The organism is Acidobacteriota bacterium (genome assembly GCA_026393755.1).
Classification (GTDB): domain Bacteria; phylum Acidobacteriota; class Vicinamibacteria; order Vicinamibacterales; family JAKQTR01; genus JBAXOX01.
In genome coordinates this window covers 1-115,343 of sequence record JAPKZO010000022.1, presented here as the reverse complement: position 1 = coordinate 115,343, position 115,343 = coordinate 1, and the positions used below count along the sequence as shown (strand labels likewise).

Genomic DNA, 115,343 nt, shown 5'->3' with positions numbered 1-115,343 from the left:
ATACCGCGCCGGATTGCGGGCGATGACGATCGACGCGAGCACCATCGGCACGTACTCGCGCGTCTCTCGCGGCAGCCGGGACGCCGCATCCGCCAGCGCCCAGAAATCAGGCTGCCCCGTGCGTTTCACCGTGCGCTGAATGTACCCGGGGCCGCCGTTGTACGACGCCAGCGCGAGGTGCCAGTCGCCATCGAACATGCCGCTCAGCAGTTTCAGATACTTCGCCGCCGCCAGCGTCGCCTTCTCAGGATTCGATCGCTCGTCGATGTACCAGTTCTGTGTGAGTCCCTGTTCGGCGGCGGTGCCCTTCATGAGCTGCCAGAACCCTCTGGCCGACGCGCGCGACAACGCGTCGGTTCTGAAGGCGCTCTCCACAATCGGGATATAGGCCAGATCGAGCGGCAGCCCTTGAGACCGAAACGTGTTCTGGATCATCGGGAGGTACGGCATGCCGCGCTGCATCGAGGTCTGGAACCAGTCGCGCAAACGCCCCTGGAACACCTCAATCCACGACAGTACCTTTGGATTGAGCGGAATGGGAATGTCGTGCAGGGTCGTCTGCAGATCGGCTTCGACCACCTCCCGCAGTTCCGCTTTCGGGGCGGGAAGATCCGACGCGGGCTGATCGAGCAACTGATCGATGGAGGCGGGTACGGTCGGCTTCTCGGCGAATCCGTCGCCTTCGGCCAGCGCCCGCATCTCAAATGCGCTGATTCGATCGACCAGTCGATCGAAATGCTCCTGAAGGCGGCGATCGGATCGCACTCCGGACGGGGTTCCCAGCAGCAAATCAATGGCGGCGTCGAACTCGGCTTTCGCCCGACTCAGATGGCCGAGCGTCAACTCCGCGGCGCCGGCGTCGAACCGGGTCTGCGATTGCGCGATGAGGGCGTCGACCGGGTCCCGCGCGGGCAGTATGGAGGCCGTCCTGGCCGCGGTCGCGGGTGTCGCGGTGGCCGAGAGTGGCGCTGGCTGCGAGGTGGCCACCGGCGGATGGCTCGCGATCGCGCGGCCGCAGGCCACAACCAGCAGTCCGGCCAACGCCGCGCCGCCGCCGAGCAGCCAGAGTCGTCGGTGCATCAACACCCCCGAAATCGTCATGGAGTCTTCGCGATCAATGACCGCCGGAGTCTGAGCGCCACGGTAACACGCACGTTGCAGGGCGGTCAACGCAACCTGGGCCACGGCCGAGCACCGGTCGCGGCGTCCGACAAGGGCGCGCCCCGATCGTGGCGCGTCGCCCAAGTCCCTCTTCGATCGGTTGCCTGCAAGCGGAGCGGCAGGTATCATGGCGTGTTCGCGCTCCGTCTCTGCTTCTGAACTGGTGAACCCCATATGCGAAGACTGTTGGTCCTGGCCGTCCTGGTGTTGCTCGTCGGCGCCTGCGGCAGCAAGAAGGACAATGCCGCCCCCCTTGGCTCGGCGACCCTGGCGCTCAATCACACGAAGGTTCCCCTGGGGAGCCCGGTGGAGATGACGTATCGCTTCGAACTGGCTCCTGGCGCGAAGTTAGGCAAGGACTACTGGGTAATGGCCCACTTCCTGGACGCCAACGACGAGTTGATGTGGACCGACGACCACAAGCCTCCGGTTCCATCGACGCGATGGACCCCGGGGACGCCTATCGAGTACAAGCGCACGATGTTCGTGCCGGTCTACCCGTACATCGGCCAGGCGACGGTGGCGATTGGCCTCTACCTGCCAGGCACCAACGAACGCGTACCGCTGTCGGGCCAACTGGTTGGACAGCGGTCGTACCGCGTGGCGACGCTCCAGCTGCAGCCGCAGACCGACAACATCTTTCTGGCGTTCCTCGACGGCTGGCACAGTCCGGAGGTGGCGGCCGAGAATCAGTTCGTCGAATGGCAGTGGACGAGAAAGGACGCGACGATTCGCTTCCGGAATCCCCGGCGCAACGCCACGTTCTACCTGCATTACGCCGGCATGCCGCAGGTGTTCCCGGCGCCCCAGACCGCCACGATCTCGATCGGGGACACGGTGGTCGACACCTTCCAGGTGACCACTCCCGACGAACAGATCCGGCGGATTCAACTCAAGGCGGTGCAGTTCGGCAACGACGACATGGTGGTGGTTCGCATCGCGCTCGACAAGTCGTTCGTGCCGGCGGTCGTCACACCGGGCAGCCGCGATTCCCGGGAACTCGGCATCCGGGTGTTCCATGTGTTCATCGAGCCGCAATAGGACACGCCCAGATCGGATCGCCGATGCCCGTGACGACCCTCGGGCCAGCCCCGCGGCCGTCTTTTCGGTTCCTGATATCGTCTAACGATCCGGTTGTCGAACATGAACCGTCGTCTGAATGGCGGGATCCCGTGCGGCAACCTGCTATAATCGGGCGGAATTTGTTAACGCGGTAATTATCTGACTCTCCATGGGTTGCGATGGAATATCGCTGCAGGCTGGGCACGCAGGCAGGCGAGATCGTGGAGCAGTTCTGTCTGGCTGACGATGAGCCGGGCCTGCGGCACGATCTCGAGCAGAAGGGTTTCTGCGTCATCTCGCTGCAGCCCAGGAGTCTCCTGGCGAGAGTGTCGCTGCCTGCCCTGCGGCGGCGTAAACGCATTCCGACGCGCGAGTTCCTGGTGTTCAACCAGGAGCTGGCGACGCTGCTCAAAGCCGGCCTTCCACTGGTGCAGTCCCTCGACATCCTGCGCAGCCGTGTCATGCACGTCACGTTTCGATCGGTGCTCGACGCGGTCTACGACAGCGTCAGAGCCGGCAGTTCGTTGTCTGACGCGTTTGCCGAACACGGCGATCTGTTTCCCGGGGCGTACACCGCATCGCTGCTTGCCGGCGAGAAGAGCGGAAGCCTCGAAGGCGTGCTCCGCCGCTACGTGAGCTACGTCAAGGTCGTGGGTGCCGTGAAGCGCCGGACCCTTTCCGCCCTCGTCTATCCGGCGGTGCTCATCACGCTTGCGCTGATTGTCGTGTCGATCATCGTGTTGAAGGTGGTGCCGGAGTTTTCGTCGTTCTACGACAGTTTCGGGGCGGAACTGCCGCTGGTCACCCGGATGATCGTGAGGGGCTCGGCGCTCGTTCGCGATCACGCGCTGTTGATTGCGGTGGTCGTGTTGGGGGGGGGCGCGGGCGCCTGGAACTGGATCGGGCGGCAGCACCAGCGCGCCCGCTTCGATCGCGCGGTGCTCAGGGTGCCCTGGATCGGATCGACGGTGCAGCGATTTGCGACCTCGCAGTTGACCCGGACGCTGGCCACGCTGCTCGGCGGCGGGCTGCCGCTCGTGACGGCCATCGATATCGCCGCACGGTCGGGCGGCAACCAGCATCTCTCGGAGCAGATGCGCCTGGTGGGCGCTCGCGTCCGGGAAGGCGAACCGTTTGCAAGCGCCCTGGCCGCGCGGGGCGTCTTTCCGCCGGTGGCGATCAAGATGGCCGAGGTGGGAGAGGCCACCGGCGCGCTGGAGGACATGCTCACGAGCGTGGCGGATTTCTACGACGAAGAAATCGAGACCGAACTGGGGCGGTTTGTCGCCCTGATTGAGCCCATGCTCCTCGTCATCATGGGCCTGGTGATTGCGAGCCTGTTGCTCGCGCTGTACATGCCGCTGTTCCAGCTGAGTTCCGTCGTCGGCACACGGTAATCGCGGCAAGAGGGAGCATCCTGTCCGTGAACGCGTCTGGTCCAACCACGCCGCCCACCCCGCCGAGCGAGCTGTACGCCGATCGCGTGCCGGACGCCGCCGGCGATCCTGCTGCCGATCTCGCGCTGGCGCATCGTCTGGCGGATCGGTACCGGCTGGATTTTGTCGATCTCGAGCACTTCCGAATCGACCACGATTTGTTTCGATCGATCCCGGCCGATCTGATGCTGCGGTACCACTTCGTGCCGTATCGCCGCGACGGCCGCGCCCTCGCGATTGTGGTCGCCGACCCGAGCGACCTCGCGGTGATCGACGAACTCGAAGTCGTGTTGTCGACCCCCCTCCGTGTGATGGTCGGCACGCGGTCCGCGATCGAATCGATTCTCCAGAAGAGCGAGAGTTCCCAGCGTGTGCTCGATGAGGCGACGGAGGGCTTTCAGATTCAGTTGCTGAAAGACGACGACTCCGGCGACGAGAACCTCACGGTGGAGAGGCTGACAAGCGACATCAACCCGATGATCCGGCTGGTGGACTCGACGATTTTCACCGCGATCCAGCGCCGGGCGTCCGACATCCACATCGAGACGCAAGACGATGCGGTGAGCGTGAAGTACCGGATTGATGGCGTGCTGCAGTCGGCATTCCGGCCGATTGCCAAACAGCATCACAGTGCCATCATCTCGCGCATCAAGGTCATGGCCGAGCTCGACATCGCGGAGAAGCGGGTGCCGCAGGATGGCCGGTTCAGGCTGCGTCTGCCGGGCAAGACGATCGATTTCCGCGTGTCGATCATGCCCAGCGTGCACGGCGAAGACGCGGTCATTCGCATTCTCGACAAGGAGTCGCTGAGCGAGCAGTTCAGCGAGCTCCGGCTGGACATCCTGGGCTTTCCGGAGGACGAACTGAGGCGCTTCCGGAAGTACATCGCCGAACCCTACGGCATGGTGCTCGTCACCGGGCCCACCGGCAGCGGGAAGACGACGACGCTCTATGCGGCGCTCTCCGAGATCAAGTCCTCCGAAGACAAGATCATCACGATCGAGGATCCGGTCGAGTACCAGTTGACCGGCATCACGCAGATTCCGATCAACGAGAAGAAGGGGCTCACCTTCGCCCGGGGCCTCAGATCGATCCTGCGGCACGATCCCGACAAGATCATGGTGGGCGAAATTCGCGACCCGGAAACGGCGCAGATCGCGATTCAATCCGCGCTGACGGGCCACCTGGTGTTCACCACGGTCCACGCCAACAACGTGCTGGACGTGCTCGGCCGCTTCCTGAACATGGGTGTCGAACCGTACCAGTTCGTGTCGGCCCTCAACTGCGTGCTGGCCCAGCGGCTGGTGCGGTGCATCTGCACACAGTGCCGGCGGCCGGCCACGATCTCGCGGCTGATGCTCGACGAATCGGGGTTGGACTCGGCTCTGCTGCAGTCGCGGGTGTTCTATGAGGGCGCCGGATGCGTCGAATGCGGCGGAACCGGGTACAAGGGGCGCACGGCCATCTGCGAACTTCTTGATCTGTCGGACCGGATTCGAGAGATGATTCTGGAGCGCAAGCCCACGTCGGAGATCAAGAAGCAAGCCCGGGACGAGGGGATGCGTTTCCTGCGGGAGAGCGCCGTCGAGGCGGTGTTGCGAGGCGTCACGACGCTGCGCGAGATCAACAAGGTGACGTTCGTCGAATGAAACTGACACGCCTGCTGCGCACGCCACCCCCAGCGGTGGCCGTTGAGATCACGCCTCGCCACGTGGCGGCCGTCGAGGTGTCCGGCGGCCGGGCGGCTGGTCTTCGCGTGTCCAGGTACGCGGTGGAGCCGCTGGCCGCAGGCGTCGTGGTGCCCTCGTTGAACGCCTCGAACGTTCTCCGACCCGAGGCGCTCACGCAGGCGCTGGCGCGCGTCTGGGAGCGACTCGGGCATACACCGAGGCGTATCGCACTGGCGCTTCCGGACGGTGTGGCCAAAGTGTCGTTCGTCAAGTTCCAGCAGATCCCGGCGCGGTCATCCGACCTGGACGAGTTGATCAGGTTCCAGATCAAGAAGGCCGCGCCATTCCGACTCGAAGAGTCGCAGATTTCGTACAGCAGGGGCCTCGAAACGGCCGAGGGACAGGAATTCGTCGTGGTGCAGGCGCGGCGCGATCTGATCGGCGAATACGAGGCCGCCTGTCAGGCGTCGGGCGCGACGGCGGGACTGGTCGATCTGGCGACCTTCAACGTGCTCAACGCGGCGCTTGCCGGCGACACGACGCTGCAGGGCGACTGGCTGCTCGTGCACGTGACGCCGGGCGAGGCGGCGCTGGCGATTGTTCGCGGCCCCGATATCGCGTTCTTCCGTCACCGCGGCAGCGACGGCGATGGCAGCCTCGGCGATCTGGTGCACCAGACGGCCATGTTCTACCAGGATCGACTCGGCGGGGCCGGATTCTCGCGGGTGCTGGTCGCCGGCGGCACGCTGGCCGACAGTGGACAGACGGCACGCCTGACGATCGAGACACGGCTCGGCCGGCCGGTCGAGAGTGTGGATCCGATGAAGGCGGTGGGTTTTTCGGATCGCTCATCGCTTTCGCCCGATCTGGCCGACGCGTTGACGGCCGCGATCGGTCTCGCGATCGCCGGGCGGACCGCCGGCTCGAACGGGGACGCCTGACGATGGTCAGACACAACCTGTCCACAAGGCCTTTCTACAACGAGCGTGCAGTTCACGCAGTCCTGGGGCTCGTGTCGCTGGCGGTCATCGCGGCCACGGCGTTCAATGTCTGGGAGTATTCCGCGCTGTCGGAGCGGCATGCGCGGCTGCAATTGGAGCTCCGCGTCGCCGGACAGGCAGCTGAGGCGCTGCGTGCCCGTGCGGCCACGGTGCGGGCCTCCATCAATCCGAGGGAGCTCGACTCCACCATCGCGGCCGCCGACGAAGCGAACCGGCTGATTGATCGACGCGTGTTCTCGTGGACGGAGCTGTTCAACCAGTTTGAGACGGCGCTCCCCGAAACAGTCCACATCGCCTCAGTGCATCCCCGCATCGAGCCCGACGCCGGTCTGGTGGTGTCGGTCGTCGTTGTGGCAAGGAGCGTCGAAGGCATCGACACGTTTGTCGAGAACCTCGAGAAGACCGGGGCGTTCGCCGGGGTGCTGTCGCGCGTGGAAATCGTGCAGGACGATGGCACGCTGAAGGCCACGCTCGAAGGTCAGTACACTCCGGGGCAGGCGCGGGACGCCGTAACCGAGGCGGTGCGACGATGACGGCCGGTCTTGTCTGGCGCGTGGTGCGGGAGAAGCGGGCCATCCTGCTGGTGTTGTCGCTCGCGCTGCTCGTTAACCTGGGCATCGCGGGGCTGGTTGTCTACCCGATGTCGGCGTCGGTGCAGACCGGCGAGCGGCAGGCCACCGATGCCACGCGGGCCCTGCACGCCGCGGAACGGGAGTTCGCGGCCGCCAGCGCCACGCTGACGGGGAGGACCCGCGCGGCGGATGACTTGAAGAAGTTCTACACGAAGGTGCTGCCTGCTGATCTTGCGGGTGCCAGACGCGCGACCTATCTGACGCTCACGCGACTGGCGCGCGATGCGGAACTCAAGGTGGAGCGACGCACGGAAGAAGTCTTCGAGCAGCGGCAGTCCGAGGCGGATGCCGGGAACGCGCTGGTGAGGCTGGGCATTTCGATGGTGCTCAGGGGCGACTACGAGAGCGTGCGTCAGTTTCTGAATCGTATCGAAGCGGCTCCCGAATTCATCGCCATCGACAACCTCACGCTGGCGGCAGGGTCCGAACCTGGCTCTGCGCTGGTTCTGATGGTGGAGTTGTCGACGTACTACCAAAGGACGAGCCATGGGCGCTAGCCGACCTCGGCTCGTCACGGCCGTTGCGTTGATGGCGATCCTGGCAGCGGTGATCTGGTGGCAGTATGCGAGCCCGCCGGCGCCGGCGGGACGGAGTGCGGCGACAGCGGCGCCGAGCGGACAGCACGGGGCCTCAGTTCGTCCCGACGCGCCGAGAGTCGTGCCTGTTGTGGCCCTCGCGCGCCTGAGCCGGGAGGCTCCCGAGCCTAGCGATACCGGTCGCGATCCGTTTCGATTTGCGGCCAGGGGACCCGTCTCGGGACGGGCGGGTGAAGTGGGAACGGCGCCGCGGGTGGCATCGGCGCCGCCGCCTGTGCCCACCCGCGTCGAACCGGCTGGGCCGCCACCCCCGCCACCGATCCCGTTCAAGTTCATCGCCGTGGTTTCGAGACGGGAAGGTGTCAGAATCGCGATGCTGAGCGATGGCCGCGGCGTCTACTACGGCTCGGAAGGCTCGGTGATTGAAGGGCAATATCGCATCGTCCGAATCGGCCTGGATTCAATCGAGATGACGTACCTGGACGGTCGGGGCCGCAGGGTCATTCCGCTGTCCGGAAGTTGATGGGGACGGTTTCGAACCCCATGGTAGGCGGCCCGCGCCTCGATCGTGAGAACGGGTTGTGGTACCGGTAGTCAGCTGTTACGCGCTGCTGTCACGGAGCGTGGGAATGTTGAGCATGCACAGACTGCACACGACGCGGTGGAGAGCGGCATCGGTTCGAGGGATGGTCCTTGTCTGCATCGCCGGCTCGCTGGTGGCGGCCTGTGCGACGGGCCGCGCCTTTCAGCATGGTAGCCAGGCCGCGATGCGAGGCGACTGGGACATGGCCGTGTCCTATTACGCCGCGGCCCTGCAGGCCGATCCGAACCGGGTCGAGTACCGGATGGCGCTCGAGCGGGCGCAGATCGCCGCCGCGCAGATCCACTTCGACAAGGCGCGCGACCTGGAACGCAAAGACCAGCTCGACCTCGCCCTGATGGAGTACCGCAAGGTCGTCGAGTACCACCCGGGCAACCAGGAGGCGGGAGGCAAGGTTGCCGCCCTCGAGCAGACAATCCGGGCGCGGGTGGAAGCGGCTCGGCCGAAGCCCGCGATGGAATTGATGCGGGAACAGGCGCGGAAGGCGCCCGCCGAACCGGCACTGAATCCGAGATCACGCGAGGCGATTGAGTTCAAGTCCAGCGGTCAACTGCGGGACATCCTGATCGGCATGGGTGCGGCCGCCGGGATCACTGTCAACTTCGACTCCACCTTCCAACCGAAAGACTACAGCGTCGAACTCAAGGACATCTCGTTCGAGCAGGCGCTGGAGCAGGTGCTGGCCGCCAATCAACTGTTCTACAAGGTGACCGGCGAGCGCAGCATCATCGTCGTCCCTGACATCCAGGCCAAGCGGCTGGCCTACGAGGAGCAGGTCGTCCAGACGTTCTTCCTGTCGCACGCCGATCCGACCGAACTGGTCGGCCTCATCAATACCGTGGTCAGGCCCACGCAGGCGATTTTGCCGGTGTATGGTGCGGGCAAGACGAGCAACACGATCATGGTGCGGGCATCGGTCCCGATGATGCAGATTATCGATCGCATCATCAAGGCCAACGACAAGCCGCGGGCGGAGATCGTCATCGACGTGGAGATTCTCGAAGTCAATCGGAACCGGGCGAAGCAGTACGGACTGGAATTGAGCCAGTACTCGCTCGGGCTGACCCTATCGCCTGAATCCGCGCCGGGCGGAACGACGAGCGGAACGGGGACGTCAACCACATCGACCGCCGGCGGGGCCTTCAATCTCAACACGGTGTCTCGAGGGGTGAGCACCAACGACTTCTACGCGTCGGTGCCGTCGGGACTGATCAAGTTTCTTGAGTCCGACATCAACACCAAGGTCATCGCCAAGCCTCAACTGAGGGGCAGCGAAGGGGAGCAGCTGAGCCTGAATCTGGGCGAAGAAGTTCCCGTGCCGAGCACCACGTTCACCCCCTACGCCGCCGGGGGGACGGCGTTCAATCCGATGACGTCGTTCCAGTACAAGTCGGTGGGTGTCAACGTGGAGATGAAGCCGCGGGTCACCTACGACGGCGACGTCATCATCGAGCTCAAGCTTGAGGTCAGCGCGGTGGGGCCGGACAAGAACATCGCGGGACAGAACCTGCCGTCGTTCACGTCACGCAAGGTCGGCACGAAGTTGCGCCTGCGGGACGGGGAATCGAACCTGCTGGCCGGGCTGCTGCGCGAGGACGAGCGCACGTCGCTCAAAGGACTGCCCGGCCTGCTGCACATTCCCATCTTGTCCCAGTTGTTCGCTTCCAATGACCGCTCGGTGACGCAGACCGACATCGTGATGCTGCTGACGCCGCACATCGTACGAACGCACGAACTGACGCAGCAGGATCTCATGCCGATCTTCATCGGCTCGCAACAGAGCCTCGGCCTGAGCGGGCCACCGCCCACGATTGGCCCACCCAGTGAACCGGAGGTCGTGCCGGAGGTCGCCGCACCGATGGCTCCGAAGGCTGGCAGCCTCGCGCCGGGGACCGTCGTGCCGGGGCCTCCGGGATCGTCGATCAAGGCCGTGATACCGCCGGGGAGCTCGCCAATTCCTGGAACCGTCGGTGTGCCAGCCCAGCCGCCTGCCATTCCGCCGTCGCAGCCGGCGCAGCCGACGCAGATTGTCGCGCCGCCAACGCCGCAGGCTCAGGCGCCGGCACGGCCTCCGGTGATGACGCCTGTGCCACCGCCAGTTTCACCCGCGACGCCACCGTCAGCCGGCAGAGCGGACGAGAAGACGCAGGTGGTGGTCGGCGCGCCGACGACGCCGATGCTGGTGGCTGGTGGACCGTACACCGTGCCTCTCGCGATTTCGGGAGCATCGCGCGTGAACACGGTGTCCCTGTCGGTTACCTTCAACCCACGGGTCCTGCGCGTGCGGCTCCCCCAGGAGGGCGACTTTATGAGAAGGGGGGGGGCGAAGGTGACGTTCACCCACAAGATCGACGAGACGGCCGGTCGGATCGATCTGTTGCTGACCCGAGTCAATGACACGGCGGGCGCTTCCGGGGATGGTGTGGTGGCGGGCATCATCTTCGATGCGATTGGCGCTGGCACATCGCCGCTGACGGCGGCGGGGGTGGCGACTGCACCAGGCGGAGCGCCGCTTCCGCTCCAGTTCGTGTCGGCGACCGTGACGGTGCGGTAACTCTGTGGCACTGACGATGACGAGGAGGGCCGCGACGGTGAGTCGGAGAGCCGGCGGGGCTCGCGGAGGGTTCACCTTCGTCGAACTGCTCGTCGTCGTGACGATTCTGCTGATCCTGTCGGCGGCGGTGATGCCGCTGGCTCGAGTGACGATACAACGACAGAAGGAAGTCGAGTTGCACCGGGCCCTGCGTGAGATGCGGACGGCGATCGATAAGTACAAGGATGCCGTCGATCAGGGCCTGATCGGCGGGACTGACGTGAAGGTGGGCAGCGAGGGGTATCCCGAGGATCTCGATACGCTGGTCGAGGGCGTGACCCCCGTCAACGACGCCACTGGCCGGAAGCTGAAGTTCCTGAGGCGCATTCCATTCGACCCCATGACGCGCAGCACCGAGTGGGGAAAGCGTTCGTACCAGGACAGCCCGACGTCGACCTCGTGGGGCCGGCAAAACGTGTTCGATGTGTACACGACGAGTACTGGCACGGGACTCGATGGGACCAAGTATCGTGACTGGGACTGACTCTCGGCGCCCCCGTCGGTCGGCTGTGTGCGACGCCTCGCGCCGCGCCGGATTCACGATAATCGAGCTGCTCGTCGTGCTCTCGATTATCGTCATCCTGGCCGGTATGGCGATGGCGCAGTATCGCAACAGCGTGACGCGGGCACAGGAGAGCGTGCTGGCGACGGATTTGTTCCGGATGCGCGATGCGCTGGACCAGTACTACGCCGACAAGCAGCAGTACGCGCCGACACTCGACGCGCTGGTGACCGAGGGGTACCTTCGAGAGATTCCAAAGGACCCATTCACCAGGACGGCCGAGACGTGGCAGCCGGTTCTGGCCGAACCGGACCCGAACAACCCGACGAGCGAACCGGGCATCTATACCGTCAAGAGCGGTTCCGAGCGGACGGCGCTTGACGGCACCCGATACGCGGAGTGGTGACCGATCCCAGGGAGCAGGCGGTATGACACGACAGATTCGGGCAACGTCAACGCGCAACAGCCGACGCCTGAGGGCCTGCGGAGTGGTTCTGGGGCTGGTGCTCACGGCGTCCTGCAGTAAAGCGTCGCTCATGGCGCCGAGCAGCAGCACGCTGACGCTCCTGGTGAGCCGCACGACGGTGGGCCTCAGCACGTCGGTGAATGTGACCGCGCTGGTGTACGAGTCCAGCGGTACGCCTGTTCACGATGGGACCGTCGTGGACTTCTTCGCCACGCTCGGGACGCTCAGCCCTGCGCAGACGACGACGAAGAACGGCCAGGCCACCGTGCAGTTACTGACCGGGACGGAGTCTGGCATTTCGGAGATCACCGCGAAGTCGGGTGGCGCGACTCTCGCGTCGACCGTCAAGGTCACCGTTGGCGCGGCCGCCGCCGGCGTCGTCGAACTGGCGGCCAGTCCCATCTCGCTGCCGTCGACCGGCGGTACCAGCGTGCTGACCGCCACGGTGAGCGACGCCAGCGGCAATCGTCTCTCCGGGATCCCGGTCACGTTCAGCCACAACGCCGGCAGCCTGGATCAGAGCAGTGCGAGCACTGATAGTAATGGACAGGCGCAGAGCCGACTGACGACGCTGGTGAACTCCACGGTCACCGCGTTGGTGGCGGGGGGCACGAGCGGGTCGTTGACGTCGTTCCCTGTGATCATTACGCTGAGGACGCCGCCGATCGCGACATTCGGGACGGTCACCGCGTCTGGGTTTACCGCCACGCTGCAGTACTCCGCCTTCCCGGGAGCGGATGGTACCGCGATCACCTCGGTGACGATCGCCTTTGGAGACGGCGCATCGCAGGGATCGCTTGGGGCTGGATCGGCCCAGTCCATCGTCCACGTGTACGGATCGGTGGGCACGTATGTCGCACGTCTCACTGTCGTCGATGCTGCCGGGGAAACGACCATCGCCTCGACTGCCGTCGTGGTGAGGTGATGTCTGGCGCGGCTGCGCGACCGGGCGGCCAGCGCGGGTACGCGATGGCCGTGCTGCTGGTGATGCTGGCCGTGATGGGTGTTGCCATCAGCGTGGCGATGCCTGTCTGGCGCACAGCCGTGCAGCGCGAGAAGGAAGAGGAACTCATCTTCCGGGGCCGGCAGTATGCCAGGGCGATCGGACTCTTCCAGCGCCGCTTCGCCAACGCCTACCCTCCCTCGATAGACGTGCTCGTCGAACAGAAGTTTCTGCGCAAGAAGTACAAGGACCCGATGACCGAAGACGGAGAGTTTCAGGTCCTGTACCAGGGATCAGCGCTGGCCTTGTCTGGCGGGCGCGGAGCTCAAACAAGTACCAGCGGCAGGCAGGGGAGCGGCTCCGGCGCATTCGGCGCAGGAGCAACGACTGGCGCTGGCAGCCGGCAGGGTGGATTTCCCACCACCACGATCGGCGAGCGATCTGGCGTGGGGCCACGGGGCGGCGTGATTGGCGTGGCCAGCAAGAGCACGGAGAAGTCGTTCAGGATCCTGGATGGGCGCTCGCAATACAACGAATGGCAGTTCATCTGGATGCCGCCGGCCTTTCAGCCCGGGCGTGGAGGCGGAGCGAATCAGCCAGGTGTCCGGAGCGGCGGTCGCGGTGGGCCATCAGGCCTGCCTGGGCAGGGTCGCGGCGGACCGTTCGGGTACCCGGGCCAGGGTTCAGGAGGCGGACGCCAGCCGGGGAGCGGTAGAGGTCCGGGCCGATGACCGCGCCGTCCGCTAAACGAGACTCTCGACGATAGCGTCGTGCAGGGCGCGCCGAACGGTTTGAATGGCGTCGGCCGGACCCGCCGACGGATGCACCCGATTCGTGAGCAAGACCACATAGATGCCAAGTCGAGGATCGATCCAAAGCGAGGTGCCGGTGAATCCTGTGTGTCCAAACGCATCGGGAGACATCCGGTTTCCGCAAGACGATGTCGGACGCATCGTGTCCCAGCCGAGGGCACGAGAACTGCCCGGGATAGAGGAGGGCGTCACAAACGCCCGCATCGTGTCCTGACGAGCCAACGCCCCGGTTCCGTTCTGATCGCCTCTCAAGGAACGCATCACCGCACGCGCGAATTGCCCGAGCGCGCCAGCGGTCCCGAACAGGCCGGCATGGCCCGCAACGCCGCCCAGCGCCCACGCATTATCGTCGTCGACGTCGCCGGCCAGGAGGCGGCCTCGACCAGACTCGGCCCGCGCCGGGGCGAGTCGATCGAGCCAGTCGGCCGGCGGTCGATATGTCAACGCCATCGCATGAGAGGGCCCCAAGACGTCCTGGAGGATGCCCGTCAATTGTCGGTCCAGCGTCGCGCCAGCCGCCGTTTCGAGGACCCATCCGAGCAGGATGAAGCCGAGATCGCTGTAGACCGATGCCGTGCGCGGCTCGTACTCCAGCGCGCACTGATCGAGTGCGGTGACGAACGCGTCCCGCCCCGTGCACGATTCGAACAGCGGCCGCCACGCCGGAAGGCCTGCACGATGTTCGAGCAGATCCCGGATGGTCACCGTGCGCCGATCGGGGTTCTGCCATTGGTTCATCCACCGGCAAACCGGAGAGTCGAGCGTGACAATGCCGCGTTCGACCAGACGCATCGCGATCGTGGCCGTCGCGACGACTTTGGTGAGCGAGGCCAGATCGAATCGCGTGTCGAGAGTGGTGGGACTGCCATGCGCCTCGTACGTCAGTGTTCCAAGCGCATCGGTCCAGAGCAACTGGTCGGCGGTGCCGACTTCGATGACGGCGGCGGGGAACACGCGTCCGGCGATGGCCGCTTCAATCACCCGGCGAATCGGCGCAGTCGCTCTGAGGGCGGACGTCAAGGGCGTGGGGTGGAGCCGGTGGAGGAGCCGCCCGTGTCGAGCAGGCTCCGGAGGCGGGTTTCGATATCCTCACCCAGCGCGTCGCGCATCAGTCCCTTGGCTTTGCGCAGCCGCGACAGCGCCTTGACGTACGACAGCCCGGTTCGCTGCATGACGATAGCCGCCTTCGCGTTCCAGTGGGCGCGCTTGAGCAGTTGTTCGGCCCCTGTCCGATCAAGGCCCGTCACGATGCCGACGATGCGCTTGGCCCGATCCTTCAGCTTCTCTGACGTCGACTGGACGTCGACCATCAGATTGCCGTACGTCTTGCCGATGCGGACCATCGCGGCGGTCGACAGCATGTTCAGCACGAGCTTGGTGGCGCTGGCGGCCTTCAATCGGGTTGATCCGGCAATGACCTCCGGGCCGACGCCCATCGCGATCGTGATGTCGACGAAGGTCTGCAGTTCGGTCGCCGGATCGCAGGTGACGAAAATGATCCGCGCGCCGGCCCTGCGCGCCGCCGCGAGCCCGCCCCGCACGAACGGCGTCATCCCGGACGCGGAAACGCCGACGAAGGCGTCGCGCCGGCCCGGCCGCAGTCTCGCGACTGTCCGAGCCCCCTCTTCGTACTCGTCGTCGGCGCCTTCGCGAGGCCGGAAGAACGCCGACTTGCCGCCCGCCATCACCGCCTGCACCATGTCCGGCGAAGTGCCGAATGTGATCGGCATTTCCGCTGCCTCGAGGACTCCCAGGCGGCCGCTGGTGCCCGCGCCGACAAAGACGAGGCGTCCCCCTTTGCCGAGCGCCTGAGTGATAATGTCGACAGCGAGGGCAATCCGCTCACGCTCGCGCGCGACGGCCGCCAGCATCTTGCGGTCTTCGCCGAGCATCACGTCGATAATTTCGGCAGGTTCCAGCTTGTCGATCGCCAGGCTGGCGGGATTGATCGCCTCGGTTGGCAGCTGTTGCCACTTGGACTGAGCCGGCATGAAACACCCCGTGACGCACAAACGCCAACGGCCGATACTAGCGCCGGCACGGAAGGGTGTCAAACAGCCTGGCCCGCCCGAGGACCAGACGCGCAGCGCCGCGCGGGTCTTCGACGAGTATCTCGATTTCCTCCGCGTGGAACGGCGCCTGGCAGACAACACGGTGGAGAACTATGGCCGCGACCTGGCGAGGCTCCGCGAGTTCGCCGTGGCAAGCGGCTGTGATCTGCACGCGCTGACCCGGCAGGACCTCGAGCGCTTCGTTCGCCACCTGGTGTCGAACGAGCTGTCGCCCCGGTCGACGGCGCGCCTGGTCGCAAGCGTCCGCGGATTCTACCGGTATCTCGTGCGCGAGGGACGCCTGGAGGCCAGTCCCGCTGACGAACTTCGGGCCGCCCGGCCGTGGCCGACCCTGCCGACGTGCCTGAGCCCTGAGGAGGTCGAGCGTCTGTTGGCGCTGCCCGATCCGGCGAAACCGGCTGGGCTCAGGGACAAGGCCCTGATCGAGCTGCTCTACGCAACCGGCCTGCGTGTGTCCGAACTCGTGGGTCTCCGGATGATGGACATCCGTCTGTCGGCGGGTTACCTGACCTGTACCGGCAAGGGTGATAAGCAGCGGATTGTGCCGATTGGCGACGAAGCCGCGCGGTGGGTGAGCCGCTACCAGCAGGACGGACGGCCCAGACTGCTCCGGCAGCGGTCGACGCCGCGCCTGTTCGTCAACGCGCGCGGCGGGCCGCTCAGCCGCGTCGGATTCTGGAAGATTCTCAAGGGGTACGCGCGACGGGCCGGACTGCACCCGCACGTGAGCCCGCACGTGCTCAGGCATTCGTTCGCCACGCATCTGCTGGAACGCGGCGCCGACCTGCGCGCGATTCAGATGATGCTGGGCCACGCGGATCTGTCGACCACCCAGATCTACACGCATGTGCTCGAGACACGATTGCGCACGATTTACGACCAGTTTCATCCCCGCCGGTGAGGGCGAGAAGGACATTCGTGGTGAAGCGTATCGCGATCGGCATTCTGGCGATACTGGGCGTGTGGGCCGCTTGGTCGCTGGTGACGCTCCCGCCGGCTGCCATCGTATTGCCGGCGTCGGCATCGGCCCGCCCGGTGGTGACGGGCGCGTACCACGTCCACTCGAAGGCCTCGGACGGCACCGGCACGATGGAAGAGATCGCCGCGGCCGCCGGCCGCGCCGGGTTGAACTTCGTGATTGTGACCGACCACGGCGACGCGTTCAGGACGCCGGCGCCGCCGCGCTATTACGGTCGCGTACTGTGCATCGACGCCACGGAAATCAGCACGACCGATGGTCACTACGTCGCCATTGGACTGGGGACGCCACCGTACCGACTGGCCGGCGAGGGACGCGATGTGGTCGAAGACGTGGCGAGGCTCGGCGGATTTGGCGTCGCGGCGCATCCGGATTCGGGACGAGAGTCGCTCAGGTGGAACGAATGGGATGCGCCGTTTGATGGCATCGAGTGGCTGAACGGCGATTCACAACTGCGCGAGATCTCGGCGTGGCAGTTCTTTCCGATCCTCATCCAGTATGCGGTCCGACCAGCCGAGACGCTGCTGTCTCGGTTCATCCGTCCCCAACGCGCGCTGGATCGCTGGGATCAACTGACCGCGAGGCGACGCGTCGTGGCGCTTGCGGCCAGCGACGCTCACGCCAGGCTCGGTCTGCGCAACACAGGCGACCCCTATGGGGAGGCCCTCTACCTGAAGCTGCCGACCTACGAGGCCGTGTTCCGGGCCTTCTGCCTGAACGTGGAAGTGGACGCCGGGCCGACCGGCGATGCGGCGATCGATGCGCGATCGATTCTGTACGCGCTCAGGAACGGACGCGTCTTCACGACGATGTCGGGGCGAGCCGCACCAGCCAACCTGCAGTTCACGGCGTGGTCGGCCACGGCGGCGACGCGACAGGGAGGTGCGCTGCCGCTCGACCGCGGTGTGATGCTGCGGGCGTCGGCCAATATGCCGCCCGGCGGGGCTCTCGTGCTGTTGAAGAACGGGAAGATCGTCCAGGAAGGCCAGGGCGGGGAGATTCGCTTCGCCACCGATCAGCCTGGCGTCTTCAGGGTTGAGGCGCGGTTGTCCGCCGCATCCGGCTCCGACGCGCTGCCCTGGCTCCTGAGCAACCCGATCTACGTCGGTGTAGCGCCGCAGGAATCAGGCATTGATTCAGCGGCCCAGGTCGACTTCGTTTCTTTTCCGTTGCCAGCCGACTGGCAGATTGAACACGATCCGTTATCCGCCGGAACAGCCGCCTTGGTGGGCGACGGAGCTGGGGCGCAGCGGGAGTTCCAGTTTCATCTGGCCGACGGGGCGGCGCCCAGTCCCTTTGTCGCCATGGTGACATCTGGGGTCGCCGTGCTGCACGACGCGGACCAGTTGCGCTTCAGGATCCGCGCGAGCCGCCCTCTGCGCGTGTCGGTGCAGGTCCGCCTCGAGGGCCGCGCGGTCGATCGACGCTGGGTGCGATCGGTGTACGCGGAGCCGGCGGTGAGGACGGTCACCGTGTCGCTGGCTGACATGCGCGCGGCTGGAACCGGCGCGCGGACGCCGTTCGACCGACGCGAGATCGACGCGCTGCTGTTCGTGATCGACACGGTCAACAGCCGGCCGGGCGACCAGGGAACGGTGTGGATTGACGCGCTCGAGACCGGGCGTCAGGTGCGCACGGTCAGCAGCAGGTAGATGGCCACTGCCGCGAACAGGATATTGGCCGACCACGCCGCGAGCATCGGCATCATGACTCCGCCGGTTCCGAGCGCGCCGAACACGCTGTCGGCGATTCGGTAGAGCACGGCGAGCACAATCGCCAACCCGATGCCGTACATCGCGCCGCGCCGGCCGGTCGTCACCGCGAACGGCACCGCGATCAGCATCATAATCACGGTGACCAACGGGAACGACACCTTCCGGTGCAGGGCCACTTCGTACTTCACGACGTTGAAGCCAACGGTCCGCATCTCGGCGATATAGCGGGCGAGTTGCCCGTACGTCATCGCATCGGCGTCGAGGGCTTCGGTCGCGAAGTACTGCGGCGGTTCCATCTGGATGAGGGCCAGCGGCACCGACCTGAAGCTCAGCTCTTTGGCGTTGCGGTCGAACTCGCGGGTCCATCCGTCGCGTCCGTCCCAGCCCACGAGTTCCTCGCGGCCGGTGGCGCTCCCGGTGAACGACGCCACCCGGAAGAAGGAGCGGCTCTGCAGCCGCCAGGCGTTCGCCGGAAAACGGAAGACCGACAGGGCATTGAGCTGGTTGCGCTGGGCATCAAACGACACGTAGTTGTAGATGTCGCCGTTGCTCGCCACCAGCCACTGGCGAGTGGCCAGGTCGAACGTGTGCGACGTTCCGCTGCGAATCACGCGTCGCAGCGACTCCGCGCGTTTGTTCGACGCCACCAGCACCCGCTCCTCGAGCAGAAACAGAGCCCCTCCCGCCAGCACCGCAAACAATACCAGCGGCACGGCGCTGCGGTAGAGGCTGATCCCGCACGCCCGCATGACGATCAGTTCGCTGCTGCGAGTCAGCATACCGATGGTCACGAGGCCGCCGATCAAGACCGCCAGGGGGATGCAGAAGTACACGAACTGGGGCGTCGCCCAGTAGAGGTACTCGATCAGCATCTGGGTTGTGGCCTGGCCCTTGAACAGCTTCTCCGACAGTTCGATAAAGGTCGAGACGTAGAAGATCGCCACCAACCCGCAGAATGTCACGGCGAAGACGCCGAGATAGATGCGGCTGAGGTACCCATCGAGGATCGAAGCCCCGGGAGGAAGCCATCCTCTCGCCGATCCTCTGGCCCGCGGCACCCATCCGCCGGTGTCGTCGGGGCCGGGCTGCCGTCGGCCAGACAGGGGAGCCAGCCATCTGACCGAACCGAGCCGGCTCATCAGCCGCATCAGGCTCCCAACCACAGTTCTCCAGCGGCGCAGCGCCGATCCGCGCGCGAGCACGAGCACGATCCCGACCGCGCCGAGCACAAGATCGGGCACCCACGGCGCGAACTCAGCGACCATCATCTTTCCCTTCACCGCCGACTGGGCCGTCGTCAGCAGGAGGTAGTACACGAAGATGACCGCAATCCCGAGAACGAATCCCGCGAGCTTGCCCTCGCGTCTGCTGGTCAGGCCGAGCCCGACGCCAATCAACGCGAAGACCAGGCAGGCGACGGGAATCGAGAACTTCCGCTGGATGGCCATGACGGCAGGATGCGTCGACACCCCCTGACCCTGTAACTGGTCGATGCGCTCCCGCAGTTCGGCAATAGTCATTTCCTGGTCGCCTTTTTCGGGACCGGTACGCGGAAAGACCGAGTCGGGATCGAGGTTCAGGCTCAGTTCCTTGAAGTGGGAGATATCGTATTCGCCGGGTGTCGCGGCCTTGCTGCTGTGTTGGGTGCAGTCCTCCAGATACAGGGTGATCGATCGTTTCTGCCTGTCTATCAGGAGCCTGCCGCTCGAGGCCACGTAGACCACCGGACTGGCGGCCACCGTCGTATCCGCGAGGAAGACGTCGCGCCAGCCGGTTCCGTCCTTCGGCACGTCCCGGACGTACAGCACCCGGTTTGGGAAATCGGTGAAGAAGACGCGAGGTTTCACCTCGCCTTCGGTACGCTGAGCGATGATTCGGAAGCTGATCTCACGTGACGTTTGATTCGCGTCAGGCAGGGCTTCGATGATCACCCACGACGTGGCGGCCCAGGCCGCGATGGCCAGGACCACGACCGGCCGCGCGATCCGGAAGATGCTCACGCCGCAGGCCTGGACGGCGACCCACTCGCGGTCGGCGGAGAAGCGGCCGAGGCCAACGAGCACGCCGACCAGGAGGGCCATCGGAATCGTGACCGAGAGCGCTTGAGGCAACAGCGTGACCATCAACAGGACGATCGTCCGGCCGGCGACGCCCTTGGCGATCAGCTGTTCGGCCAGTTCGACGAGGAACGGGATGATGAGGACAAACGTGAACACCAGCAGCGAGATGAGAAACGGGCTGATGATGCTGCGGATGATGTAGCGATCGATGAGTCGCGGCATGAATGTTCGAACGATACCACAGCGCTGGGGTGCGGCGGTTTGGGAAGAGTGGTCTAGGTGGTTTGCCAGAGAAAGGGTCCGAATCCATCAACAATGCGTCAACAGGCCTGTATTGTTAGGGATATCACTAACGTCTGATAATGTATGTTATGTTAACCAATGACTGACCTACTGGGCACGTGTCGGTCATTGGCTAACATAACATACGCTTCGCTCCGGGCTTGGCGACTATTCGGACTCCCAGACGTGTCGGTCATCAGCTAACATAACGTACGCTCGGCTTCGGGCTTGGCGACAGGCCGACTACTTGCTTCTGCGCAACTCGTCCAGGATGCCTTCGAGTGCGTGGATGATCTCTGAACGTTCGACCTGTCGTTTTGGAAAGGTCATCTTCAAGTTGAACGTCCTGGCGGGCGCCTTGTACACAAAGGTAAAGGCCTTCGGCCGGCCGTGTTTGGGCTTGGCGACGGCCTCTCGAGCCTGTTGACGCGTCGGTGAAGCTCCATCGCGCGTGATCCGCTCGACGAGCGCCATCATTTTCCGGGGGTCAGACTCTCTAACTATCTGCAATAACAAAGACTTAGACGAAATGTCGGCCAGCCGACACAGCGTTTTCACCTCGTCTGGCATCTTGTTGATGGCCAGGGTCTCGGTGATTGACGTGCGAGACTTCCCCAGCCGCTTCGCGAGATCCTCGTGCGTCAGCCCCTGCTTTTCGGCGACGGCGTGCAGAGCCTCGGCCTCCTCGAACGGGGTCAGATCCTTGCGCTGGAGATTCTCGATCAGGGCCAGTTCAATGACCTCGTCCTCATCCACATCTCGGATGACCACGGGCAACTCGGTCAGCCCGACCTGGACGGCCGCCTGATACCGTCGCTCGCCGGCGATGATCTGATACCGCCCTCCCTTGCACCGGACAATGAGCGGTTCCAGAATCCCCTTCTCGCCAATCGAGGCCATCAACTCCGACAGATCCCCCATGGTCTGTCGCGGCTGGTCAGGATTCGGATCAATCTGATCGATGGTGACGAGACGGCCGATCGGCGTCCCGGCGGGCGCCGACAACGTCTCGACATAGTGCTCATCGTGACGCATCCGAATGGTCTCGGGCAGACCCGATCGCTTAGACACGGTCGATGACCTCCTCACACAGCCGATAGTATTCTGTCGCTCCGGACGAATCCGGCGCAAAGCTGAAGATGGGTTCTTTGTACGCCGGGCTCTCTTCCAGTCGAACGCTCTTGCTGATCACGGTCGCAAACACCTGCTCGCCGAACACCTTATTGATCTGGAGCCGGATATCACGCGCCAGCGCCGTGCGCTTGTCGTGCATCGTGATGAGGACGCCGACCAGCCGCAGATCCGGATTCGCGCGGCTCCGGACTTTCTCGACGGTCTCGAGCAAATCATCGGTGCCTTCCAGAGCGAAGTACGACGATTGAATCGGCACCAGCAGGTGCGTCGATGCCACTAGCGCGTTGACGGTCAACAACCCGAGCGTCGGCGGACAGTCGATGACGATGGCGTCGTAGTCGGCCCGGATGGGCTCGATCCTGTCCTTCAACCGGAAATGGGAGTCGAGCTCCCCCACCAGTTTGCCCTCAAGCTTGGCCAGGGCAATCCGAGCGGGAGCCACTGAGAGGTTGGGAACGGTCGACGCCTGAATGATGGAAGCCAGCGGAACGCCGCTGTCGGCCATCACCTCATACAAACTGTGTTCGGTGTGACGCACATCGAGATACGACATGCTGCTGTTGGCCTGAGGGTCCATGTCGACGAGCAACGTTCGCTTGCCGCGCAGCGCGAGAGCTGCCGCCAGATTGATGGCGGTCGTCGTCTTGCCGACTCCGCCCTTCTGGTTGGCAATCGATAGAATCATGTGGCCTGGACCGTCGAAGCCCTTCGATTCACAAATGCGGCGACAGATCCGTTCGCTCAGGACTTGGGCGGCTTCATTCTAGGCGGGCCGTGGAAAGAGTGTCAAGCAAGCGACGAATTGGGCCTGCTTTTGAATCGTACGCTACATCTTGTACTTGCCGAGTTCTTCCGGATCGAGGCTCTCGAGCCAGCGCTGGAGACGATTCGGATCGGTCTTGTCGGGTGATACGTCGATGGACTTCGCGTGTTCGATGACGCATTCCTCCACGTAGATCGGCGCCTGCGTGCGAAGGGCCAGCGCGATCGCGTCGCTGGGTCTCGCGTCAATCGCGACCACTTCGCCTCCGCAGAGCAGGTAGATCAACGCGTAGAACGTGTTGTCCTTGAGGTCGGACACCACGATTCGCTGCACACTGGCATTGAGGTCCGCCAGGACGTTTCGCAGCAGGTCATGAGTCATCGGCCGCGGCGTCGCAATGTTCTCGATCTGCAGCGCGATGGCGTTGGCCTCGAAGACGCCAACCCAGATAGGCAAAACCCGCTCGCCTTCACGATCCCGAAGGATGATGATGGGCATGCTGGTGACAGGGTCGACCATCAGTCCTTTGATCACCATTTCAATCTGCATGAGAACCCCCGGCGGCCACGCCGCTGACACAAAGTAGGCTTCTGGCTCGGCGCTGTCAAGCAGTCGATCGCAAGGCTCGGCCCCAGAGACTGTGGGGGCCGGCACGTTCAATCAGCACCGCCGCCGTGCAGCCCACCTGGTCGGCCGTTCCCGGGAAATTCACCACCGTGTTCCCCGTCGTTCGACCCGAAACTTCCGTGTCGCGCCGCCGGCTCACGCTGTCTACGAGCACGTCGAACGTCCGGCCAACCAGGCCGTCGTGGATCGACTGCTGAATCTCCTGCTGTCGCTTCTGTAGTTCGCCAAGGCGGCGCGACTTCACCTCGCCGGGGATGTCGTCTCGAAGTCGCTTCGCGGCCAGCGTGCCTGGACGTTCGGAGTAACTGAAGGAGAAGATCGAATCGAATCGCACCCGATCCACGAGCGACAGCGTCTCGCCATGATCTGATTCAGTCTCGCCGGGAAATCCGACGATGATATCGGTTGAGAGCCGGATTTCGGGCACCGCCGAACGGAGCGCCCCGACCAGGTCGAGGTAGTCTTCGCGGGTGTGGCGCCTGCACATTGCCGCAAGGATTCGGCTGGACCCCGATTGCACGGGCAGGTGGAGATGCTTGCACACCTTGGGGAGCGTCGCGATCGCCTCGATGAGGCGGGATGTCACGTGCCGCGGGTGCGGGCTGGCAAACCGGATGCGTTCCACCCCGGCCACGTTGTTGACCGCCTCCAGCAAACCCGCGAAATCGCACGCCGGGTCGTCGGGGGCCTGGTAATGATTCACGATCTGGCCCAACAGTTGGACCTCTCTTCTCCCACTCGCCACCACCTGCTCGACTTCGGCCAGAATGTCCGCCTTCGGCCGCATCCGCTCGTGCCCCCGGGTGTACGGCACGACACAGAACGCGCAAAAGTCGTTGCAGCCCTCGATGGCCGTCACATAGGCCTTCACCGGGTCCGATCGCCGTGCGATTCCCAGGGGAAACGAGACGTCATCGTAGGGGTGGATGTCGATCTGCCGGCGTGACGTGTCGAACGCCTGTGTCACCAGTAGAGGAAGGCGCTTTTCGGCCTGGGTGCCGACCACGACATCGACATACGGCGAGCGCTTGAAGAAGGCCGATCCCTCCTGCTGCGCCAGGCACCCGGCAACCGCGACCAACGGGTCACGGCCCAGCTGTTCCGACTCGGAGCGGATTTCACCGAGTCGGCTGACCACCTTGTCTTCCGCCTTCTCACGAACGCTGCACGTATTCAGGATCACGACGTCCGCATCGCTGATGTCCGATGCCAGCTCGTAGCCAGCCGATTCCAGCAGCCCGGCCATACGCTCGGAGTCGTGGACATTCATCTGGCAGCCGAATGTTTCGATCAAGTACCGTCGCGGCATCTATTTTCGCTTTCGCCTTTCGCCTTTCGCTTCACGTTCGCTTTCGCCTGCGCGAGCGGCAATCATCTCCCGTGCAGCCGACCTGGCCCCGTCGGCGACAACCGCCCCCGCCATCATTCGGGCCAGCTCGTCGACACGGGCTTGTTCGCCGAGGCGCTCGATGGACGTGACGGTTCTCCCCTGCCGGACGAACTTGGTCACACAGTAGTGGCTGCTCCCTGCCGCGGCGATCTGCGGGAGGTGCGTAATGCAGAGCACCTGGAACCGCCGGCCCAGCGACTGGAGGCGCTGCCCCACCACGTCAGCCACTCTTCCCCCGATCCCCGCATCGACCTCGTCAAAGATCAGCGTCTTGCCGGGCGAATCGGTGGAGGCCAGGGTCTTCAAGGCGAGCATCATTCTCGAGAGCTCACCTCCCGAGGCGACGCGTGCCAGGGGGCGCAGTTCCTCTCCCGGGTTCGGCGACACGTAGAACTGCGCCTGGTCGATCCCTCGCACGGTCCACCCGTCGTCGGTCGGGTCGGGAGGTTCGAACCGTACCTCAAACCTCGCCCGTTCCATCGCCAGTTCCGCCAGTTCCTTCTCGAGGGCCGACGCAAATCCGGCCGCCCTCGCGCGACGCGTCGTTGACAACGTCGCCGCCAGTTCGCGATAGGCGCTCGCCGCCGAATCGAGACGGCGTTCCAACTGCTGGACCTGCGCGGCTGCCGACTCGAGCATCAGCAGCTCGTCGGCGCATTGCGTCCGTCTCGCGACGACCTCTTCGAGCGTCGGCCCGTACTTGCGTTTCAGACGCTCCAATGTCGCCAGACGATCCTCAACCTCGGCAAGCCGCTCGGGAGACGCATCGATGTGGGCGCCATACTCACGCACGAACCCCGATAGTTCGCCAAGGACCGCATCGATAGCATCGCGGCCCTCGACCCACGGCTGGAACCGCGGTTCGAACTGCGCCAGCTCCCCTACTCGCTTCCACACGACCGCGAGCGAGGTGACCACTGACGAGTCGTCGTCGTACAGCCGGCCGTAGACCTCGTCGCACAGTCGCTTCAGTTTTTCCGCGTTCGCAAGCAATCGCTTCGTCGCGTCGAGCCCCTCGTCTTCTCCGGCGACGGGTTTGACGCGGTCAATCTCGCTCAGTTGAAAGCGCAGGAATTCGGCGCGAGCCTCCTTGTCACGCTCGACGCGCCGCAACTGCTCGAGTTGACGGTGCGCCTCGGTCCATTCATCGAACGCCTGCTGCACTGAGCGGCGTTCGCTGGAAAGGCCGGCGTAGCTGTCGAGCAAATCGAGGTGGACATCGGGATCGAGCAGCGCCTGATGTTCGTGCTGACCGTGCAGATCAACCAGAGTGGCGCCAAGTTCCTTGAGCGCCGATGCGGTCACCAGCACGCCGTCGACAAAGCTCCGGCTGCGGCCCTGCGCGTTGATCTCTCTTCGCACGATCAGTTCGCGCCCCTCGTGATCGAATACCGCCTGGATGATCGCTATTTCTTCGCCTGTTCGGATGACATCCGCGGAAGCGCGATCGCCGAGCAACAGTCCAACCGCGCCCACCACGATTGATTTGCCGGCGCCGGTTTCGCCAGTCATCACGTTCAAACCTGGCTGAAGCGTGACCTCGAGCGACTCGATGACCGCCAGATTCCTGATGTTCAGATATCGCAGCATATGGGCCGCCGGCTGGAGGGAGCGCGTCGTGGAACTCCCATGATATCACGGGTTTGACAGGGTTCAGCCGCCATGGTACGCTTCGCTTGATCTGCTGCCGGCGCTTCTCTCGTGCCGGTCGCCTGCACACCTGTCACCCGTGGCTGCGACCCAACATCCGGGAGGGGTACGAAAGCGTGACTGTCAATTCTATTGCCGGCGACGGCGTCATCGACCTGGTGCTTCGGTCGGGAGCCGTGGCAAAATTCGTCCTGCTCATCCTGGCCGGGTTCTCGGTCGCCTCATGGGGGATTATCCTCCACAAGTTGTGGCATTTCTATCGGATCCAGACTCAGACCACCCGATTTCTGGATGTGTTCCGGCGGAGCTCGAAGTTCTCCGAGGTTCATGCTGTCTGCCAGAGTTTTCCCGTCAGTCCGCTGGCCGGAATTTTTCGGGCCGGCTACGCCGAATTGAATACGCAGCTGAGACAGTCAGGTCAGCCCGCAGCCAGTCCTGGAGGGCCTCCCGCTCGTCCAATACTGAAGAGTCTGTCCTCGGTTGATCGGGCGTTGCTCCGAGCGGCGGCGGTGGAAGTGACCAGGATCGAGCGCAATCTCTCGGTGCTGGCGACAACGGCCAGCATCTCGCCATTCATCGGGTTGTTCGGCACCGTGTGGGGCATCATGACGTCGTTCCAGCGGATTGCCAGCGTCGGCTCGACCAACCTCGGCGTGGTCGCGCCGGGGATCGCGGAGGCGCTGATTGCGACAGCCGCAGGGCTGTTCGCAGCCATTCCTGCCGTGTACTTCTACAACCACTTTGTGGCGGACGTGAAGCGATTGACCTCGAGCATGGACGATTTCTCGCTCGAGTTCCTGAATATCGCGGAACGCAACTTCACCTAGGATCGGGTCGCCCCCGAGGGCGCGAGGCGTCATGCCAAAGGTCAGTCCATCCGAGGATGTCTCGACGGGACGCGGCGGGCGGGTTCGCCGCGTGTCGTCGTCGCTCGCCGAGATCAACGTCGTGCCGCTGGTCGACGTGATGCTCGTCCTGCTGATCATCTTCATGGTCACCGCGCCGATGCTGCAGCGCGGTGTCGACGTCAATCTGCCGGTGTCGCTGCGATCCGCGCCGATCTCCGACGAACGCGTCTTTGTGACCGTGCCCCTCACCTACCGCAAGACCCACATGGTCAGGCTTGGCGACGAACCTGTCCGCATCGATCTGCTTGCCGAGAAGATCCGCCAGGCGACCGACGGGCGCGCGGATCGCGACGTGTTTCTGCGAGGCGATGGCGGCATCCTGTTGCAGGAACTGATCGAAGTGATGGACCGGCTCAAGGAAGCCGGCGTACAGAAGATCGGCATCGTGTTGAGGTTGCCGGAGGAACGCTAGCGATGGAGCCCGTCACCAGCGTGCTCATCGAGCGCGCGCACGATGTGCAGGGGCTGCGGCGGATGGTCACCGTCTCGCTGGTCGCGCACGGCGCGCTGCTTGTCGTGCTCCTCGTCTTCCCGATGATCGGCGGATCCCGGTCGGTGGAGGATCTTCAGCCCGTCATGACGATTTCACTCGGCGGCGTCCCAGGTCCCCGCGCGGGAGGGATGACGATGATGAGCAGCCCGTCGCCGAGTGCCGCGTCGCGACCCGAGCCGACCACGGCCGCGAAAGTCATCAAGCCCCAGGCCGCCAAGCCTCCAGCGATGGTACTGCCTGAACGCGCTGCCAAACCGATGAAGCCGATCCCCCGCCCCGCCGCGCAAATGACCGCTGAGGCGCCGGCCTCTGCCGCGACAACGCCCCCGCAGGCGCCGTTCGGGGCGGATGCTGCGCAAACGGCGTCGAATCCAAACCGCGGCCTCGGGTTTGGCGGGCTGTCGACCGGAGGCGGAACCGGCGCCGGCGGGTACCTGGATGTCGCGAACTTCTGCTGTCCGGATTATCTCGTGACGATGCTGCAATTGGTGCAGAGCAACTGGCCCGCGCGCCAGGAAGTGGCTGGCGAGACGCTGGTGAAGTTCCGCATTCTGCGAGACGGACGCCTCACCGAGATCGAGCTCGAGCGGTCCAGCGGGTATGCGGCGCTCGATCTGACTGCGCAGCGGGCGCTGTTCCTCACGCAGCGGCTGCCGCCGCTGCCCTCAGCCTTTCCTGAGGATCACCTGACCGTCCACCTCCGTTTTCCCTACCAGCGGTGATGATGCGCCATCGAACCTCTTCGCTCATGTCCTGTGCGGCCGGTGTCGCCGTGTTCATCCTGGCCGCGCCCTGGTCATTCCCGGCGGCGTCGCAGCCCGAGTCGCTCCAGACACCGCCGCCGCAGTCGCAGGTGCCGCAACAGCAATCCGAGATCGTGCTGAGTCTGAGCGGCGAGCCCGGCGCGCGGCCGCGGTACGCGGTTCCTGATTTCATCGCGCGATCCGCGGACGCGGAAACCGCGGACGCGGCGCGATTGCTTGGAGCCGTGCTCTGGGACGATCTCGCCTTCGAGCGCGAGTTCTACATGATTCCGCGCGACACCTACCGGTCCATTCCCGCGGCGGCGTCGATGCAGGCCGTGCCGTTCGATCGATGGCGCGAGCTGGGGGCTGACGCGCTGGTGATGGGCAGCGTCGAGAAGACCGGCCCCACGGCGTTCAGGGTCGAAGTCCGGCTGTTCGACGTGCGATCCGGACGGTCTGCGATCGCCCGGGAATACAGCGGATCAACTGCGAACCCGAGATTGTACGCGCACGCCGCGGCCGACGAGATTCATCAGACGCAGCGTGCGCTGAGGGGCGTTGCACGCACGAAGCTGACGTTCACCTCCGATCGAGACGGGGACCGGATGGTCGGCACAGTGCAGCAGCGCGGTGTCAAGGAGATCTACATTTCGGACTACGACGGCGCGAACCAGCGCCGCGTCACGATTTCGAAGACGCTCAATCTGTATCCGACCTGGTCGCCCGACGCCCGGACGATCGCGTATACGTCGTACCTCACCGGATTTCCGGACATCCATCTGTCGCTGATCTACCAGGGGATTCTTGAAAAGCCCACCGGCGGGAGATACCAGAACTGGTTGTCGTCGTGGTCGCCGGACGGGACCAAGCTGTGTTTCACGTCGACCCGCGATGGCAACGCCGAGTTGTACGTGATGGATAGGGATGGCTCGAATGTCCGGCGCCTCACGAACAATCCGGCCATCGACACGACGCCGACGTGGTCGCCGAGCGGCAGCCAAATCGCGTTTACCTCCGATCGCGGCGGCGCGCCGCAGATCTACGTCGTCGATGTCGACGGCCTGAATGTCCGCAAGCTGACCACCGAATCGTATTGCGATCGCCCCACGTGGTCGCCCGCGCCGTTCAACGAAATCGCGTATGAATCGCGGACGGGCTCGGGGTACGATATCAAGGTCTACACGCTGGCAACTCAGGAGGTCAGGCAGTTGACGTCCGGCGAAGGCAGCAACGAGAGTCCCAGCTACGCACCCAATGGCCGGCACCTGGCGTTCTCGTCGACGCGCAGCGGGAAACGGCAGATTTACACGATTGGCCGGGACGGCCAGGGGCTCAAGCAGGTGACCACAGTCGGCAACAATCAGACGCCCGACTGGTCCAGGTAGTCGGATGCAGGTATCGGAGATGAAACCAATGCAACGTTCAAGGGTGTCGCACGGTGGATGGCTTGTCGCGGTAACCGCTGCGGTGGTGCTGAGCGGGGCGTGCAACGCCAAGAAGCCGCCGGTCGCCACGCCGGTTCAGCCGCCGGTTGCCGCCCCGGAAGCCCAGGTGGTTCCGCCGCCTCCTCCGCCGCCGGCTCCGGTGCCGCTTACCGAGTCGCCGATGGTGACGCCGAAGGTGCCCGACGACCCGATGGCCTCGCGGTCAATTGACGAACTCAACCGCGAATCGCCTCTGCAGCCGGCGTTCTTCGGGTACGACAGTGCGGAGTTGAGCGCGGAGGCGCGCACGGCCCTCGATGCCAACGCGGCCCTGCTGCGCAAGTATCCGACGTGGGCCGTGACGGTCGAAGGCCACTGCGACGAGCGAGGGACGGCGGAGTACAACGGTGCGCTGGCGGAACGGCGCGCCGCGTCGGCCCGGACGTATCTGGTGTCGCTTGGCCTTCCGGCCGAACGCCTGCGCATCGTGAGTTACGGCAAGGAATTTCCGTTCGATCCTGGCCACGACGAGGCGGCGTGGGCGAAGAATCGGCGGGCGCATTTCGTGATTACATCCAAGTAGGGGCGCGATTGATCGCGCCCGAACGAGAGATCGTTCGCACCCGAACGCCCGATTGATCGCGCCCGCGTGAATGACCAGCGAGATGACATTATGAAGCAACACGTTCGGCTGATGGTTCTGGGAATCGCGCTGCTGGCCGGCGCAGCCTCTGCGCCGCTCGAGGCTGCCAATAAGGAGCATCTGCAGATGATGGCGGAGCTCCGCATCCTCCAGCAACAGACGCAATCGCTCCAGAAGCAGCTCATGGCGCTGACCGACGCGCTCACGAAGGTGTCGGCGGACCTCAAGGACCAGACGAATGCGGACCGGAAGGCCTTCGCCGATCAGAAGCTGGTTGTCGGCGGCGTCGCGACCGACCTGCGGGTGATCCGGGAGAAGGTCGACGAGAGCAACGTCCGGCTCACGTCGCTGTCACAGGAGGTCGAAGCGATTCGGGTGGCGCAGGCAGCCATCCCGCCCGCCGCCACGCCGGCGCAACCGCTCGACCCGGGGGCCGCCGCGCAGGAAGCGCCGGCGGCGACCAACCCGGCTGGTCAGGCCCCGGTGCCCAATCCCGGCGTCTCTCCGCAGCGTCTGTTCGAGTCGGCCCGAGCCGATTACTACGCGGGCCAATGGAGCCTCGCCATCCAGGGATTCGAGACGTACATCAAGACGTTTCCGAAGAGCGATCTGGCCGACGACGCGCAGTACTATATCGGCGAGACGTACTACAGTTCCGGCCGGTTCCGCGAGGCCGTGGCGGCGTACGACCGGGTGATCTCAAACTACCCGTCGAGCAACACGCTGCCAGATACCTACTACAAGCGCGGGCTTGCGCACAATTCGCTTGGGCAGGTTCCTCAGGCGCGCGAGTCATTCGAGTTCGTGGTCAAGAACTACCCGGACAGTGATGCGGGGCACCTGGCGAAGCAGGCCCTCGATCGTTTGAGCCGATCGGGGAAGTAACAGCCGATCAGATTCGCCCGGCGGGAACGCGGGCGGGACGGAAGGAACAGACATGGCGAACAGCTACAACAAGATCATTCTGGTTGGCAATCTGGGTAAGGACGCCGAGTTGCGGGCGACGCCGCAGGGCAAGCAGGTGGCCTCGGCCAGCCTGGCCGTGGAAGACTGGCAGAAGAAGGACGAGCGCGGCAAGCCTGGCGCCGAGTGGTACCGGATCAAGATCTGGGGCCGTCAGGCCGAGACGCTGTCACCGCACCTGTTGAAGGGCAAGACGATTCTGGTCGAGGGACGGCTGTCGATTCAGACCTGGACCGATCGCGAGGGCAAGAGCCGGTACACGCCAGAGGTTTCGGCCGATCGGGTCGTCCTTCTCGGCAGCGCCGGCCAGAGCTCATCGATGTCCAGTCGTGCGGAAGGTCCGGTCGATGACGAACTCGGCCAGTCGCCGGACGTGAATGCGGACGATATTCCGTTCTAGGAAGGATGAGGGACGGGCGCAATTGGTTGCGCCCCTATTTCTTGTCCGCTCTCCCGTACCTATCCTCGAGTCTCACGACGTCATCGAGTTCCGGCGTGGAGACCTCGAAGATGTCGACATCGCCGAGAGCGGTCATTCGATGCACGGTGCCGGCGGGCACGTGGACCCGGTCGCCCGGGTGCATCTCGCGGCCGACCAACGTGTCTCCCTCCTGAATCTCGAAGAGCAGTCTGCCTGAGTGAAGATAGATCGTCTCGACCTTCCTGCGGTGGTATTGCAGGCTCAAGGCATGGCCTGCCGTCACGTGGATCACTTTGCCGGCGTACTGGCCGGTCTTGGCCCATAACAACTCGTAGCCCCACGGTTTGTCCACTCGTGTCACGCCAGGGCGGGTCTCATCGTTCACCGTTGTCTCCTTCCGCGCCGGACTCAGCGATCCGGCCGTTGCTCCGCTTGAGAAGGCCCGGAAAGGCCGACGCCAGGTACGCGGCGATCTGTCGCGCTGACGCGAGCCGGAGTGCTCGTGCGACGACGGGGCGCAGGCGATCGAGGGATACCTCTCGCACGATCTCCCGCGCCGCCGGAATCAGCGTCGGGCTCATGCTGAAGCTCGTCACACCCAGCCCCAACAGCGCGAGCAGGGCCGTGGGATCGGCCGCCATCTCGCCGCACACCGCCACGGGCGTGCCCCGCCGCGCGGCGGCACGCATCACGAGGCGCACGAGCCGCAGGACGCCCGGGTGCAGAGGTTCATAGAGGCCCGCCACCCGGCCATCGGTCCGATCCACAGCGAGGGTGTACTGAATGAGGTCGTTGGTGCCGATGCTGAAGAACTCCGCTTCGGCCGCCAGCAGGTCCAGCGTCAAGGCCGCCGATGGCACCTCGATCATGGCGCCGATCTCTATCGGGTGCGCGTGGTCGTCGTCGGGCCCGGATCCGACCGCGAGCGAGGCGTTGGCGAGTGCGGCCCTCGCCTGCCGGAGTTCCTCAACCGACGTCACAAACGGAAACAGCACTCTGAGGGGACCGTGGCGTGACGCGCGGGCCAGCGCCCGCAACTGGGTATCGAACACGTCTGGCCTGCTGAGGCTCAACCGGATCGCCCTCAGGCCAAGCGGTCCGCGAGAGGATTCAGCCGCCGCATCCGGAGGTCGTTCGCCGGCGCGCCCGGCCATTCGGTTCTCGTCGACGTCGAACGTGCGGATCGTCACCGAATGGGGCGCCATCCGTTCGATCAGATTCCTGTACGCCTCGTACTGCTCCTGCTCGCCCAGCGATTCCAGGCTCTGCCCGCCGAGCATGAACTCCGAGCGGAACAATCCGATGCCTTCGGCGCCGTTGGCACGGGCAACGTCGATTTCATCTGGAAGTTCGATATTGGCGTCGAAGCGAACAGCGACCCCGTCAGCGGTCGAGGCCGGATGCACGAGGTGCCGGGCGACAGGCACCGACACCCACTTGCGCTCGGCTTTGACGCGAGCGCGATCGATCGACGCCATGTCGGGATCGATCACGACTTCGCCGGAATAGCCGTCGACCAGGACAAGGACTCCCGGCCTGGTCAGCGCCGAGGCTTCGCGGAGGCTGGTCACGGCGGGCAATCGTAGAGACCGGGCAAGAATAGCGGAGTGGTCGGTTCGGCTTCCCGCATCCATCACCAGGCCGATCACGCGCTGGCGATCCAGCTGGCCCGCGATCGAGGGCGGCAGCTCGTCGGCCACGAGAATGGACGACTCGTCGAGCACGAGACTGACTTCGCCAGCGCCATGCGGAGTCGGCCTGAGGTTGCGTCGCAGTCTCCCGACCACATCGGCCACGTCGCCCCGCCGCTCGCGAAGGTACCCGTCCCCGACTTCCATGAAGATCGCGGAGAATTCCTCGAACGCCCGTTCGACGGCCCACTCGGCATTGAGCCGCTCGGCCGACACGATGGCCTCCGCCCGCGGCACGAGGAGCTGGTCATCGAGCATGAGCAGTTGCGCCTGAAACAGATAGGCCAGGTCGGTTCCCGCCGATGCCAGCACCCTGGCGTGAATGCGTTCGAGTTGGCGGCGGGTCGCTTCCCGCGCCGCGCCCAGCCGGGCGATTTCCCGGGCGACGTGCTCCGGCTTGACGGCATACCGCAGAGTCACGGAATCCTGCACGAGAAGGGCTGCAGGCCCCCACACGATTCCGGGCGACACGGCGATGCCAGTCAGGGTGATCACCTAGGACTCTCCGAATCCCGACTCGACCAGCGCGCAGAGCGCGTCGAGCGCTGCGTTCTCGTCTGGCCCCTCGGCGGTCACTTCGATTGCCGCACCGCGCGAAGCGGCCAGCAGCAGGATGCCCAGAATGCTCTTGCCGTCCACGGTGCGCGCGCCGCGGGTGACGGTCACGCGTGCCTGGAACGTTCCCGCCAGATGGACGAATCGGGCGGCGGCCCTGGCGTGCAGGCCAAGCACGTTGTTCACCACCGCGATTCTGACTGGCATGTCAGCTCTTGGTCTCCCCGCGCATCAGATCCGAGGGCACGTGGATCGCGCTCCGGCCCGTATCCCGAAGCTCGCGTGCGACGGCCAGCAGGTCCTGTGACTGGCGGAGCCCGGCGAGTTTGATCAGCATCGGCAGATTGACGCCGGTCACGATTTCGACCTTGTCGGTTTCGAGAAACGTCAGACTGAGGTTCGACGGCGTGCCGCCGAACATGTCGGTGAGGACCAGCACGCCTCCCCCGCTCTGAAAGCGTGTAATCGCCCGGCTGATTTCGTCCCGCGCGTCGTCCACGTTGTCATGCCAGCCGATGGAGACCGCCGCAAACTGCGGCAGATCTCCGACTATCGCTTCGGCGGCATTCAACAACTCTGTCGCGAGCTGTCCATGCGTGACGACGACGACGCCAATCATCGGTGTCTCCTTGTGGGGCGCCTTCGGTTCCCCGCGCGCGTCACGAGCCCAACTCCATGTCGCGATGCCGCACGTGAAAGCGCGCACCCTGAATTGGTCCGATCGACTTCCGCAGGGCCTCCGCCACGTAGACGGATCGATGCCGTCCCCCTGTGCATCCAACCGACACTGTCAGATAGCTCTTGCCTTCGTGCGCATAGAGCGGAACGAGGAACTTCAGCAGCGTCACGAACCGTCCGATCGTCTCGAGGGTCACGGGATGGCTGTTCATGAAGCGCACAACCGCGGCGTCCAGCCCCGTCATTCGCCGGCACCTGGGGACGAAATGCGGATTCGGCAGGAATCGCACATCCAGGACCAGGTCGCTTTCCGGAGGTACGCCGTGCTTGAAGCCGAAGCTCAGGAAGTTGACCTGCATGATCGCGGCACGGCCACTCTGACGCGACATCGCGAGGAACGCTTCGCGCAGCTCGTGCACGGTAAACGCGCTCGTGTCGATGATCTCGTCGGCCAGTTTCCGGATGGGCCGAAGCCGCCGCCGCTCTTCGCGGATGCCCTCGAGAATCGGGCGGTCGTGCGCGAGCGGGTGGGGCCGGCGGGTCTCGCTGAAGCGGCGAACCAGGGTGTCGTCGTTGGCGTCGAGGTAGATCAGCAGCGGCTTGAGACCTCGAATGCGCTGCACCCGCCGGAATACGGACGGGAACTCCGCCAGTTGCGATCCTTCCCGGACGTCCACAACGATCGCCACCTTCTCGAGATCCGATCCGGCGCGGCTCGCCAGAGACGCGATCGCCGGCACCAGCGTGAGCGGCAGATTGTCGACGCAGAAGTACCCGAGGTCCTCGAGCGCGCGGATCGCGTGCGACTTGCCTGCGCCCGACAAACCGGTCAGCACGACAAACCGCGCTTCCGCCACGCGCGCGCCGACACCCTTGCCGCGCCTTCCTGGCGTCATGTGTCGATGTCTCCATCGCCGAGATCATCGGCATCCTCGTCCGGGTCTGGAATCGATTCCCTCAGGGTCCGGTCCAGGCGATCGGCGAGGCGCCGGGCGGCGTTCATTCCGCGCGCTCGCAGCAACTGGTTCCGCGCCGCGACTTCGACCAGGTTCGCCACACTCCGTCCCGGTGCGACCGGCATCCGAATCATCGGCACCCTCAGGCCCAGGATATCGAAGAACTCGTCGTCAAGGCCGAGGCGATCGTACTGGCGGCCCACCTCCCAGCGTTCCAGCTGCACGACCAGTTCCACCCGCTTCGACGATCGCGAGGATGCCACGCCGAACAGATCCTTGACGTTGACCACGCCGAGGCCCCGAATCTCCATGTGGAACCGGGTGAGTTCCGGGCACGTGCCAATCAGCACCGACTCTGCCCGGCGCCGCACCTCCACGGTGTCGTCGGCGACCAGGCGATGTCCCCGCAGGATCAGGTCCATGGCACATTCGCTCTTGCCGATGCCGCTCTCGCCGACGATGAGCACGCCCAGGCCGAGCAAGTCCATCAGTACGGCATGCAGAATCGTGCGTTCGGCGAGGATGTCCTCGAGATAGCCCGTGAGCTTGGCAATCGCAATCGGTGTGGCGAGCCTGGTCCGCAGCACCGGCACCGCCGCGCGCTCAGCCTCGACGGGCAGTTCGTCCGGCACGGCGTTGCCGCCTGTCACCAGGACGCACGGAATGTCATGCCGCAGCGTCCGTGAGAGGCTCAGCACGCGGGCATCCCGAGCGAGGCTGGCGAGATAACCAAGTTCGCTCGCGCCGAAGATCAGCACGCGGCCGGCCTTGAGGTAGGCGTCGAAGCCGGCGAGCGCGAGGCCGGTCTTCAACACGTAGGGACTGAGAATCGGCCGTCCCAGTCCCGCGCGGCCAGCCAGGAGTTCGAGACCAAGATTGGATCCGTCAGGCCGGATGCGCAGCAACTGGCCGACGGTCACGGCGTGATCAGATGGGCACATCGGCGGAAGGCCCGCGGCCATGGTGGTCAGGCCTGCGGTTCGATGAGGCCGAGATCGCCATCCTTGCGCCGGTACAGCACGCTGATGGCATCAGTGCCCGGATTTCGGAACACCACGAAGGCGTCGGTCGATGGGCCCACCTGCTGGGCGGCGGCTTCGAGCGTGAGCGCCCGCACCGGGTAGCGGCGCGCACGCACGATGCGCCGCACCTGGGCGGCCGGAATGGCGGCCTCAGCGGATCGGCGCGCGGGCCGGCCTTCCCGCTTGCGCTCCTGCCACTTGCCCTTCAGCGTCTGCACCTGCTGCACGATCTTGTCGGTCGCGTCGGCCAGCGAAATCTCCCAGGTCGTCGCCGCTGCGATAGCCTGGAACATGTGGCCGCCCCGCACGTGCACGCGCAGTTCGCTCACGCGCCGGAACTTCTCGAGCCTGAGCTCGACCTGGCCGGAGACGCCCTTGTCGCTCAGCACCCGCTCCAGTCGCGCGAGCTTCCGCTCCACCAGCTTGCGCAATGCCGGCGTGATGTCCACGCCTCTGCCCGTCAGTGCGAGTCGCATGATGGCCTCAATACAGCGTCTTGCGCTGATTGGATGTGGGGATCTTCAATTCCTCGCGGTACTTGGCAATCGTCCGCCGCGCCAGCACCAGACCCTCCCTCTGCAGGATGCTCACGATCTTCGAGTCGCTCAACGGCTTCTTTGCATCCTCGGCTCCGATGATCTTCCGGATCCGCTGCTTGATCGTCACCGACGAGACGTTCTCGCCGTAGGAGCTGCTGATCCCGCTATGAAAGAAGTACTTCATTTCGAACACGCCCTGAGGCGTGTGCATGTACTTGTTGGTCACGACACGGCTCACCGTCGATTCATGCATGCCGATGTCGTTGGCCACGTCGCGCAGGACCAGCGGCCGGAGGAACTCGATGCCCTGGTCGAGGAACTCCCGTTGATACGTGATGATGCTGGTCGCGACCTTGTGAATCGTCTTTTGCCGCTGTTCGACCGACTTGATGAGCCACAGCGCGGAGCGGAACTTGTCCTTCACGTACGCCCGTGTCTCGGCGGTGTTATCGGCGCCCTTGTCGAGCAGCCGCCGGTAGACGGGACTGATCCGCAGCTGCGGCAATCCCTCTTCGTTCAGCAGCGCCACGTACTGATCCTCGACCTTGACGACGTACACGTCGGGAATCACGTAGTGGGAATCCGCCCGGTTGTACTGGCTGCCCGGCTTGGGATCGAGGTGGCGAATCAGTTCGACGTGTTCCTTGACCTCGTCGATCGTCATGCCGAGCTTCCGGGCGATCTCGGGCACCTGGTGGTTCTGCAGCAGCCGCAGGTGCTCGGTCACGATCGTCTCGGCCACCGACGTGTCGTGATCGATGTGCTGCAACTGCAGGCTGAGACATTCCTGGAGGTCGCGCGCGGCGACACCCACGGGGTCGAATTGCTGCACGATCCGCAGGGCCGTCTCGACGTCCTCGGCGCTCCATCCCCCCATGGTGGCGATCTCATCGACCGACGCCACCAGGTATCCGTCGTCATCGAGATTGCCGATAATCGCGTCGCCAATCTCCCGCGTCGTGTCATCGGTGGTCTGCAGGGACAGCTGCCACTGGAGATGGTCCGAGAGCGATGAACTGGTCGACAGGGTGTTCTCGATCGGCGGCAGCTCTTTGACTTCCTGTTGCGTGCGGGCCCGGTACCCGTCGTCAAGGTAGTCGCCGAAGAAGTAAGCGTAGTCGTTGTCGTCCCACGTGTCGGTCTTCGGAGCGGCCGCCTCGGCGTCACCCTCCGCTTTCTCGGAGGACGCGGCCTCCGACGACTGGGCGTCGTCGAGCGACGCCTCCTCGAGCAGGGGGTTCTCGACAACCTCCTGATTGAGGAGGTCCGCCAGCTCCAGCGTGGACATCGGCAGCAGCTTGATCGCCTGCTGCAACGATGGCGTCAGGATCAGTTTTTGAACGAGTTTCGTGTGCAGTTTCTGCTGAAGCGCCATGGCCGTCCGTACCGAAGTGTAGTCGTTCGGACGACCGTCAGTCCAGCCGGAAATCCGCGCCCAGATAGATGCGTCGAACGTCCTCGTCGGCCGCGAGGCTGTCGGGAGTGCCGCTCCTGAAGATCACACCGTCGTTGACGATATAGGCCCGGTCGGTGATGCGGAGCGTCTCCCTCACGTTGTGATCCGTGATGAGCACCCCGATTCCCCGCTGCTTGAGGTGAAAGATAATCGTCTGAATGTCCGAGACGGCAATCGGGTCGATTCCGGCGAAGGGCTCATCGAGCAGGATGAACTGGGGCGAGATGACCAGCGCCCTGGTGATCTCCACGCGGCGGCGCTCACCGCCCGACAGCGTGTACGCCGGCGCGTCGGCCAGCGGCGTGAGATTCAGTTCGGCCAGCAGTGCGTGCAGGCGTGCCCGGCGGTCCTTCGACTTGAGAGGGAGCGTCTCCAGAATGGCGTAGATGTTCTGCTGAACCGTGAGACCGCGGAACACGGAAGGCTCCTGCGGCAGGTACCCGATGCCCTTTCGGGCCCGGATATACATCGGGTCGTCAGTCACGTCCTTGCCGTTGAGCAGCACGCGGCCGGAATCGGGCGCGGTCAGTCCGACCGTCATGTAGAAGGTGGTCGTCTTGCCCGCGCCATTGGGCCCCAGCAGACCGACGACTTCGCCGGACGACACATCGACACTCACGCCCTTGACGACCGTGCGGCCGCTGTAGGACTTGGTGAGCGCGTCAGTGCGGAGCGTGGCCATTCAGTGTTTTCGTGCCTCGCCGCATTTCGCGCCACCCTTCATCTCGGTGCGGAGTTCCTCGTTCCCGTCGACGGTGATCGTATTCGAATCCTTGAAGAATTTCAAAGTGCGGCCCGTGGTTTCCCGCATGTCCGCGCACACCGTGACGGGAGCGCCCAGCATCACGTACCTCCCGTCGTCGGCGAAATAGGTCAGGCGGTCACCGGTCGCGAAGCGCGTCGCGTCCCGCGTGGTGACGTTGGTGTACGCCTCCACCCGATCGAGTTCGCTGCCGGACACTTTCAGGTACATCTCGATTGTGCTGGCATGCAGGTCGCCCTGCGGTCCCGAGGCGTGGGCATTGGTGGTATACGTGGCGCGTCGCTGCGCCTCCTGATATGTCATGGTGTCGGCCGTGGCGATGCTGGACATCCGGTCCACCCGCTTCGTTTTGGGATCGGTCTGCTCGAGCATCAGCGTGGAACGAACGTGTCCTTTCGAACTCAGGTTGCCGCTGGCGTCATCCACCGTGACCGTGTCGCCCGAAATAGCGGTATCGCCCTGCCACAGCCTCGCATTGGTCGTGTAGACCGCCAGATGCTTCAGTCCGTCGTACGCCAGCTGATCGGCCGTGGCGTAGACGGGCTGATCCTGCTTCAACATGGAGGCGCGGTGCACTCCCCCGCCGGCTCCCGCCGCCGACGCCGGCAACATCGCGCTTCGCACGTCCTTGGTCGCGATCACTTGCCGCTGGTCGACGGCGATACTGATCTTGCGTGCGTCGATGGTGACCTGACCATCGGTGACTCGCGGCATCAGCCCCGTCGTCTCGTCGTTGCCATCCAACTCGATAGCGCCCCGCTTCACCAGATACCGGGCGGTGCCAGACGATGCGCGCAGCGGGGGGTCGTCAAAGCGGACCGCGCCCGAGAATCTCGCCTCGTCGATGTCGCCGAGCCCGGGCTCGGTGGCCAGGTCCAGCATGCGCCCGCTGACCCGCCGGATGACACGGCCGGTCGCTGTCTCCCGGAGCTCGCGGTACTCGGCATTGCCGACCAGCTTCGCCGAGGTCAATCCCTTGCCCGGCTCTCCCTTCGCGGCCAGTGTGGCAGCGGTGATGACCCGCTTTGGTTCGTCCTTGCTGGCCGGCAGCGTCAAAATCATGTTGTCCCGGGCGGTCAGCGCGGACACGGTGCTGCCGTCGGGCAGGAGGCGCACGTCAATCCAGTCCGCCGAGACACTCCGCGCCCCGCCGCCGTCCCCCGCGTCGCCCATGTCGACTACGGCGTTGCGGGAGAGCGTCGCGCCCTGCAGCGTCCGACCATCGTCGGCGAACTCCAGGTTCATGTCGTCGGCATGCATCATCCTGACCGCACCCGCGCCCTCGCCGAGACCGCTGATGCGCGAATTCCCCCGCATCTCGAGCGACGTCACCGTGGCGTCGTCATCGGTCAGGTAGGCTGTGGCGCTGTCGCTCTCGAGTACGCGCGTGCCGTTCACCAGTCGGAACCCTCTCTCGAACCGGTCGTAATGATCGCGTCTCGCCATCACCGCCGTTCCTGCGTCGATGGTCGTCGCGGCACCGGCTGCGGTGGACGGCGCCATCATCAGCACGGCGCGCTCCAACAGGGAGATGATGTCGCGGTTCTGATCGTAGGTCATCCCCGTCGACGACCCGGACAATCGATTCCGGGTGAACGAGAAATCCAGCGGCGTCCGGAGCACGCCTTCCGTCTGATTGAACGAGGCCTCCTCGGTGTGTCCCACGAAACCATCGCTCGACGTCATTTCGACCGCGCCGCGCATCACGAGCTGCTCCTGACGAGGCCCGATCTCGGCCTCATTCCCTTTCAGCCGGAAGGACCGCCCGTCGCGCTGAGGCACCACCGCACGAACGCCGGTCAGCTTCTGGCGGCCGTCTGCGTAGGCGAGACTATGCTCGAACTCGACGTTCCACTTCTCCGTCCTGGCACCGAGACTCCGGACGGTTCCCTTCGTCGCTTCGGCGGCGGCGGTCGCATCGAGGCGCGTGACGTTCGGGACTGTCCGGGAGGGGCGCTTCGCGTCTCGAATGGTGACAAACAACACGATGGCAAAGCTCACGCCGAACACCGCGATGAGCGCACGAAGCCACTTTCGCCAACGAGTCATCGGTCGCCCTGTCCGGTCGCCCGTACATCCGCCAACGACACCTCGATTCGGGTGGTCCCGTTGAACGTATTCTGCTCGACCGAGAACGCCACGTCCAGCGCCGCACGCGCCTGTTCGATCTCGGCCGCCCGCCCGGCGGCGCGCCAGAACACGCCGCGCAATGGCACACCATCCTGCCGCAAACTGAGGCTCAGGTGCCGTTCCTTCAGTCGGCGGGGACCGTCAGCCACGACGACGCCGCGCGCGCAGAACAGCGGTTTGGGGTTGCCGGCCCCAAACGGCGCCAGCGCCATGAGGGTCTCGACGAGGGCCTCATTGATCTCCGGAAAACGCAATGCCGCGTCGAGCCTCAGCCGGGGCCGCACGTCGTCGGGCCCAAGCCGCTGGTCGGCCCACTCAGTCACCGCCTGCCGAAACGCCTTGATCTTTCCCGACTCCATGGTCAGACCCGCCGCGGCGCAATGCCCGCCGAACTTTTCGAGATACCCGCCATGCGCCTCGAGTGCGGCCAGCATGTCAAAACCCGGAATGCTCCGGCACGACCCATGGGCGAGGTCCCCGTCGATCGAGATGACGATGGACGGTCTGTGAAACGTGTCGACCAGCTTTGATGCGACGATGCCGATGACGCCACGGTGCCATCCGTCTCCGGCGACCACGAGCACGGAACGAGCGCCGATGTCCGGATCGTGCTCGACCAGACGCCGGGCCTCGTTGACGATGCCGCGTTCCTCCTGCTGGCGCCGCTCATTCTCGTGATTGAGCTGCGAGGCGAGGTCGCGCGCTTCGGCCGCCGCACTCTCATCGGATGCCAGCAGCAGCCGCATCGCGATATCCGGGGTGCTCATGCGGCCCGCCGCGTTCACGCGCGGCGCAATCATGAAGGCCACGTGATAGCCGTCGATGATCTTGCCCGTCAGCCCGGAGGCTTCGATCAGCGCCCGCAGGCCAACCTTGTTGGGGCCGCGCGACAGCAGTTCGAGACCGAGCTTGGCAATCACGCGGTTCTCACCCACCAACGGCACCACATCGGCCAGTGTCCCGATCGCGGCAATCTTGACGCACGAGGGCACCCAGCGGTCGTGCCCTGTCCGGGCGCAGAGTGCCTGGACCAGCTTCAGCGCAACGCCAACGCCCGCCAGGTTCTTGTCGGGGTAGGTGCACGAAGGCTGCCGGGGATTGATGATCGCCACGGCAGCCGGCAGTTCGTCGTCCGGCTGATGGTGATCGGTGATGATCAGATCCACGCCCAGTTCGCGCGCGCGCCGGCCGGCGTCCATCCCTCGAATGCCGCAGTCCACCGAGACGATGAGTTGCACGCCCTCGGCGTGGAGGCGCTCGATCGCCGGCGTATTCAGACCGTACCCGTCCCGGAGGCGCTCGGGCACAAAATGGCCGACGTTCGCGCCGAGCATTTCGAGCGTCCGGCGCAGGATGACGGTCGCGGTGATGCCGTCGACGTCGTAGTCGCCGTGAATGACGATCCGCTCGCCGTTGGCCACGGCGCTCAGCAGGCGATCGACTGCCGCGCGCATGCCCTCCATGAGGAACGGATCGTGGAGTTGATCGAGGGACGGATGAAGGAAGCTGTCAGCCGCGTCCGGCGTCGTCAGGCCGCGCAGGCACAGCAGCCGGGCCAGCAGCGGTGTGATCCCGAGCGCCCCGGTCAGTACGCGAATCTGCGCGTCCTCGCACGAGAGCTCCTCCCAGACGTAGGACACCATCAGCGGGCACTGGATTCGGACTCTGGACCAGCCGCCATCGCACCGTCGACGAAGTCGATGCCGAACCGCCCCATGTTGCGGAACTTGTTGTAGCGGTTCGCGAGCCGTTCCTCCGATGTCCAGGCGCTGATCTCGGCCAGCGTTCGCGCAATCGCCTCATCCAGCAACTGGGAAGCCTTCGCGGGATCCTGATGCGCGCCGCCGAGCGGTTCGGCCACGATCTCGTCCACGATTCCGAGGCCGATCAGATCCGGCCCTGTGAGCTTCAGCGCCTGGGCTGCCTCGACTTTCCGCGCAGAGTCCCGCCACAGGATTGCCGAGCAGCCTTCCGGGGGAATGACGCTGTAGATGGCAAACTGCTGCATCAGCACCCGATCGCCAATGGCAATTCCCAGCGCGCCACCGCTGCCTCCCTCTCCGCACACCGCGATCACCACCGGCACGTCGAGCACCGCCATCTCCCGGAGGTTGTACGCAATGGCCTCGGCGACGCCCCGTTCTTCCGATTCGATCCCGGGAAAGGCAGCCGGCGTGTCCACAAACACGATCACCGGCCGTCCGAACTTCTCGGCCAACCGCATCGTCCGGATGGCTTTCCGGTAACCCTCCGGGCGGGCATACCCGAAGTTGCGGGCGATCTTCTCCTTCGTCGTGCCACCCTTCTGGTGCCCCACCACGAGGACGTGCTGCCCGTGATACCTGGCTGATCCGCACACGATGGCCTTGTCATCGGCGAAACGGCGATCGCCGTGAATCTCGATGAAATCCGTAAAGAGACTCTGGATGTAGTCCAGTGTGCCGGGCCGGGCCAGGTGGCGGGCGACCAGCACGCATTGCCAGGGCGTCAGGTTCGCAAAGATTTCGGATCGGAGGCTGTCGACGCGTCCCTTGAGCCGATCGATATCCTGGCCGCGGCTTTCGGTGCGCGGCATCAGGCTCAGCGCCTCGATCTCCTTCAACAGGATCCCGACGGGTTCCTCGAATTCCAGCAGTTCGACAGCCATGACACTCCCCTGATCAAATCCTACTGCAGCGTGACCGTGCCGGGCCCGCAGATTCGCTCGAGATCGGTCACGAGCCGATCCGAGGGTCGGACGCGCATCTGCCCCGACAATTCCGCGCGCACCCGGAAATCCCGCTCACCGGAGACGACGTCGATCTCGAGGGCGACCCGGCACTCGCCCTTGTGGCGGCCGAGGACGTCCGACACGCCGCCCAGGACCCGCTTGTCGTTGGCCGACGCTGCCAGTCGAATCACGACCTGCCGCGTCACCTGTGCCCGCACGACTTCAATAGGCTGGATCTCCGAGGCGAGAATCCGCATCGAATCGTCGTCTCGATCGAATCGGCCCCGCACCAGAACGACCGCGTCATTCTGCAGGAGCGCCGCGGCCTTGCCGAACGCGTCCGGAAACACCACGACCTCGATGGTGCCGTTCGGATCGTCTAGCATGAACGCCGCCATCCGGTCGCCCTTCTTTGTCTTGAGCGGACGCAGCGCGGCGACGATCCCGCCGACCGCCACGTCTTCCGAAACACGATGCGTCGCACCCGGGCCATCGGGCCCCAGTTCCTGATCGTCCTGGGGCTCAGGGGGTTCCGGCGCGCCAACGAGATCGCCGACGGTGCGAGCTCCGAACAGCTTGAGGTCGCAGGCGAAGCGGTCGATGGGATGCCCGCTCAAGTACAGGCCGAGCGCCTCCTTCTCGTACGCCAACTGCTGAGCATCGCTCCAGGGTGGCGCGGCAGGGAGCAGCACGTCGCCGGCACCATCTTCCTCCCCGTCGTCGCCGCCAAACAACTGCGTCTGTCCCTTGTCCCGATCCCGCTGATGCCGGCTGCCGTACTCGACGGCGGCATCGAGCGCCGCCATCAGGCGGGGCCTGGAGACCTGCGGCCGATCGGGAGGCTCCGAGCCGGCAGGCGCCGCGAGCGAATCGAACGCGCCCGCCTTCGCCAGACTCTCGAACACACGCTTGTTGACCAGGCGCAGGTCCACGTCTTCGCACAAGCGATGCAGCGAACGGATGCGCCCGTGTTCCGTGCGCACCTGCAGCAGCGACGCGATGGCGCTCTCGCCCACGTTCTTGACCGCGCCCAGGCCGAAGCGCACGCCGGCCGGCGTCACGCTGAACGCCAGGCCGCTGGCGTTGATGTCCGGGGGGAGGATGGGCACGTTCAGTTCGCGGCACTCGTGCAGGTAGGTGGCAAGCTTGGCCGGATTCTGCGACTCGATGGTCAGCAGCGCCGCCATGAAGTGCTGGGAATAGTTGGCCTTCAGGTAGGCCGTCTGGTAGGCGAGCAGCGCGTACGTGGTGGAATGCGACTTGTTGAAACCGTAGCCGGCAAACTGCTGGATGAGATCGAAGACGCGAGTCGCCTTCTTTTCGGCAATGCCGCGTTCGATCGCTCCCTTCATGAACGCCTCGCGCTGGGCGTCCATCAGCGACTGGCTCTTCTTTCCCATGGCCTTTCGCAGCAAGTCGGCCCCGCCCAGGCTGAAGCCGGCCAACTCGCTGGCCACCAGCATGACTTGTTCCTGATAGGCCATGACCCCGTAGGTCTCTTTCAGGATGGGCTCGAGTTGGGGCAACTCATACGTGATGTCGACGCGGCCGTGTTTGCGGGCGATGTAGTCGTCGATCATGCCGCCCTTGATCGGGCCGGGACGGTACAAGGCGTTCAACGCGATCAGGTCCTCGAAGCGGCGCGGCTTCGCCTTCCGCAGGATGTCTCGCATGCCCGAGCTTTCGAACTGGAAGACGCCAAGCGTCTGGCCGTCGCAGAACAGATCAAACGTCCGCGTGTCGTCCAGCGGCAGCGTTTCGAGATCCAGTCGTGTACCGGTGGTCGCTTCGATCTGGTCCAGCGCGTCGCGGATCAGCGTGAGTGTGCTCAGACCCAGAAAGTCCATCTTCAGCAGGCCGATCCGCTCAATTTCCTTCATGCCCCACTGGGTCGTGATTTCGTCCCGGGCTCCCTTGTAGAGCGGCGCAAATTCGGTCACCGGCCGAGGCGTGATCACGACCCCCGCCGCATGCACTGAGGCGTGCCGCGCGATGCCTTCGAGCCGCTTGGCGATGGCGAGCAGTTCCGACACCCGCGTGTCGTTGCGCTCGAGGTCGCGCAGCACCGGATTCTCGTCGAGCGCCTTGTCCAGCGTCATCTCGAGCGCGGCGGGAATCTGCTTGGCGACCCGGTCCACTTCGGCGTACGACATGTCCAGCACCCGGCCGACATCGCGCACGACGGCCTTGGCCTTCATCGTGCCGAAGGTGATGATCTGCGCCACGTTCTCACGGCCGTACTTGCGGGTCACGTATTCGATGACCTCGCCGCGCCGCCGCTCGCAGAAGTCGATGTCGATATCCGGAAGCGAGATCCGCTCTGGATTGAGGAAGCGCTCGAACAGCAGGTCGTACTGCAGCGGGTCGATGTCGGTAATCTTCAGGCAATACGCCACGAGGCTGCTGGCCGCCGAACCCCGGCCGGGGCCCACCGGGATGCCCTGCTCGCGCGCGTAGCGGATGAAGTCCCAGACAATCAGGAAGTACCCGGGATATTTCATACGCTCGATGACATCGATTTCGTACTGGAGGCGGGTGCGGTACTCCTCGATCGAATGCCTCAGTCCACCCTGCGCCCCTAGCGCCTGCAGTCGCTGGAGACGCATGGTGAAGCCGTCCCGCACCATGTGCTCGAAGTAGCCTTCGACCGAATAGGGCTCGGGCACCTGGAAGTTCGGCAGATGCGGCCCGGCGTCGCTGAGATCGACGTTGCACCGCTCGGCGATCTCCACCGTCCGGCGCATCGCGTCCGGATGGTCGCCGAACACCGCCGCCATCTCCTCCGGCGTCTTCAGAAAAAATTGATCCCCGAAGTACTTCAGGCGCTCGGGAGCGTTGACGGTCTTGCCGGTGCCGATGCAGAGCAGAATATCGTGGGGTTTGGCATCCCCCTGCCGCAGGTAATGGACATCATTGGTGCAGACCAGCGGCACGCCGAGGTCGCGCGAGATCTCCACCAGCCCCCGGTTGACACCAGCCTGCTCGGGCAACCCCTGGTCCTGCATCTCCAGAAAAAAATTGCCCGGCCCGAGCAGGTCCCGATACAACGCCGCCGCACTCGTTGCCCGCGACATCTGGTCGGCTCGCAGGTGGCTCGGCACTTCTCCTTTGAGGCAGCTGCTGAGGCCGATCAGACCCTTCGCATGCTGGGCCAGCAGGTCCTTGTCGATCCTTGGCCGATAGTAGAACCCCTCGGTATAGCCGGACGACACCAGCGTAATGAGATTGCGAAAACCCTCGGCGGTTTCGGCGAGGAGCACCAGATGATTCGCCGTCTCCCCAATGGTGCCGCTCTTGATCAGTCGGCTGCCAGGCGCGACGTAGACCTCGCATCCCAGAATCGGCTTGATGCCGTGGTTTCGGGCCTTGTCGTGGAATGAGATCGCCGAGAACAGATTCCCATGTTCCGTCACCGCCAGCGACGGCATATTGAAGCGTTCGGCCTGACCGAGCAACTCCTCGATGCGGCACGCCCCGTCGAGCAGCGAGTATTCGGTGTGCAAATGCAGATGAACAAACTCGGCCATGTCACTCCCACGCTACGGGTCGGCACCGGTCGGACTCTGGGGCTTTGTCGTATTATACCGGGGTGGTTCGACCAATGTCGGTGTGGACGGCAATTCGCGCGGTCTGCGTGACGCGGCGCGGTGCGGCGCGCGTGAGTTGTAGTGCCCTGCTCATCTCGGCATTGTTGTCGGCTTTCGGCGTCAGTCCCGCTTTCGGTGCGCCCAAGCGGCCCGCGGTGCCGGCATTCTGGGGTCCTCTCCATGTGATCTGGCACGCCAGCCTTGATGGGATCCCGATCGGTCGGCCCGCCTTTGACGGCACCCGCGCGTTCGTGGGGATGCGCGACGGCCGATTGGTTGCTGTAAACCTGGCCACCGGAAGCGTGCTGTGGTCCGTCAACCAGGGTGTGACGACGCCTCCTGCCGCGAGCGAAGGTCTGGTGCTGGCGGTCAAGGGGGCGACGCTCATCGCCTTCGATAGCGTCAACGGCAAGGTTCGCTGGCAACAACCGCTGGGAGCCCCGAGCGTCCTGCCTCCGACGGTCGGCCCGAACTGGATCGCGGTCGTCACCACGAAGCCGGACCTGGTGCTGCTCCGCCCGGTCGACGGCGGCCTCCTCTGGAGGCAGACACTTGCCGCCCCCGTGCGCGCCCTGCCCGCCGGCCGGTCCGATCGCATCTTCATCGGGCTGACGAATGGCCAGGCGATGGCGCTCTCCACAGCGAATGGCCAGTCTCAGTGGATCCGCGAGGTCGGCGGCGATCCGCTCGTGCTCACGCTCGACCAGGACCGCATCGTGGTCGGAACGTCAGACAATTTCCTGTGCGCGCTTGTCGCCGACAGCGGAAAGCAGCGGTGGCGGTGGCGGACCGGCGGCGACGTGGGCGGCGCCGTCGCGGCCGACCGCGCTCGCGTGTACTTCGCCTCTCTGGACAACTCACTGGTCGCGCTCGGCCGAGGCGGTGGCGACATGAAGTGGGAACAGCGCCTGCCGTCCAGGCCAGTCGGAGGGCCGGTTCTGTTTGGCGACACCCTCATTCTGGCGACCGTCGCGGGCGAGATGAAGACGTTCTCGATCGATCGCGGCGCACTGATGGAGACGATGCCAGTGGTGGGGCGTCCGCTCCATCCTCCTTACGTGGTGCCGTGGTCGGGTCCGGTCCCGCCTCGCGCGATTGTGCTCACGGCTGGCGGCCAACTGCTCGCGATTGGACCCCACGTCGAGCCTCCGCTCGAGCCGCTCGATCCGATGCCGGGCACTCTCATGCAACCGGAGACGCTCGAACCAATCGAACCGCCCCTGGTCCCGATGCTCTACCCTCCCGGAAGGCTGCTGCTGCCGGAAACCCTGCCGCCAGGAATCATCAGGAAGTCTCCGATAGGGCGGTCTTGACGACGCGCGCCAGGCGTTTGACGCCTTCCGTGATGCGATCAATCGGCGGCAGCGAGAACGACAACCGGATGAAATGCTGTCCGGTGCCATCGACGAAGAACGCCGCGCCGGCTACATAGACCACTTTCTCTCGCATCGCCCGTTCCAGCAGGGCCTCCCCGCTCAGTTGCGCCGGCAGCTCCACCCAGAGGAAGAATCCTCCACGAGGCTCCCGCCACGAGGCCACACCGGCCAGGTGCTGCCGCATGGCTGACTCCATCGCCGACTTCTTCTCGCGATAATGCACCCGCAATCCGGGAAGGTGTCCGACCAGCACCCCTCGCTTCCAGGCTTCGAGCACGATGCGCTGATCGAGCGCCCCGGTGCAGAGATCCGCTGCCTGCTTCGCCAAGTCGAACTTGGCGGCCAGCGGTTCGGGCGCCACGATCCACGCGACTCGGAAACCCGGCGCCAGGGTTTTCGAGAAACTGCTCAAGTACACGACGCGCCCCTCGCCATCGTCCGCCTTGATCGGCCGCGTGAGGCGCGCGTCGCCATCGTTGAAATAGAGTTCACCGTACGGATCGTCCTCGATGATGAGCAGATCATGCCGTTCGGCCAGCGTCAACAGGCTCCGGCGTTTCTCCAGCGAAATCAACTGCCCCGTGGGATTCTGAAAGTTCGGCACGACATAGACGACGTTGACCCGCTTGCCGGCCGCGCGCTGCTGCGCCAGGACGTGTTCGAGATGATCCAGGTCGATGCCATCCGCCCCCTGTCGCACGCCCACCAGATCGACCTGCGCGTTCCGAAACGCCGCAATCGCTCCGGTATAGACCGGCAACTCGACCAGCACGACATCGCCCGGATTGCAGAGCACTCGCGCGAGCAGATCCAGCCCCTGCTGCGATCCGGTGGTCACCAGTATCTGGTCGGTGGTTGTCGCGATACCCCGACCCGCCACGATCTCGCCGAGCGCTTCGAGCAGCGGCCGGATTCCCCGCGTGGGGCCGTACTGCAAGGCGTTCGGATCGCTCCCGCTCAGCAGCGAGGACGCAATGTCCCGGAACTCGTCCCAGGCAAACGCCTTCGGATCGGGATAGCCGGGTGCGAGCGAAATGATGTCGGGAACGCCAGCGGCCACGACCCCCATCTTGCGGATGGCCGAGCCCTGCATCGTCTCGCCGGCGCTGGACAGATACCTGCTGTAATTGATCATGATGGCGTCATCCTTCAAGTGACGTCAGTGGGGCTGGTGGTTCATCGACGGTCTCGGAACCCGCGGACGCATGCCGCCGGTACAAAGAGAGGTAGGCCCCGAGCGCACTCAGCCCAAGATACTGGAACACCACGCCGCGGAACATCCACGCCACCAACTGCAACGGCACGACGGCGAGGCCCGCAAGCGGCACGAAGGCGATCAGGCCCAGGCTGGTGGTGGCAATCAACGACACGAACGTCGCGCCAAGGAACAGACCCAGCATCACGCCCAGCACGCTGAAGGCCAGGCGGGGGGCCGCTCGCAGGAAGCCGAAGACGCGCCGAGCGCCATTCCTGACGCTGCAATCCTCAACGACGATGACCGCTTGAATGAGCAAATAGAAGAAATTGATCAGCGTGATCCAGAGCACCATCGCGGCCGACAGGGTCACCGCCGCAAGGGTCCAGTCGAGTCCGCTCTCGAGCGTGACACCGTACCGCCCGAACAGGATTCCCAGATAGGCGGCCGCCGAGATGGCGTAGATGGCGCCCAGCAGCAGCGCCAGCCGAAGATAGCGGCGAAATACCCTCGCGCATCCGATCTGGTATCGTTCAATCGAAAACGTGGCCGCCGTCCAGAACAGCCGCAACACCAGCGGCGGCTCCTCGACCGGCGCGGCCTCCCGTTCGGCCTGCGCCAGAATGACGACGGTCCCGCCCTTGACCAGCACCATGAAGGCCGCTCCGGCGCCCGCCACGAGGGCCAGCGCAACCAGAAACGCGGCCAGCGCGTAAGGCTCGGCCAGCAGTGCCGATGCCACAAACGCCACGCTCGCCCTCAGATCTCCGCCGACCAGTTCGGGCAGATCCCGCCCGAGCACCAGGGCGACCAGCAGCACGCCTCCGACAACAGGCACGCTGATCAGCATCTTGAGCGTGGAATCCGCCACAAACTGAATAGCAGTCAACTGCCAGTTGGCCGCGGCGACGAGTGCGCCGCGCTTGATGACAGTCTTGACCGTGATGGGTTGGATCATCGCGCAAGTCCGGCCTGTCCGCGAGAGGAGGCGTGGAGACCCGTTTCCGCGCGGCGACCGTCTCCTCTTATAGCACGCTTTGCCGCGAGTCGTGCGGCGACGTGTGATTCGGAACCCCGCCTTGTCGCCAAGCGCCGCCACGGTTATGCTGCAGCAGATCAACATGTGATGCGAATCCCGCCACCGTACCGACGCGTCCTCGCATGGTTCGCCGCGCTGCAGCTGAGCGTCGGTGCCGGCGGCCTCGCCTGGGAACTGCATCAACTCGGACGCAGCGATCGCGACGGCATCGACCGCGTCGCCGCGGACGTCAAGACGTCGTTTGCGACGATCGTGACGGCACTGGACGCCACGACATCCAAGATCGCCGGCAGACAGGATCTCATCGGCCGCGCGGCGTCGAATCTGACGGCAAGCCGTGACCTGTTCGCCGTCCTGGCCTCAGAGGTCGACGGCGGCGCGGCGCTGACGGTCTACTCCTCCCAAGACACGCCCCTGGCCTGGGCCGGGCGGCCGTCTGACCTCACGGGACTGCGTGCTCGCGTTGGAGGCCCGGCGGCGGTGTTTGTCGCGGCAGGGCCGCTAGGGGCTCGCCTCGTCAAGACTCAGCCGATCGTGGAACAAGTCGGCGGGGCGATCCGCCGAATCGGGACCATTGTCTGTGAGCGGGATCTGCCCTCGACAGCCGGCCCGACCGCCGACGCGCTGCTGTGGCCGTCGATGCTGGTTCCCGTGCATCTGCGTGTGTCGCCCGAGGGTGCCGGCCAATCGCGGTTTTCAGACGGCTTTCTGCTTGCCGCCTCGTCGGGAGAGCCGGTGCTCGAAGGGTCTGTACTCGCAGAGGACGTCGCAACGGCCAGGGCGCGTCTGCGAAGGACGACCGCAGCGATCGCGGTCGGACTTTGTGCGCTGCTATGCGGGTGGCTGGCGCTGCCGCTAATGGCTCGGCCCGCCGGACGCCACCCGGCGGCGGTTGCCGCAGCTCGGGTCTTCGGCGCGATGTTCGCGATCGTCGGAGCTCGCGTTCTGGGCCGGATCGCGGCTTCGCTCGCAGGGATCATGCCAACCCTGGATGTGACAGGCCTTGGGGCTGGCGCAGCGACGCCGTACCTCGCGGCGCCGGTCGACCTGCTCGCGACAGCTCTCGCCCTTCTGGCACTGGTCCCGATTGCGGCAGAGGCGGTGACGCGTCTTCGGATCGCGTCGAGACGCTACCGTCGCGTCGTGCGGCCAGGCGACTCATCGTTCGCGCTCTTCTCTACACGCTGGCGAAGGTCCCCGGCATCGATCTGGTCAGCTTCTCGGTGCATCCATGGGTCGCCGGACGATTGGCCCTCGCGGTCGCGGTCCTTGCCCTCCACGCCGCAGTCGTGTGGGGAGCGGTCACCCTGCTGCGATTTGGACTCCTCTGGTTCAACCCCGGCAGGACGCTGCTGATCCGCGGCGCGTGGATGTTCTGCTGGCTTGGACCGCTCGTCGTGTGGATCGCCGCGAACAGACTGACACCCGCGGCCACGACGGGCTGGACGATCGGGCCGCCGGCGCTGCTCATAATGGCGCTGGCCTGGGGATCGGTCCGCTTCGCCCACTGGCAGCGTCGGGCCTCGCAGAGCGCCTCGATGTCGGCCCTGTTTCTGGCGCTGGCACTGCCGTCGTACGCGTTCTACCCGGCGGCCTTCGCCCATGCCACCAGCGCCAATCGCGCGGTGGTCGAAACCCGACTCGCCCCGCAGGTCATGCGCCAGCGGGACGACCTGCAGATGCGCGTGCGCCGCGCCCTGGGCCAGATAGACAAGATGGCAGGCCTCGCCGAACTGGCCGGAACTCAGACTCTGCCGCGGACGGCGTCGCCTCCCACTGAATCAGCATTCCTCGTCTGGTCAGAAACCGATCTGGGCGCATACCGCCTGACCTCTGCAGTCGAACTGTATTCGGCCGACGGCACGCTGGTCAGCCGCTTTGCGCTCAATCTGCCCGAGTACACCTCCTCCCAGCAGAAGTGGCAGGAGGCCTCGTGCGGCTGGGACTTGTTCGAGGAGGTGTCTCCATTCGGCTCTGAAGAGCGCCGGCTCCTGCACGCCGGACGGGGCCTCTGCGTCGATGGTCCCACGGGACGCCACATGGCCGGGGCAATCGTGATTCACGCGATGCTCGACTATGCTGCCTTGCCGTTTCTCAGTTCGCAGAATCCCTACGTGGAGTTCTTCCGGACGATCGGGGACGTGGAGCCGGACGCCTCCCACGCCCGTGGGACCGAGTTTGCGGTCTTCGGATGGAGCCGCCGTCCGCTGTTCGAGTCTGCCTCGGGAGTCTGGACGCTCGACGATGAGACGTTCCGACGTGTCTACGCGTCACGAACGCCATTCTGGAGCAGGGAGGCCTCGGCTGGGCGTGCCTACGACGTCTACTTCTCCAACGATCAGGCGGGAGTCTACGCCCTCAGGCTCCCGGCGTTTGACGGAGTGGGACATCTGATCGTGCTGGCTGAGCTCGTGACGCTCGCCGGCGTGGTTTACGCGTTGTGGCTGCTGCTCGGTGCGCTCGCCAGTGCAGCAGGGCTCTGGTCAGCCGACCGGGGCCGGGATCTGTTCAACGAGATCAGGGCGAGTTTCTACCGCAAGCTTGCGATCACGGTGGTCGCCGCCGCCGTGGTGCCAGTCTTGTTCCTCGCCGCCTTCGCTCAGAACTCCATGTCGGGACAATTGCGTGCCGGCATCGAAGAAGCCGCCATCAGGACCGCGACCGTGGCCCAACGCGTGGTCGAGGATTACGGACAGCTTCAGGAGCGCGCAGAGAGCGGGGCCCAACCGCTGACTGACGACATCATGGTCTGGATCTCCAGAGTGATCGATCAGGATGTCAACGTCTACGATGGCGCCCAGTTGGCTGCCACCAGCGAGAGGGACCTGTTCGCATCCGGCCTCCTGCCAACGCGCACGTCGGCCAATGTGTTCCGTGCGATCGCGCTCGACCGGCGTGCGACATTCGTCGGTGAGGAGCACGCCGGTTCGTTTTCGTACCTTGTGGCAGCGGCACCCGCCCGCCTTTTCGGCCACGACACTATTCTGACCGTTCCCCTGACGCTGCGGCAGCAGGCGATCGAGCGGCAGATCGAGGACTTGAACCGCCGAATCCTGCTGGCGGTTGTCTTTTTTGTCCTGCTCGGCTCAGGGCTCGGATGGTGGATGGCAGAACGGATCGCCGATCCGGTGCGCGCCCTCCAGAGGGCAACCAGAAGATTGTCCCAAGGCGATCTGGATGTCCGGCTCGTGATGACGTCGTCGAACGAGTTAAGCCGACTGGTGGAGGCGTTCAACGCGATGGCCGTCGATCTCAAGCGCCACCAGGAATCGGCCGAACGCACTCACAAGCTCGAGGCGTGGGCGGACATGGCTCGACAGGTCGCTCACGAAATCAAGAATCCGCTGACGCCCATCCAGCTGTCGGCTGAGCATCTGCGGCGCGTGCACCTGGATCGAGGATCGCCGCTGGGACCCGTGCTGGAGAGCTGCATCGATTCGATCCTGACGCAGGTGCGGCTGCTACGGCAGATTGCCGGAGACTTCTCGAGTTTTGCGTCGTCGCCGACGCCCCGACCCGTTCAAATCGCGCCGGCCGATCTGGTCGCCGAAGTTGTCGCCCCCTACCGCGCGGGGCATCCTTCAGGCATCCGCGTGTCGGTCGATGTACCGCCGACGCTTCCATCGATCCTGGTCGATCGGTCGCTCGTCGGCCACGCACTGACCAACGTTATCGAGAACGCGCTTCACGCGATGCCTGGCGGCGGCTCGCTGACCATCGGCGCCCGCGTCTCGACCGACGGCCAGCGGCTCGAATTCAGTGTCCGGGACACGGGTGTCGGGATGGAGCGCGCCGCGCTCGGCCGGATCTTCGAGCCCTATTTCTCCACCAAGGCGATTGGCACCGGGCTTGGGCTGACCATCGTCAAACGCAATGTCGAGCTCCACGGCGGCACGGTCGCCATCGACAGCGAGCCCGGCGCAGGGACCGTGGTGACGCTGAGTCTGCCGGTGTCACACGTGCCAACCCCGGATGAATCGATAGACGGTGGAAATCGGTAAGGGCACGGCATGCCGTGCCCCTACGGGATGGGCGTGTTCGCACACGCGGGGCAACCACGGCGGTTGCCTACGGGATGGTCGCTTCCGCATTTGTAGGGGCACGGCATGCCGTGCCCTACGGGAGTGTGGGGCCAGGTGTGTCGGCCGCGGGAGCGGGCGTTCGCCGCCGGCGGAGTCGACCCCAGGCCAGACCGACGAGTCCAGAAGCCAGGTAGGCGTAAGCGACCAGCAGGAGCAGCATCGGCAGGTGGATCTGGATCGCCGCGTAGGCGATAGCCACCAGGCCCAGCACCTTGTACGACCGGCGTGCGCGCAAGTCGAACGTCTTGAAACTCCTGAAGCGAATAGTGCTGACCATCAGAAACGCCGGGATCAAGACAACCGCGAGCGCGATCAGCGCGCTCTGGGGCTGCTTGAACCCCGCGGTGTAGAAGAAGACGGTCGACGCGGACACGGCTGCGGCGGCGGGGCAAGGCATGCCGACAAAGTAACGCTTGTCGAGGTTGCTGCCCGTCTGGATGTTGAAACGCGCGAGCCGGATTGCCGTCGCTGCCACGTACACGAAGCCCGCAGCCCAGCCGAGGCGCTGGAGAGGGGCCAGCCCCCACACGAAGACGAGCACGGCCGGCGCGACGCCAAACGAGATCACATCGGCCAGTGAGTCGAACTCGAGCCCGAATGCGCTCTCCGTCTTCGTCATCCGGGCGATGCGGCCGTCCAGGATATCGAGTACGATCGCCAGCCCGATAAACGGGGCGGCCATCTCGAACTCGCCGCGAATCGCGTAGAGGATGCACAGGTACCCGCAGAACATGTTGCCGAGCGTGAACAGACTCGGCAACACGTAGACCCCACGCCGGAGCCTCTGGGGCGGCTGACCCGGGTCACGTTTGAATCGCCGCTGCGTGGCGAGCCGGTCGCTCCGCCGTTGGTCGAATGTGTCGTCTCCGTCGAGTTCGTCGTCTGCCGGGTTTACCATGAGGCCACCACAGTCTCTCCACCCCGGATGCGGTCGCCTTGGCCGACCCGGAGCCGAACGTGTCGGGGCAGAAACAAATCAATGCGCGACCCGAACTTCATCAGACCGTATCGGTCGCCGGTCCGAACGTCGTCGCCGACCCCGATCCGGCACACCAGCCTGCGGGCAAGCACGCCGACCACCTGGCGGCACACGATCGCTTCGCCAGCGTGATCAATCCACACGTCGTTGCGCTCGTTGGCTGAGGCGGCTTCCCATCGATAGGCCGCCAGAAACCGGCCAGGTTTGTACTCGATCTTCGTCACCCGTCCATCCACTGGAATCCGGTTGATATGGACGTCGATCGGCGACAGGAAGACGCTGACCTGCGTCCAGACGCCCGGCGGGGCCACGGCAGGGTCGGCATCACCGGCTATCAGCACGCGGCCATCAGAAGGCGCGATGACCAGCCCGGGCTCATCGGGTATCGTTCGATCGGGATCCCGGAAGAAGAACACCATGAAGCCGGCCACCGCTGCCATTGGCGCCGCCAGCACCCAGAATCCCATCAGGGCCCCAGCCGCCGCGAGCACCGCGGGGGGAACGACAAAGAGCCAGCCTGCCCGATCAATCCTCATGGCCTGTTCATTGTACTTCGCGCTTCGACTTGCGAGTACCGCAGCGCACTATGGCGACGCGTTCCCAAAACGAACGCAGCCAGCGCTCGTCGTGAACGCTGGCTGCGGGGTCCAACCCTTTCCATCCCGGGCCTCGAGAGCGCCCGGAAAGCGCGTGTCCTGAATCTAGGCCGTCAGCGCCTCGGCGTCTCCCTGTCTCCGAAACCGCCGGGTGATGTCTTCCATCCTGTCCTTCAGCTGGAGCTTCCTCTTCTTGATCGTGGCTTCTTCGACATGTTCGGGTTCGGAAAGGTAGGGCTTGTGAGCGAGTTCAGAAAGACGATGTTCCAGTTCCTTGTGTCTTGTGGAGAGTTGGCGGAACTCATCGTCATTCTGGAGCAGGGTGGACGTCAGGTCCTGTGCGTCTGCCGTCATGCGGTTCGCCTCCTTCTACTATCGGGGCCGGTCAGAAGCGTGTGGGTAGGTCGATGGAGCGGCATAGACTGGACCCCGCAGAGCCCCTGATCGCGGATGCGACGGGGCGAAGCTGGGGTGTACTCGCAAGTTACCACAAGGTCAGAGCGTGTTCAAGTATTCGGATTTGATTCAATGTTCTGGATATTTCTGGCGAGGACCAGGGCGTCGTCGACCGGTTCGCTGTAGTAGCCGCGCCGCGCCCCAATCGCTGTAAACCCAAGACTCTCGTAGAGTTGTCGTGCTGCGGCGTTGCCGTTCCGCACTTCGAGCAGAACCCTTCGTGGAGCACGTGTTCGACGAGCGTCCGGCCGAAACCCCGGCGCCGGAATTCGACCCTGACGGCGACGTTGTTGATGTGCACTTCGTCGACCACCAGCCAGTACGAGCAGTACCCAGCGACTCGGCACTCCGGGATCCGCAGGACAGCGATGCACGAGGTGCCGGCGTTCCTGAGTTCTGCCTCGTACATGTCCCGCGTCCACGGCGTGGCAAAACTCGATTGGTCGACCTCCATCACTCCGACAAGGTCTTGCTCGCCAGTTAAGGTCTCGACCTGCGGCTCGTTCATGCGCCGTGTTCCCGTTGGCGATCGCGTGCGAGCTCCACGTCCGACCGGCGCACATAGAGCGGCCTGACAGTGTGCGGAGGCAGGGCCATTCCGGCTGACGCCCGCTGCTGGGCCAGCCGTCCGATTGCGGGTGCAAGCAGCGGCGTCGGATCGATGACGCGCGCCGCCGGGACGGGGCCGCAGGACAGAATGTCCCGGTACTTCAGGACGCCGTCGCCCGCCCACATCGCACTTCCCCACCAGGCGCTCTTCATCCAGCGTTCGAGAACGGCGGACGGCGTCGCCACCGAGGGATCGTCCAGGTACTCGAATTCCGGCACGCCCCCGGCGTCACGCCGTCCAACCGCTCGCAGCACCGCCGTGAACACCTCGCGACGCTGGGCATCGAGCCAGATGGCCATGGCAGCATCGGCTGAATCCGGCCGATCCTCTACCACCGCCGCGGCCAGCGCCTCGAATGCCGACACGCCGACCACCGGTTTGCCGCTGGCAAAGGCAAGCCCCTGGATCGCGGCCAGGCCAATTCGAAGGCCCGTAAACGAGCCGGGGCCCGTCGCCACGGCAAACACGTCGACGTCAGACACGGTCAGGCGCTGTTGGCCGAGCAGCCCGATCAGATCCCCTGGCAGTCTGGCGGCGTGCGGACGAGTGCCATCGCCCGCGAGCGCGGCCAGCACGCGGCCGTCGGCGACGATCGCCACGCTGCCCAGGCGGGTTGTTGTATCGAGAGCGGCCACCAGCATCCTCTGATTGTGCCCCAGCATGGCGGGGAGATGCTATATTCGAGAAGCGTGTCATCCTCTGAAGTATCCTCCTCACCCAAGGGACTGGCCACCGCCAGCCCCGCGATGCGGCAGTACCTGGACGCCAAGCGTCAGTACCCCGATGCCATCGTGTTCTTCCGCATGGGTGACTTTTACGAAATGTTCTATGAGGACGCGCTGACCGCGTCTCGAGCCCTCGACCTGACGCTGACCTCCCGTTCGAAGGACGCCGGGGGCGGCAACATCCCGATGTGTGGCGTGCCCTTTCACGCGGCCGAGTCGTACCTGGCGCGGCTCGTGAAGAAGGGCTTCCGCGTGGCGATCTGCGAACAGGTTGAGGACCCGCGCAAGGCGAAGGGCCTCGTGCGGCGCGAGGTGGTCCGCGTCGTGTCCCCCGGCACGTTTGCGGAGGCAGGCTATCTCGACGCTCGCGAGTCCGCCTTTCTGCTTGCCGTGGCGCCCCCCTCGCTTGCCCCGGCAGGGCCGACGCCGGCCCCAATCGCGCCGCGAGGCGCGGCCGGTTTGCCTTCCGCCGGCGTGTCGGTGACCGGCGCAGCGCTGCTCGATCTGTCGACCGGCGAGTTCATGGCGGCCGAGTACGCCGGGCGGGACGGTCTTCAGCAACTCGCCGACGAGATCGCCGTCTTGCGTCCCAGGGAGATTCTGCTCGCAGCCGGCGTCGATGCTGCCGCGATTCTGCCCCAGTCCGTCTTGTCGGGCGGGGCCATCACCCGGATTGACGACTGGCTGTTCGATCACGACACCGCCCGGCGCACGCTGCTCGCGCAGCTTCGCACGCACGCGCTCGACGGCTTCGGTCTCGAGCCTCATCCAGCCGCCGTGCGGGCCGCCGGCGCGCTCGTGCATCACCTGCAGGATACGCAGAAGGCCGAACTCACGCACGTCCGCAGCATCACGTTCAAGGAACATGCCGACCGGCTCGTCCTCGATCCGCTGACGATCAAGCATCTCGAAATCACCGATTCGCTCGACGGCGGAAAGACGGGTTCGCTGCTCCACGAGATCGATCGGACCGTCTCCCCGATGGGGGCTCGTCTGCTTCGGGCGTGGCTCCTGCGCCCGCTGCTCTCGCTGGAGCGGATTCGAGATCGGCTGGACGCAGTGGAGGATTTCGCGTTCCGAACGACCGATCGGGGCAAGTTCCGCGATGCCCTCCACGCGGTTCAGGACCTCGAACGCCTCGTGTCACGGGCGGCCCTCGGCACGGCGGGCCCCCGCGACCTGGTTGCCCTCAAGACATCGCTAGCCGTCGTGCCCCGTGTACGCGCGCTGTTGGAGGGATTTCAGGCTCCGTTCATCTCCAGCCTGGTCGCGCAGCTGGATGATGTCCCGGAGGTCCGGAACGCGATTGAGGAGACGCTGGTCGACGAACCGCCGGTTCTGGCCCGCGACGGCGGCTGCATACGGGACGGGGTCGACGAAGAGCTGGACCGGCTGCGCCTCATCTCGCGGTCTGGCAAGCAGATCATTGCCGAGATGGAGCAGGCGGAGCGAACACGCACGGGTATCGCCTCGCTCAAGGTGCGTTACAACCGTGTCTTTGGCTATTACATCGAGATCTCGAAATCGAACCTGCACGCGGTCCCGGCCGACTATCAGCGCAAACAGACGATTGCCGGCGGCGAGCGGTTCGTCACGCCCGCGCTCAAGGACTACGAAGAGAAGGTCCTGGGAGCGGACGAACGGACGCTGGAGCGGGAAATCGAGATGTTCGAGGCCCTGCGCGCCCAGGTGGCCGCCGAGGCGCCGCGCATTCAGGACACCGCGCGCGCTGTGGCGACCCTCGACGTGCTGGCCGCCCTGGCTGACGTCGCCGCGCTCCACAACTTCGTCAAGCCTCACGTGCATGACGGCGACGGCCTCTCGATTGTCGAGGGCCGGCACCCGGTGGTCGAGCGTTACTCGGTCGATCCGTTCGTGCCGAACGACACGGCGCTCGATGCGTCGACCCGCCAGCTCGTGATCCTGACGGGGCCGAACATGGGCGGAAAATCCACGTACCTCCGGCAGATTGCCCTCATCTGCCTGATGGCGCAGGCGGGCTCGTTTGTCCCCGCCCGCGAGGCCAGCCTCGGTCTGGTGGACCGGATCTTTGCGCGTGTCGGTGCGTCGGACAACATCGCGCGCGGCCAGTCGACCTTCATGGTGGAAATGCAGGAGACGGCCAACATCCTCCATTCCGCCACGTCCCGCAGCCTCGTCATCCTCGACGAGATCGGGCGCGGCACGTCGACATTCGACGGATTGAGCATCGCCTGGGCCGTCGCCGAGCATCTGGCCACCACCAGCCGGGCGCGTCCAAAGACCGTGTTCGCCACCCACTATCACGAACTGACGGATCTGGCCGACGCGGTGCCCGGCGTCGTCAATGCCCACGTCGCGGCGCGCGAATGGAAAGACGACATCGTGTTCCTGCGCAAGGTGGTGCCGGGACGGTCTGACCGCAGCTATGGCATCCAGGTGGCGAGACTGGCCGGACTGCCGGCCGAGGTCATCGCGCGGGCACGGAGCATTCTCGGCGGGCTCGAGCAGGATGCCGTCGCCCGCGGCGGACGGCCGTCCGCGACGAGCGCGGGGGCGGATCCCCGGCAGCAGCTGGGGCTCTTCGAAACACCCACGCCCGCCGACGCCCTCGCCAAGCGACTGCGCGAACTTGACGTCGATCGGCTGACGCCCCTTGAGGCGTTGACCCTGATCGCCGACCTGAAGCGGGAACTCGAGGCATGAGGGCAAGCGCCGCGGCCCTGGCCGCCGCCGTCTTCGCCGTCCTGCCCGCCGGCTGCAGCCGCCCGACTCCGTCTCCCCCAGGAATCATCCGCGTTGCCATCGTCAGTTCGCCGAACAACCTGGATCCACGTATCGGCACCGACGAGGTGTCGCAGCGCGTGCACCAGTTGATCTACGACCAGCTGTTCCGCATTGACGACCAGCTCCGTGTGGCGCCGGGGCTGGCGACGGGCTGGACTCAACCCGATGCGACGACTTACATGGTGCAGTTGAGGCGGGGCGTGCGTTTCCACGACGGCCACGAGCTTACCTCGGCGGATGTCGCCTACACGTTCAACAGCTTCCTCGATCCGGCGTTCGCGTCACCACGCAAAGGGGCCTATCGCCTGCTGAAGAGCGTCCGCGCGGTCGATCGCTACGTCGTGGAATTCGTGCTGCAGGAACCGTTTGGGTCGTTCCCGGTCAATCTCGTTATGCCGATCGTTCCCGATGGCGCCGGCAGTGCCCTCAAGAACCAGCCCATCGGGACCGGTCCCTATCGGTTCGTCCGCCACGTGGCCGACGACTATGTCGAGCTGGCGGCCTTCGATGCGTACTTCGAGGGCGCGCCTCGCAACAAGGGACTCCTGTTGCGGGTGGTCCCTGACGACATGATGCGCGGCCTGGAATTACAGCAGGGGTCGGCCGACCTGGTGGTAAACGATCTCGCCCCCGATCTGGTTCATCAGTTTCGATCGAGCCCCACGCTCCGCGTCGTGACGTCAGCGGGCACCGACTACGCGTACGTCGGCATCAACCTCCGGGATCCCGTGCTTCGCGACCGGCGGGTCAGGCAGGCCCTCTGTCACGCCATCGACAGACAGGCCATCGTCGACTACTTGCGCCGGGGCCTCGCGCTGCCGGCCTCGGGGGTCCTGCCGCCCATGTCGTGGGCCTTCGAACCGGGCGTTCGGCAGTACGGCTTTGATCCCGCCCGGGCCATGGCGCTGCTCGACGAAGCCGGCTATCGCGATCCCGATGGCGACGGACCGCGCTCCCGCCTGGCGCTGACGTTGAAGGTGTCGTCCACCGAATTCAATCGCCTGCAGTCTTCGGTGATCCAGGAAAGCCTGCGCCGCGTCGGAATCGCCCTCGACGTCCGGTCGTACGAGTTTGCGACGCTCTACAGCGACGTCCTGCGCGGAAACTTCCAGTTGTTCACCCTGCAGTGGGTTGGCGTCTCCGATCCCGACATGCTGCGGCGCGTGTTCCACTCGAAACAGATGCCGCCAATCGGATTCAATCGCGGGTTCTTCTCGAATGCTGCCGTCGATGATCTGATTGACCGGGCGACCAGGTCGATCGACGATACCGAGCGCCGCGAGCTGTACGGCGATGTTCAGAGGCTGGTGGCCGAAGAGGCACCCTACGTCAGTCTCTGGTATAAGACCAACGCCGTCGTCGCCCAGTCGAACCTGCAGGGCATCGACATCGGGCCGGCGGCCGACTTTCGGTTTCTCCGTAACGTCTGGCGCGGTGCCAGCAACCCGCCGGCGCGGTGAAGACGGATCCCGGGTAGCCCGCAACGCGCGTAGACGGGCGACGGTATAGAATCGACGAAATGACTCCGAACCTTCCCTACCACGCTGGCCTGCCGTTCACGTTCTGCGCGCTCGAGCAGGGGGCCGACGCCTTCGATCGTGCCAAGGCCGTGGTCCTGCCCATCCCGTTCGAGCGGACGACGTCGTTTGTGGCGGGCACGAAGAACGGACCGCGCGAGATCATCTCCGCGTCGAGCCAGGTCGAGCTGTACGACGAGGAACTCGGAAGCGAGATTGCCGATGTCGGCATCTGCACGTTGCCCGCGATGGAACTTCCCTTTGCTCGCACCGAGGAGGCGTTCGCCGAGATCCGGCGCACCGCCTCTTGGCTCGCGGCCTCGGACAAGTTCTTCGTGGCTCTCGGCGGCGAACACGCGCTGACCGCTCCGCTGGTGGCGGGCGTCGCCGAGCAGCATGCCGGCCTCAGCGTCCTGCATATCGACGCGCACGCCGATTTGCGCGAGAGCTACATGGGTGATCCGCACAGCCACGCCAGCGCGATGCGCCGGGTACTTGAACACGCGCCGGCTGTCCAGGTGGCCATCCGGAATCTGTCGGCACCGGAGGCGCAGGCACTTCCCTCGCTCAACACGACGATCTTTTACGACTGGAATATGCGCAATGATCCGCGCTGGATGGAACGCGCGGTCGAGAAACTCAGCCCGAAAGTCTACGTCACGATCGACTGCGACGGTCTCGACCCCGCCATCATGCCGGCCGTGGGCACGCCAGAGCCAGGCGGATTGAGCTGGCCGGAACTGCTGGCGCTTCTGAGGCTCGTGATGACGCGGCGCACGGTGGTGGCCTGCGATGTGGTCGAACTCTGCCCGCTTCCAGGCATCGTGGCGCCCAACTTTCTCGCCGCGCGCCTGGTCTACAAGCTGATCGGCTATCGATTCCTGTCACGCTGACGCAAGAACGCGTCAGCGCGTGGCCGCCTGGGCGGTGTCCTGCCCTTCTATTTCCCGCCTGGCGATCTGCGCGTACGGGGATTGCGGGAACTCGTCGGTGACCCGACGAAACGTCTTGCGTGCCTCGTCGCCTTTTCCCGCCAACTGGTAGCCGCGCGCCAACTGCATCAGCACGCCGTCGAGCGGGACTTCTGGCGCAGCCTGCTGTGCCAGTTCCTTGAGCGACGCCAGCGCGGGCTCGAACTGCTTCGTTGCCAGCTGCGCATCGGCAATGCCCAGTTTCGACATCACCTGGTAGATTCCCTTCTCCTTCGCCACGACCTCGCGATAGCGTTCGATGCCCTCGGCCGTGCGACCGACGGCGACAAGCGCCGCCGCTGCCCGGTAGCGCGCCATGACGCCCGGTTCCAGACTCGGATACGCGTCGGCCACGGCCATCAGTTTCGGCAACGCCGCTTCGAGCCGCGCCTTGTCGGTGGGATACGTTCCAGGCGCCTGCACCGAGGGCTTGCCCGGCTCCCCCGCCGTCGGAGGCATCACGGGCGCCTCGGATATCGTCATCGCCTCCGCCAGCATCCGGCTCGCGGTCGAGGCGCTGTTCTGGCGAACGACGAGCGTCCCCACAACGCCGAGCACCACGACAATCACCGCGATGCCGCCGAAGATGACGACGTTCCGGTTCGCTTCGTACCACGTCCTGGCGCCGAGCAGCCACTCGACGAATTCGTTTTCCTTCAGGTGATGCCGTTCAGTTCGCTTCATGATGCCTCAGACTCGAGCACGACACAGTCATCGCAAGCGGTCGCCAGCGGTCGGCGTCCGCCAGAATCAGTCAAGTGGTCCATTATAGCGGCGAATCACCCTGAGATGACGATTCGGTTCAGGCTTCGCGCATGAACGGATACTCAAAGTCCTTCGCCGGCACGAACGTCTCCTTGATCGTGCGGGGACTCGTCCACCGCAGCAGGTTGAGCGGCCCCCCTGCCTTGTCATTGGTGCCTGATCCTCTCGCGCCGCCAAACGGCTGGCGACCCACCATGGCTCCGGTCGGCTTGTCGTTGAGGTAGAAATTGCCGGCCGCATACCGAAGCACGCGGCACGCCTCGATGTAGGCGTACCGATCGTTCGAGAAGATCGCCCCGGTGAGGGCGTACGGCGACGTGGTATCGCACAGTCGCAGGGCCTCGAGGTACTTCTCATCCTCGTACACGTAGATCGTGAGCACCGGGCCGAAGACCTCCTCCGCCATCGTCACGAACTTGGGGTTCAGCGCCTGGATGACTGTGGGCTGGACATAGAACCCCTTCGATTTGTCACCGTCGCCGCCCAGGATGATCTTTGCCTCGCTCGAGGTTCGTGCCCGCTCGATGTAGCTCATGATGTTGTTGAACGCGGCTTCGTCACTCACCGCGTTCACGAAGTTTGTAAAGTCCCGGACATCGCCCGTCTTGACGCGTGCGAGCATCTCGCTCATCCGGCGCTGCACCTCCGGCCACAGGGACGCCGGGATGTAGGCGCGCGAAGCGGCCGAGCACTTCTGCCCCTGATATTCGAAGGCGCCGCGCACCAGGGCCGTAGCGACCTCCTGGGCATTCGCCGAACGGTGCACGAACACGAAGCCCTTGCCTCCCGTCTCGCCGACAATGCGCGGATAGCTCCTGTAGGTGCCGAGGTGTCCAGCCACCGTTCGCCACAGCGAGTTGAAGGTGGCGTTCGAACCGGTGAAGTGCAGCCCGGCGAACATCGGATGCGCGAGGGCCAGTTGGCCGACGAGGGATCCCTGGCCTGGGACGAAGTTGATGACGCCCGGCGGGAAGCCGGCTTCCATGAACACCTGCATCAGGACGTAACTGGACAGGATTGACGTGGTCGCCGGTTTCCAGACCGTCGTATTGCCCATCAAGGCCACCGATGTATTCAGATTCGATGCAATGGCCGTGAAGTTGAATGGGGTGACGGTGAGGACAAAGCCCTCGAGCGGCCGGTACTCCATCCGGTTCAGTTCCTCGGGAGCGGAGTGCGGCTGATCGGAGTAGATCTGCGAGGCGAAGTACACGTTGTGCCGGAGATAGTCGACGACCTCGCACACGGCGTCGATCTCCGCCTGATACGCGCTCTTCCCCTGGCCGAGCATCGTCGCCGCGCCGATCGTGTACCGGTAGGGGCCAGACAGCAGCTCCGCGGCTCGCAAGACGACCGAGGCGCGCTCGATCCACGACAGGGTTGCCCAGGCCTCGTGAGCGGCAAGGGCGGCGTCGATCGCCATCCGCACTTCGGCCTCGCCGGCCTGGTGGCAACGCGCGAGCACGTGACCGTGGTCGCAGGGCATCACCACGTCGCGCGTCCGGCCCGTGCGGACTTCACGACCACCGATGATCAACGGTATGTCGACGACGGTGCTGGCCATCCGATCCAGCTCCCGTTTCAAGGACGAGCGGCTGACCGAACCCGGCGCGAAGTCGTTAACGGGCTCATGCCGGGGCTCCGAAAAACTGAATACGCTGTTGTTCATGGACGTCTCCTCCACCCAACAATCGGTTTCACATCCCGTTCTGGCGGCCTTGGCACGCCGTAGCCGCATGCGAAAGTGGCCGCGCAGCAGGCCGCGTCCGCAGGTTCGAAACCGTCTCCCATGAAGATAGCGCGATTTGCAGGCGTGACGCGAGTGATGTGAACAAGCCTCGGCCCGACCAGCGGAGGAATGTGGTGCCCCTGGCCCGACTCGAACGGGCGGCCTACGGTTTAGGAACCACGTTCAATTGATCACCGGATCGGGTCCGACCGCGATTTCATTGGTCGTTTCGATCGCGCCCTGGTCCGATTGGGACCGATTGTGATCGCCTGATCCGGCACCCGTTGCAAGCGGTTGCAAGCGGGCGTCGAACGCCTTCATCGCGTCGTGCTGCGTCTGCTGCGTCCCGCTGAGGTAGGTGCTGGTCTGCGCGATCGAGGTGTGCCCGAGCCAGTCTCGAACCGTGTGTAGGGGCACGCCGCCTTCGAGCCACCGGCTGCCCGCTTCTCTTCGCAGATCGTGAACGTGCAAGTTGATCTTCGCGAAGGCCGCTCGGCTCTCGGGCGAGAGGTTGGCCACGTCGTTGTAGGTGGCCTCGACGCCGTTCGCCTTCAGGACGGCCGTCATCCAGGCCCGCTTGATGCTCAAGAGTTTCTGACCGACGACATTCCCGAAGACGTACTTGTCGGCCGGGAACGGCTGGCCGTTCGGATCGAAGACGCGCATTTCCAAGATCGCTTTGAGGCGTGACGAAATCGGAATCCGCCGATCTCGCCGCGTCTTTGTCTTTGCAGCGGTCAGCACGATTTCCGATCGTGATGCCCACGTCACGATAGGGGTCGGCTTCGTCGCGATCGGCGTCAAGACGTCGACTGCGCGGCGTCCAGCGTGAGAGTCTGACGACGGCCTCACCGTGGCGCTCGAACGGTTGAACGCTCGGCTGTCACAGCCAGGGGTGGGCCCGAGTGCCACGGTTGTAGTCGAGGAACCGACGAAGTAGGCTCGCGCTTTCCCTGCTGTCATCGCCAATCGACGCGGTGTCCGCTGACCTGAACTCCAAGAGTGCGACCGCCCTACCCGCGCAGTCGGTGGACCACATTGACTGAATCCCAGACAGCTGGCAATCCCGGGCGCGTTCACGCGGCTGTCCACGGGGCGAGAAGATCATCTGGCGTGGCCCGAGACAAAATCAACTCGTGAGGCACTCCTGGCGACATTAGTCTCCGCCGCAAGAGACTTTTGGCGGCCACCGCGTCCCACCACCCCAAACGGGCTCACCTAACTCCAGCGCGGCCCGGAACTTATGACCAGTGCATCCAGAATCTGGCACGGGACCGGCACTGGAACTATTGTTGCTTATAGCACTGCGCCCCTTGCGAGGGTTGAAGACTGGGAGGGTCATAGTATGAGGCGACTCGGATTCGTTCTACTTGGTGCCGCGCTCCTGTTTACGTTGGCGGTCCCAACGCCAGCCGCCGCCAATCCGATCAACTTGGCGCTGAATCCATCCGCGACGGGGCTGCCCAGCCCGCTCGAGTCTGACCCCGGATGGGGAGGGGGGTCGTATCCGTGGGAGATCGTGGACGGTCTCCGAACCTACCCAGTGTGGTACCACGGCCTGGCGTTGGCGTGGGACGGCGCGCAGCATCAGGTGACGATCGCGTTGGATGGTATGCACTGGTTTGACGAGGTGCTCCTTTGGCACCATGGTTACTACCCAATCACGACTCCCTGGCTCCAGTACTGGGGTGGCAGTGCTTGGAACCCCATCACCTTCACGCGAAACCTGGCGTTGGAGGACGCAGGGGGAGCCGGCTCTCTGTCGGACTACTACTATTTCGATCCCGTCTACGGCAGCAAGGTGAAGTGGACCGTGCCGGCGGGAGCCCAGTTTGGGGGATCCGCCAGTCACGTCTGGCTCTACGAGTTCGAGGTCTACGAAGCGGAACCCGTTCCGGAACCCGCCTCGCTGTTGCTGTTCGGCTCGGGGCTGGTCGGACTGGCCGGAGCCGCCCGTCGTCGGATGCGAAAGTAGTCCCTCGCGCACTAGCGCGGGAACGGTGAGCGCCTGATCACCCGGGAGTGGTGGTCTGGCGCTTTCCTTTTTCGCTGTCAGCCAGGTGCCACCTACCCAAGTGGCCGTGACACGCAATCCGGCCAAGGCTCTGAGCCAACGCGTGCCCAAGTCTGAAAGCAAGACGGCGCCGCGAGTGTGCCTTCGGTTGACTTCCCTTGCACATCTGATGGCTAAGGCTCGCCGGCTCGTGTCCGGCCCGCGGGACCCTGCCGCCGACGCATCGGCGGGGTGGTAGACACAACCTAGTGTGCCGTCCCAGCTAATTCTTTACACCGGCGCACCTTGTCCAGAATGACGTCGGCCGTCACTTTCCACACGAAGGGCGTCGGGGTGTGATTCCAGCGGAGCAGCCAGTCGTAGATGGCGCGCTCCAGTTCTTGCACGCTGAGGAAGGTTCCTCGGCGGATCATGCGGTCGGTGATCAAGGCGAAGAACCGTTCGACCTGGTTGAGCCAGGAACTGCTGGTCGGCGTGAAATGAAAGTGAAAGCGCTGGCGTTTCTTGGGCTTGAGCCACCGCTGAACCAGTTCGCTCTTGTGCGTGGAGTAGTTGTCCAGGATGAAATGGATCTCCAGGTCGGAGGGCACTTCACGCTCGACCTGGGTGAGAAACTTCACGAACTCTTTTCCACGATGGCGTGGCAGACAACTGCCAATCACTTTGCCGTTCAAGATATTGAAGGCCGCAAACAAGGTCGTGGTCCCATGCCGCTGGTAGTCATGCGTTTGGCGTTCGGGCAACCCGGGTCGGAGCGGCAGGATGGGGGCCGTCCGATTCAGCGCCTGAATCTGGCTCTTTTCGTCCACGCACAAGACCAGCGCCCGGTCCGGGGGATTCAGATACAGGCCGACCACGTCGCGGACTCTGTCTTCGAACCGCGGATCCGTCGACAGTTTGAACTTCTCGACCCGATGCGGCTGAATATCAAACCGCTGCCAGACGCGGTGCACCATCATGCGTGACACCGCCAACTGTTTCGCGAGGAGTCGCACGCTCCAGTGCGTGCCATCGGGCGGCCGGGTCTTCAGGGTCGTATCCAGAATCGCCTGCTCCAAGTCGCTGGTCAGCGTGGGCCGACGCCGGGTCCGTTTCTGCTTGCCCGTGAGGGCCGCGACTCCGCGCATCAGGAACGCCTGGCGCGTGGCGATCACGGTCGGTCGCGACAGCGTCAATTGCTGGGCAATGGCTCGATTCGAGACGCCCGCGTCCGCCAGCAGGATCACGCGGCACCGCTGCGCCACCCGTTGCGGGGTGGTGCCGGATCGCACCAGGGATTCCAGGTGGTGCTTCGTGGCATCATTCAGAGACGATGTCGGTGCCAGCGCGAGCATGCCCCATGTAACCACAGGGCTGCGTGTATGTCAATAATTACATGGGACGGGACACTGGATCGGTTTCTATTCGTGGAGAATGCTCGAGCGGAAACAGGAAGCGCCCGACCACCACATCCGGGTGACCGGGCGCACGAAGTCCGCACGGACAAAATGTCGGTCGACTACTTCCGCATCCGACGACGAGCAGCGCCAACGAGTCCGACGAGGCCTGTGCCGAGCAGGAGCAGCGAGGCCGGCTCCGGGACGGGCTGACCGTACTCAACGATGTAGGGACCACCGAACTGCGCGAGGTCATTCCACGCGCCCGCAGGCTGCAACTCCGTCTGACTGGCATGCTGCCAGTTCATCACGGCGTAGTCTTCACCGTTCTGACTCTCGCCGTTGGGGCCGTGGTAGTCGTTTGGCTCCCCGCTGGCCCAGTAGCTGAAAGCGAACGGTTCGCCCGACTGCCAAAGCCACGTACGCTCGGTGACCCGGTCGGTCAATCCAATCATGTAGTTCGTGACCGAGCCGAATTGAGAAACGAGGAAATCGAGCTCTGCTCTGCTGGTTATGCTGACTAGGTAGCCGTGGTCACCAGTTGGTGAGGTGCTGGCCGCAGCAGCCGCAACGGCAGCATCCCAGCCACCCGGGTTGGTCTGCCAGAAGTCGTTGTAGTAATGACCATTGCCGGCCCACTGAACCGGCGTCGCTGAAGCGGGGCCAGCCATGAGGATGATGAACAGAACCAGCCAGATGCTCTTCTTCATTGACGTCCTCCGATAACGAGAGTCCTGCTTCGCGACACGCAAGCCACGTTCCGGGTTGCGAGAGACGATTTGCGCCAGATTCTGCACCGGCACGCTGGAAAGGCACCGCCGGGGCAGACGTTAGTCGCCGCGAGTCAGGCAATGTCGCCGTCGATGGCGCACGGACGAAGGTGACCGTAGTCGAGGCGGACAGTGTATAACGCTATTAGTACAATGCAGGGTGAGATGGCACGCAAAACCCTCACCGCCTTCCGACTAGCGGTAGTTTACTGGCAACCACCCCAGAAAGCTCGCTGCGCCGCGATATTCACGACCTGATGTCTCACCCGACACGTATTACCCTATAACGGCCATTCACGAGGCGTGACGGTGCCAAGCGGGTAGGGGATGGCGCTTGACATCGGCGCCAACCGTGGTATTGTATTACCCTATATGGCGTCCCTCATCACGAAGAAGAAAGGCCACAAGCTCTACTACTATGTCGTCGACAGCGCCCGCGTCGACGGCCAGCCGCGCATCGTCCACCAGACCTATCTGGGCAGCGCGGAGAAATTGGCGGCCCTCGTCAAAGATCGCACCGCCCCGGTGCCCGTGGCCGCCACCGTGCGCGACGTCGGCGTGCCCGGCGCGTTGTGGCGCGCGGCGACCGACTCGGGCGTCTTCGACGTCCTGACCGCGCTGTGGCCGACGCCGCGGTCGGGACCGTCGATCGCGCACTACCTGCTCCTCGCGGCGATCCATCGTGTCTGCCAGCCCGGGCCCAAGACCGATATCGCGGCCTGGTACGACCGCACCATCCTGCCGACCCTGTGGCATTTACCCGCGGCGCGATTCACGTCGCAGGCGGTCTGGGATGCCTTCGATCAGATCGCGGTCGCCGAGGCCGACGCCGACACGCCCGACGACCTGCAGGAGGCGCAGCAGCGCCTGCTCACCACGTGGCAGGCGAAGCACCTGGTGAGTCAGCGCGTGCTGGCCTACGACACCACCAATTTCTATACCTACATCGCCAGCACCAACACCCGCACGCGCCTCGCGCAACGGGACCACAATAAACAGGGCCGTCACAATCTGCGTCAAGTCGGGCTGACCTACCTGCTGGATGGCGAGCGAGGCCTGAGTCTCTGCCATCACGTCTATCCGGGCAACGTCGCGGACGCGGCGGAACTCCCGGCGGTTCTCCCCCGCGTGACCCACCTGCTCGACGAGGCGAAGATCCCGCGCGAGAGCGTGACCCTGGTCTTTGATAAGGGCACCGCGGCACTGACCAATACGGTGGCGCTGCGCGAGGCGGGCGTGGGCTGGGTCTCGGCCTTGCCGTGGAACCAGGCGCCGCCGGATCTGCGCACCCGCCCCATCGAGGATCTGCCCGCGTGCTCGGCGGATCACCCCGGTGTGCGCGCGGCCGGGCAGCTCGCGGTCGTGCATGGCGAGGAAGCGTTGTGCGTCTTGCAGTACTCCGCGGCCTTTGCCAGCGAGCAACTGCACAGCCTGACCACCTCGCTCACCACCGTCCTGCAACGCCTCCGCCGGCTCGCCAGCGACCTCCGCAAACCGGGCTGCCGCCTCACGGAGGCCCAGGTCCGCGGGCGCATCGACCGCTGGCTCTCTCCCGCCTTCCTCCCGGAGATCGTCCGTTGGGAGTGGCGGGTCGAGGCGGGCCACGGCCGGCTCCAGTTTGATGTCGATCACCGGGGCCTCCAGCAGATCCTGGCGGAACGGCTCGGGCGCACCGTCTTGATTACCAACCGACGCGACTGGTCGGCCGAGCAGGTGGTCGCGGCCTACGGCGGCCAACAACAACTCGAACAAGTCTTTCGGGGCCTCAAGGACGGCGACTGGCTCGGGTGGGGCCCAATGCATCATTGGACCGACAGCAAGATCCGCGTGCATGCCTTCTACTGCATGCTCGGGATCTCGCTCCTCAAATACCTCCAGCGCGAGGCGCAGGCGGCCTGGCCGGGGCTCTCGGTCGATCAACTCCTCGAGGAACTCCGCGCGATCCAGCAAGTCGTGCTCTTGTATCCGCCGCAAGGCGAGAAGGGACCGCGCCGTACGGCGAGCGTCCTGACCAAGCAGACGCTGCCCCAACAATTGCTGGCCACCACGCTCGGCCTCGACCGGGTGAGTCTTACCCCGCGAGGGTAAGACACCGCCGTCCCGCCAACTGGGCCGCTGAGAAGGAGTTACCGGTCTCGCTGCTTCGCTCGCAGTAAACTCCCGCTAGGGAAGAACTTCGTACTTCACAATCTTCAGCGTTTGGATGACCATCTCCGGCCCCTGTCCCCTGATTATGGTCAGCCATTCAGACGACAGTTCAGAGATTACCAAGGACTCTTTCCCCCGGTCCGGCGCGACAGTTGGCACCAGCATCTCGCCGACGCGCAGGTTGCACGCATCCTGCCCTTCGACGCGTTTCCCGTTTCCCCATTGGTAGTAATTGCAAACTGCTGTGATGCGCTTGACCAGATACTTGCCGTCGAAGGTACCGTTCCGAAGGATGACCCATTCCCCGGTCTTCGTGTCGTGGCTGACCACTCGGTAGCCTTCGACATCCTTGACGACGGCTGTCTGTTCGCAGCCCAGCGTCATCGCGACGAAACCAGCCAGCAGCAGCGATGCGGCCTTTCGGTATGTCGAGTGCTTGATAGGCATGTGGGCCGAATTCTGCAGCCCTCCTTGCGGCACTGTCAAGTCCGATGGGTCAAGTGCTCCCATCCCTCATCATTATGCGAATGTATGAGCTCGTTGGCGTTCTCGCGGCGTTGGTGGGGGGCTGCTAGTGTCTGACCCAAGACGGTGCGGCGGCTCAGGGTCGCCGCTGCGAGCACTTGTTAGCCATCACACCACTCGACCTTAAGAATGTCCTCAGCTGGAACCCGACTCCCGCGTCCATCGAAGCACGTGTTCCAACAACTCGGGTCGTATTCGTCGCGAACTACGTGATGAACGTATGCCAGAGCATACTTCGGGGCGTCCGGCCGTGGATTGCGACTGACAAACCAGACCACACATCGACTTGTGCGACTTCGGTACAATTCAAGAATCTGGGGTGCCCACGCACCGCCGACGGAGTGGGCCAAGTCGTAAACAATCTCAGGGCTATCTAAGAAATCGCGGTGAGCGCCACGACGATCACGCTGCAGCACGCGACCGTGACGCAGCACTGCAAAGCCTTGCACCTCCCGGCCGTCGCCAGCCAATTTGTCCCGCTCGCCGAGCAGGCGGTGCGCGAGCGGCAAAGCCCGATCGGGTACCTCGAGGCTCTCCTCGCCACCGAGGTCGAAGAGCGTGAGCGCCACGCCATTGAACGACGACTGAAGGAGGCACGACTCCCGCGCCTCAAGACGCTCGACGAATTTGACTTCGGGCAGACGCCGCACATTCCTGCCCGCCGCGTGCGGGAGTTGGCGGAGGGTGGGTATCTGGCCCGCGCCGAGCCGATCGTCCTCATTGGCGAGTGCGGCACCGGCAAGACCCATTTGCTGACGGGCCTGTGTGTCGCCGCCTGTCGCCAGCGTCGGCGCGTGCGTTTCACGACGGCCGCCGCGTTGGTCAACGAGTTGGTGGAAGCCAAGCACACGATGCAACTCGGTCGGGTGCAGGCGCGGTGGGCACGCTATGAGCTGATCGCGATTGACGAGGTCGGGTACGTCCCGCTCGCCGAGCTCGGCGCCGAATTGCTATTCCAGATCATCGCCGACCGGAGCGAGCAAGCGGCCGTGATCCTGACGACCAATTTGCCGTGCTCGGAATGGACCCAGGTAATTCCCAACGCCCGCCTCTGCAAGGCGTTGTTGGATCGGATCACCGACCGCGCGCACATCATCGAGACCGGCACCGAGTCGTATCGTTTTCGACGCACCGTGGAGAAACGCAAGAAGAAAACCTGACTACCACCCGCCGCTTCCGCAGGCCCCACCATTGGGTGGGGGGCCTGCTCCGCGGCTCAGCGTGAACCGGCAGCTGTCGTTGAACCGTTATCCGACGGGCGTACCCAAACCCGTCACTGAGGGGGGCCAACATTCGGCATCACTGGGGGGCCAGAATTCGTTGACAAAACCACCATCTGCGACTCCTTGTTGAGACCTTCACACCTAACAACTCTAGACACAGCCCTATGCCCATTCGGTCTCGGCTGGGACTGAAGTCAGGCTACGTCACACGACCAACGCGACTGGCGCCCGCGACATACGGTTCATTCACGGCTCGCGGCCCCAGGTCAACAACCATCGGGGACCAGTCCGCCGGCATCCTGCTCCGCCAGTTCTCGCGTCGGTCGTAGAAACGAGTAAAGGTAGTCGCCGCTCATGTACACGCGCACCTCGGAGCCGCTCGGGTGCGCGTTGATGGTGGCCTCCATCAGATTGCCAGCCTGCCACAGCGACCAGAGCCGTTCTGGTTTGGGTGTCTGCCGCCGTGGGGCCAGCCGGGTTCGCCCACGCGGCTGCGCCATTCCTCGGATGCGGAGCTTGTCATCGCGCCAGATTGTAACCCATGCACCACGCAGATCTCGCGGGCTTGAATGAAGCGCCGAAGCTGGTGCTGTATTTACGCCCGAGTGAAAAGCGCGGAGCCGGTCGGAAGCCCACGGCAACGACTCCCGACGCCAGCCAGCCTTCAACCCCAACCGGTGCCCCGCGCACGCGAATAGCGTGTTTGCCAGCCGACCTGGGGACGGCCCACTCTTCGATCTCCGCGTATACTGCGAGGATGAAGAAAGACCCGCACGCCGAACTCGCGCTCAAGGCGGCACGGGCCGTACGCGATTGGCAACAGCATGTTCAGATGGTTGGGTTCTACCATGCTCGCAAGGAAGAGGCAGTCCGCAAGTTACTGACCGCGATGAACGTGGAATTACCCGAGCACGATCTGTGGGAATTCGAGGAACGGTTTTTCCATCATCTGCGCGTGGCCGGTGGCGCCCACCTATCGCACTATTCCACCTTTAATTCGTTTGTGAACCGCGAGCATGGACAACAGGTCATGGAGGCGGCGACCCACGCCTTGAAGGAGATGGGGCATCCTGTCGCGCTCGCCTTGTAGCTACTCTTCGGGATCCCCACCGATGCCGGGTGCCCAGCAGGAATCTTCCGGCCCAGCCCCGGACCACAAAACCGCCGACCACGTTGCCCCACGAGCGGCGATCGGTGCCCGCGTCGGCCACCGGGCCGTCCCGTAAGGGTCGCCCCACAACGGCGAAAGGCCACCGGTGAAGGTGGCCTCCCTGGGAATCGTTGCAAGTTGGTTGCAAGCTGCCTAGCGAAATATGGTGCCCCTGGCCCGACTCGAACGGGCGGCCTACGGTTTAGGAAGCACCGTTACATGATAGTGGTTTGACGCTCGCCCGCGTTTTTATTGAGTGTTCTGTGTTGCCGCCCACCGGCCGACACGGCCTTTCGATGCTGTTTTTTGACTTCTGTTGCACACTGTTGCACAAACGGTTCTTCCGGCTTCGTCGCGGCCTTGGCTGCCGCGGCTGCCGCTTTGGCTTTGGCTGCCGCCTCCAAGTCCGCCAAGCGTGCCTCGAAGGCGGTCATGGCGCCGTGCTGCGTCTGCTGCGTCCCGCTCAGGTAGGTGGACGTCTGCGCGATGCTGGTATGTCCCAACCAATCACGAACGGTGTGCAGGGGCACGCCACCTTCGAGCCACCGGCTGCCCGCTTCCCGTCGCAAATCGTGGAAGTGCAGATTGATCTCCGCGAATGCCGCCCGGGACTTGGGCGAGAGGTTGGCTTTGTCGTTGTACTCGGCGTCGACGCCGTTCGCCTTGAGGAGGGCCGTCATCCAGGCGCGCTTGATCGATCCGACCTGCTCACCAACGGCGTTGCCAAACACGAACAGGTCGGACGCGAACGGCTGGCCGTTCGGATCGAGTGCGCGCATCTCCACGATCGCTTTGAGGCGCGTGCTGATCGGAATGCGACGATCCCGCTGCGTCTTCGTTTTCGAGGCCAGCATCACGATTTCCGAACGCGGCGCCCAGGTCATGACCGGCGGCGTCTTCGTCACGTCGATCGTCAAGCCAACGACCTGCTGCCATGTGAGCGACAGCAGTTCACCAACGCGACAGCCTGTGGCCAAGGCTGCCTCTACCAGCGCACGCAGGTGCGGCGCGCATGCGGCGAGTAGTCGGGCCTCTTCGTCCCGATCGCCGTCCAGACGTCGGCTGCGGGGCGCTTCACGCTGGAGCCTCACAACCGCCTCCCCCTGCCTCTTGAACGGCGTGTGCTCGACGTACCCCGTGCGGACCGCCCAGTTGTACATCGCTCTGAGGCGCGCCAAGCTGCGGTTGGTGCCCGCAAGGCCGGTCCCGGCGGCGCGGCGGGCCTCACGATGGCGTTCGATCGTGTCGGTCGTGACGTCGACCAGTCGCCAGTCACCGAACGGCGCGGCGCCGCCGGTTGGCCGTGGCAGCACCGTGCCACAGATGACATTCAGGCGCGAGCGGCACTCGGCGACGGACGCTGGATGGTCGACCGCCACGCTGCGATCGAGATAGACGTCGGCCAGTTCACGCAACGTCATTTCCGAGATGGGCGCCACCTGACCATAGGTGCCGGCGTCAATCTCCGTGCGGATGGTGGCGGCGAGACTCTCAGCATCGGCTTTGCGGTCGAGATGCTTGGCCGCGTGCTTGTCGAGCGAGATCCGGAACGACGTTCCGCCTTTCGGCTGGTAGTTGAACCACCACGAATGCGCGCACTTGGGCCACAGGCGGCGCGGGCAGTCACAGCGTTTTCGCAGGTTGTGGTTGCGGTGTCGTCGTGTCATCGGGATTCCCCCTTCACCGCTCCATCCTTCCGTGAAAGTTCCGCCGACGCCTTCGGGGTGAGTTCGCCGCCAGCCTTCCCGCGCATTGTCTTCGTGAGAAATCCGTTCTTCCGGGCGAGGTGGATATGCGACCGCATCTGTTCAAGCGGGACATCGCGCATCACGGCCAGTTCCGCCGTCGGCGCGTGAACGCGCTTCCACAACAGCGCGTAGTCGCGGGCAAGCTCAGCGTAGAAGGCATCCGTCGCCCGATGGTTGCGTGGTCGCTTCCGCCGTCGCCGAGGCGATGGCCTTCCGATGTGTTCGTCCAGGCGCCGTAGCGCGTCCTTGCCGAAGTGTCTTGCGCACCATCGCCGGTAGTCGGCAATCACCGGCTCGGCATACTTACCCACCTTCACGAGACGGAGCAGGCGCGCCGTGATACCGCCGACCGGAACAGGTGCGTCTTTTGGCCGCTCACCGGGGTGTCGTGCCATCTGGACTCCTGCCACCGGCGGGAGTGGCGCGGGATAGATCTTGAGCTCATCGACCACTCGGCGGTCGTCCTGCAGGTCGAAGTGTTCGACCACCATCCAGCCGTTGCCGAGTTCTGTTTCAAGCAGATTCAGGTCGGGGAAGAATTGCTTTCGAGGCTCCCGCGTCTTCTTCATGGGATTATCCTAGCACAATTAAAAACAGTGTGCACGACGATTTCTTTTGATACACGGTGCACGCTATTGACTCTAACAGGTCACAGCCTCAATATCAAGGCATGAGCGATCTTCTAACGCCTCACGACGTCGCCAAACTGGCCGGCGTAACGCCTGGAGCGGTTCGGCTTTGGGCCGACCTTGGGCGGCTCCCGGTCACGCGGACGGTCGGCGGGATGCGACTGTTCCGCCTCGATGAAGTGCTGCGCTGGCTCGTCACGCGGCAGACCGCTAAGCGCGAGGGGGGCCAGTGACCACCGACGCGATCGCCACGCCCCCGCAGTGGCTGACCGTCGCCGAGGTGGCGGCGCTGGTGCGTCTCTCGACACAAATCTTGCGGCGCGAAGCGCGGGCCGGCCGGCTGCCGCATGCGCGCATCGGCGGGGCGCGCGGCCCGATCCGCATTCACGACAGTTGGGTCCGCCAGTGGCTCGAAGCCAGCGCGACGCCTGTCGAGATGACGCGGGTCAGATAAACAAATGGCCCCAAGCGCGGGCAACGCTCAAGGCCAGACCGAGAAACGCACCGAGGTTGATCGATGCACAGCAACAATACCACAACCGGCCTGGCGCTCCGGCCCTACCAGCACGAGGCGGTCAACGCCGTCCTGGCCGCGTTCGATCGCGACGTTCGCCGACAACTAGTTGTGATGCCGACCGGCACGGGGAAAACGATCGTCTTCTCGGAAGTCATCCGGCGCCGTGGTGGCCGTGCCCTCGTGCTCGCGCATCGCGACGAACTGATACAGCAGCCCGTCGACAAGATCCCGATGGTGATGCCGGGCGCGCAAGTCGGCATCGTGAAGGCTGAGCGAGACGAGACCGACGCACAGATCGTCGTCGCCAGCGTCCAGACGCTCAGCCGACCGCGCCGTGGGGATCGCTTAGTGGCGGATTTCTCCACCATCGTCGTCGACGAAGCCCATCACGCCCCAGCCGACAGCTACCAGCGCATCCTCGAACGCGCCGGCGCCTTCGGGGATGACGCCCCGCTCGTGTTAGGTGTGACCGCCACGCCTGAGCGTGCCGACGGTGCTCCGCTCGGCGAGACCTGGCAGGAGATCACGTACCGCGTCGAGATGCTACCGATGATCGGCGCGGGCTACCTCTCCGACATTATCGCCAAGCGCGTGCATCTCGAAGTCGACCTCGATGCCGTGCATACGCGGTGTGGTGATCTCGTGGCCGGCGAACTTGACGAAGCGATGCGCTCCGCCAATGCTCCGGCGCATTGCCGGGATGCCTACCTGGAACACGCCGACGGGCGCAAGGCGCTCGTGTTCACGCCAAGTGTGGCCCTGGCCCATGAGACCGCGACGGCCTTTCAGCAAGCCGGGGTGGCGGCTGAGGCGCTGGACGGCACAACCGATCCCGATCTTCGCCGGGCCATCCTGCGACGCCTGCACGCGGGCGAAACGATGGTGGTCTGCAATTGCGCCGTGCTGACCGAAGGATTCGACGAACCGAGTCTCGACTGCATCATCGTGGCGCGGCCCACGAAATCGAGGGGCCTCTATCAGCAGATGATCGGTCGGGGCACGCGGCCCTATCCCGGCAAGGCGAACCTGCTCGTGCTCGACCTGGTGGGCTCGACTCGCCGGCATGATCTCCAGTCCGTCGCTGAACTCTTCAACCTGCGACCTGAAGAACTTGACGGCGATGCGACGGTGACGGAGGCGATTGGCCGTCGTCAGGCTCTGCAAGCACAACGTGACGCGCATGGGCGCCTCGTGTCGGAGACGGTTGATCTGTTCCACCGGCGAGCGTTGCACTGGGTCGCCAGTGGGGCGACGCGCCATGCCCTCTCGATTGGCGAAGCCGGCATGGTGATCCTGCGGGCTGACGACCTCGTGCACTGGACCGTGCTCCATCTCGACCAAGCACGCCAATCGCACGCGCTCGCAGCGGGGATTGATCTGGGCTACGCACAGGGCATTGCTGAGGACTTCGCGCGCAAGGTGGGCGCTGGCCGCCTCGTGGATCGGGCGGCGCCCTGGCGCACCGCTCCGGCATCCGAGGGGCAACTCGGCATCTTGCGGCGATGCCGGATTCCCTTTGCGCCGGACATCTCGAAGGGCGACGCCTCCGACCTCATCACAACAATGGTGGCGCGGAGGGTGGCATGAGCGGGCGCGGGCGGTCACAGAAGAGCATCGATCTGGTCGCTGCGGCGATCACCATCCTCGAGGAAATCCAGCCGTGCTCCGTGCGGGCCGTCTGCTACAAGCTCTTCGCGCTGGGCCTGATCCCGTCGATGGCGAAGAACGAGACGAACCGCGTCGGGGCTCTCTTGACCCGGGCGCGCGAGGAAGGCGCGATTCCGTGGGCGTGGATCACTGACGAGACGCGGGAGCCCACGCGAGTCTCGGCCTGGGAAGATCCGGCGGCCTACGTCGAAGCCGTGAAGCGTTCCTATCGGCGGGACCGCTGGATCGATCAATCAGCCTGGCTCGAAGTGTGGAGCGAGAAGGCCACCATTGCCGGCACGATCGCGCCGGTGCTTCGAGACTACGGTGTGACGCTCCGCGTGTTTCACGGCTACGGGTCCTCAACGGCCGTGCATCAAGTGGCCGACGAAACCGCCGGCGCTGGCCGCGTGCTGACGGCGTTCTACGTCGGCGATTGGGACCCGAGCGGCCTCCATATGTCGGAGGTGGATCTCCCGGACCGCCTGGCCGAATATGGCGGACGAGTCGACCTCCAGCGTCTCGCGCTGGTCGAAGACGATACGCGTGGCGACCTTCCGTGCTTCTCAGCCGACTCCAAGACACTCGATCCGCGGCATAGCTGGTTCGTCAAGCACTTCGGAGCGCAGTGCTGGGAACTCGACGCACTCAGTCCAGTGGTGTTGCGCGATCGGGTCGAGCACGCCATCGTCTCCTGCCTGGATATGGCCGCCTGGCAGCGGGCCGAAGCGGCGGAGCTCGCCGAACGCGAGTCCCTAGCAACGATCCTGAACGCCTGGCCGGGTATTTCTAGGCAGGCATCGAAATACACCGACGGGGTGACGTCGTGACCGCCTCACCGCGTCCCGTGCCCCTGTCAGTGCAGCCCGACGGCATCCCTCCGGATCTGGTGGCGGCCGACCAGTTCGTCGTGTGGAAGTACGTCGGTGACGACAAGGGCAAGTGGACGAAGCCGCCCTACATCGCCTCTGACCCCGCGCGGCTCGCATCGTCGACGGACCCGGCCACCTGGCGCCCCTACCGCATCGCGATCGACACGTATCTCGATGGCAAGTGCGACGGGATTGGCGTGCCGATGGTGGACGGGCTGGCCGGCGTCGACCTCGATCATTGCATCGACGACCAAGGCGTCATCGCCCCATGGGCCATGGCCATCGTGACGGCCATCAATACCTACGCCGAGCGCAGCCCGAGCGGGCATGGGCTCCGGTTACTCGTGCGTGGGACACTGCCACCTGGACGCCGCAAGGCTGGCCCCGTCGAAATGTATGACTCGGGGCGGTATCTCACCGTGACCGGACAGCACCTCGACGGAACACCCACCACGATCGAAGAACGCACCGCAGCACTGGCCGTCCTGCACGCGCAGACCTTCGCGGCGAAGGCGACCAAGCCGAAGGCGTCGAGCACCATGCCCGTGCTCAGCCTGGGCGACGCTGAGTTACTCGACAAGGCTCGACGCGCCAGCAACGGCTCGAAGTTTTCCGCGCTGTGGGCGGGCGACATCTCCGGGCACGCCTCGCACTCTGAGGCGGACCTGGCGCTGTGCAACCTGCTGGCGTTTTGGACCAACTGGGATGCCGGCCAAATGGATCGCCTCTTCCGGCAGTCCGGATTGATGCGCGACAAGTGGGACACCCGACACGGTGAACAGGCGTATGGCGACGCGACGATCGAGAAGGCCATCAGTGGATGCCGGGAGACGTACTCGGGCGCGAGACCGACCGTGGTGTCTGTGGATGCGCCCATGCCCGAACCAGAACCCGAGGCGGTGCCCGTGATGCCCATGCCCTACACCTTCGCGCCTGCTGTCCCGCACGACCATTTCATCAGCCAATGGATTGACTACGCCAGCCGATGCACCGACGGCGCCCATGAGTATCACGAGGCGGCGGCGCTGGGCATTCTCGCGGACGCGACGCCAACCGTACGGGCTCGGTTGACGCAGTATCCGAACGGCCTCGGGACGAATTTCTACGGGCTCCTCATCGGCGACAGTACGTCCTCGCGGAAGTCGACCTCGAAGGATCTCGCGCGGGATGTGCTGTATCGGGTGCTGCCCAGTAGCTTGTGCTCGGATGCGTTCTCGCCCGAGGGGTTCGTCGAGCAGTTGGCCGCACGGCCACGGCAGAGCACCTGTCTCTTCGTGGATGAATTCTCCGAATTGCTCAGTAAGCTCCACCATGCGCCGCATATGGCGGGGATGAAGGGCCTGTTCCTCACCGTGTACGGTGGCGGGAATTACTCGTATCACAAGCACAGTAAGCGGGCGAAAGACGGAACCAAGATCCTCGACGAGGACCACATCGTCGATCCTCACCTGTCCGTGCTCGGCTGCACCACGCCGGCAATCTTCGAGTCGCTGACCGAACCCGATGTGCTCTCTGGGTTACTGCCTCGATTCGCAGTCATCATGCCGACCTCGAAGCCGGCGCGGCGGCCGTTCTTCGAGTCCGACGATGACCTGGACGGAGCCCGTGACCATCTGGCTCGACATGTCGGCCGCCTCCATGCGTGGGCAACCTCGCTGGCGACATCCCGCGCGGTGCGCTTCGAGCCCGGCGTGCTCTCCCGGCTCGATGCCCTGTTCTTCGAGCCACTCGAACAGGCCGGCGCCGCGCAGACGGAAACCGGACGCGCCATGCTGTCACGCTTGTCTGCGACCGCGCTCAAGCTCTGCTTGCTGGTGGCCGCCGGCCGTCCCGATACCGCCGACCATGCCGCGCTCGTGGTGACGACAGACGATGCCGAGTCCGCCATGATCATTGCGAGGCGGTGGCAAAGCTACGCCTTGGCCTTCGCGGCGCGGATTGGCGAGTCCGACTTCGAGCGGAAGCTGCAGCGGGTGCTCGTGGTGGTTCGCCAGCGCCGGTCAGTCCCGCGGCACGTCCTCGCCCGGCTCGCTCATTGCGACAAGAAGACGCTCGACTCCATCCGGGACACCCTGGTCGACCGGGGTCAGATCGTGGCGGTGCAAATCAAGGCCGACATGGGCCGACCCGGTGAACTGTGGCAGGTCGATAGCGGGAAAGGCGGGCAGGCATGAAGAAACCGCACTTCCTATACATACATAACAAATCACACTTCTCACACATATCACTTAGAGCGTGTTCTCCCTCCCCGGACAGCTATGAGGGATGTGAAAGAAGTGCGAGAAGTGCGGTTGGTGCCATTTGTGGGGAAAGGCCGGCCTCGGGTATGGAGGTTTTCTGCCTCTCCACTTGCGGCAATCGGCCTGGCCTGTTCCGCCCGGCCCAGTGTCTTGTAGACACGTGCGCTCTGCCTGAATCATTAGGGAATTGACGACTATGAATAGCGACGTGCAACCAGACGTGCAACCGAATGCCGAAAACGCGCCGAATCCGCCAAACGGAGGCATCGACGGCGCCGCGGCTGGCGAGTCGGTGACGTGCCCCCGCTGTGGGCTCGAACAGCCGTCGGGACGGGGCCAGTGTTCCCGGTGCAACGTGTTCTTGCCGGCGAATCAGTCCGCGCGCCAGTCGGGGATCTATGCGGTCCAGCACCCGCGTGAACTGCGGCAGTCCGTCGACGACTTCGTAGCGGGCATCCTGGCCGACCAGGGCGGCGAGTCCGAACTGACGACGCTGGGCCTCGCCTATGTGAGCCGGCTGAAGGAAGTCGAGATTGTCCTGCGGTTGATTGCGAATGACATCGTGAAACGCGGCCTGCTCACGCCGAGCGGCGGGGTCCGCAACATCCACGGCGCCTTCCTGACCACGGTGGATCGATGGGACCGGCTGGCGCAACGGATCGGCGTGGCGCGCAAGGCGAAACACGCGAACCCATTGGATGCTGTGCGGGAAGCCGTGCAGGAGGCGAACCGATGACCAGCCTACTCGATTTCATGAACCTGTTTCCCGGCTTCCGTGGGTCATCGTGGGACGGCTGGCGCGCCGTCCTGGCTCGTATCACGCCGATCGTCCGCGAGTTCTACGGGGCCATTGGTCGAGGCGCTGGCAAGAGTCGCATAGCGGCGCTGATAGCCGTCTGGAAGGCCGTGCAGACGTACGATCGCGTGCCCGGCGAGTACATCTACGTCGGCATTTTCGCGCCCGACCGGAAGCAAGCGGGCATCACGTTCCGCTATGTCGTCGGCCTGCTCAAGAGCGTGCCGGCGCTGTCCCGGCTGATTGTGAGCGAGACGCGCGACTCGATCGAGTTGTCGACCGGCGTCATTATCGAAGTGCTCACGGCCAGCACGGCGGCGCCGCGCGGACGGGCGTATGTGCTGGTCATCCTTGAGGAGGCGAGCTTTTTTCCGAAGGACACCGACGCCAACCCGGACGTAGAGCTCTACCGCGCTGTGGTGCCCGGGCTGGCCCGCGTGCCGGGGTCGCTGCTGGTGGTGGCGAGCTCACCCTACAGCCGCTCTGGCATCTTGTATGACGCCTGGAAGAAATACCACGACCAGCCTGACGGCGAAGTGGTGTTCGTGCAAGCGGACACGGCCAGCTTGAATCCCACGTTTGACGCGCGAGCCATCGCCAAAGCGTACGAGGACGATCCGACGTCTGCCTCGGCTGAGTATGGCGGCCTGTTTCGCAGCGACGTGGAGTCCTTTGTCAGTCGAGAGGCGATTGACGCGGTGACAGTCGAGGGCCGGATCGAACTGCCGCGCGTGCCCGGGATTATCTACAAGGCGTTCCTGGACTTCGCGGGCGGCTCGGCTGGTGGGGATAGCGCCACGTTGGGGATCGCGCATGCGGAGCGGCGTGAGGGCCGGAGTGTGGCGGTCCTGGATGCCCTTATGGAACGGCGGCCACCGTTTGCGCCGTCGGTGGTGTGCGAGGACTTCGCGCTGGTCCTGCGGTCGTATGGCGTGGGTACCGCGACGGCGGATCGGTGGGCGGGAAACTTCCCAACCGAAGCTATGGCCAAGCTGGGAGTGCGGCTGGTCCCGAGCGATGCGCCGAAGTCGGACATCTACCGGGACGTGCTGAGCATCATCAACAGCCGCTCCTGTGAACTGCCGGACTCCCTCCGGTTGCAGACACAGCTACTCGGCTTGGAACGTCGGACGGGGCGTAGCGGGAAGGACTCGATTGATCACGGTCCGGGCGGTCACGACGACGTATGCAACGCGGCGCTGGGCGCGATTTCGCTGGTGAGCCTGGTGGCGAATTGCGGGCTGCAACGCATCAACCAGTGGACCGGCCAGCCGATCTCGGGCCTGTTTGGCAACGTCGAGTACCGCGACGGCCGGCCCATCCCGCCAGCGGGCTCGCAGCCGCTCGACTGGTACCCAAGCGCGCCCACTCGCCCAGTCCCGACCGTTCGTATCGTCAACCCGAACGACCGTTCGACGTGGGTTTCGATCAACCGCGACACGTTCGACGAATCCCGGCATCAACTCTGGACTGGTGACGACGCCAGTCAACCACCGGCCGCACGCGCGACCACCGTTCCACTCGTACGAGGATGAAATCAGGAGCACGGCAGATGAACATCAAGTATTTCCCGAATCCCCTTTCCGTCGGCGCATTCAGTGCCAATCAGTCACGCCCCACGCCCGATCCGGCCGCCGTGATCGCGTTGACGACGGCGCGCAAGGCCACGGTCGACGCCCGGATCGTCTCGCTCACGGCGGAACTGGAGGCGGCCTGTGCGGCCGCGATGGCCGACGAACTGCGTATCGGGTCCGGCGCATCGGCCGGCGCGGACATTGGCCGGTTGACGAACGAGTTGACCGAGGCGGAGGGGCAATCGGCGTTCTACACAATGGCCCTCACGGGTTTGGGCGAGTAACCACGGCAACGGACACACGGACACAGGAGACACGAACATGGTTCTAGATTTCGGCACGGCTATCAACGCTCGCATCCCGGGCCTGAAGCCGGAGCACAAAGACGGGTTCATAGCGAAGGCGAAGGACATCGGGCTCGTGCTTGAGAATTTCCAGATGCGACGCACGCGCGTCAAAGCCGCGTATGTGCCCGCAGAACAGGCGGGCAAGATCAGAGAGGCAGCCCTGGCCGCGCGGACCGCATTGGCTGAACGCCAATCGAAGTACGTGCAGCCGCTCCAAGACAAGGTGGCGTCGGAGCGGGCGCGGTTGCGGGCCTTGTCGGCGTACGACGCGCCGAAGGTCGATCCGGTATTGCAGTATCTCAAGGGCCAAGAGATCCGTTCAAGACTGGCCGGGAAGAAAGATTTCGAGCTCACGGCCATGCTCGCGCAAGCGGTCAAGAACGGCGACAAGGATTTCGTACAGGCGCTGAAGGATGCCCCGCGGGCGTTCCCGACGGTGCCCTTCGAGGATCTCCAGAAGCTCGACGACGAGCGGATCGCCACGATGCAGCCCGAGCTGGCCGAGATGGAGCACTTAGCCGAAGGGCTCCGCGTCGCGTTGAACGTCGCGGAGTCGCACGTCGCCGAGGCGCTGCGGGAAGAGGGCATCGAGCCCCAGGGCACCGAAGGGATCACGATTCTGTAATCGCTCGCCTGGGGCGGGCGTGGGCGCTCGCTGAGTGGGCGCCTGGCCTGGCTCGACATTCCCTATCGGGCCGGGCCTCTGTTCAACCTGTAGGCGCGCGGCGGTATCGGCCGGCGCCCACGGTGGCGGAAGGAACTTCGAGACAAGTGAGGATGACGATGGACACGACAGGACAGCGAGAGACGGGCGTATTGACGACGTGGCGGGACGAAAAGGGGTACGGGTTCATCAAGGCGGACACGGGCGGCCCGGACGTGTTCGTCCATGTGAACGCCTGGACCGTGGGCGAGCCCAGCATCGGCGGCCGGGTGACGTTCACGCGGACGGATGCGCCGAAGGGACCACGGGCGGCGGATGTGGAATCGGTGTAGGACGTGAACACGATGGGCACACCTGACGCCAGATAGGCCCGGGAAGGTGCCAGCCGTGCGCTATGACGGCCCAGATGGGACATGAAATGCCGAAGACGTGGAAATACACAGTGACCTTCGAGAGCCCTGAGACAGCCCCTCCCGAGACGGTCCGGCTGGACGTGGCGGCGGGGTCCGTCTCGACGGCGGCGGCCCGGGCCATCCGGGAAGCCCGGCGGTCGGTCCCGAAGCGGGTCTTCGAGAGCGTCCAGGTGCTGATTGAACGGCCCACGCACGAGGCGGTGACAGGCGGGGTCACGGCATGAACACGACCATCATCGGGCTCGACCCGGGCACGGTGCGAAGCGCGCTGGTCACGCTGTCCGCTGATGGCACGGTGACGGCGACGCTGGACAGCAACGCCACGATCCTCGCAGCGGTGTGGGCACTAGCCGATCAAGCAGACGCGGGCGAGCTGGTCATCGAGCAGATTGCCAGCTACGGCATGGCCGTCGGCGCGGAGATCTTCGAGACGTGCTACTGGAGCGGACGCTTTGCCGAAGCGTGGGCACGACGCCGGGGCACGGACGCGCATCGGTTGCCCCGTCTCGCTGTGAAGGTGGCGCTCTGTCATGACAGCCGCGCGAAGGACGCCAATATCCGACAGGCCCTCATCGATCGCTTCGGTGGCCCGTCGTGCATCCGCAAGGGCGGGCCGCTCTACAAGCTGCATGGTGACGAATGGGCGGCGCTGGCCGTGGCGGTCACGTTCCACACCCAGCAGGACGCGGAGCGGTTGTGAAGGCTCTGCAGCGTGCGCTCCACGGCCTCCACCGCAGCAACGCTGACAAACGGCGGTGTGTCGAGATCGCGCTGAGAGAGTTTCCGAAGCTCAGCAGCCGGGCGATCGCAGACCTCTGCGGCGTGTCGCATACGCTCGTTGATTCAGTACGACCATTGGCAAAGTCTGCCAATGCTACCCGCACCACGTCTGACGGCCGTCAGTATCCCGCCCGGCGGGAACCGGCACAACCGGCGGAAGTCACACCATGAACCACACCGACGTGCGCTGCCCGCGTTGTGGCGAGCATCGTTTGATCGAATACGACCGGGCGCTACACCGCTGGTTCTGCGCGGTGTGTGCCCATGCCTGGCAGCCGGAGGCGTCAAGGCTCTGTCCTGGCTGTGGGCAGCCGTTCGTGCCCGTGCGTGCCGGCCGTCCTGCGGGCTCCGGAAGACACCGGCCGATGTGGCGCGCGAGCGACTCGACGATCTGTTCGGGGCCTGACACATGGGCGACTTCGAGGGCGGCGTAGGACGACGAACGGGCTGTAGGGACGTGCCCCGCGGAGTAGGAACCGGGGAACGCTGGGAGGCTGTCTCTGGGCGGCTTCGCGGGGCACGCATCCACACCGAGACGTCACGGCCGGCATCTAGCCTGGCGTCACATCTTGTGCAACGGTGTGCAACCACCGACGACCAATTCACCATCCTGCGTCCGCTGATGCGACCAGCAGAGCCCTGATCGGCCACCCGGCAGAGGGCGCTCGAATGGCTGGGCCTTCGGATTGGTTGCACAACTGTTGCACAAAACGCAGAAACGGCCCGGCGGTGTTTTGCCGGGCCGTGCTGTAAGTGCCTGCATCTATTGGCGTTAGTTGGTGCCCCTGGCCCGACTCGAACGGGCGGCCTACGGTTTAGGAAACCGTTGCTCTATCCTGCTGAGCTACAGGGGCAGCAGGACCAAATCGTAACACGGTCCGGCAGTTAGCGCGCACCCGACGGCGCTCGGTGCGATCGTGAAGCGCCGCGGGTGAAGCCGAGCGTTCGCCAGACTTGAACATGGAAGGAGCGCGAAATCGGAAGGGTCGAATCGGCGCCCTGCCACCGCGATACGCATTCTCCGTGAATCCACACGCCGGCACCACGTTCACCAGGTGCCCACGCCGCGAGACAATGAGGTCGCGGCCGCGGGCAAGTAAGCGGGCCGATCACTTGAAATGCAGACCCAGTCTCACGCCAAACTCGTTGGTGGTGTTGAAAGGCTCATAGTAGCCGAGTTGCTCGTGGGCGGTGACGCTGTTGACCGTGAACGCCGCGGTGGCATAATTCACCGGCGAGTCGCTGACGCTCCAGTGGATGTAATACGGCTCCACCGACCAGTGCGCGGTCACCTCATATTTCGCGCCTGCGCGCAGTGCCCATCCTCCATGCTGGGCGAACGAGATGTCGGTAAAGCCATCGATGGTGAAGCCGGGCGCCGTCGCCGTCGCTGGTACAAAGCCGCCGCCCAATTCCGAGTTGCGGGTCTTCTGCCAGCCCCGGATCAGGCGATCGTATTCCACGTTGAAGCTCAGCACGCGATGCGAACCAGCGTCGGTGCGTGCCGTGGCGCCGAAAGGCAGATAGAGATACTCGTCCGTGCGGAAGCCGGCGGTGCCGGTCGTGCCATTCGACAAATGACGGACACCCAGGCCGGTATAGGGCGACAACGCCCATGCGCGACCGACGAAATCCTTGCCGACCAGGGCGCGGCCTTCCAGATACCAGTCCTGGTCGCCGTTCTCGCTGCACGCTGACGCATCGCCCACATCCAGCTCATAGCCATTTGGTGAGGCGCTGTTGGGCTTGATCAGCCACGGGGAACACCAGCCAGTGTAGGTGACGTTCCCAAAGGTGCCCCGCACATTGGCTTGGGCAAACCAGCGCCGGCGCTGGTTGAGCGACACGGTGCCGGTGTACTCGCCCCCGAGCTTGGGGCCGTGGATCGAGATGCGCAGCCGGTCGGGCTCGACGTAGGTGTAGCCGCCCACGCTGACGTTCACGTCATGCCCCGTCGGCGTAGCCAGGCGGTCATCAACCGGAGCAGGACCATCGGTGGCCTGCCCCTGCCGAGTCTGCCGAGTTGGTTGGTTCTGCGACGAGGCGGATGCCGGCGCCGTCGGGGCCTGCGCCAACAGCGTCGCCGAACACCACCACAAGGCGGCCGCAATAGCCCCGGCCGCGGGCAGACGAATCGTGCGAATCATGGCTCCCTCACCTGCAATTACGACCGGCGCCCAGGGTTTGATTACAGGGCCATCGATCTCCCAACCCCCGCCGCGTCGGTTTGTGTCGCGGTGGTACGGCCGAGCGGCATGTCTAAGATGCCCAGGGATTGACCGTCGTCGCCCTAGTTGCGCCGATTCCCGCGTCGTCCCGCGTGACGATCGTGGCATCGATGGCGATCCCCGTGGCCGCAATCAGCGCGTCGATCACCGATAGCGGCCTGCCCCGTCGCAGTGCTTCGCCGGACACCCGTCCCCACGTCAGCGCCACCTCTTCTGTGACCGGCGCGATCCGTCCTTGAAACCGGCCGCGCAAATCGCGATCCAGCCACGACTGGAGCCGCGTCTTCTTCTTGCCGTCCGCGAGTTGGGAGATGCCTTTCTGAATCTCGCCGAGCGTGAGGACGCTCAGATACAGGTCTTCCTCGTTCTGCGCCGCCAGCCAGGCGCACACGGCCTTCGATGGCCGCGACTTCTGGAGTTCGGAGATGAGACAGGTGTCGAGAACGTATCTCACAGACGGACCCTCCGTCCGGTGTCCTCGTCACGGACGAGGTCGAGTCGCGCGCCTCTCAGGGGAGAGTTGGCGAAGAACTCCAGGAGGCTGCCGCTGGGTCGCGTCAGCTGCCGATAGACCTTGGCCGGTATCACGACCACGGCGTCCTTGCCCCGGCGGGTCACCATCTGCGGCCCGGTCGTCAGTACCGTGTCGACCAGCTCGCTGAAGCGGTTCTTTGCATCCTGCAGCTGCCATCGGTCCAGCACGCCACACCCCCTTGGCTAGCCTGTCTAGCCAGATTATATCCCGTCACCCATCCCCCGTCACAATGGCGCCAAGCGAATCGGGCGTCACCCTGCCTGTTTGTCTGGAAATCAACAGCCGACCCGTCACGCCTCGCTCTCCGGGCCAGTCGTCAGGCGTCCGGGAGCTTCCCTTGAGTCCGGTCGACCTCAGAACCGGAGGGCCCCGCAGGTCCTGGGGCCTCTATCTTGGTGGCAACATCGTGGGACTCAAGGAGATGGTCGTGACTGAGCCTGAGCCGGCCCTGCTCGACCTGATCGACACCCATGGCGCTGATCGCCAGTTGTCCCGTGTCGAGACGCTCCACCCAGCCCTTGGCCTTCAGGTACCACACGTGGAATTCCACCAGCTCGACCGGCGTACGAAGCAGACGGGCCATTTCGTACTCACCAAGGCCCGGGTTGTTCATATTGCGTCGCCGCTGGACGTACAGGAGTGACAGCAGGTGCTCGCGGGTTTCGCGGTCGTCCCCGAAGGCGGTGCCGTCACTCGCCTCCGACGCCAGCCTCCACTTGCTGTTCCAGTACTCCTGATACTTCACGTCGTACGCGACACGGGCCTCCGGATCGGCCAGCGTCTTGTGGGCGTCGACAATCTGGCGGAACTGGTCAGGGTCCGCGGACACTTCGTTGTCGGGGTGGAACCTCTTGGCGAGATGCCTGAAGACGCGTTCGATCGTGTCGAAGTCGGCATTCGAACTCAGTTGCAGCAACTCGTAGTAATCGACAAAACCTGTGCCATTCACCAGAATCCCCCCTCCACGATCACCAGCACGGATTCAACCCCACGGCGCAGGAGCACAGCTTACCCCACGGAGCCGTGAGATCCGAACGCCGAAATCGTCGCTGCCGGCTACCTGACCGCCTCGACGTGCCATTCGGCAAGATGACGTTCCAGAAGATGATGAGTGCTGGTATTCTGCACTGAGCGTATTGCCGGGCCGTTGGCCGGAGGTGTGCGGCCGCTTCGCACGCGGAACGCGGTCGAGCGGACGTCATCGGTCAGGGCGGCCGGTTTCTGAAAGAGTCACGTGGCTATGGCGACCGATGCCAGCACGACGAAGCCGTTCGACGAGACGCCTGTTCTGGAATTCGCGCGGGCGTTTCGCGCCGCCGTGCGCGCGGTCGGGTTCTATCCCGCCACGCATCAGTCGGTGGTCGCCGCGCTTGACAAGGTTGTCGCTGCCGCTAACATCGCTTCCGCAAAAGGGTCGCTCTCTCTCTCCATCCTCCCGGGGGCTTTCCTGGCCGGGGGTGTCCTGATTGACAGCACCCAGACGGTGGTCGGCGAACTGGCCGCGATTCTGCACCGCCATGGCGTCGGCGCCATGAGTGTCGACGGCAAGGCTAGCGTTGAGGCGTGGCGGGCGTTGTTTGTGCTGCTCGGCCGCACCCCGGAAGAGATGCGGGCCGCAGGAGGGATCCAGCGACAGTGGAAGACACTGCGTCATCGGAGCCCGGCCATCCTGGAGATCGATTTCGGCGCCCTGCTGCGCGGACAGGTCGGCGGCGACTTCAACGAACTGGCAGGCATCATCAGTCATTACCTCGAGACAGCGGGTGTCGGCGCGTCGCTGCTGGACGACCCCTGCGGTGCGCTGAAGCGCGCGGTGGACAACGCCGCCGACGAACCTCAGGCAGTCGCGGCTATCCTGCGCGAATTGCGGGCGGCGGCGCAACTCACGTGGGCAGCCGCACCGGCCCAGTTCGATGACGTGTTCCGTCGGGCCGCGGCGATAGGGGAACACCTCAGTGCGGGCACGATGGCCGGGCTGCTCGATCAACGCGGTTCGGCCGAAGCGACGGTCGGTACGCTGGATATCGTGACGGCTCTTGTGGAACGGATGTCCGACACGACGGTGTCGCAGTTTGTGGCAAAGGCCATCGAACCGTCAGCGGCGGCATCTCCACGGTTGAGCGAGGTCATTACGACGCTGCTGCCTGATGCCGTCCGACGTCGCCGCGTCCTGGTGGCGGCGCAAGGCGTCGGGTTCGAAGCAGGAGTCCTGGAGAAGTGGGCGGAACTCGAGCGCGATTTGAACGCCTATTCCGACAGCAAGTTCGTGCCCGAACAGTACGCGCGCAAACTCCAGTCCGTCAACACGAGGGCTGACTCGGTGGTGCAGCGCACGCCAGACCCGCCCGCGCGGATCGCCGCGTGGCTGAACTCGATCGAGGACGACACGGTCAACCAGCTCGATGTTCAGTTTCTACTCGATCTCGCGCGCGTGGAGACTCAACCGGTTCGGACCGGCGCGGTGCTGGAGATCCTGCGCGACCACGTAGTCGAGGCTGCAGACGCCGGCAATTGGACGGACGCGGCACGTGTCGCTGAGGCGATCAAGCAGGTGGCGTCGGAATCGGATGACGGCCTCCGGCGGACGTCAGCTGCGGAGATCCTCCAGAAACTGGCGGCCTCTACGGCCACGCGGGAGGCGCTGGCGGAGCTTTCCCATGCAGATCCGCCGGAGTCGTCCGATGCCATCATCCGACTGCTGACCGCCATCGGACCAGGAATCGTGCCGGTGGTCGTTCGTCAGTGGGCGGTCGAGAGTGACGTGTCGGCCCGCGCGCGCGCCGAACGCCTCGTCACCGCCCTGGGAGAACCAGGACGCCGGGCCCTTCGCCGGGTGCTTGGTGTGGAGAAGGACTCGCCACCGGTACGGGTCGCCGCGATCCGGCTGCTGCGGCTCACTGGGGATTCGGACGACGCATCGGCGCTCGGGACGTGCCTCGCGGATTCTCACCCCGACGTTCGGCGCGAAGCCTTCCAGGCGCTGGCCACCTCGTCAACGGACCGGGCACGCGACATCCTGGCGAGCGGGATCGCCGGGGCAGATGCGGCCAGCCAGATGGTCTTCGTGGAACAGGTGGCCGGGCTGGGGCGGCAGCACGCCGTTCCCATTCTCGCGCGCTTCGTACTGCGAGTGGATCAGACTGCGATCGCGCCGCGCGTCTATCGGCTGGTCATCTCGGCCTTGCGACAGGCCGGCACTGACGAAGCAGCCAGGGCACTGATGCTGGTGTTCGGCCGGACGCGGTGGCGTGCCCCCTATCGAGCGCTGCGATTCAGAATCGCGGCCGCCTCGGCGTTGCGGGCGATTGGCGGGCCTTGGACTGGCGCCGCGCTCCGGGCTTTGGCCGGATTTGGTCAGCCGAGCCCAGTTTCGCGGACGCAAGCCCAGACGTCGAAGACAGCCGTGTCGGACCGGACGCGTACGCCATGACCACTCCAGCCGAAGGCCGCTTGCAGCAGTACGCAGAGGTCGTCCAACGCCTGAGCGGAGCCCTGCGCTCGGCGGTTCTCTATTCGATCTCGCATCCGAGCGTTGGCGAACATATCAGCGGCCTGCTGGCCGCCGTCCACGCGTTGCACCAGGTCGAACCGGTCGTGCTGATCGGGTTCATCGGCGGCGAAGTGATTGCCGACAACACGCCGCTGCTTGACGTCACCACCCATCGCGCCGAGCTCATTCAGTACATGCAGGCTCTCGGCATCAACCGTTTGGTGTTGGACCGGGGCGTCACGCTCGATGAGATCACGACGTTCGTCCAGGCGGTGGTGAAGCCGGTTCAGCCCGGTCTCCCCGGCCAGGAAGCGGACCGGTCCGGCACCGTCGATCTCGACTTTGTCAAACTCCCGCATCTGCGAGCGGGCCGCATCCCGGTGGATGTGACGTCCGGACAGTGGGGATCACGCGCGATCACGATACGGCAGGTCTACAGCGGATCGGTCGAATCGGCCCGCATGATATGGGAGAGCACGCGGCTCGAGGGAACGCCGGACGCCCCGGTCGCTCACGAAACGGTTGAGCACCTGGCGGAGGCGGTCGACAGCTCGTCGGGGATGATGATCGGTCTCACGGGCATGAAGCAGCATGACGAATACACGTTCACCCACATGGTGAACGTGTCGATCCTGACGATGGCCCAGGCGCGCACGCTGGGGGTCGGGGGGCACCAGCTGCGGGTCCTCGGTCTGGCGGCGATGCTGCACGACATCGGCAAGGTCCGAGCGCCGCTCGAGATCCTCAACAAACCCTCGGCGCTGACGCCTGCCGAATTCACGATCATGAAACGCCACACAACCGATGGGGCCGCCATTCTCCGTGCCGCCCACGAGATGCCTCGCCTCGCCGCGATCGTCGCGTTCGAACACCATCTCCGTCAGGACGGGACCGGCTATCCCGCGGGTCTCACGCGCGAGAGCCTGAACCTGGGTTCGGTGCTGTGCGCCATCTCCGACACCTACGACGCCATGCGGTCGCAGCGGAGCTACAACTCACCGTCTCCGGCCCATCGGATCGCCAGCTTCATGATGAGCAACGACGGAAGTGCGTTCGACAAACATCTCGTTCGCCGGTTCATCGACCTGATGGGGATTTTCCCGCCCGGCACGCTCGTCCGTCTCACCAGCGGAGAGATCGCGGTCGTGGTCGCCAATGACGGCCCCGACCCCTCGCTGCCCACCGTCAATGTGCTGTTCGATGTCTCGGGCGCGCGATTGCCAACTGTCGAGACTCGGAGCCTGTGGGGCGACGCGAGCGGCGCGCACGAGCCCGACGGCGGGGGGATCGAATCCGTGGTGGACGCGGCGGCGTACGATCTCGACCCGATCGGTTGCCTGCAGACGCCGTAATCAGGCGCCGGCTCCAGCCCCTCTTCTGCAGACCTCGTCAGTAGTGGAGGAGGCTGTCGACCCTCTGCCCCGCCAGCTTGTCGCGCCCCTTGAGAAAGTCCAGCTCTATCAGGAACGCCAGCGCCCGCAGATCGCCGCCAAGCTGTTGAACAAGTGAAGCCGCCGCGCGCGCCGTGCCGCCGGTAGCCAGCACGTCGTCGACCAGCAGCACACGCTGGCCCGGAGCAACGGCGTCATGGTGCAGTTCGAGCGCGTCCGATCCGTACTCCAGCTGGAAGGACTCGCGGATGGTCCTGGCCGGCAGTTTGCCTGGCTTCCGGATCGGACAGAATCCCGCACCGAGTCGATCCGCCACCGCCCCACCCAGGATGAAGCCCCGGCTCTCGATTCCGAGCACCAGGTCAATGCCGCTCCCGGCATACGGAGCGGCCAGGTGGTCGATGACCGCCTTGAATCCATCGGGCTCCCGAAGCAATGTGGTGATGTCGTAGAACAGGATGCCCGGCTTGGGAAAATCCGGCACGTGACGGATTCTCGATTTCAGGAACTCCGCGTCGAACGCGATGCTGCCAGCCATGATCGTCTCATCCCCTGATTGAAAAGTCCGCGTAGTACCCGGAGGCCGGGCCAATCTCCCGCTCAACCGCATCAACCCGCGCACCAGTCGGGCCGCGCCGAATGGCGCCCTCGAACCGGTCAAGCGCCAGCCTGTCTCCTTCGACGATCACCTCGACGCCGCCGTCGGGCTCATTCCTGACGACGCCGACCAGTCCCTCCCGGCTCGCCGCGTCATGCGTGAACCAGCGAAAGCCCACGCCCTGGACCCGACCGGCGATGTGATACGTGCGTGATTCGAGCATGACGCTGTGACCCGGGAACGACAGACTGGCGATTATAGCCGGATTGCGCGTCTCACCGGTTCTCGCAACCAAATCACTCCCGGAGTGATTACATGGAAGCGCTACCCTGCCTGCGCCAGAGATAATCACTCCGGGAGTGATCGGGCAGCACTCCGGCTGATTGACGGCCCGCGGCGTTCCAACTACGTTGGTACGACATGACCCACTCACTTCGTCCGGCCGCCCTGGACCTCGGAGTGCCCGGCTTCACGTACGCCGATCTCCACGAACCGTCCCGTCTGCGCGAGCTCTACGAGGTGTTCGCGCGCGAGGTCGAGCGGAACGAGCCGGAGTTGTGGTTCGAATGGGACAGATATCGGACTGCCCCTGACGATCCGCGGCCTGCTCCGGAAGTGTCCGGGCTGCTCGTGAGAATGGCCTCGCAGGTCAGCGCGTTTATCGGCCGGCTGTTCCGCGTCGAGCGGGAACTCGATGCATTATCGGCAGCGACCGCTGGTCAGAACGCGATCTTCCGATTCAAGGCCGACTTCGTCCGGCGCCGCGTGCTCCCCCTGCTCAAGACTTCTTCGGCGCCCGCGGCCAACGCGGAGGACGAACGTGTCGTATGCGACCTGCTCGCCGACACGGCCTTGAGTGATGACCGAGAGTTGGCCCTGGCTTCCGCCGGCTGTCGCCTCCTCGACCGCGAAGGCGCCGCGGCACGATCGGGAGACGCGACCGAGCAGGCCACCGTCGCCGCCTCGCTTGAGGCGCTGAAGCGCTGGTCTGCTGCCCGCCTGCACGATCCGGCGTACGCGTCGTGGGTGCTCTTCCGGTTCCCCGAGGGGCTGGACTTTTTCAATCTGGTCCGCGTCGAACGCGTCGAGCCTGCGCATCCGACCGTGCTCACGGGCCCGGCGTCGCAGTTGCGTCGCCGCGACGGCTTCACCCTGACCGACCCCCGAATGACCGGGCGCGAGGTGTTGAGCGAGATCCACTACTGCATCCTCTGTCACGAACGCGACAAGGACTCGTGCGCGAAGGGGCTGGCGGGGAAAGACGGCAAGGCCACCGCCAACCCGTTGGGCATCCCTCTCGACGGCTGTCCGCTCGACGAGAAGATCTCTGAGATGCATCTGCTTCGAAAACGGGGCGACGCGCTCGGGGCGCTGGCGCTGGTGACGCTGGACAACCCGATGTGTCCAGGGACGGGCCACCGGATCTGCAACGATTGCATGAAGGCCTGCATCTACCAGAAGCAGGATCCGGTCAACATTCCACAGGCAGAATCTGGCGTGCTCACCGACGTGCTCGCCCTGCCATGGGGTGTCGAGATCTACGGTCTGCTCACCCGCTGGAATCCGCTCAACGTTCGTCGTCCGTATCCGCTCCCCTACAACGGCCTGAAGGTGCTCGTCGTCGGGCTCGGCCCGGCAGGCTACACGCTTGCCCACTATCTCCTTAACGAAGGCTTCGGCGTCGTCGGGCTCGACGGTCTCAAGATCGAGCCGCTGCCGGAGGCAATTACCGGCACAGACGATGTCGCTCCGGAGCCGGTGCGAGACTGGAACCGGATCTACAGCCGGCTCGACGAGCGTCCGCTCGAAGGATTCGGAGGCGTGTCCGAATATGGCATCACCGTCAGGTGGGACAAGAACTTCCTGACGCTGCTCCACATGACGCTGGCGCGCCGGCGGACGTTGAAGATGTATGGCGGCATCAGGTTTGGCGGAACCCTGCCGATTGAAGGGGCCTGGGACCTGGGCTTCGATCACATCGCCATCGCGGCGGGAGCCGGTCGCCCGACGATCCTGGACATGAAGAACAACCTGTTGCGCGGAATCCGGCAGGCCAGCGATCTGCTCATGGCGCTGCAGCTTACAGGCGCGTTCAAGCGCCAGGCGCTCGCCAATCTCCAGGTGCGCATGCCCGCGGTCGTCATCGGCGGCGGTCTGACGGCGATCGACACCGCCACCGAAGTGATGGCGTTCTACCCGCTGCAGGTCGAGAAGACACTGGACCGGTTCGAGGCGCTGTCGGCGACGATCGGCGAGGCTGCCGTGCGCCAGGTCTACGACCCGGAAGAGTTGCAGTTGCTCGACGAGTTTCTCGCCGACGGCCGCGAGGTGCACCGGGAGCGGCGGCGGGCGGCGGATGCGGGCGAGTCGCCGAACTTCGTACCCTTGATGCAGCAACGGGGCGGCGTGTCGGTGGTCTACCGCAAGAGCATGGTGGACTCCCCTGCCTATAGATTGAACCACGAAGAAATCACCAAGGCCCTCGAGGAAGGGATCCGTTTCGTGGAACGGATGAGTCCGGAAGAGGCGGTGCCGGACCAGTTCGGTCATGTCGCCTCCGTGCGGTTCCGCGAGCAAATCAACGAGAACGGCAAGTGGCGGGAGGGTGCCGCGACCGTCACGCTACCTGCCCGTTCTGTGTTCGTTGCTGCCGGCACCACACCGAACATCATTTCCGAGCGCGAACACCCCGGCACCTTTGCGCTCGATGACAAGCGCCGGTTCTTCAAGGCCCACGACATCGAGAGGGGCGAGGACGGGCGCTTCCGCCTTGTCCCTGCACGGGAGGGTTTCTTCACGTCGCACGAACGCGATGGCCGGTTCGTCACGTACTACGGCGACAACCACCCGAAGTACGCTGGGAACGTCGTGAAGGCCATGGCGTCGGCGCGGGATGGCTTTCATCAAATCGTCAAGTTGTTTGCCGAAGAGTCCGCCACCGTCGACGCCGCCACGCAGCGGGCCCGCGACGCCGCTTGGCGGAGGTTCACGGCGGATCTGGACGAGCGGTTCCTGGCCCATGTCGTGTCGATTACGCGCCTGACGCCGACGATTGTGGATGTGCTTGTAAAGGCGCCGGCGGCCGCGCGTCGGTTCGAGCCTGGGCAGTTCTTCCGGCTGCAGAACTTCGAGACCCTCTCTCCGATCCTGGGCGCCGGCCCCGACGCGCCGCGGATGCTGATGGAGGGTCTGGCGCTGACCGGTGCCGCCGTCGACCGGGAACAGGGTCTGCTGTCGATGATTGCGCTCGAAATGGGTGTGTCGAGCCGGCTGTGTGCGTATCTGCGGCCGGGTGATCCCGTACTTGTGATGGGGCCCACGGGTTCGCCCACCGAGATTCCCAGGGGCGAACATGTGCTGCTGGCTGGCGGCGGCCTGGGCAACGCGGTGTTGTTCTCCATCGGCAAGGCGATGCGCGCCAAGGGCAACCGCGTGCTTTACTTCGCGGGCTACAAACGGGGCGAGGATCTGTTCAAACGCGAGGATGTGGAGGCCTCGGCCGATCAGCTGATCTGGACCACGGATGCCGGGCGCCCCATCGAACCGAGCCGGCCGCAGGACTCTCACTTCCGCGGCAACATCGTCCAGGCCATGGTGGCGTTTGCGAAGGGCGAGCTTGGCCTCGTGCTGATTCCGATGCCGTCGGTGGACCGGATCATCGCCATCGGCTCAGACCGGATGATGGCGGCGGTCAAGGCCGCACGCCTCACCGTGCTCGAGCCGTATCTGAAAGACGATCACATCGCGATCGCAAGCATCAACTCGCCGATGCAATGCATGATGAAGGAAGTCTGCGCCCAGTGCCTGCAGCGGCAGGTGGACCCGAAGACGGGTCAGGAGACGATCGTCTTCACGTGCTTCAATCAGGATCAATTGATGGATCGGGTGGACTTCCCGAATCTGCAGGGCCGACTGCGACAGAACACCGTGCAGGAGAAGCTGGCCAGCCTCTGGCTCGACAAACTGCTGGCCGAGCATCCCCTGCCCCACGTGTAAGTCATTACTTGATGGCGTCGAGTCTCTTCTTCTGAAGTTCCTTGTTGAACGCGGCGATGTCCGTCTTGACGATCGCCGCGAGCTTCGCGAGTTGTTCGTCCAGCCTCGTTGACAGGTCCTTGAACACGGCGTACGCCTGTTCCGTCGGCTTGCCGTCGCCGCTTTCCACGACGCCTTGCAGCGCCGCCAGTTTGTTATTCAGCTTGATCGGGAAGTTCAGGGGATCCTGGCTGCTCTGGTTTCGATACTGATAGATCTCCCCTTCGACCATGGTGAGTTTCAACCCCAGGGACTCGCCACCGATCACGACGTCCGACGACTGCCGGCCCTTCTCCTTGCTCCGAACGGTTGCGACACGGTCGGCGATCTGTTTCTTGAGATCCCTGATGCGAATCACGGCTTCGTCAGCCTGCGTCACCTTGTCTCGAATCTGGAGCGCCAGCGTGAACTGGTCCTGAAGATCGCCCTGGCTGATCGTCGTCAGGTTCGGGTTCTTTCGAATCGTGAACCCGACGGTCTTCGCAACGCCGCCCGCGGTGAGGCGAATCTGGTAAGTGCCGGGCACGGCCACCGGCCCGCGCGTGCTGCCCGCCCACAGGATCATGCCCGGAAAGTCCTTGGCGTTCGCGTACCGCATGTCCCAGACAAATCGGTTCATGCCCGCCTTCGTGGCGACACGCGGCGCCTGCCGACGGGGTCCTTCCTCATCGCCTGCCGGCGCCGCCTCCGGCTTGGCCGCGTCTTTCTCAGTCGTTCCGGCGTATGTATTGACCACCTGGCCCTGCGCGTCCAGGATCTCAATCGTCATCTTGTCGGCCTGGCTCTTCAGGAAGTAGTCAATCGACACGCCCCGGCTGATGCCGCGAATCGCCGCCGGTGGATCGAACAGATGCACGTCCGCGTCGGTCAGACCAGGCGCGAACTGGCGCAGGATCGCGGCGTTGTCGAGAATGTAGAACGACCTGCCATGAGTGCCGATCACCAGGTCGTTTTCGGTGGAGACGATGCCATGCACCGGCGTCACCGGCAGATCCAGGCGCAGCGATTGCCACGCCGCGCCGTTGTCGAACGACACGTAGAGGCCATGCTCCGTGCCGAGATACAGCAGGCCCGGCTTCTTGATGTCCTCCCGAATCGTGCGTGCGAAGTCGTCCGCCGGGATGCCCGTCACGATCTTCGCCCACGTCTTGCCGAAATCGTCGGTCCGGAATACGTACGGCGCCCGATCGTCGCGCTGATAGCGATTCGCCGCCACAAGGGCCGTTCCCGGCTTGTGGGGCGAGGCCTCGACCAGACTGATGCGCGCAAACGCGGGCAGCGCGGGCGGCGTCACGTTGCTCCACGTCTTGCCGCCATCCTGCGTCAGCTGCACATAGCCGTCGTCCGATCCCGTCCAGATCACGTTGACGTCGTGACGCGACGGCGCGATGGTGAACACGGTCGCATAGGTTTCCACACCCGTCTGATCGAGCGTGATCGGGCCGCCTGACGGCCCCATCGTCGTCGGATCGTGGCGCGTCAGGTCAGGGCTGATGCGCTCCCAGCTCTGTCCCTCGTTGGTCGTTTTCCACACGTGTTGCGAGCCGACGTAGAGCACCTTCGGATCGGCCGGCGAGAACACGATGGGATAGGTCCACTGGAAGCGCTCGGTGATGTCGATGGCCGAGTAGCCCATCGGGTTGTCGGGCCACACGTTGATCGCCCGCTCCTGGCCGGACTTCCGGTCGTGCCGTGTCAGATGACCGCCGTAGCTCCCTGCGTAGAAGATATCGGGGTTGCGCGGGTCCGGTGCGATGTAGCCGCTCTCTCCGCCGCCAACGTCGTAGAATTCGCTGCCGTTCCCCCGGCTGTCCATGCACGCCGTGCTGTTGTCCTGCTGCGCACCGCATACGTGATAGGGCACGTCGGTGGTGATAAAGGCGTTGTAGAGCTGCGCCGTGGGAAACGTCTGAGGCGTCCACGTCTCGCCACTATTGACCGAGACATTGGCGCCGCCGTCGTTCGAATTGACCATCCGCCTGGCGTCGTTGGGCGCAATCCAGAGATCGTGGTTGTCGCCGTGAGGCACGCGAATCGCCGTGTAGGTCTTGCCGGCGTCGGTCGATCGATAGAACCCGGTGTTGAGCACGTACATCGTGTCGCGGTCGCCCGGGTCCGCGTAGATGCGCGAGTAGTAGAAGGCCCGCTGGCGGAGACGCCGCTCGCCGTTGACTTGCGTCCATGTCGCGCCCGCATCATCGGAGCGGAACACGCCGCCGTTCTCGCTTTCGATGATGGCGAATACCCGTTTGCCGTCGACCGGCGACACGGCCACGCCGACCTTGCCCCAGATGCCGGCCGGCAGACCGGGGTTTCTGGTCAGCTCCGTCCACGTCGTGCCTCCATCCGTCGACTTGAGCAGACCGCTTCCGGGGCCGCCGCTCGACAGCGAATGCGGCGTTCGGAACACCTCCCACATGGCAGCGTACAACACGTCGGGGTTGTTCGGATCCATCGACAGGTCAACGACGCCGGACTTCGGATCGTGAAACAGGATCCGCTCCCACGTCTTGCCGCCGTCCTTCGACCGAAACACGCCGCGCTCGGGTCCGGGCGCGTACGGCTTGCCCAGCGCCGCCACATAGACCAGATCGGGATTCTTCGGATGAACCCGAATCCTCGAGATCGCCTGCGTGTCAGTGAGACCGACCGACGTCCACGTCTTCCCGGCGTCGGTCGACTTGTAAACACCGTCGCCCTGGATGATGTTGCCGCGTAGTTCGGTCTCGCCCATCCCGGCGTAGACGATGTCGGGGTTGGACTCCGAGACGGCGAGGGCGCCGACCGATGAGGTCTTCAGGAACTTGTCCGTCACGGGCCGCCATGTCGTACCGCCATCCGATGTCTTCCACACTCCCCCGCCGGTGGCGCCGAAGTAGTACTCGAACGGCCGCGACGCGCTGCCTGCGACGGCGACGGAGCGGCCGCCACGGTTCGGCCCAATCGCCCGCCACTTGAGCGATGAGAAAAGCGTGCCCGGGGAGCCGTTCGCCGGTGGTGGAGCCTGGGCGAAGGGCTGGACGCCCAGCGCCAGCACGGCGAATCCCACGAGACAGGCTGCGGCAAACGTCCGACGCGATACACTTCGGCGCATACGCGAGACTCCTTGGGAATAGCCCCTTACTTCTCGTCGAGTTTGCGGCCCGCGTCCAGCCTGTCGAAGTTCAGGATGGCATTGAACACGAAGCCGTAGCTCCCCTGTGTTTCGCCACGCCACATGGGGTTGTTCGCGAACACCACTACGTGCCCCTTGTCGAGCGGCACGTCAACCAGCGCCGGCCGCTGGGCGATCTCGTTGCCGTTCTCGATGAGCCCGGAGACGAGCAGGTCCTTCGCGTCACCGTATCGGAGAACGACCCTCGGACGGAGTTGGGGAGGAATGACGCTGAGCGGATTGCGAAGCTGCTCCGGAGTCACCGGTGCGGCCTGCCATGGCTCGACCTTCGGCTCTTCCGGCGGCGTCACGACCGGGAAGCCCTGCACCTGATCCGGGTCGTCCGCCGTGCCTCGTCCAGTGGGCCGCTCCGGGCCGCCGGCGGCGGCACCGCGTCCACCGCGCCCGCCAAGCAGGTTGGAAACGCCCATCACGAGGCCGGGTGCCGAGTAGATGGACAGCCCGTCGCCGTACCCATACGCAATCGGGCTCGTCCCGTCGACGATCTTGGCGCGCATCACCGTGCCTGGCGCTTTCAACCGGGTCGCCTCCTGTACCGACACGCCCGGTGTCATCCCGAACATGTTCGCCAGAATCGTGGTGTCATCGGCGACGATCAACAGGCCGCCCTTTCGGACGAAACTCTCGAGATTCGCGACTCCGGAGAGTCCGAGGCCTGGACGCATGTCGTCGGTCGCATCGATCTTGCCGATGTTCGGCGTCAGCTCCGTCGTCTTCCATGGCATCGGGTTTCGCCACATCGGCATCCCGCTGACGATCTGCTGCGCGCCACGTCCGACGGGCGGAAACACGAGCACGTCCCACCGGGCGTTGAGATTGTTCTCCTTCGCCACGACCTGTGTGCTGATGTAGTCGTACGGGATCCCCAGCCGATCGAACTCCATCCGCCACCAGCCCTCGTCCTGCGTGCCGATCCAGGTGTGGATGTACCCGATCCGCGGCGCCTTCACCGCGTGTGTCTTCACGGTCGGAGTCGCTGCAAGCGCATGGGCCTGCAGGCCCAGTTCGGTCGCGAACTTCTGCACGTCGGCCTGCGCCGTGTTCTTGATCAGGAACGAGCCGCGGTTGAACTTCTTCCCGCCAGCCTCGAACGGCTCTTCAGCGACATCGACGGCCGCGTCCTTGATCCGGTACCGCAACGCGATCAAGGACGGATCGGCGTCGTTGTTGACGGCAAACAGGCTCCCGGTGCCGACGACTCCGCTTGCCGCCTTCACGTCAACCACCTTCTCCATGGCGACGTCGAGCACCTTCGCGTCAGTGACCCGGACGACCTGCACGTTGAACAGTTCGCCAAATGTCCAGCCAGTGTCGTCGTACGGTCGCTTCTGCGGATCGTTCGGGCTCCAGTATTGATAGTCGAGCAACGCGTCGGCGATGCGGCTGTACGGCTGATCCATGCGGATGATGTAGCTGCCAGCGGGGAACTGGCGCGTCTCGGTCGCGGGCTTCTCATCTCTCTTCGCTTCCGTCTTCGGCGCCTCCTCAGTCGGCTTGCCCGCAACTCCCTCCTCGGCGTCGCGACGCGCGGGCTTCTTCTTGACGGGCATGGTCACGCTGAAACTGGCCGTCGCGCGCGAAATCTCCACTGCCTGCCGCTGCAGCACGCGCAGCATTTCCGCCTGTGCGCCCGGGCGTGCCTCGTCTCCCGGCAGCACGTACGCCGCCGGCCCTTCGACGGTCGGCTTCGTCACGGAGCGCTTGCTCTTGAGATAGAAGTTCTTCAGGAACAGCTTGGTGTTGCCGGAAAAATACGAGAGCGCCGTCAGCAAGCCGGTCTGCTGGTAGTTGTTGTTGTTGCGCTGCGACCACATCACTTTCGGCAGCGGCGGATTCTGCTTGTACCAGGTCCGCGCGTAGTCGCCCGGCTGGAGCTTTCGTTCGACCGTGTCGGCGCCGGCATTGCCAAAGGTCTCGTAGAGGCGGCTGATCCCGTTGTGCATGGCGCCGATGAACATCAGGTAGCCTGGGGACCATGTATCAAACGTGCCGTGCGTGAACGCTCCCGGCATGCCGAACTTGGTCATTTCGGACATGTTGTTCCAGCCCAACAACTGCCACTCGTCGGTGAGGATGGGATCGACCCACGCGTTGTAGGGACCATCCCCAACCGTGTTGTCGTACAGGTACGGCACTGACTCGTGCAGGTCGTGCAGCACCTGAATCTTCTGCCCGACGACGGTGTTGATCACATTTCGCGTCAGGGCGAGCGTCGCGCCCATGGCGTCCCGGTTGTTGTCATGCGCCACGTACTTGCCCCAGTAGGCCAGCGACGGCCACGTCTCGTCGGGATGCGCCAGATGCCACTTGTAAATGTCGACCTGCCGGTCCCGCCCATCGGTCTCGATGACCGGGGTGATGAGCGTGATCATGTTGTTGCGGATGGCCTTGATGTACGGGCTGTCATCGACGACCAGCCGATACGCCAGTTCCATCAGCGCCGTTGGCGCCCCCGTCTCGGGAGAGTGGATGGCCCCGGTGATGTAATAGACGGGCACGGATGCCTCGATCAGGCGATCGGCTTCCGCATCGTCGAGCTTGATCGTCCGCGGGTCGGCCAGCTTTGCCAGCCGGGCACGGTTCTCGTCCATCTTCGCCATCACCGACTCGGCGGCAATCGCCACGGCGATCATCTCGCGGCCTTCCTCCGACTTGCCGATTGAGAACACCTTCACCCGGCCCGGGCTGGCCTTCTCCAGCAATCGCATGTACGCGTGAACCTCTGCCGAGTACGGCAGCTTCCCCGGCGCACCGGCCACATCCCCGAGGACCGCCTTCGGCGTCGGCACCGTCTTTGAAGCCGGCAGATAATCGACCAGCGGCGACAGGAAGAACGGCTCGGTCGTGTACTCCTTGATCTTCTTCGTGTAGTCTTCGTCGATCGGTTGTTTCGGGTCGCGGGCATACTTGCTCGGCTGCGCGGTCAGACCAACGCCTGCCAGCACGAAGATGGCGCAGAGCGCCGCGAGACGGAAGCCTGTGAGACGTTTCATGGATGTCCTCAACTTGCGGGCCGGCGCAGGCCCCGATGATGAAGCGCCCGCTGGAATCCAGGCCGCTGGCTCCCGGCAGGGCGACGTTCAGCTGCGTTGCGAAATCTTATCAACAATCGGCCCGGCGGTGGGATCAATCAGGTCCCGCAGACCCGCCGGGCCCCTGGAAGACCGGCTTCACCCGATGGCGTGCGACTCGGGCGGGTGGTTGATTGCAAGTCCCTGTGGCGGCCGGCCCGCCGATGTGGCACTCTTGTTCTCTCGCGACACACCCGGGTGCCCTCGATCTGGCCGCTCGCCTCGTGTCGCGATGTCCACACGTCCGTCAGTCGTCTGACACACGAGGTATTGTCGATGCAATCGCGCCGGATTCTTCCCGTCCTCCTGTTGCTGTTCGTCGGCAGCGGATGTGCCGCCCTGGTCTACGAAGTCGTGTGGTTCCAGCTGTTGCAGTTGGTCATCGGCTCCTCGTCGGTCTCGCTGGCCGTGCTGCTTGGCACCTTCATGGGCGGGCTCTGTCTCGGGAGTTTTGCCTTTTCGCGCTTCGTGTCGGTGACGACCCACCCGATGCGTGTGTACGCGACGCTTGAACTTGGCATCGGCGCCATCGGGCTTCTCGTCCTGTTCGGCATGCCCCTGGTCGGCGGCGTCTACACGGCCTGGGCCGGATCGGGAGTGTGGGGGCTCATTCTGCGGGGCCTCGCCGCCGGCATCTGTCTCCTTCCGCCCACGGTGCTCATGGGGGCAACACTGCCGGCGCTGTCGCGCTCGGTCGAGACAACGCCGGCGGGCGTCGCCTGGCTCGGGTTCTTCTACGCGGGCAACATCCTGGGCGCGGTGCTCGGCAGCCTGCTCGCCGGCTTCTATCTGCTGCGCGTCTACGACATCCCGACGGCAACCTACGCCGCGGTCGGCCTGAACGCCGTTGTCGCGTTGGTCGCCTGGGGGCTTTCTCACGCGATTACGGTCCCCGCCCCGGCGGCGCCGACCAAGGCCCCGGAGCCGGTGGCCGGGTCACGCGCCCTCCATGTCGGGATTGCGCTGTCGGGCATGACGGCGCTCGCGGCGGAAGTGATCTGGACGCGGCAGCTTTCGCTGCTGTTTGGCGCGACCACGTACACGTTCTCGCTGATTCTGGCGGCGTTCCTGACGGGACTCGGCATCGGCTCCAGCATCGGGTCCGCCCTGGGCCGCACGGTGTCCAGGCCTCGGCTCGCGTTCGGCTGGTGCCAGGCTCTGCTGGCCGTCGCGATCGCCTGGGCGGCGTACATGCTGTCCGACTCGATGCCCTATTGGCCCATCGATCCGTCGATTGCGAAGAATCCGTGGTTCAACTTCCAGATCGACTTCGTCCGCTGCCTCTGGGTTGTGCTTCCCGGTGCGATCCTGTGGGGCGCGAGTTTTCCGCTGGCACTCGCATCGGTCGCCAGGCCCGGACACGATCCGGCCCAACTGGTCGGACGCCTGTACGGCGCCAACACGATCGGCGCGATCGTCGGATCGCTTGTCGGCGGCCTCCTCCTCGTGGTCTGGCTCGGCAGTCAGCACGCGCAGCAGTTGCTGATTCTGATCTCCGCCCTCTCTGCGCTGCTCATCCTGATGCCGGCTGGAAAGGATGAGCCGAAAGATGCGAGCACGCGATTCGCTGTCTCGGCGATTGCGATTGGCATTGGGTCAACACTGCTAGCGGTGCTGGCCGTACACGGAATACCAGGGCTGCTGGTCGCCTACGGCCGGTACTCCGCGACGCGAGTCGGTCAGGCGGACGTGTTCTACGTCGGCGAAGGCATCAATGCGTCGGTCGCGGTGTCCCGACTGGCCGACGGCACCCTCAACTATCACAACGCCGGCAAGGTCCAGGCCTCCAGCGAGGCGCAGGACATGCGGCTCCAGCGCATGCTCGGCCACATGACCACGCTGATTCCTGCCAACCCGCGTTCGGTCCTCGTCATCGGCTGCGGCGCGGGCGTGACGGCTGGCGCCGTATCGGTCGATCCGCGCGTCGAGCGGCTCACGATTGCGGAAATTGAGCCGCTTGTGCCGCGGACGGTGTCGACCTACTTCAGCCAGTTCAATTTCGACGTCGTCCGAAACCCCAAGACGACGGTTCGGATAGACGATGCGCGGCATTTCATCTTGACGAGCAGGGAGAAGTTCGACGCCGTCACGTCGGACCCGCTCGACCCGTGGGTCAAGGGCGCCGCGATGCTCTATTCGAGGGAGTTCTTCGAACTGGTCAAGCAGCACCTGAATCCCGGCGGCGTGGTGACGCTGTTCGTGCAGCTTTATTGGAGCAACGAAGAAGCGGTCAAGAGTGAGCTCGCCACATTCTTCGAGGCTTTCCCGAACGGCGTGGTCTGGGGCAACACCTACCAGGGCGGAGGATACGACTTGGTCCTGCTCGGCCAGGTGGAGCCGACCGTGATCAATCTGGACGACATCGAAGCGCGGCTGCACCGTCCGGAATACGCCACGCTGTACACGTCGCTTCGAGAGATTGGCGTGCAGTCGTCGATCGATCTGTTTTCGACCTACGCTGGACAGGCGCGCGATTTGGGGCCCTGGCTCAAGGACGCCGCGATCACGCACGATTCGAATCTGCGGCTGCAGTACCTGGCGGGCATGGGCGTCAATCTGAACATCGGGCCGTCGATCTATAGCGGCCTGCTGGCCTATCGCCGCCAGCCAACCGCCCTCTTTACCGGGTCGGATCAGATGAAGTCGGCGCTGTGGGCGGCGATGGAGACTGCCGGGCGATAGCAGCTCGGTGTGAAAGCCGGAACGGGATCCGGGAACACCTCGCCCGATCCCGAAGGCCGGTCGACGCAGGCACGATCCGGCGAATTGTGCGGGAAGAGCTTCGAAAGGCAGGCTGAGGGCGGCCCTACGCCAAGCTCTTCAGGATGCCGGCCAACCAGGCCGGGAGCCTGGCGGCGAGGAACACCGACCGCCCGGATTCGAACACGCCGACCTTGCGGAATGGCCGGCGCAGGTCCTGGTTGTCGAACACCCAGACGAACGGCAGCACGGCGATGGCCGCCTGCAGATTGAGCATGGTCCGCGGGAACCTGGACACCAGCCGGTCGCTCGGGACGTCGTGGCAGCACTGGGACACGCGCATCGCCACGCGCTGTTCGGAAGTCTCGGGGCCGTCGATGCCGATGAAGCACAACACGACGGTGTATCCGGCACCGACGGCCCCTTGCAGAAACGCCAGTTTGTCGCCCACCGGGTCCGAAAACACCGTCTCGAGGACAAAGCTCTCACCGACGCGCACCAGCGAGTCGCGAAGGGCCTCGGTGACGTGCATCGCAGCCTGGTCACTCAGGCCCATCTCTCGCGCGATGACGTCCGCGTTCACGAGTCGGAGCCCCGTCGGCGCGAGGTGGGCGTGATAGAAAGTGGATTTTCCGGCCCCGTTGGGGCCGGCCAGCGCGAGAATGAGCGGACGGGCGTCGAGAGGATTCACGCCCTGCCCGAACGCAGTGGCTCGAAACGGCGCCGGACGAAGCGGCCGAGCGTCCGGCGCCCGTTTGCGTCGATCTTCTCCACGACGCCTGTCGCACGCGACGCGGGCTCGTAATGAGGGTAGGGAATTGTGACGAGGTACTCCGACACCCGCCTCCGCCCGCCCGGCGAATCAACGTTGGCCAGACATTTTGACAGCGGTCGAACCCTGCCAGACCGCGCGAGGGCCAGCACACGCGCACCGTCGAGCACCGGCTCGATGGCCCGGCCAAGGTTCGCCCAGAATTCGATCTGGCCGGCGATCGATCGTTCCGCAATGCCACCCACGACCCGGGCGTCAAGGACCAGAGCGTCTGAAAGCTTGACCGGCTGGCTCATACGCCCATGGTAGCATTTTGCTACCGCTCGTCAACCCCGGAGCCTGGTTTCGATGACCTCCTCGCCATGGCGTCCCCCGCCGCCATCGTCCGGCCGGCGGAAACGACTCCGCTTGCGTTACCAGCCCATCCGTTCTCGCAAGCTCGTGATGTGCGCGGTATGGTGACGGCCGTGCCACGCATACAGGGCCAGCGCCAGGTTGAGGCTGACTGGCCCATTCTTGGAGTGCTGGAATGTCCTGTCGAATGCCTTCGCGTCGAGACTCCGCAGGAACGTGACCCAGCGCGCGTGCACACCATCCACCAGACTCAGGGAAATGCCGATGTCGGGTGACGTCGCGTCGGGACACTCCGCCCACTGCGCCTCGTTGAAGCCCGTGACGAAGGGGTTGTCGTCGGTGGCCGCCAGCTTGAAGCGCATGTAGGCGTTCATGTGGCTGTCGGCCACGTGGTGAATCACCTGGGCACAGGTCCAGCCGCCGTCGCGGTACGGCTGCAGCAGTTGCGCAGTCGACAGCCCATCGATTGCAGCGCGCAGACGTGCCGGCGTCGCTTCAATACTCGCGATAAACTTCACTCGCCCCTGTTCGCTGAAGTTGTCCGGTGCCACAAACGGTCCGATCGGATAACGAGGGTCCGGCATGTCCATTACTCCCTGAGAAGACGATACGCTCAGTGATTCGCTGGTAGGGCCATCAGCTGAATTCTCGGCGGTCGGTGCCGCTAGTCAGCCCGCAGCGCCTCGGCCGGATCTATCGACGCGGCTCGTCTCGCGGGGCCGACTCCGGCCACCAGACCGACCAACGTGAGGAGCGCGATGGACGTCAACGCCGTCATCAGCGAGATGTGCGGGCGGGCGCCGGCGGGCACCTGCGGAATGAACACGGCGATGCCGGTCAGCGCCCACGCGATCAGAATGCCAGCGAGGCCACCGGACAAGGTGATGGCCAACCCCTCGAACAGGAAGCCGATGAAGATGGCTCGCCTGGTCGCGCCCAACGCCCGGCGGACGCCGATCTCCTGACGCCGTTCGCGCACCGAGACGAGCATCACGTTGGCGACACCCACGGCGCCCACGAAGAGCCCGATGCCGCCCACCAGTCCCACCACGAACTTCAGCGTCGTCAACACCAGATTCAACTGTGCCATCCGTTCGATGGTATTGATGACCTGGATCTCTCCGCTCGTTTCTCCCCGCTGCTTGCGCTGGCGATCGAGGATCGTCCTGGTCTCCACCACTGCCGCGTCCGCCGTGTCCGGTGAGCGCAGTCGAAACCGCAGCATGAACGCATTTCCAGTGCCAGTGAAGGCTGCGGCGCACGCCTTGAAGGGCATATAGATGCTGCGGTCCGGAGGAGCCGGAATACCCGCCGTCTGGTCGCCGACCCAATCGAGCACGCCGACCACGACAAAGGGCCATTCGCCGATCACGATCGTCTGGCCGATGGGCGACTCCTGATTGAAGAGGTCCGCCGCGAGGTCGGCGCCGAGCACGGCAGCACGCGATCCGTCTGCGTATTCACGATCAAGAAACAGCCGCCCTCGCGCGACGTGGACATCCAGAATGTCGAAGCCGCTCTCGGTGAGACCACGGATGTTCCAGTTCTGCGTGCTCCGACGAGAGGTCCGGATGACACCAGAGCCCATGTTCTCGGCAGAGCCGATGTCGAAGTACTCGCTCGACCGGAGCATCGTCTCCACGTCCGCGGGTCGCACCGTCACCGGAAACCCGCGCGGATCGCGCGTCGATCGCTGCGAACTGGCTGTGACCTGGATGAGGTTTCCCCCGACGGCGCCGACGGTGTCGAGCATGAAGCGGTGGATGCCGGACACAATGGATACGAGCAGCACGACCGCGGTGATGCCGGTGGCGATACCAAACGATGACAGCGCCGCCTGCATCCGGCGGGCGCGCAGGTTCGTGGCCGCTTCGCTGAGGATGTTTCCAGCAATCACGGCGCTCGATCCGCGGGTGCGGTCGCCGTGGCCCATCACCGCGCCCTGCACACGACCGTCTGGCCCTGCTCGAGGCCGGACCGAATCTGGATCCGATCGCTCTGGATGACGCCAACTTGGACGGTGAACGACCGATCGCCGGTCTTGGATCTGACGACCACGTAGGACCGCCCGGTCGAATCCGCCCGCACGCAGCGTTCCGGCACCGACACCGATTGCGCGCTCGCGTTGAGCACGATGTCGGCCTGGGCAGGCACGTTGACCCAGCCGCCAGGGGGCTGGGACTTCAGCGCGATGACGATCGGAAATGTCGTGAGCTTCGACGACTGGTCAACGTCGCCCGCGGTCGAGACCGACTGCACGTTCGCCGGCAGCACTTCGGCGGTGTCGGAGTCCAGACGCACCCTGGCCGTCTGGCCGATCCGCAGGCGCTTGGCATCCGACGCCGTGGCCTTGGCATAGAGCGCGGACTGGCGTGCGTCGCCCAGTGTCATCAGCACGGTCCCACCCATGGAAGACTGGCTTACCCCGGCGACACCGCTTCCGAGTTCGACCAGGCGCCTCAGGACGAACGCGTCAAACGGCGCTCGGATGGTGGTGTGCTGCAGCTGAGTGCGCGCCTGCACGACTGCCGCGCGCATCTGGGCGATCCGGGCCTGGCTGCTGTCGATGTTCCGTTTCGCTCGCTCAACCGCCCGTTCTGATGACCGCAGTTCCAACTCGTGCTGTTCCAGCTGATCCTTCGGAATGAGGCCCCGTTGGTAGAGGGCTGTCGATCGTTCGAGCGTCTTCCGCTTCAACACGACCGTGTCCTGGTCGAGGTCGAGCCTGGTGGCCGCGTCTTGCAACTCCGCCTGGCTGAGATTGGCCTCGGCCTGGTCTACCGCCGATTGCGCCAGTTTCGAATCGAGTCTCACCAGTTCCTGGCCCTGAGACACGCGGTCGCCTTCCCTGACCGCGACGGCCTCGACAATTCCGGAGGCCTCCGCCCGGAGATCGATCGTCACGGCCGGCCTCACCTGGCCGGAAACAACGAGCACATCCTCCATGGCCGAGAGTTGGGCCTGGAACATCTCCTCGCGCGCGTTCGCGCCCTGCGGGCGCGGCCCGAACTTCCCCCACGCCGCGTACGCGATCGCGAGGATGATCACGAGAGCGATGAGGTACTTCGTCATCCGGCGCAGCGTTGGCATGTCCTTGGTTCTCTCCCCGTCCGCATCAAAGCATGATTGCCGTCGAGAGTCTACCGGATCACTGGACTGACTGCCACCCGCGCGCGGGCTGGTGCGTCCTGCCGCCCCACATCACCCGCGATCGCGTCGCACCGTGACGCGCTGACCACGAATCTTGGTGGCCCGCAAGGCCGCCACAATGGAATCGGCCAGCGCGGCCGGCACCTCGACAAGCGCGTGAGTGTCGGTGATCGTGATGGCGCCAAGCAGGTGCGAGGGGATGTCCGCCTCTCCCGTAATCGCCCCCACGAGGTCCCCGGGCCGAATCCCCGCAGTCTTCCCGGCGCCGACAAACAGCACAGCCATCGGTCCCACGTGCTCGCTGGCGCGAGTGCGTGATTTCGCCACACGCGGGAGCTCACGATCGCCGCCTCTGGTCACCGGTCGATCGCCGCTCCGGGCCTGCTCGCGGGGGCCGCTCCGGCCGCGGTCGCGGGGGTGATCGTGTGGCGGTACACTCGCGATCTCAGCCGCCGGCAGCGTCGACTCGGACGCCTCGTGCACCAGCGTCACCGCCGCCGCCGCGACATCGAACACATCGAAGTCCTGCGCGAGCGCCTCGACGATCGCCCGGACCTCTTCCAACCCGCCCTTGGCGAGCCGCGCGCTCAACTGGTCGCGCGTCGAGTCGAGGCGACGGGCCCGCAGGTCGGCCAGGCTCGGGAGCGGCAGGATCTCGATCTTCTGCCTGGTCAGCGCCTCGACCGATCGCAGGAAGCGATGCTCACGAGGATCGGCCAGCGTAATGGCGATACCGTCGCGGCCGATGCGCCCGGTGCGACCGATCCGATGGACGTAGACCTGGGGCGAGATCGGCACGTCGTAGTTGATGACATGCGACACGTGTTCGATGTCGAGGCCGCGGGCGGCCACGTCGGTGGCGACTAGAATGTCGGCCTGCTCCTTCCGGAACATCTGCATCACGCGATCCCGGTGCTTCTGCTCCATCCCGCCGTGGAGGCCCTGGGCACCGAACCCGTGCGCGTTCAACTTCTCGGTCAACTCGTCCACTTCGATGCGCGTCCGGCAGAACACGATTGCCGACTTCGGATTCTCGAATTCGAGAATCCGGCCGAGAGCCGCCACCTTCTGACCGCGTCCAACGACGTAGGCCGTCTGCCGAATGCGCGGGAGCGTCCCGGCTACACGTTTCTCGTGAGCGATGGTCACGCGGCTGGGGTTCTTGAGGTGTTTCCCCGCGATCGCGGCAATGCGCGGCGCCATCGTTGCCGCAAAGAGCGCCGTCTGCCGAGTGTCAGGGGCCTGCGCGATGATCGTATCGATGTCGTCGGCGAAGCCCATGTCGAGCATCTCGTCGGCTTCATCGAGCACGAGCACCTCGAGCACACCCAGATCGAGCGTTCGGCGCCGCAGGTGGTCGAGGGCGCGTCCAGGAGTCGCGACGACGATGTCCGCCCCGCGCCGAAGGGCGCGGATCTGCTGATCCATCGGGGCGCCGCCATACAGGGGCACGACGTTCAGCGGGAATCCCTTCGCGTACGTGTGGATCGCCTCGGAGACCTGTATGGCCAGTTCGCGTGTCGGCACGAGAACCAGCGCCCGGGTGCCCGCAGGCCCGTGGGTCGCACGAACAGCAAGCCGGTCGATGATGGGGAGCGTGAATGCTGCGGTCTTGCCGGTGCCGGTTCCCGCGAGGCCGATCAGGTCGTGTCCCTCCCGCAGCAGCGGGATGGCCTCGCGCTGGATCGGGGTCGGCTCTTCGTAGCCGAGCGCCGTGACTGACGCCACCAGTTTCGGGGCCAGTCCAAGGGAAGAGAAACCGGATGCCGAAGCGGTCTTGAGCGAAGTCGTCATCCCATCATCTTACGCGCTTGGACAGACCGCTGCCGGATC

Annotated in this window: 98 protein-coding genes, 1 tRNA gene and 1 pseudogene (1 of these 100 running past the window's edge); 47 read left to right on the top strand and 53 right to left on the bottom strand. The window is 64.9% G+C overall.

The genetic code is table 11. The annotated features are described in order from the left end of the window. Positions 1-435: pseudogene (locus NTV05_08750) on the bottom strand (transglycosylase SLT domain-containing protein) (it extends 375 nt beyond the left edge of the window). Positions 436-1,335: 900 nt separating this feature from the next. Between NTV05_08750 and NTV05_08745 the strand changes: the two are divergent. From NTV05_08745 to NTV05_08690, 12 genes are all read left to right on the top strand, one after another. Then, a complete protein-coding gene (locus tag NTV05_08745; GenBank protein MCX6544490.1) occupies positions 1,336-2,202 on the top strand; it encodes a hypothetical protein in 867 nt (288 codons plus the stop codon). 200 nt (positions 2,203-2,402) lie between these two features. Beyond that, positions 2,403-3,620, top strand: a complete 1,218-nt coding sequence (locus tag NTV05_08740; protein ID MCX6544489.1) for a type II secretion system F family protein — start codon at positions 2,403-2,405, stop codon at positions 3,618-3,620. Positions 3,621-3,706: 86 nt separating this feature from the next. Further along, the gene (locus NTV05_08735) at positions 3,707-5,308 is read left to right on the top strand and encodes a GspE/PulE family protein (GenBank protein ID MCX6544488.1); all 1,602 of its coding nucleotides are present in this window, start codon (positions 3,707-3,709) and stop codon (positions 5,306-5,308) included. Next, a complete protein-coding gene (pilM, locus tag NTV05_08730) occupies positions 5,305-6,270 on the top strand; it encodes a pilus assembly protein PilM (protein ID MCX6544487.1) in 966 nt (321 codons plus the stop codon). The genes NTV05_08735 and pilM overlap by 4 nt, the downstream gene beginning before the upstream one ends. A 2-nt stretch (positions 6,271-6,272) precedes the next feature. Continuing rightward, entirely contained in the window at positions 6,273-6,863 is a 591-nt protein-coding gene (locus tag NTV05_08725) for a hypothetical protein (protein MCX6544486.1), read from the top strand. Beyond that, on the top strand, positions 6,860-7,459 hold the full coding sequence (locus tag NTV05_08720) for a GspMb/PilO family protein (protein MCX6544485.1): 600 nt from the start codon (positions 6,860-6,862) through the stop codon (positions 7,457-7,459). Before NTV05_08725 ends, NTV05_08720 begins: the two co-directional genes overlap by 4 nt. Then, positions 7,449-8,021, top strand: coding sequence for a hypothetical protein (locus NTV05_08715; GenBank protein ID MCX6544484.1), 573 nt, complete (start codon positions 7,449-7,451; stop codon positions 8,019-8,021). Before NTV05_08720 ends, NTV05_08715 begins: the two co-directional genes overlap by 11 nt. Positions 8,022-8,136: 115 nt before the next feature. After that, positions 8,137-10,653 (top strand): hypothetical protein, encoded by a 2,517-nt coding sequence (locus NTV05_08710; GenBank protein ID MCX6544483.1) that lies wholly within the window; start codon positions 8,137-8,139, stop codon positions 10,651-10,653. Positions 10,654-10,690: 37 nt separating this feature from the next. After that, entirely contained in the window at positions 10,691-11,176 is a 486-nt protein-coding gene (locus NTV05_08705; protein ID MCX6544482.1) for a type II secretion system protein, read from the top strand. A gap of 25 nt (positions 11,177-11,201) precedes the next feature. Beyond that, positions 11,202-11,600 (top strand): prepilin-type N-terminal cleavage/methylation domain-containing protein, encoded by a 399-nt coding sequence (locus NTV05_08700; protein MCX6544481.1) that lies wholly within the window; start codon positions 11,202-11,204, stop codon positions 11,598-11,600. Between the two features lie 22 nt (positions 11,601-11,622). Then, a complete protein-coding gene (locus tag NTV05_08695; protein ID MCX6544480.1) occupies positions 11,623-12,585 on the top strand; it encodes an Ig-like domain-containing protein in 963 nt (320 codons plus the stop codon). Continuing rightward, the gene (locus tag NTV05_08690; protein MCX6544479.1) at positions 12,585-13,334 is read left to right on the top strand and encodes a type II secretion system protein; all 750 of its coding nucleotides are present in this window, start codon (positions 12,585-12,587) and stop codon (positions 13,332-13,334) included. Before NTV05_08695 ends, NTV05_08690 begins: the two co-directional genes overlap by 1 nt. 12 nt (positions 13,335-13,346) lie before the next feature. Here NTV05_08690 and NTV05_08685 read toward each other — a convergent pair whose 3' ends face one another. Beyond that, positions 13,347-14,396, bottom strand: a complete 1,050-nt coding sequence (locus tag NTV05_08685) for a serine hydrolase (protein ID MCX6544478.1) — start codon at positions 14,394-14,396, stop codon at positions 13,347-13,349. A 35-nt stretch (positions 14,397-14,431) separates the two neighbouring features. Further along, the gene (gene murQ / locus NTV05_08680; protein MCX6544477.1) at positions 14,432-15,406 is read right to left on the bottom strand and encodes an N-acetylmuramic acid 6-phosphate etherase; all 975 of its coding nucleotides are present in this window, start codon (positions 15,404-15,406) and stop codon (positions 14,432-14,434) included. Between murQ and xerD the strand changes: the two genes are divergently transcribed. Next, positions 15,405-16,388 (top strand): site-specific tyrosine recombinase XerD, encoded by a 984-nt coding sequence (gene xerD, locus NTV05_08675; GenBank protein ID MCX6544476.1) that lies wholly within the window; start codon positions 15,405-15,407, stop codon positions 16,386-16,388. The genes murQ and xerD overlap by 2 nt on opposite strands. A 17-nt stretch (positions 16,389-16,405) precedes the next feature. Continuing rightward, positions 16,406-18,118 carry a CehA/McbA family metallohydrolase gene (locus NTV05_08670; GenBank protein MCX6544475.1) on the top strand — a complete coding sequence of 571 codons (1,713 nt, stop codon included), beginning with the start codon at positions 16,406-16,408 and terminating at the stop codon, positions 18,116-18,118. Here NTV05_08670 and NTV05_08665 read toward each other — a convergent pair. The 6 genes from NTV05_08665 to recN form a co-directional block, all read right to left on the bottom strand. Beyond that, entirely contained in the window at positions 18,091-20,463 is a 2,373-nt protein-coding gene (locus NTV05_08665) for an LptF/LptG family permease (protein MCX6544474.1), read from the bottom strand. The genes NTV05_08670 and NTV05_08665 overlap by 28 nt on opposite strands. 303 nt (positions 20,464-20,766) lie before the next feature. Further along, positions 20,767-21,594, bottom strand: coding sequence for a ParB/RepB/Spo0J family partition protein (locus tag NTV05_08660; protein MCX6544473.1), 828 nt, complete (start codon positions 21,592-21,594; stop codon positions 20,767-20,769). Further along, complete coding sequence (locus NTV05_08655) at positions 21,587-22,342, bottom strand: ParA family protein (GenBank protein ID MCX6544472.1); 756 nt, start codon at positions 22,340-22,342, stop codon at positions 21,587-21,589. The genes NTV05_08660 and NTV05_08655 overlap by 8 nt, the downstream gene beginning before the upstream one ends. 141 nt (positions 22,343-22,483) lie before the next feature. Then, the gene (locus NTV05_08650; protein ID MCX6544471.1) at positions 22,484-22,969 is read right to left on the bottom strand and encodes a bifunctional nuclease family protein; all 486 of its coding nucleotides are present in this window, start codon (positions 22,967-22,969) and stop codon (positions 22,484-22,486) included. Positions 22,970-23,024: 55 nt separating this feature from the next. Continuing rightward, entirely contained in the window at positions 23,025-24,356 is a 1,332-nt protein-coding gene (gene miaB / locus NTV05_08645; protein MCX6544470.1) for a tRNA (N6-isopentenyl adenosine(37)-C2)-methylthiotransferase MiaB, read from the bottom strand. Further along, positions 24,357-26,027, bottom strand: coding sequence for a DNA repair protein RecN (recN, locus tag NTV05_08640; GenBank protein ID MCX6544469.1), 1,671 nt, complete (start codon positions 26,025-26,027; stop codon positions 24,357-24,359). It lies immediately after the preceding gene. A gap of 176 nt (positions 26,028-26,203) precedes the next feature. On the opposite strand from recN, the gene NTV05_08635 reads away from it, so the two are divergent. The 7 genes from NTV05_08635 to ssb all read left to right on the top strand — a co-directional run bounded on the left by NTV05_08635 (position 26,204) and on the right by ssb (position 31,664). Beyond that, positions 26,204-26,914, top strand: coding sequence for a MotA/TolQ/ExbB proton channel family protein (locus NTV05_08635; GenBank protein MCX6544468.1), 711 nt, complete (start codon positions 26,204-26,206; stop codon positions 26,912-26,914). 31 nt (positions 26,915-26,945) lie between these two features. Next, complete coding sequence (locus tag NTV05_08630; protein MCX6544467.1) at positions 26,946-27,407, top strand: biopolymer transporter ExbD; 462 nt, start codon at positions 26,946-26,948, stop codon at positions 27,405-27,407. A 2-nt stretch (positions 27,408-27,409) separates the two neighbouring features. After that, entirely contained in the window at positions 27,410-28,210 is an 801-nt protein-coding gene (locus NTV05_08625) for a TonB family protein (GenBank protein ID MCX6544466.1), read from the top strand. Then, entirely contained in the window at positions 28,210-29,619 is a 1,410-nt protein-coding gene (locus NTV05_08620; protein ID MCX6544465.1) for a hypothetical protein, read from the top strand. The genes NTV05_08625 and NTV05_08620 overlap by 1 nt, the downstream gene beginning before the upstream one ends. A gap of 28 nt (positions 29,620-29,647) precedes the next feature. After that, positions 29,648-30,241: an OmpA family protein gene (locus tag NTV05_08615; protein ID MCX6544464.1), complete on the top strand. Its 594-nt coding sequence runs from the start codon at positions 29,648-29,650 to the stop codon at positions 30,239-30,241. Positions 30,242-30,331: 90 nt separating this feature from the next. Further along, positions 30,332-31,186, top strand: a complete 855-nt coding sequence (gene ybgF, locus NTV05_08610) for a tol-pal system protein YbgF (protein ID MCX6544463.1) — start codon at positions 30,332-30,334, stop codon at positions 31,184-31,186. A gap of 52 nt (positions 31,187-31,238) precedes the next feature. Further along, on the top strand, positions 31,239-31,664 hold the full coding sequence (ssb, locus tag NTV05_08605) for a single-stranded DNA-binding protein (protein ID MCX6544462.1): 426 nt from the start codon (positions 31,239-31,241) through the stop codon (positions 31,662-31,664). Between the two features lie 34 nt (positions 31,665-31,698). Here ssb and NTV05_08600 read toward each other — a convergent pair whose 3' ends face one another. From NTV05_08600 to NTV05_08540, 13 genes are read right to left on the bottom strand one after another with little or no spacing between them, the layout of a single operon-like run. After that, positions 31,699-32,070 (bottom strand): cupin domain-containing protein, encoded by a 372-nt coding sequence (locus NTV05_08600; GenBank protein ID MCX6544461.1) that lies wholly within the window; start codon positions 32,068-32,070, stop codon positions 31,699-31,701. Beyond that, complete coding sequence (gene ptsP, locus NTV05_08595; protein MCX6544460.1) at positions 32,060-33,871, bottom strand: phosphoenolpyruvate--protein phosphotransferase; 1,812 nt, start codon at positions 33,869-33,871, stop codon at positions 32,060-32,062. Before ptsP ends, NTV05_08600 begins: the two co-directional genes overlap by 11 nt. After that, positions 33,872-34,138, bottom strand: a complete 267-nt coding sequence (locus NTV05_08590; protein MCX6544459.1) for an HPr family phosphocarrier protein — start codon at positions 34,136-34,138, stop codon at positions 33,872-33,874. It lies immediately after the preceding gene. 1 nt (position 34,139) lies between these two features. Continuing rightward, a complete protein-coding gene (locus NTV05_08585; GenBank protein ID MCX6544458.1) occupies positions 34,140-34,550 on the bottom strand; it encodes a PTS sugar transporter subunit IIA in 411 nt (136 codons plus the stop codon). Positions 34,551-34,590: 40 nt separating this feature from the next. Beyond that, a complete protein-coding gene (gene rapZ, locus NTV05_08580; protein MCX6544457.1) occupies positions 34,591-35,505 on the bottom strand; it encodes an RNase adapter RapZ in 915 nt (304 codons plus the stop codon). Further along, complete coding sequence (hprK, locus tag NTV05_08575) at positions 35,502-36,527, bottom strand: HPr(Ser) kinase/phosphatase (protein MCX6544456.1); 1,026 nt, start codon at positions 36,525-36,527, stop codon at positions 35,502-35,504. The genes rapZ and hprK overlap by 4 nt, the downstream gene beginning before the upstream one ends. Positions 36,528-36,532: 5 nt before the next feature. Beyond that, positions 36,533-37,063 (bottom strand): ribosome-associated translation inhibitor RaiA, encoded by a 531-nt coding sequence (gene raiA, locus NTV05_08570; protein MCX6544455.1) that lies wholly within the window; start codon positions 37,061-37,063, stop codon positions 36,533-36,535. A 7-nt stretch (positions 37,064-37,070) separates the two neighbouring features. Further along, complete coding sequence (gene rpoN / locus NTV05_08565) at positions 37,071-38,501, bottom strand: RNA polymerase factor sigma-54 (protein ID MCX6544454.1); 1,431 nt, start codon at positions 38,499-38,501, stop codon at positions 37,071-37,073. A gap of 37 nt (positions 38,502-38,538) precedes the next feature. Next, on the bottom strand, positions 38,539-39,264 hold the full coding sequence (gene lptB / locus NTV05_08560) for an LPS export ABC transporter ATP-binding protein (GenBank protein MCX6544453.1): 726 nt from the start codon (positions 39,262-39,264) through the stop codon (positions 38,539-38,541). Beyond that, positions 39,265-41,394: an LPS export ABC transporter periplasmic protein LptC gene (gene lptC, locus NTV05_08555; protein ID MCX6544452.1), complete on the bottom strand. Its 2,130-nt coding sequence runs from the start codon at positions 41,392-41,394 to the stop codon at positions 39,265-39,267. Then, positions 41,391-43,118, bottom strand: coding sequence for a single-stranded-DNA-specific exonuclease RecJ (recJ, locus tag NTV05_08550; GenBank protein MCX6544451.1), 1,728 nt, complete (start codon positions 43,116-43,118; stop codon positions 41,391-41,393). Before recJ ends, lptC begins: the two co-directional genes overlap by 4 nt. Continuing rightward, positions 43,118-44,122, bottom strand: coding sequence for an acetyl-CoA carboxylase carboxyltransferase subunit alpha (locus tag NTV05_08545; protein ID MCX6544450.1), 1,005 nt, complete (start codon positions 44,120-44,122; stop codon positions 43,118-43,120). The genes recJ and NTV05_08545 overlap by 1 nt, the downstream gene beginning before the upstream one ends. Before the next feature lie 20 nt (positions 44,123-44,142). Further along, positions 44,143-47,712 carry a DNA polymerase III subunit alpha gene (locus NTV05_08540; protein MCX6544449.1) on the bottom strand — a complete coding sequence of 1,190 codons (3,570 nt, stop codon included), beginning with the start codon at positions 47,710-47,712 and terminating at the stop codon, positions 44,143-44,145. A gap of 74 nt (positions 47,713-47,786) precedes the next feature. On the opposite strand from NTV05_08540, the gene NTV05_08535 reads away from it, so the two are divergent. Beyond that, complete coding sequence (locus tag NTV05_08535; protein MCX6544448.1) at positions 47,787-49,085, top strand: PQQ-binding-like beta-propeller repeat protein; 1,299 nt, start codon at positions 47,787-47,789, stop codon at positions 49,083-49,085. On the opposite strand, the gene NTV05_08530 is transcribed toward NTV05_08535, so the two are convergent. Continuing rightward, the gene (locus NTV05_08530; GenBank protein ID MCX6544447.1) at positions 49,057-50,283 is read right to left on the bottom strand and encodes a PLP-dependent aminotransferase family protein; all 1,227 of its coding nucleotides are present in this window, start codon (positions 50,281-50,283) and stop codon (positions 49,057-49,059) included. The genes NTV05_08535 and NTV05_08530 overlap by 29 nt on opposite strands. A gap of 7 nt (positions 50,284-50,290) precedes the next feature. Then, the gene (locus tag NTV05_08525) at positions 50,291-51,301 is read right to left on the bottom strand and encodes a hypothetical protein (protein ID MCX6544446.1); all 1,011 of its coding nucleotides are present in this window, start codon (positions 51,299-51,301) and stop codon (positions 50,291-50,293) included. A 168-nt stretch (positions 51,302-51,469) separates the two neighbouring features. Between NTV05_08525 and NTV05_08520 the strand changes: the two genes are divergently transcribed. Both NTV05_08520 and NTV05_08515 read left to right on the top strand, forming a co-directional pair. After that, the gene (locus tag NTV05_08520; GenBank protein ID MCX6544445.1) at positions 51,470-52,738 is read left to right on the top strand and encodes a hypothetical protein; all 1,269 of its coding nucleotides are present in this window, start codon (positions 51,470-51,472) and stop codon (positions 52,736-52,738) included. 1,748 nt (positions 52,739-54,486) lie between these two features. Then, on the top strand, positions 54,487-55,383 hold the full coding sequence (locus NTV05_08515) for an ATP-binding protein (GenBank protein MCX6544444.1): 897 nt from the start codon (positions 54,487-54,489) through the stop codon (positions 55,381-55,383). A gap of 115 nt (positions 55,384-55,498) precedes the next feature. Here the strand turns inward: NTV05_08515 and pssA are convergent, their stop codons facing one another. The 5 genes from pssA to tsaB all read right to left on the bottom strand — a co-directional run bounded on the left by pssA (position 55,499) and on the right by tsaB (position 58,767). Beyond that, positions 55,499-56,362 carry a CDP-diacylglycerol--serine O-phosphatidyltransferase gene (pssA, locus tag NTV05_08510; protein MCX6544443.1) on the bottom strand — a complete coding sequence of 288 codons (864 nt, stop codon included), beginning with the start codon at positions 56,360-56,362 and terminating at the stop codon, positions 55,499-55,501. After that, the gene (locus NTV05_08505; protein MCX6544442.1) at positions 56,356-56,979 is read right to left on the bottom strand and encodes a phosphatidylserine decarboxylase; all 624 of its coding nucleotides are present in this window, start codon (positions 56,977-56,979) and stop codon (positions 56,356-56,358) included. Before NTV05_08505 ends, pssA begins: the two co-directional genes overlap by 7 nt. Positions 56,980-57,144: 165 nt before the next feature. Continuing rightward, on the bottom strand, positions 57,145-57,393 hold the full coding sequence (locus NTV05_08500) for a YdcH family protein (GenBank protein MCX6544441.1): 249 nt from the start codon (positions 57,391-57,393) through the stop codon (positions 57,145-57,147). A 130-nt stretch (positions 57,394-57,523) separates the two neighbouring features. Then, positions 57,524-58,003, bottom strand: coding sequence for an N-acetyltransferase (locus NTV05_08495; GenBank protein ID MCX6544440.1), 480 nt, complete (start codon positions 58,001-58,003; stop codon positions 57,524-57,526). Continuing rightward, positions 58,000-58,767: a tRNA (adenosine(37)-N6)-threonylcarbamoyltransferase complex dimerization subunit type 1 TsaB gene (gene tsaB / locus NTV05_08490; GenBank protein MCX6544439.1), complete on the bottom strand. Its 768-nt coding sequence runs from the start codon at positions 58,765-58,767 to the stop codon at positions 58,000-58,002. Before tsaB ends, NTV05_08495 begins: the two co-directional genes overlap by 4 nt. Before the next feature lie 63 nt (positions 58,768-58,830). On the opposite strand from tsaB, the gene mutS reads away from it, so the two are divergent. Genes mutS through speB form a run of 3 tightly spaced genes read left to right on the top strand, consistent with a single transcriptional unit; the run spans position 58,831 to position 64,006 of the window. After that, positions 58,831-61,515, top strand: coding sequence for a DNA mismatch repair protein MutS (gene mutS / locus NTV05_08485; protein MCX6544438.1), 2,685 nt, complete (start codon positions 58,831-58,833; stop codon positions 61,513-61,515). Then, positions 61,512-63,056, top strand: coding sequence for an ABC transporter substrate-binding protein (locus NTV05_08480; GenBank protein MCX6544437.1), 1,545 nt, complete (start codon positions 61,512-61,514; stop codon positions 63,054-63,056). Before mutS ends, NTV05_08480 begins: the two co-directional genes overlap by 4 nt. A 59-nt stretch (positions 63,057-63,115) precedes the next feature. Then, positions 63,116-64,006 carry an agmatinase gene (speB, locus tag NTV05_08475; protein ID MCX6544436.1) on the top strand — a complete coding sequence of 297 codons (891 nt, stop codon included), beginning with the start codon at positions 63,116-63,118 and terminating at the stop codon, positions 64,004-64,006. Positions 64,007-64,018: 12 nt separating this feature from the next. Here speB and NTV05_08470 read toward each other — a convergent pair whose 3' ends face one another. From NTV05_08470 to NTV05_08460, 3 genes are all read right to left on the bottom strand, one after another. Continuing rightward, entirely contained in the window at positions 64,019-64,768 is a 750-nt protein-coding gene (locus tag NTV05_08470; protein ID MCX6544435.1) for a tetratricopeptide repeat protein, read from the bottom strand. A gap of 118 nt (positions 64,769-64,886) precedes the next feature. Further along, positions 64,887-66,518, bottom strand: a complete 1,632-nt coding sequence (gene pruA, locus NTV05_08465; protein MCX6544434.1) for an L-glutamate gamma-semialdehyde dehydrogenase — start codon at positions 66,516-66,518, stop codon at positions 64,887-64,889. 243 nt (positions 66,519-66,761) lie between these two features. Next, positions 66,762-67,322, bottom strand: coding sequence for a tyrosine-type recombinase/integrase (locus NTV05_08460; protein ID MCX6544433.1), 561 nt, complete (start codon positions 67,320-67,322; stop codon positions 66,762-66,764). Between the two features lie 601 nt (positions 67,323-67,923). Between NTV05_08460 and NTV05_08455 the strand changes: the two genes are divergently transcribed. Next, complete coding sequence (locus NTV05_08455) at positions 67,924-68,553, top strand: PEP-CTERM sorting domain-containing protein (protein ID MCX6544432.1); 630 nt, start codon at positions 67,924-67,926, stop codon at positions 68,551-68,553. A gap of 284 nt (positions 68,554-68,837) precedes the next feature. On the opposite strand, the gene NTV05_08450 is transcribed toward NTV05_08455, so the two are convergent. Beyond that, positions 68,838-69,926 carry an IS630 family transposase gene (locus NTV05_08450; protein ID MCX6544431.1) on the bottom strand — a complete coding sequence of 363 codons (1,089 nt, stop codon included), beginning with the start codon at positions 69,924-69,926 and terminating at the stop codon, positions 68,838-68,840. Positions 69,927-70,090: 164 nt separating this feature from the next. After that, a complete protein-coding gene (locus NTV05_08445) occupies positions 70,091-70,678 on the bottom strand; it encodes a lectin-like protein (protein MCX6544430.1) in 588 nt (195 codons plus the stop codon). Positions 70,679-71,065: 387 nt separating this feature from the next. Between NTV05_08445 and NTV05_08440 the strand changes: the two genes are divergently transcribed. Next, positions 71,066-72,826 (top strand): IS1634 family transposase, encoded by a 1,761-nt coding sequence (locus NTV05_08440; GenBank protein MCX6544429.1) that lies wholly within the window; start codon positions 71,066-71,068, stop codon positions 72,824-72,826. 75 nt (positions 72,827-72,901) lie between these two features. On the opposite strand, the gene NTV05_08435 is transcribed toward NTV05_08440, so the two are convergent. Beyond that, a complete protein-coding gene (locus NTV05_08435) occupies positions 72,902-73,396 on the bottom strand; it encodes a hypothetical protein (GenBank protein MCX6544428.1) in 495 nt (164 codons plus the stop codon). Positions 73,397-73,797: 401 nt separating this feature from the next. Between NTV05_08435 and istB the strand changes: the two genes are divergently transcribed. Continuing rightward, a complete protein-coding gene (gene istB / locus NTV05_08430) occupies positions 73,798-74,571 on the top strand; it encodes an IS21-like element helper ATPase IstB (GenBank protein ID MCX6544427.1) in 774 nt (257 codons plus the stop codon). Positions 74,572-74,900: 329 nt separating this feature from the next. Here istB and NTV05_08425 read toward each other — a convergent pair whose 3' ends face one another. Beyond that, on the bottom strand, positions 74,901-75,134 hold the full coding sequence (locus NTV05_08425) for a hypothetical protein (protein MCX6544426.1): 234 nt from the start codon (positions 75,132-75,134) through the stop codon (positions 74,901-74,903). 257 nt (positions 75,135-75,391) lie between these two features. Between NTV05_08425 and NTV05_08420 the strand changes: the two genes are divergently transcribed. After that, positions 75,392-75,724 carry a hypothetical protein gene (locus NTV05_08420; protein MCX6544425.1) on the top strand — a complete coding sequence of 111 codons (333 nt, stop codon included), beginning with the start codon at positions 75,392-75,394 and terminating at the stop codon, positions 75,722-75,724. A gap of 275 nt (positions 75,725-75,999) precedes the next feature. Here NTV05_08420 and NTV05_08415 read toward each other — a convergent pair whose 3' ends face one another. After that, entirely contained in the window at positions 76,000-77,451 is a 1,452-nt protein-coding gene (locus NTV05_08415) for a tyrosine-type recombinase/integrase (GenBank protein MCX6544424.1), read from the bottom strand. After that, complete coding sequence (locus NTV05_08410; protein MCX6544423.1) at positions 77,448-78,101, bottom strand: hypothetical protein; 654 nt, start codon at positions 78,099-78,101, stop codon at positions 77,448-77,450. The genes NTV05_08415 and NTV05_08410 overlap by 4 nt, the downstream gene beginning before the upstream one ends. Before the next feature lie 101 nt (positions 78,102-78,202). Between NTV05_08410 and NTV05_08405 the strand changes: the two genes are divergently transcribed. From NTV05_08405 to NTV05_08350, 12 genes are all read left to right on the top strand, one after another. After that, on the top strand, positions 78,203-78,394 hold the full coding sequence (locus NTV05_08405) for a MerR family DNA-binding transcriptional regulator (GenBank protein MCX6544422.1): 192 nt from the start codon (positions 78,203-78,205) through the stop codon (positions 78,392-78,394). After that, positions 78,391-78,615: a helix-turn-helix domain-containing protein gene (locus NTV05_08400; GenBank protein ID MCX6544421.1), complete on the top strand. Its 225-nt coding sequence runs from the start codon at positions 78,391-78,393 to the stop codon at positions 78,613-78,615. Before NTV05_08405 ends, NTV05_08400 begins: the two co-directional genes overlap by 4 nt. Before the next feature lie 63 nt (positions 78,616-78,678). Continuing rightward, a complete protein-coding gene (locus tag NTV05_08395; protein ID MCX6544420.1) occupies positions 78,679-80,265 on the top strand; it encodes a DEAD/DEAH box helicase in 1,587 nt (528 codons plus the stop codon). After that, positions 80,262-81,155 (top strand): hypothetical protein, encoded by an 894-nt coding sequence (locus tag NTV05_08390; GenBank protein MCX6544419.1) that lies wholly within the window; start codon positions 80,262-80,264, stop codon positions 81,153-81,155. The genes NTV05_08395 and NTV05_08390 overlap by 4 nt, the downstream gene beginning before the upstream one ends. Beyond that, positions 81,152-83,371, top strand: coding sequence for a DUF3987 domain-containing protein (locus tag NTV05_08385; GenBank protein ID MCX6544418.1), 2,220 nt, complete (start codon positions 81,152-81,154; stop codon positions 83,369-83,371). Before NTV05_08390 ends, NTV05_08385 begins: the two co-directional genes overlap by 4 nt. 262 nt (positions 83,372-83,633) lie before the next feature. Continuing rightward, a complete protein-coding gene (locus NTV05_08380; protein ID MCX6544417.1) occupies positions 83,634-84,173 on the top strand; it encodes a hypothetical protein in 540 nt (179 codons plus the stop codon). After that, positions 84,170-85,768: a hypothetical protein gene (locus NTV05_08375; protein ID MCX6544416.1), complete on the top strand. Its 1,599-nt coding sequence runs from the start codon at positions 84,170-84,172 to the stop codon at positions 85,766-85,768. Before NTV05_08380 ends, NTV05_08375 begins: the two co-directional genes overlap by 4 nt. A 17-nt stretch (positions 85,769-85,785) precedes the next feature. Continuing rightward, entirely contained in the window at positions 85,786-86,091 is a 306-nt protein-coding gene (locus NTV05_08370) for a hypothetical protein (protein ID MCX6544415.1), read from the top strand. Positions 86,092-86,128: 37 nt separating this feature from the next. Then, positions 86,129-86,779: a hypothetical protein gene (locus tag NTV05_08365; protein ID MCX6544414.1), complete on the top strand. Its 651-nt coding sequence runs from the start codon at positions 86,129-86,131 to the stop codon at positions 86,777-86,779. A gap of 158 nt (positions 86,780-86,937) precedes the next feature. Beyond that, a complete protein-coding gene (locus NTV05_08360; GenBank protein ID MCX6544413.1) occupies positions 86,938-87,150 on the top strand; it encodes a cold shock domain-containing protein in 213 nt (70 codons plus the stop codon). Positions 87,151-87,236: 86 nt separating this feature from the next. Beyond that, positions 87,237-87,455, top strand: coding sequence for a hypothetical protein (locus NTV05_08355; GenBank protein ID MCX6544412.1), 219 nt, complete (start codon positions 87,237-87,239; stop codon positions 87,453-87,455). Beyond that, positions 87,452-87,931, top strand: coding sequence for a hypothetical protein (locus NTV05_08350; protein MCX6544411.1), 480 nt, complete (start codon positions 87,452-87,454; stop codon positions 87,929-87,931). Before NTV05_08355 ends, NTV05_08350 begins: the two co-directional genes overlap by 4 nt. Before the next feature lie 857 nt (positions 87,932-88,788). Here NTV05_08350 and NTV05_08345 read toward each other — a convergent pair. The 5 genes from NTV05_08345 to NTV05_08325 all read right to left on the bottom strand — a co-directional run bounded on the left by NTV05_08345 (position 88,789) and on the right by NTV05_08325 (position 91,723). Next, positions 88,789-88,865 (bottom strand) — tRNA-Arg (locus tag NTV05_08345). A 255-nt stretch (positions 88,866-89,120) separates the two neighbouring features. Further along, the gene (locus tag NTV05_08340) at positions 89,121-90,158 is read right to left on the bottom strand and encodes a hypothetical protein (GenBank protein MCX6544410.1); all 1,038 of its coding nucleotides are present in this window, start codon (positions 90,156-90,158) and stop codon (positions 89,121-89,123) included. Between the two features lie 112 nt (positions 90,159-90,270). Next, on the bottom strand, positions 90,271-90,693 hold the full coding sequence (locus NTV05_08335; protein MCX6544409.1) for a type II toxin-antitoxin system VapC family toxin: 423 nt from the start codon (positions 90,691-90,693) through the stop codon (positions 90,271-90,273). Then, a complete protein-coding gene (locus NTV05_08330) occupies positions 90,690-90,938 on the bottom strand; it encodes a type II toxin-antitoxin system Phd/YefM family antitoxin (protein MCX6544408.1) in 249 nt (82 codons plus the stop codon). Before NTV05_08330 ends, NTV05_08335 begins: the two co-directional genes overlap by 4 nt. 152 nt (positions 90,939-91,090) lie before the next feature. After that, positions 91,091-91,723, bottom strand: coding sequence for a J domain-containing protein (locus NTV05_08325; protein MCX6544407.1), 633 nt, complete (start codon positions 91,721-91,723; stop codon positions 91,091-91,093). 291 nt (positions 91,724-92,014) lie between these two features. Here NTV05_08325 and NTV05_08320 point away from each other — a divergent pair, with 291 nt between their 5' ends. After that, positions 92,015-94,204 carry a HEAT repeat domain-containing protein gene (locus NTV05_08320; protein MCX6544406.1) on the top strand — a complete coding sequence of 730 codons (2,190 nt, stop codon included), beginning with the start codon at positions 92,015-92,017 and terminating at the stop codon, positions 94,202-94,204. Next, entirely contained in the window at positions 94,201-95,616 is a 1,416-nt protein-coding gene (locus NTV05_08315) for an HD-GYP domain-containing protein (GenBank protein MCX6544405.1), read from the top strand. The genes NTV05_08320 and NTV05_08315 overlap by 4 nt, the downstream gene beginning before the upstream one ends. 37 nt (positions 95,617-95,653) lie before the next feature. Here NTV05_08315 and NTV05_08310 read toward each other — a convergent pair whose 3' ends face one another. Next, positions 95,654-96,193 carry an adenine phosphoribosyltransferase gene (locus NTV05_08310; GenBank protein MCX6544404.1) on the bottom strand — a complete coding sequence of 180 codons (540 nt, stop codon included), beginning with the start codon at positions 96,191-96,193 and terminating at the stop codon, positions 95,654-95,656. A gap of 7 nt (positions 96,194-96,200) precedes the next feature. Then, the gene (locus NTV05_08305) at positions 96,201-96,476 is read right to left on the bottom strand and encodes an acylphosphatase (protein ID MCX6544403.1); all 276 of its coding nucleotides are present in this window, start codon (positions 96,474-96,476) and stop codon (positions 96,201-96,203) included. Positions 96,477-96,673: 197 nt separating this feature from the next. Between NTV05_08305 and NTV05_08300 the strand changes: the two genes are divergently transcribed. Then, complete coding sequence (locus NTV05_08300; GenBank protein ID MCX6544402.1) at positions 96,674-100,249, top strand: FAD-dependent oxidoreductase; 3,576 nt, start codon at positions 96,674-96,676, stop codon at positions 100,247-100,249. A 4-nt stretch (positions 100,250-100,253) separates the two neighbouring features. Here NTV05_08300 and NTV05_08295 read toward each other — a convergent pair whose 3' ends face one another. Next, complete coding sequence (locus NTV05_08295) at positions 100,254-103,382, bottom strand: glycosyl hydrolase (protein ID MCX6544401.1); 3,129 nt, start codon at positions 103,380-103,382, stop codon at positions 100,254-100,256. Positions 103,383-103,408: 26 nt separating this feature from the next. Next, positions 103,409-106,456, bottom strand: a complete 3,048-nt coding sequence (locus tag NTV05_08290; protein ID MCX6544400.1) for a M14 family zinc carboxypeptidase — start codon at positions 106,454-106,456, stop codon at positions 103,409-103,411. 354 nt (positions 106,457-106,810) lie between these two features. Between NTV05_08290 and NTV05_08285 the strand changes: the two genes are divergently transcribed. Beyond that, complete coding sequence (locus tag NTV05_08285; protein MCX6544399.1) at positions 106,811-109,216, top strand: fused MFS/spermidine synthase; 2,406 nt, start codon at positions 106,811-106,813, stop codon at positions 109,214-109,216. A 124-nt stretch (positions 109,217-109,340) separates the two neighbouring features. On the opposite strand, the gene NTV05_08280 is transcribed toward NTV05_08285, so the two are convergent. The 6 genes from NTV05_08280 to NTV05_08255 all read right to left on the bottom strand — a co-directional run bounded on the left by NTV05_08280 (position 109,341) and on the right by NTV05_08255 (position 115,304). After that, positions 109,341-109,925 carry a hypothetical protein gene (locus tag NTV05_08280; GenBank protein MCX6544398.1) on the bottom strand — a complete coding sequence of 195 codons (585 nt, stop codon included), beginning with the start codon at positions 109,923-109,925 and terminating at the stop codon, positions 109,341-109,343. After that, complete coding sequence (locus tag NTV05_08275; protein ID MCX6544397.1) at positions 109,922-110,302, bottom strand: hypothetical protein; 381 nt, start codon at positions 110,300-110,302, stop codon at positions 109,922-109,924. The genes NTV05_08280 and NTV05_08275 overlap by 4 nt, the downstream gene beginning before the upstream one ends. A gap of 117 nt (positions 110,303-110,419) precedes the next feature. Further along, the gene (locus tag NTV05_08270) at positions 110,420-110,944 is read right to left on the bottom strand and encodes a putative metal-dependent hydrolase (GenBank protein MCX6544396.1); all 525 of its coding nucleotides are present in this window, start codon (positions 110,942-110,944) and stop codon (positions 110,420-110,422) included. Positions 110,945-111,024: 80 nt separating this feature from the next. Continuing rightward, positions 111,025-112,293 (bottom strand): ABC transporter permease, encoded by a 1,269-nt coding sequence (locus NTV05_08265; protein MCX6544395.1) that lies wholly within the window; start codon positions 112,291-112,293, stop codon positions 111,025-111,027. Beyond that, positions 112,293-113,450 carry an efflux RND transporter periplasmic adaptor subunit gene (locus tag NTV05_08260; GenBank protein ID MCX6544394.1) on the bottom strand — a complete coding sequence of 386 codons (1,158 nt, stop codon included), beginning with the start codon at positions 113,448-113,450 and terminating at the stop codon, positions 112,293-112,295. Before NTV05_08260 ends, NTV05_08265 begins: the two co-directional genes overlap by 1 nt. A 111-nt stretch (positions 113,451-113,561) precedes the next feature. Then, on the bottom strand, positions 113,562-115,304 hold the full coding sequence (locus NTV05_08255; protein MCX6544393.1) for a DEAD/DEAH box helicase: 1,743 nt from the start codon (positions 115,302-115,304) through the stop codon (positions 113,562-113,564). Between the last annotated feature and the right edge of the window lie 39 nt (positions 115,305-115,343).

Bases quoted from the DNA above. Each gene is read 5' to 3' on its own strand.
- miaB (MCX6544470.1), bottom strand. From the start codon at position 24,356: ATGCCGCGACGGTACTTGATCGAAACATTCGGCTGCCAGATGAATGTC.
- NTV05_08440 (MCX6544429.1), top strand. From the start codon at position 71,066: ATGGCGCTTGACATCGGCGCCAACCGTGGTATTGTATTACCCTATATG.
- NTV05_08695 (MCX6544480.1), top strand. From the start codon at position 11,623: ATGACACGACAGATTCGGGCAACGTCAACGCGCAACAGCCGACGCCTG.
- NTV05_08515 (MCX6544444.1), top strand. From the start codon at position 54,487: ATGGCAGAACGGATCGCCGATCCGGTGCGCGCCCTCCAGAGGGCAACC.
- NTV05_08360 (MCX6544413.1), top strand. From the start codon at position 86,938: ATGGACACGACAGGACAGCGAGAGACGGGCGTATTGACGACGTGGCGG.
- NTV05_08285 (MCX6544399.1), top strand. From the start codon at position 106,811: ATGCAATCGCGCCGGATTCTTCCCGTCCTCCTGTTGCTGTTCGTCGGC.
- NTV05_08365 (MCX6544414.1), top strand. From the start codon at position 86,129: ATGGTTCTAGATTTCGGCACGGCTATCAACGCTCGCATCCCGGGCCTG.
- NTV05_08270 (MCX6544396.1), bottom strand. From the start codon at position 110,944: ATGCCGGACCCTCGTTATCCGATCGGACCGTTTGTGGCACCGGACAAC.
- NTV05_08630 (MCX6544467.1), top strand. From the start codon at position 26,946: ATGCCAAAGGTCAGTCCATCCGAGGATGTCTCGACGGGACGCGGCGGG.
- raiA (MCX6544455.1), bottom strand. From the start codon at position 37,063: ATGCGACTCGCACTGACGGGCAGAGGCGTGGACATCACGCCGGCATTG.
- NTV05_08500 (MCX6544441.1), bottom strand. From the start codon at position 57,393: ATGACGGCAGACGCACAGGACCTGACGTCCACCCTGCTCCAGAATGAC.
- NTV05_08710 (MCX6544483.1), top strand. From the start codon at position 8,137: ATGCACAGACTGCACACGACGCGGTGGAGAGCGGCATCGGTTCGAGGG.
- NTV05_08350 (MCX6544411.1), top strand. From the start codon at position 87,452: ATGAACACGACCATCATCGGGCTCGACCCGGGCACGGTGCGAAGCGCG.
- ssb (MCX6544462.1), top strand. From the start codon at position 31,239: ATGGCGAACAGCTACAACAAGATCATTCTGGTTGGCAATCTGGGTAAG.
- NTV05_08380 (MCX6544417.1), top strand. From the start codon at position 83,634: ATGAATAGCGACGTGCAACCAGACGTGCAACCGAATGCCGAAAACGCG.
- rapZ (MCX6544457.1), bottom strand. From the start codon at position 35,505: ATGACGCCAGGAAGGCGCGGCAAGGGTGTCGGCGCGCGCGTGGCGGAA.
- NTV05_08370 (MCX6544415.1), top strand. From the start codon at position 85,786: ATGAACATCAAGTATTTCCCGAATCCCCTTTCCGTCGGCGCATTCAGT.
- NTV05_08480 (MCX6544437.1), top strand. From the start codon at position 61,512: ATGAGGGCAAGCGCCGCGGCCCTGGCCGCCGCCGTCTTCGCCGTCCTG.
- NTV05_08450 (MCX6544431.1), bottom strand. From the start codon at position 69,926: ATGCTCGCGCTGGCACCGACATCGTCTCTGAATGATGCCACGAAGCAC.
- xerD (MCX6544476.1), top strand. From the start codon at position 15,405: ATGAAACACCCCGTGACGCACAAACGCCAACGGCCGATACTAGCGCCG.
- lptC (MCX6544452.1), bottom strand. From the start codon at position 41,394: ATGACTCGTTGGCGAAAGTGGCTTCGTGCGCTCATCGCGGTGTTCGGC.
- recN (MCX6544469.1), bottom strand. From the start codon at position 26,027: ATGCTGCGATATCTGAACATCAGGAATCTGGCGGTCATCGAGTCGCTC.
- NTV05_08615 (MCX6544464.1), top strand. From the start codon at position 29,648: ATGCAACGTTCAAGGGTGTCGCACGGTGGATGGCTTGTCGCGGTAACC.
- NTV05_08425 (MCX6544426.1), bottom strand. From the start codon at position 75,134: ATGGCGCAGCCGCGTGGGCGAACCCGGCTGGCCCCACGGCGGCAGACA.
- NTV05_08435 (MCX6544428.1), bottom strand. From the start codon at position 73,396: ATGGGAGCACTTGACCCATCGGACTTGACAGTGCCGCAAGGAGGGCTG.
- pilM (MCX6544487.1), top strand. From the start codon at position 5,305: ATGAAACTGACACGCCTGCTGCGCACGCCACCCCCAGCGGTGGCCGTT.
- speB (MCX6544436.1), top strand. From the start codon at position 63,116: ATGACTCCGAACCTTCCCTACCACGCTGGCCTGCCGTTCACGTTCTGC.
- murQ (MCX6544477.1), bottom strand. From the start codon at position 15,406: ATGCCGGCTCAGTCCAAGTGGCAACAGCTGCCAACCGAGGCGATCAAT.
- NTV05_08690 (MCX6544479.1), top strand. From the start codon at position 12,585: ATGTCTGGCGCGGCTGCGCGACCGGGCGGCCAGCGCGGGTACGCGATG.
- NTV05_08665 (MCX6544474.1), bottom strand. From the start codon at position 20,463: ATGCCGCGACTCATCGATCGCTACATCATCCGCAGCATCATCAGCCCG.
- NTV05_08405 (MCX6544422.1), top strand. From the start codon at position 78,203: ATGAGCGATCTTCTAACGCCTCACGACGTCGCCAAACTGGCCGGCGTA.
- NTV05_08295 (MCX6544401.1), bottom strand. From the start codon at position 103,382: ATGCGCCGAAGTGTATCGCGTCGGACGTTTGCCGCAGCCTGTCTCGTG.
- lptB (MCX6544453.1), bottom strand. From the start codon at position 39,264: ATGGCCACGCTCCGCACTGACGCGCTCACCAAGTCCTACAGCGGCCGC.
- NTV05_08740 (MCX6544489.1), top strand. From the start codon at position 2,403: ATGGAATATCGCTGCAGGCTGGGCACGCAGGCAGGCGAGATCGTGGAG.
- NTV05_08305 (MCX6544403.1), bottom strand. From the start codon at position 96,476: ATGCTCGAATCACGCACGTATCACATCGCCGGTCGGGTCCAGGGCGTG.
- NTV05_08310 (MCX6544404.1), bottom strand. From the start codon at position 96,193: ATGGCTGGCAGCATCGCGTTCGACGCGGAGTTCCTGAAATCGAGAATC.
- NTV05_08545 (MCX6544450.1), bottom strand. From the start codon at position 44,122: ATGGCTGTCGAACTGCTGGAATTCGAGGAACCCGTCGGGATCCTGTTG.
- NTV05_08495 (MCX6544440.1), bottom strand. From the start codon at position 58,003: ATGAACGAGCCGCAGGTCGAGACCTTAACTGGCGAGCAAGACCTTGTC.
- NTV05_08720 (MCX6544485.1), top strand. From the start codon at position 6,860: ATGACGGCCGGTCTTGTCTGGCGCGTGGTGCGGGAGAAGCGGGCCATC.
- NTV05_08455 (MCX6544432.1), top strand. From the start codon at position 67,924: ATGAGGCGACTCGGATTCGTTCTACTTGGTGCCGCGCTCCTGTTTACG.
- NTV05_08315 (MCX6544405.1), top strand. From the start codon at position 94,201: ATGACCACTCCAGCCGAAGGCCGCTTGCAGCAGTACGCAGAGGTCGTC.
- NTV05_08745 (MCX6544490.1), top strand. From the start codon at position 1,336: ATGCGAAGACTGTTGGTCCTGGCCGTCCTGGTGTTGCTCGTCGGCGCC.
- NTV05_08395 (MCX6544420.1), top strand. From the start codon at position 78,679: ATGCACAGCAACAATACCACAACCGGCCTGGCGCTCCGGCCCTACCAG.
- NTV05_08470 (MCX6544435.1), bottom strand. From the start codon at position 64,768: ATGAAGCGAACTGAACGGCATCACCTGAAGGAAAACGAATTCGTCGAG.
- NTV05_08585 (MCX6544458.1), bottom strand. From the start codon at position 34,550: ATGATTGGCGTCGTCGTCGTCACGCATGGACAGCTCGCGACAGAGTTG.
- NTV05_08275 (MCX6544397.1), bottom strand. From the start codon at position 110,302: ATGAGCCAGCCGGTCAAGCTTTCAGACGCTCTGGTCCTTGACGCCCGG.
- NTV05_08265 (MCX6544395.1), bottom strand. From the start codon at position 112,293: ATGGGCCACGGCGACCGCACCCGCGGATCGAGCGCCGTGATTGCTGGA.
- NTV05_08340 (MCX6544410.1), bottom strand. From the start codon at position 90,158: ATGATTCGCACGATTCGTCTGCCCGCGGCCGGGGCTATTGCGGCCGCC.
- pruA (MCX6544434.1), bottom strand. From the start codon at position 66,518: ATGAACAACAGCGTATTCAGTTTTTCGGAGCCCCGGCATGAGCCCGTT.
- NTV05_08520 (MCX6544445.1), top strand. From the start codon at position 51,470: ATGCGAATCCCGCCACCGTACCGACGCGTCCTCGCATGGTTCGCCGCG.
- NTV05_08445 (MCX6544430.1), bottom strand. From the start codon at position 70,678: ATGAAGAAGAGCATCTGGCTGGTTCTGTTCATCATCCTCATGGCTGGC.
- NTV05_08410 (MCX6544423.1), bottom strand. From the start codon at position 78,101: ATGAAGAAGACGCGGGAGCCTCGAAAGCAATTCTTCCCCGACCTGAAT.
- NTV05_08530 (MCX6544447.1), bottom strand. From the start codon at position 50,283: ATGATCAATTACAGCAGGTATCTGTCCAGCGCCGGCGAGACGATGCAG.
- NTV05_08300 (MCX6544402.1), top strand. From the start codon at position 96,674: ATGACCCACTCACTTCGTCCGGCCGCCCTGGACCTCGGAGTGCCCGGC.
- NTV05_08525 (MCX6544446.1), bottom strand. From the start codon at position 51,301: ATGATCCAACCCATCACGGTCAAGACTGTCATCAAGCGCGGCGCACTC.
- NTV05_08540 (MCX6544449.1), bottom strand. From the start codon at position 47,712: ATGGCCGAGTTTGTTCATCTGCATTTGCACACCGAATACTCGCTGCTC.
- tsaB (MCX6544439.1), bottom strand. From the start codon at position 58,767: ATGCTGGGGCACAATCAGAGGATGCTGGTGGCCGCTCTCGATACAACA.
- NTV05_08375 (MCX6544416.1), top strand. From the start codon at position 84,170: ATGACCAGCCTACTCGATTTCATGAACCTGTTTCCCGGCTTCCGTGGG.
- pssA (MCX6544443.1), bottom strand. From the start codon at position 56,362: ATGGTAAACCCGGCAGACGACGAACTCGACGGAGACGACACATTCGAC.
- NTV05_08415 (MCX6544424.1), bottom strand. From the start codon at position 77,451: ATGACACGACGACACCGCAACCACAACCTGCGAAAACGCTGTGACTGC.
- ybgF (MCX6544463.1), top strand. From the start codon at position 30,332: ATGAAGCAACACGTTCGGCTGATGGTTCTGGGAATCGCGCTGCTGGCC.
- NTV05_08505 (MCX6544442.1), bottom strand. From the start codon at position 56,979: ATGAGGATTGATCGGGCAGGCTGGCTCTTTGTCGTTCCCCCCGCGGTG.
- NTV05_08625 (MCX6544466.1), top strand. From the start codon at position 27,410: ATGGAGCCCGTCACCAGCGTGCTCATCGAGCGCGCGCACGATGTGCAG.
- NTV05_08355 (MCX6544412.1), top strand. From the start codon at position 87,237: ATGCCGAAGACGTGGAAATACACAGTGACCTTCGAGAGCCCTGAGACA.
- NTV05_08715 (MCX6544484.1), top strand. From the start codon at position 7,449: ATGGGCGCTAGCCGACCTCGGCTCGTCACGGCCGTTGCGTTGATGGCG.
- NTV05_08655 (MCX6544472.1), bottom strand. From the start codon at position 22,342: ATGATTCTATCGATTGCCAACCAGAAGGGCGGAGTCGGCAAGACGACG.
- NTV05_08650 (MCX6544471.1), bottom strand. From the start codon at position 22,969: ATGCAGATTGAAATGGTGATCAAAGGACTGATGGTCGACCCTGTCACC.
- NTV05_08620 (MCX6544465.1), top strand. From the start codon at position 28,210: ATGATGCGCCATCGAACCTCTTCGCTCATGTCCTGTGCGGCCGGTGTC.
- NTV05_08535 (MCX6544448.1), top strand. From the start codon at position 47,787: ATGTCGGTGTGGACGGCAATTCGCGCGGTCTGCGTGACGCGGCGCGGT.
- NTV05_08725 (MCX6544486.1), top strand. From the start codon at position 6,273: ATGGTCAGACACAACCTGTCCACAAGGCCTTTCTACAACGAGCGTGCA.
- NTV05_08590 (MCX6544459.1), bottom strand. From the start codon at position 34,138: ATGCCAGTCAGAATCGCGGTGGTGAACAACGTGCTTGGCCTGCACGCC.
- NTV05_08255 (MCX6544393.1), bottom strand. From the start codon at position 115,304: ATGACGACTTCGCTCAAGACCGCTTCGGCATCCGGTTTCTCTTCCCTT.
- recJ (MCX6544451.1), bottom strand. From the start codon at position 43,118: ATGGTGTCCTACGTCTGGGAGGAGCTCTCGTGCGAGGACGCGCAGATT.
- NTV05_08420 (MCX6544425.1), top strand. From the start codon at position 75,392: ATGAAGAAAGACCCGCACGCCGAACTCGCGCTCAAGGCGGCACGGGCC.
- hprK (MCX6544456.1), bottom strand. From the start codon at position 36,527: ATGGCCGCGGGCCTTCCGCCGATGTGCCCATCTGATCACGCCGTGACC.
- NTV05_08260 (MCX6544394.1), bottom strand. From the start codon at position 113,450: ATGCCAACGCTGCGCCGGATGACGAAGTACCTCATCGCTCTCGTGATC.
- NTV05_08290 (MCX6544400.1), bottom strand. From the start codon at position 106,456: ATGAAACGTCTCACAGGCTTCCGTCTCGCGGCGCTCTGCGCCATCTTC.
- NTV05_08320 (MCX6544406.1), top strand. From the start codon at position 92,015: ATGGCGACCGATGCCAGCACGACGAAGCCGTTCGACGAGACGCCTGTT.
- rpoN (MCX6544454.1), bottom strand. From the start codon at position 38,501: ATGGCGCTTCAGCAGAAACTGCACACGAAACTCGTTCAAAAACTGATC.
- NTV05_08390 (MCX6544419.1), top strand. From the start codon at position 80,262: ATGAGCGGGCGCGGGCGGTCACAGAAGAGCATCGATCTGGTCGCTGCG.